At 57.4% G+C, this 115,343-nt stretch carries 91 protein-coding genes and 5 tRNA genes (1 of these 96 cut by a window edge); 57 read left to right on the plus strand and 39 right to left on the minus strand.

Annotated elements, in window-relative coordinates; all coding sequences use genetic code 11:
• On the minus strand, positions 1-854 hold the 5' portion of the coding sequence (gene pyrC / locus CLV83_RS01685; protein WP_132286605.1) for a dihydroorotase. Its footprint begins 184 nt before the window's first position; the window shows 854 of its 1,038 coding nt (coding positions 1-854); the start codon lies at positions 852-854; the stop codon falls past the left edge of the window.
• Positions 855-1,127: 273 nt separating this feature from the next.
• Between pyrC and CLV83_RS01690 the strand changes: the two genes are divergently transcribed.
• Positions 1,128-2,459 (plus strand): Na+/H+ antiporter NhaC family protein, encoded by a 1,332-nt coding sequence (locus tag CLV83_RS01690; protein WP_207894674.1) that lies wholly within the window; start codon positions 1,128-1,130, stop codon positions 2,457-2,459.
• On the opposite strand, the gene CLV83_RS01695 is transcribed toward CLV83_RS01690, so the two are convergent.
• The gene (locus CLV83_RS01695) at positions 2,460-3,440 is read right to left on the minus strand and encodes a nucleoid-associated protein (RefSeq protein WP_132286611.1); all 981 of its coding nucleotides are present in this window, start codon (positions 3,438-3,440) and stop codon (positions 2,460-2,462) included.
• A 287-nt stretch (positions 3,441-3,727) separates the two neighbouring features.
• On the opposite strand from CLV83_RS01695, the gene CLV83_RS01700 reads away from it, so the two are divergent.
• From CLV83_RS01700 to CLV83_RS01715, 4 genes are all read left to right on the plus strand, one after another.
• Entirely contained in the window at positions 3,728-4,216 is a 489-nt protein-coding gene (locus CLV83_RS01700) for a GNAT family N-acetyltransferase (protein ID WP_132286614.1), read from the plus strand.
• A gap of 76 nt (positions 4,217-4,292) precedes the next feature.
• Positions 4,293-5,816 (plus strand): dGTPase, encoded by a 1,524-nt coding sequence (gene dgt / locus CLV83_RS01705; protein ID WP_132286617.1) that lies wholly within the window; start codon positions 4,293-4,295, stop codon positions 5,814-5,816.
• 21 nt (positions 5,817-5,837) lie between these two features.
• Positions 5,838-6,176 carry a TfoX/Sxy family protein gene (locus tag CLV83_RS01710; protein WP_132286620.1) on the plus strand — a complete coding sequence of 113 codons (339 nt, stop codon included), beginning with the start codon at positions 5,838-5,840 and terminating at the stop codon, positions 6,174-6,176.
• Positions 6,177-6,205: 29 nt separating this feature from the next.
• A complete protein-coding gene (locus tag CLV83_RS01715; protein WP_132286623.1) occupies positions 6,206-7,627 on the plus strand; it encodes an NAD(P)/FAD-dependent oxidoreductase in 1,422 nt (473 codons plus the stop codon).
• A gap of 35 nt (positions 7,628-7,662) precedes the next feature.
• Here CLV83_RS01715 and CLV83_RS01720 read toward each other — a convergent pair whose 3' ends face one another.
• A complete protein-coding gene (locus CLV83_RS01720; RefSeq protein WP_132286626.1) occupies positions 7,663-7,896 on the minus strand; it encodes a DUF2798 domain-containing protein in 234 nt (77 codons plus the stop codon).
• 108 nt (positions 7,897-8,004) lie between these two features.
• On the opposite strand from CLV83_RS01720, the gene CLV83_RS01725 reads away from it, so the two are divergent.
• Positions 8,005-8,931: a LysR family transcriptional regulator gene (locus CLV83_RS01725; RefSeq protein WP_132286629.1), complete on the plus strand. Its 927-nt coding sequence runs from the start codon at positions 8,005-8,007 to the stop codon at positions 8,929-8,931.
• Here CLV83_RS01725 and CLV83_RS01730 read toward each other — a convergent pair.
• The 5 genes from CLV83_RS01730 to CLV83_RS01750 all read right to left on the minus strand — a co-directional run bounded on the left by CLV83_RS01730 (position 8,902) and on the right by CLV83_RS01750 (position 12,765).
• Positions 8,902-9,630 (minus strand): amino acid ABC transporter ATP-binding protein, encoded by a 729-nt coding sequence (locus CLV83_RS01730; protein WP_132286632.1) that lies wholly within the window; start codon positions 9,628-9,630, stop codon positions 8,902-8,904. The two genes, CLV83_RS01725 and CLV83_RS01730, sit on opposite strands and share 30 nt — an antisense overlap.
• Complete coding sequence (locus CLV83_RS01735; RefSeq protein WP_132286635.1) at positions 9,608-10,267, minus strand: amino acid ABC transporter permease; 660 nt, start codon at positions 10,265-10,267, stop codon at positions 9,608-9,610. The genes CLV83_RS01730 and CLV83_RS01735 overlap by 23 nt, the downstream gene beginning before the upstream one ends.
• 89 nt (positions 10,268-10,356) lie before the next feature.
• On the minus strand, positions 10,357-11,031 hold the full coding sequence (locus CLV83_RS01740) for an amino acid ABC transporter permease (protein WP_132286638.1): 675 nt from the start codon (positions 11,029-11,031) through the stop codon (positions 10,357-10,359).
• 62 nt (positions 11,032-11,093) lie between these two features.
• Positions 11,094-11,894 (minus strand): transporter substrate-binding domain-containing protein, encoded by an 801-nt coding sequence (locus tag CLV83_RS01745; protein WP_132286641.1) that lies wholly within the window; start codon positions 11,892-11,894, stop codon positions 11,094-11,096.
• A 268-nt stretch (positions 11,895-12,162) separates the two neighbouring features.
• Positions 12,163-12,765 (minus strand): pyridoxamine 5'-phosphate oxidase family protein, encoded by a 603-nt coding sequence (locus CLV83_RS01750; RefSeq protein ID WP_132286644.1) that lies wholly within the window; start codon positions 12,763-12,765, stop codon positions 12,163-12,165.
• 93 nt (positions 12,766-12,858) lie between these two features.
• Between CLV83_RS01750 and pdxR the strand changes: the two genes are divergently transcribed.
• Positions 12,859-14,304, plus strand: coding sequence for a MocR-like pyridoxine biosynthesis transcription factor PdxR (gene pdxR / locus CLV83_RS01755; RefSeq protein WP_132286647.1), 1,446 nt, complete (start codon positions 12,859-12,861; stop codon positions 14,302-14,304).
• Between the two features lie 27 nt (positions 14,305-14,331).
• On the opposite strand, the gene hmuQ is transcribed toward pdxR, so the two are convergent.
• Complete coding sequence (hmuQ, locus tag CLV83_RS01760; RefSeq protein ID WP_132286650.1) at positions 14,332-14,634, minus strand: heme-degrading protein HmuQ; 303 nt, start codon at positions 14,632-14,634, stop codon at positions 14,332-14,334.
• Between the two features lie 235 nt (positions 14,635-14,869).
• Between hmuQ and cfa the strand changes: the two genes are divergently transcribed.
• From cfa to CLV83_RS01775, 3 genes are all read left to right on the plus strand, one after another.
• Positions 14,870-16,069 (plus strand): cyclopropane fatty acyl phospholipid synthase, encoded by a 1,200-nt coding sequence (gene cfa, locus CLV83_RS01765; RefSeq protein ID WP_132286653.1) that lies wholly within the window; start codon positions 14,870-14,872, stop codon positions 16,067-16,069.
• A 77-nt stretch (positions 16,070-16,146) separates the two neighbouring features.
• Positions 16,147-16,977, plus strand: coding sequence for a DUF6920 family protein (locus CLV83_RS01770; protein ID WP_132286656.1), 831 nt, complete (start codon positions 16,147-16,149; stop codon positions 16,975-16,977).
• Positions 16,978-16,995: 18 nt separating this feature from the next.
• On the plus strand, positions 16,996-17,532 hold the full coding sequence (locus CLV83_RS01775; protein WP_132286659.1) for a DUF924 family protein: 537 nt from the start codon (positions 16,996-16,998) through the stop codon (positions 17,530-17,532).
• A 35-nt stretch (positions 17,533-17,567) separates the two neighbouring features.
• Here CLV83_RS01775 and CLV83_RS01780 read toward each other — a convergent pair whose 3' ends face one another.
• Positions 17,568-18,989 carry an aminotransferase-like domain-containing protein gene (locus CLV83_RS01780; protein WP_132286662.1) on the minus strand — a complete coding sequence of 474 codons (1,422 nt, stop codon included), beginning with the start codon at positions 18,987-18,989 and terminating at the stop codon, positions 17,568-17,570.
• A 171-nt stretch (positions 18,990-19,160) separates the two neighbouring features.
• Here CLV83_RS01780 and CLV83_RS22545 point away from each other — a divergent pair, with 171 nt between their 5' ends.
• The 10 genes from CLV83_RS22545 (at position 19,161) to CLV83_RS01825 (ending at position 29,003) form a co-directional block, all read left to right on the plus strand.
• Positions 19,161-19,307, plus strand: coding sequence for a hypothetical protein (locus CLV83_RS22545; RefSeq protein ID WP_165900209.1), 147 nt, complete (start codon positions 19,161-19,163; stop codon positions 19,305-19,307).
• Complete coding sequence (locus CLV83_RS01785) at positions 19,304-19,921, plus strand: LysE family translocator (protein ID WP_132286665.1); 618 nt, start codon at positions 19,304-19,306, stop codon at positions 19,919-19,921. Before CLV83_RS22545 ends, CLV83_RS01785 begins: the two co-directional genes overlap by 4 nt.
• Before the next feature lie 264 nt (positions 19,922-20,185).
• On the plus strand, positions 20,186-22,138 hold the full coding sequence (locus CLV83_RS01790; protein WP_132286668.1) for a methyl-accepting chemotaxis protein: 1,953 nt from the start codon (positions 20,186-20,188) through the stop codon (positions 22,136-22,138).
• A 343-nt stretch (positions 22,139-22,481) separates the two neighbouring features.
• The gene (locus CLV83_RS01795) at positions 22,482-23,255 is read left to right on the plus strand and encodes an ABC transporter ATP-binding protein (protein WP_132286671.1); all 774 of its coding nucleotides are present in this window, start codon (positions 22,482-22,484) and stop codon (positions 23,253-23,255) included.
• Between the two features lie 56 nt (positions 23,256-23,311).
• Complete coding sequence (locus CLV83_RS01800; RefSeq protein WP_132286674.1) at positions 23,312-24,070, plus strand: transporter substrate-binding domain-containing protein; 759 nt, start codon at positions 23,312-23,314, stop codon at positions 24,068-24,070.
• Positions 24,071-24,163: 93 nt separating this feature from the next.
• Positions 24,164-24,856 (plus strand): ABC transporter permease, encoded by a 693-nt coding sequence (locus CLV83_RS01805; RefSeq protein WP_132286677.1) that lies wholly within the window; start codon positions 24,164-24,166, stop codon positions 24,854-24,856.
• Positions 24,853-25,566 carry an ABC transporter permease gene (locus CLV83_RS01810; RefSeq protein ID WP_132286680.1) on the plus strand — a complete coding sequence of 238 codons (714 nt, stop codon included), beginning with the start codon at positions 24,853-24,855 and terminating at the stop codon, positions 25,564-25,566. The genes CLV83_RS01805 and CLV83_RS01810 overlap by 4 nt, the downstream gene beginning before the upstream one ends.
• Before the next feature lie 164 nt (positions 25,567-25,730).
• Positions 25,731-26,987: a hypothetical protein gene (locus CLV83_RS01815; RefSeq protein WP_132286683.1), complete on the plus strand. Its 1,257-nt coding sequence runs from the start codon at positions 25,731-25,733 to the stop codon at positions 26,985-26,987.
• A 2-nt stretch (positions 26,988-26,989) separates the two neighbouring features.
• On the plus strand, positions 26,990-27,430 hold the full coding sequence (locus CLV83_RS01820) for a hypothetical protein (protein ID WP_165900210.1): 441 nt from the start codon (positions 26,990-26,992) through the stop codon (positions 27,428-27,430).
• Positions 27,378-29,003 (plus strand): diguanylate cyclase, encoded by a 1,626-nt coding sequence (locus CLV83_RS01825; RefSeq protein WP_132286689.1) that lies wholly within the window; start codon positions 27,378-27,380, stop codon positions 29,001-29,003. The genes CLV83_RS01820 and CLV83_RS01825 overlap by 53 nt, the downstream gene beginning before the upstream one ends.
• A 107-nt stretch (positions 29,004-29,110) precedes the next feature.
• Here CLV83_RS01825 and CLV83_RS01830 read toward each other — a convergent pair whose 3' ends face one another.
• Together CLV83_RS01830 and CLV83_RS01835 are read right to left on the minus strand one after the other, a co-directional pair.
• On the minus strand, positions 29,111-31,345 hold the full coding sequence (locus CLV83_RS01830; RefSeq protein WP_132286692.1) for an NADP-dependent isocitrate dehydrogenase: 2,235 nt from the start codon (positions 31,343-31,345) through the stop codon (positions 29,111-29,113).
• Between the two features lie 345 nt (positions 31,346-31,690).
• Positions 31,691-33,112 carry a two-component system sensor histidine kinase NtrB gene (locus CLV83_RS01835; RefSeq protein ID WP_132286695.1) on the minus strand — a complete coding sequence of 474 codons (1,422 nt, stop codon included), beginning with the start codon at positions 33,110-33,112 and terminating at the stop codon, positions 31,691-31,693.
• Between the two features lie 382 nt (positions 33,113-33,494).
• Between CLV83_RS01835 and CLV83_RS01840 the strand changes: the two genes are divergently transcribed.
• Genes CLV83_RS01840 through hypE form a run of 14 tightly spaced genes read left to right on the plus strand, consistent with a single transcriptional unit; the run spans position 33,495 to position 45,028 of the window.
• Complete coding sequence (locus CLV83_RS01840) at positions 33,495-34,133, plus strand: HyaD/HybD family hydrogenase maturation endopeptidase (protein WP_132286698.1); 639 nt, start codon at positions 33,495-33,497, stop codon at positions 34,131-34,133.
• Between the two features lies 1 nt (position 34,134).
• Entirely contained in the window at positions 34,135-34,470 is a 336-nt protein-coding gene (locus tag CLV83_RS01845) for a HypC/HybG/HupF family hydrogenase formation chaperone (protein ID WP_132286701.1), read from the plus strand.
• Entirely contained in the window at positions 34,467-34,898 is a 432-nt protein-coding gene (locus CLV83_RS01850; protein WP_132286704.1) for a thioredoxin domain-containing protein, read from the plus strand. Before CLV83_RS01845 ends, CLV83_RS01850 begins: the two co-directional genes overlap by 4 nt.
• A 15-nt stretch (positions 34,899-34,913) precedes the next feature.
• On the plus strand, positions 34,914-35,777 hold the full coding sequence (locus CLV83_RS01855; RefSeq protein WP_132286707.1) for a hydrogenase expression/formation protein: 864 nt from the start codon (positions 34,914-34,916) through the stop codon (positions 35,775-35,777).
• Positions 35,774-35,992 (plus strand): rubredoxin, encoded by a 219-nt coding sequence (locus CLV83_RS01860; RefSeq protein ID WP_132286710.1) that lies wholly within the window; start codon positions 35,774-35,776, stop codon positions 35,990-35,992. Before CLV83_RS01855 ends, CLV83_RS01860 begins: the two co-directional genes overlap by 4 nt.
• Positions 35,985-36,482 carry a [NiFe]-hydrogenase assembly chaperone HybE gene (gene hybE / locus CLV83_RS01865; RefSeq protein ID WP_165900211.1) on the plus strand — a complete coding sequence of 166 codons (498 nt, stop codon included), beginning with the start codon at positions 35,985-35,987 and terminating at the stop codon, positions 36,480-36,482. Before CLV83_RS01860 ends, hybE begins: the two co-directional genes overlap by 8 nt.
• A 4-nt stretch (positions 36,483-36,486) precedes the next feature.
• Positions 36,487-37,470 carry a hypothetical protein gene (locus CLV83_RS01870; RefSeq protein WP_132286716.1) on the plus strand — a complete coding sequence of 328 codons (984 nt, stop codon included), beginning with the start codon at positions 36,487-36,489 and terminating at the stop codon, positions 37,468-37,470.
• Between the two features lies 1 nt (position 37,471).
• A complete protein-coding gene (gene hypA, locus CLV83_RS01875; protein ID WP_132286719.1) occupies positions 37,472-37,804 on the plus strand; it encodes a hydrogenase maturation nickel metallochaperone HypA in 333 nt (110 codons plus the stop codon).
• Between the two features lies 1 nt (position 37,805).
• Entirely contained in the window at positions 37,806-38,762 is a 957-nt protein-coding gene (hypB, locus tag CLV83_RS01880; RefSeq protein ID WP_132286722.1) for a hydrogenase nickel incorporation protein HypB, read from the plus strand.
• 39 nt (positions 38,763-38,801) lie between these two features.
• Positions 38,802-40,253 carry a sigma-54-dependent transcriptional regulator gene (locus CLV83_RS01885; protein ID WP_132286725.1) on the plus strand — a complete coding sequence of 484 codons (1,452 nt, stop codon included), beginning with the start codon at positions 38,802-38,804 and terminating at the stop codon, positions 40,251-40,253.
• Positions 40,253-42,598 (plus strand): carbamoyltransferase HypF, encoded by a 2,346-nt coding sequence (gene hypF / locus CLV83_RS01890; protein WP_207894679.1) that lies wholly within the window; start codon positions 40,253-40,255, stop codon positions 42,596-42,598. The genes CLV83_RS01885 and hypF overlap by 1 nt, the downstream gene beginning before the upstream one ends.
• Positions 42,599-42,600: 2 nt before the next feature.
• Positions 42,601-42,861: a HypC/HybG/HupF family hydrogenase formation chaperone gene (locus CLV83_RS01895; protein ID WP_132286728.1), complete on the plus strand. Its 261-nt coding sequence runs from the start codon at positions 42,601-42,603 to the stop codon at positions 42,859-42,861.
• The gene (gene hypD / locus CLV83_RS01900; RefSeq protein WP_132286731.1) at positions 42,858-44,006 is read left to right on the plus strand and encodes a hydrogenase formation protein HypD; all 1,149 of its coding nucleotides are present in this window, start codon (positions 42,858-42,860) and stop codon (positions 44,004-44,006) included. The genes CLV83_RS01895 and hypD overlap by 4 nt, the downstream gene beginning before the upstream one ends.
• The gene (hypE, locus tag CLV83_RS01905; protein WP_132286734.1) at positions 44,003-45,028 is read left to right on the plus strand and encodes a hydrogenase expression/formation protein HypE; all 1,026 of its coding nucleotides are present in this window, start codon (positions 44,003-44,005) and stop codon (positions 45,026-45,028) included. Before hypD ends, hypE begins: the two co-directional genes overlap by 4 nt.
• Here hypE and CLV83_RS01910 read toward each other — a convergent pair.
• The 7 genes from CLV83_RS01910 to glsA all read right to left on the minus strand — a co-directional run bounded on the left by CLV83_RS01910 (position 45,025) and on the right by glsA (position 54,744).
• Positions 45,025-46,347: a hypothetical protein gene (locus CLV83_RS01910; protein WP_132286737.1), complete on the minus strand. Its 1,323-nt coding sequence runs from the start codon at positions 46,345-46,347 to the stop codon at positions 45,025-45,027. The genes hypE and CLV83_RS01910 overlap by 4 nt on opposite strands.
• A gap of 162 nt (positions 46,348-46,509) precedes the next feature.
• Positions 46,510-47,499 carry a response regulator gene (locus CLV83_RS01915; RefSeq protein ID WP_132286740.1) on the minus strand — a complete coding sequence of 330 codons (990 nt, stop codon included), beginning with the start codon at positions 47,497-47,499 and terminating at the stop codon, positions 46,510-46,512.
• A complete protein-coding gene (locus tag CLV83_RS01920; RefSeq protein WP_132286743.1) occupies positions 47,496-50,807 on the minus strand; it encodes a PAS domain S-box protein in 3,312 nt (1,103 codons plus the stop codon). The genes CLV83_RS01915 and CLV83_RS01920 overlap by 4 nt, the downstream gene beginning before the upstream one ends.
• Positions 50,808-51,040: 233 nt before the next feature.
• Positions 51,041-52,375 (minus strand): TolC family outer membrane protein, encoded by a 1,335-nt coding sequence (locus tag CLV83_RS01925; RefSeq protein WP_132286746.1) that lies wholly within the window; start codon positions 52,373-52,375, stop codon positions 51,041-51,043.
• 18 nt (positions 52,376-52,393) lie between these two features.
• On the minus strand, positions 52,394-53,101 hold the full coding sequence (locus CLV83_RS01930) for an OmpA family protein (RefSeq protein WP_132286749.1): 708 nt from the start codon (positions 53,099-53,101) through the stop codon (positions 52,394-52,396).
• Positions 53,098-53,565 (minus strand): FecR family protein, encoded by a 468-nt coding sequence (locus tag CLV83_RS01935; protein WP_165900212.1) that lies wholly within the window; start codon positions 53,563-53,565, stop codon positions 53,098-53,100. The genes CLV83_RS01930 and CLV83_RS01935 overlap by 4 nt, the downstream gene beginning before the upstream one ends.
• A 216-nt stretch (positions 53,566-53,781) precedes the next feature.
• Complete coding sequence (glsA, locus tag CLV83_RS01940) at positions 53,782-54,744, minus strand: glutaminase A (RefSeq protein WP_132286755.1); 963 nt, start codon at positions 54,742-54,744, stop codon at positions 53,782-53,784.
• 383 nt (positions 54,745-55,127) lie between these two features.
• On the opposite strand from glsA, the gene CLV83_RS01945 reads away from it, so the two are divergent.
• The 3 genes from CLV83_RS01945 to CLV83_RS01955 are packed head-to-tail and all read left to right on the plus strand — an operon-like array spanning position 55,128 to position 58,073.
• Complete coding sequence (locus CLV83_RS01945) at positions 55,128-57,239, plus strand: CHASE2 domain-containing protein (protein WP_132286759.1); 2,112 nt, start codon at positions 55,128-55,130, stop codon at positions 57,237-57,239.
• A 43-nt stretch (positions 57,240-57,282) separates the two neighbouring features.
• Positions 57,283-57,627 (plus strand): STAS domain-containing protein, encoded by a 345-nt coding sequence (locus CLV83_RS01950; RefSeq protein ID WP_132286762.1) that lies wholly within the window; start codon positions 57,283-57,285, stop codon positions 57,625-57,627.
• Positions 57,628-57,638: 11 nt separating this feature from the next.
• Positions 57,639-58,073 (plus strand): ATP-binding protein, encoded by a 435-nt coding sequence (locus CLV83_RS01955; protein WP_132286765.1) that lies wholly within the window; start codon positions 57,639-57,641, stop codon positions 58,071-58,073.
• Between the two features lie 83 nt (positions 58,074-58,156).
• Here the strand turns inward: CLV83_RS01955 and CLV83_RS01960 are convergent.
• The 6 genes from CLV83_RS01960 to CLV83_RS01985 all read right to left on the minus strand — a co-directional run bounded on the left by CLV83_RS01960 (position 58,157) and on the right by CLV83_RS01985 (position 60,039).
• A tRNA-Pro gene (locus CLV83_RS01960) sits at positions 58,157-58,233 on the minus strand.
• A 16-nt stretch (positions 58,234-58,249) separates the two neighbouring features.
• Positions 58,250-58,318: transfer RNA gene (locus CLV83_RS01965), tRNA-Asn, on the minus strand.
• A 141-nt stretch (positions 58,319-58,459) separates the two neighbouring features.
• The gene (locus CLV83_RS01970) at positions 58,460-59,701 is read right to left on the minus strand and encodes a glycosyltransferase (protein ID WP_132286768.1); all 1,242 of its coding nucleotides are present in this window, start codon (positions 59,699-59,701) and stop codon (positions 58,460-58,462) included.
• Between the two features lie 67 nt (positions 59,702-59,768).
• Positions 59,769-59,845: transfer RNA gene (locus CLV83_RS01975), tRNA-Pro, on the minus strand.
• A gap of 16 nt (positions 59,846-59,861) precedes the next feature.
• Positions 59,862-59,937: transfer RNA gene (locus CLV83_RS01980), tRNA-Asn, on the minus strand.
• Positions 59,938-59,963: 26 nt separating this feature from the next.
• Positions 59,964-60,039: transfer RNA gene (locus CLV83_RS01985), tRNA-Asn, on the minus strand.
• Between the two features lie 515 nt (positions 60,040-60,554).
• Between CLV83_RS01985 and CLV83_RS01990 the strand changes: the two genes are divergently transcribed.
• Positions 60,555-66,887: a retention module-containing protein gene (locus tag CLV83_RS01990; protein WP_279387514.1), complete on the plus strand. Its 6,333-nt coding sequence runs from the start codon at positions 60,555-60,557 to the stop codon at positions 66,885-66,887.
• Between the two features lie 269 nt (positions 66,888-67,156).
• Positions 67,157-73,765, plus strand: a complete 6,609-nt coding sequence (locus tag CLV83_RS01995) for a retention module-containing protein (RefSeq protein ID WP_132286774.1) — start codon at positions 67,157-67,159, stop codon at positions 73,763-73,765.
• A gap of 177 nt (positions 73,766-73,942) precedes the next feature.
• Here CLV83_RS01995 and CLV83_RS02000 read toward each other — a convergent pair whose 3' ends face one another.
• From CLV83_RS02000 to rsxA, 9 genes are all read right to left on the minus strand, one after another.
• Positions 73,943-74,623 (minus strand): transglutaminase-like cysteine peptidase, encoded by a 681-nt coding sequence (locus CLV83_RS02000; protein WP_132286777.1) that lies wholly within the window; start codon positions 74,621-74,623, stop codon positions 73,943-73,945.
• Positions 74,620-76,533 carry a bifunctional diguanylate cyclase/phosphodiesterase gene (locus CLV83_RS02005; protein ID WP_132286780.1) on the minus strand — a complete coding sequence of 638 codons (1,914 nt, stop codon included), beginning with the start codon at positions 76,531-76,533 and terminating at the stop codon, positions 74,620-74,622. Before CLV83_RS02005 ends, CLV83_RS02000 begins: the two co-directional genes overlap by 4 nt.
• 263 nt (positions 76,534-76,796) lie before the next feature.
• The gene (locus CLV83_RS02010; protein ID WP_132286783.1) at positions 76,797-77,063 is read right to left on the minus strand and encodes an RnfH family protein; all 267 of its coding nucleotides are present in this window, start codon (positions 77,061-77,063) and stop codon (positions 76,797-76,799) included.
• Positions 77,060-77,761 (minus strand): electron transport complex subunit E, encoded by a 702-nt coding sequence (locus CLV83_RS02015; protein ID WP_132286786.1) that lies wholly within the window; start codon positions 77,759-77,761, stop codon positions 77,060-77,062. Before CLV83_RS02015 ends, CLV83_RS02010 begins: the two co-directional genes overlap by 4 nt.
• Positions 77,758-78,456 (minus strand): electron transport complex subunit RsxG, encoded by a 699-nt coding sequence (rsxG, locus tag CLV83_RS02020; protein ID WP_243642256.1) that lies wholly within the window; start codon positions 78,454-78,456, stop codon positions 77,758-77,760. Before rsxG ends, CLV83_RS02015 begins: the two co-directional genes overlap by 4 nt.
• 2 nt (positions 78,457-78,458) lie before the next feature.
• A complete protein-coding gene (locus tag CLV83_RS02025; RefSeq protein ID WP_132286789.1) occupies positions 78,459-79,523 on the minus strand; it encodes an RnfABCDGE type electron transport complex subunit D in 1,065 nt (354 codons plus the stop codon).
• The gene (gene rsxC, locus CLV83_RS02030; protein WP_132286791.1) at positions 79,520-81,043 is read right to left on the minus strand and encodes an electron transport complex subunit RsxC; all 1,524 of its coding nucleotides are present in this window, start codon (positions 81,041-81,043) and stop codon (positions 79,520-79,522) included. The genes CLV83_RS02025 and rsxC overlap by 4 nt, the downstream gene beginning before the upstream one ends.
• Positions 81,044-81,070: 27 nt before the next feature.
• Positions 81,071-81,595, minus strand: a complete 525-nt coding sequence (locus CLV83_RS02035) for an RnfABCDGE type electron transport complex subunit B (RefSeq protein WP_132286793.1) — start codon at positions 81,593-81,595, stop codon at positions 81,071-81,073.
• A gap of 28 nt (positions 81,596-81,623) precedes the next feature.
• Positions 81,624-82,196: an electron transport complex subunit RsxA gene (gene rsxA / locus CLV83_RS02040; protein WP_132286796.1), complete on the minus strand. Its 573-nt coding sequence runs from the start codon at positions 82,194-82,196 to the stop codon at positions 81,624-81,626.
• A gap of 283 nt (positions 82,197-82,479) precedes the next feature.
• Between rsxA and nifL the strand changes: the two genes are divergently transcribed.
• The 12 genes from nifL to CLV83_RS02100 all read left to right on the plus strand — a co-directional run bounded on the left by nifL (position 82,480) and on the right by CLV83_RS02100 (position 92,278).
• The gene (gene nifL, locus CLV83_RS02045) at positions 82,480-84,063 is read left to right on the plus strand and encodes a nitrogen fixation negative regulator NifL (RefSeq protein ID WP_132286799.1); all 1,584 of its coding nucleotides are present in this window, start codon (positions 82,480-82,482) and stop codon (positions 84,061-84,063) included.
• A gap of 10 nt (positions 84,064-84,073) precedes the next feature.
• Positions 84,074-85,681, plus strand: a complete 1,608-nt coding sequence (gene nifA, locus CLV83_RS02050; protein WP_207894680.1) for a nif-specific transcriptional activator NifA — start codon at positions 84,074-84,076, stop codon at positions 85,679-85,681.
• 291 nt (positions 85,682-85,972) lie between these two features.
• Complete coding sequence (gene nifB / locus CLV83_RS02055) at positions 85,973-87,484, plus strand: nitrogenase cofactor biosynthesis protein NifB (RefSeq protein WP_132286802.1); 1,512 nt, start codon at positions 85,973-85,975, stop codon at positions 87,482-87,484.
• A gap of 10 nt (positions 87,485-87,494) precedes the next feature.
• On the plus strand, positions 87,495-87,773 hold the full coding sequence (locus tag CLV83_RS02060; RefSeq protein WP_132286806.1) for a 4Fe-4S binding protein: 279 nt from the start codon (positions 87,495-87,497) through the stop codon (positions 87,771-87,773).
• Positions 87,774-87,784: 11 nt separating this feature from the next.
• A complete protein-coding gene (locus tag CLV83_RS02065) occupies positions 87,785-88,207 on the plus strand; it encodes an ArsC/Spx/MgsR family protein (protein ID WP_132286809.1) in 423 nt (140 codons plus the stop codon).
• Entirely contained in the window at positions 88,207-88,803 is a 597-nt protein-coding gene (locus CLV83_RS02070; RefSeq protein WP_132286812.1) for a nitrogen fixation protein NifQ, read from the plus strand. Before CLV83_RS02065 ends, CLV83_RS02070 begins: the two co-directional genes overlap by 1 nt.
• 4 nt (positions 88,804-88,807) lie before the next feature.
• A complete protein-coding gene (locus tag CLV83_RS02075) occupies positions 88,808-90,412 on the plus strand; it encodes a nitroreductase family protein (protein WP_165900215.1) in 1,605 nt (534 codons plus the stop codon).
• A complete protein-coding gene (locus tag CLV83_RS02080; protein ID WP_165900216.1) occupies positions 90,405-91,136 on the plus strand; it encodes an ankyrin repeat domain-containing protein in 732 nt (243 codons plus the stop codon). Before CLV83_RS02075 ends, CLV83_RS02080 begins: the two co-directional genes overlap by 8 nt.
• A 15-nt stretch (positions 91,137-91,151) precedes the next feature.
• The gene (grxD, locus tag CLV83_RS02085) at positions 91,152-91,469 is read left to right on the plus strand and encodes a Grx4 family monothiol glutaredoxin (RefSeq protein ID WP_207894682.1); all 318 of its coding nucleotides are present in this window, start codon (positions 91,152-91,154) and stop codon (positions 91,467-91,469) included.
• Positions 91,469-91,735: a BolA family protein gene (locus tag CLV83_RS02090; RefSeq protein ID WP_132286824.1), complete on the plus strand. Its 267-nt coding sequence runs from the start codon at positions 91,469-91,471 to the stop codon at positions 91,733-91,735. Before grxD ends, CLV83_RS02090 begins: the two co-directional genes overlap by 1 nt.
• Positions 91,736-91,764: 29 nt before the next feature.
• Positions 91,765-91,965, plus strand: coding sequence for a hypothetical protein (locus CLV83_RS02095; RefSeq protein ID WP_132286827.1), 201 nt, complete (start codon positions 91,765-91,767; stop codon positions 91,963-91,965).
• A complete protein-coding gene (locus tag CLV83_RS02100; RefSeq protein WP_104002734.1) occupies positions 91,955-92,278 on the plus strand; it encodes a DUF3144 domain-containing protein in 324 nt (107 codons plus the stop codon). The genes CLV83_RS02095 and CLV83_RS02100 overlap by 11 nt, the downstream gene beginning before the upstream one ends.
• 27 nt (positions 92,279-92,305) lie before the next feature.
• On the opposite strand, the gene CLV83_RS02105 is transcribed toward CLV83_RS02100, so the two are convergent.
• From CLV83_RS02105 to CLV83_RS02120, 4 genes are all read right to left on the minus strand, one after another.
• Positions 92,306-93,388 carry a hypothetical protein gene (locus tag CLV83_RS02105; RefSeq protein WP_132286830.1) on the minus strand — a complete coding sequence of 361 codons (1,083 nt, stop codon included), beginning with the start codon at positions 93,386-93,388 and terminating at the stop codon, positions 92,306-92,308.
• Positions 93,389-93,606: 218 nt separating this feature from the next.
• On the minus strand, positions 93,607-95,352 hold the full coding sequence (locus tag CLV83_RS02110) for an OFA family MFS transporter (RefSeq protein WP_132286833.1): 1,746 nt from the start codon (positions 95,350-95,352) through the stop codon (positions 93,607-93,609).
• A 194-nt stretch (positions 95,353-95,546) separates the two neighbouring features.
• Positions 95,547-97,634: a sensor histidine kinase gene (locus CLV83_RS02115; protein ID WP_132286836.1), complete on the minus strand. Its 2,088-nt coding sequence runs from the start codon at positions 97,632-97,634 to the stop codon at positions 95,547-95,549.
• Positions 97,615-99,009, minus strand: coding sequence for a sigma-54-dependent transcriptional regulator (locus CLV83_RS02120; protein ID WP_132286839.1), 1,395 nt, complete (start codon positions 99,007-99,009; stop codon positions 97,615-97,617). Before CLV83_RS02120 ends, CLV83_RS02115 begins: the two co-directional genes overlap by 20 nt.
• A 226-nt stretch (positions 99,010-99,235) precedes the next feature.
• Here CLV83_RS02120 and CLV83_RS02125 point away from each other — a divergent pair, with 226 nt between their 5' ends.
• Entirely contained in the window at positions 99,236-99,565 is a 330-nt protein-coding gene (locus tag CLV83_RS02125) for a hypothetical protein (RefSeq protein ID WP_132286842.1), read from the plus strand.
• Between the two features lie 108 nt (positions 99,566-99,673).
• Here CLV83_RS02125 and CLV83_RS02130 read toward each other — a convergent pair whose 3' ends face one another.
• On the minus strand, positions 99,674-102,832 hold the full coding sequence (locus CLV83_RS02130) for an alpha/beta hydrolase (RefSeq protein WP_132286845.1): 3,159 nt from the start codon (positions 102,830-102,832) through the stop codon (positions 99,674-99,676).
• 514 nt (positions 102,833-103,346) lie between these two features.
• Here CLV83_RS02130 and CLV83_RS02135 point away from each other — a divergent pair.
• From CLV83_RS02135 to CLV83_RS02155, 5 genes are all read left to right on the plus strand, one after another.
• Positions 103,347-103,565: a hypothetical protein gene (locus CLV83_RS02135; protein WP_132286848.1), complete on the plus strand. Its 219-nt coding sequence runs from the start codon at positions 103,347-103,349 to the stop codon at positions 103,563-103,565.
• A gap of 167 nt (positions 103,566-103,732) precedes the next feature.
• Positions 103,733-104,947 (plus strand): trypsin-like serine peptidase, encoded by a 1,215-nt coding sequence (locus CLV83_RS02140; RefSeq protein ID WP_132286851.1) that lies wholly within the window; start codon positions 103,733-103,735, stop codon positions 104,945-104,947.
• 10 nt (positions 104,948-104,957) lie between these two features.
• Positions 104,958-105,572, plus strand: a complete 615-nt coding sequence (locus CLV83_RS02145; RefSeq protein ID WP_132286854.1) for an ankyrin repeat domain-containing protein — start codon at positions 104,958-104,960, stop codon at positions 105,570-105,572.
• Between the two features lie 187 nt (positions 105,573-105,759).
• A complete protein-coding gene (locus tag CLV83_RS02150; RefSeq protein WP_132286857.1) occupies positions 105,760-112,941 on the plus strand; it encodes a CHAT domain-containing protein in 7,182 nt (2,393 codons plus the stop codon).
• A gap of 107 nt (positions 112,942-113,048) precedes the next feature.
• Positions 113,049-115,163 (plus strand): caspase family protein, encoded by a 2,115-nt coding sequence (locus tag CLV83_RS02155; protein WP_132286860.1) that lies wholly within the window; start codon positions 113,049-113,051, stop codon positions 115,161-115,163.
• Positions 115,164-115,343: the final 180 nt, after the last annotated feature.

The following is a 115,343-nucleotide window of genomic DNA, read 5'->3' on the forward strand; positions in this document are numbered from 1 at the left end:
GCACCCAGGTCTTCGAAGATCTCAGCGTAGAGCTCGATCGCCGCATAGGCGCTGTAGCAACCGGCGCAACCGCAGGCGGACTCTTTAGCACCCTTGGCGTGGGGAGCGGAGTCGGTGCCGAGGAAGAATTTCGGGCTGCCGCTGATGGCCGCTGCCTGCAGCGCTTCCTGGTGGATGTTGCGCTTGAGAATCGGCAGGCAGAACAGGTGCGGACGGATACCGCCCACCAGCATATGGTTGCGGTTGTAGGCCAGGTGCTGGACGGTGATGGTCGCCGCCACGTTATCGCCCTGGCTGTTGACGAACTCCGCTGCGTCCTTGGTGGTGATGTGTTCGACCACCAGCTTCATGTTGTTGTGCTTGGCTGCCAGCGGGCTCAGGATCTCATCGAGGAAGCGCTTCTCACGATCATAGATATCGACATCCTGATGGGTCACTTCACCGTGCACCAGCAGCGGCATGTTGTGCTCCGCCAGGGCGTCGCAGACAGCGCCCAGTTTACCCAGGTCGGTGACGCCCGATGCTGAGTTGGTGGTGGCGCCGGCCGGGTAGAGCTTAACCGCGGCGACTTTGCCGGTGGCAGCTGCGGCGGCGATCATCTCCGGGGTTGTGTTGTCGGTCAGGTAGAGCGTCATCAGCGGCTCGAAGCTAACGCCTGCCGGCACCTGTGCCATGATGCGGTCGTAGTAGGCCAGCGCTTCTTCCGCATTGGTGACCGGTGGCTTGAGGTTGGGCATGACGATCGCGCGACCCATCTGACGGGCCGTAGCCGGCACTACATGTTGCAGTACGTCACCATCACGCAGGTGAAGGTGCCAGTCATCGGGGCGGGTCAGGGTAAGGCGTTCGGTCATGGTCAATCTCTCGATGGCGGGGTGGATTGCACAGCTCGGAAGTGGCTGGAGATATTGTATGTAGATAGTGGCTGGGGATTATAGACAATCCAGCCCGGTGCGTCTTGTGGGCGTATATGTCCGTGATATACCTGAGTATTACAATAAGGTATTAGTGATATATGTTGATCACTGTATAATTCCCCGCTACTAATTCCGGTGGATCCCGGGACAACCCATTTTTTCACCTGACCTTACCCGGTCGGGCAGAACCATCAGGGTGATCGACTCATCATGAATAAACCGTCTCCGCTGGCGCTGCTGCCGCTGGCGCTGTTCCTGCTTTTCTTTGTTGGTAGTGGCCTCTGGTATCAGTCCCAGGGCGAGGACTTTGCCTTTTACAAGATATCGGCACCGGTGGCGATTTTGCCGGCTATCGTGCTGGCAGTGCTGCTCGCCAGGGGCTCACTGAACGAGCGCATCAACACCTTTATCGAAGGGGTGGGTGATAACACCATCATCACCATGGTGCTGATCTATCTGCTCGCCGGTGCCTTTGGCAGTGTGGCCGAAGCGGTGGGTGGCGTGGATGCCACGGTGAACCTGGGACTGAGTGTGGTTCCGCCGGAGCTGGTGCTGCCGGGTCTGTTTGTGATCGCGGCCTTTGTCGCTACTTCCATGGGCACTTCCATGGGCACCATTGCGGCGATCGCGCCGATTGCAGTGGGTGTGGCCGAGGCGACCGATCTGTCGCTGCCGCTGACCGTGGCAACGGTGGTCGGTGGTGCGATGTTCGGTGATAACCTGTCGATCATCTCGGATACCACCATCGCGGCCACCCGTACCCAGGGCTGCGCCATGCGCGACAAGTTCAAGCTGAACTTTATGATCGCCCTGCCGGCGGCACTGCTGACGTTGGTCTGGCTCTGGTTGCAGAGCAGTTCGGCCCAAGTGGAAGCGCCCGGCGATTACAACCTGATTCTGGTGCTGCCATATTTAGCGGTACTGGTATTGGCGGTGCTTGGCGTGAATGTGATGCTGGTGCTGTTTATCGGTATTCTGCTGGCCGGCGGCATAGGCCTGTGGATGATGCCGGACTATAACCTGGCGAAATGGTCCTCGGACATTTATGCGGGCTATACCAGCATGCAGGAGATCATGATCCTGTCGCTGCTGATCGGTGGTCTCGGAGCAATGATGAAATCTCAGGGCGGTCTGGCCTGGATCTCCGACGCAATTGACCGTATCAGCCGCCTCGGTAACCGCGAGCCCGGCAAGCGCAGCGGTGAGCTCAGCATCAGTGCTTCGGTGGCCCTGACCAATCTCTGCACCGCCAACAACACCGTGGCGATTCTGCTGGCGGGCTCTCTGGCCAAGGATATCGCCGAACGTCATGAGGTGGATCCGCGCCGCAGCGCCAGCCTGATCGATATCTTCTCCTGCGTGGTGCAGGGGCTGATTCCGTACGGTGCCCAGGTACTGCTGGCGGCTTCCACTGCCAAGCTTTCGCCGCTGGCACTGATCGGCAATATCTATTACTGCTGGTTGCTGGGGCTGGTGGCGTTGCTCTCGATCATCATCGGTTTCCCGCGTATCAAGTCACCCCAGCCCGCGCAGACCGTCTGATTACTCGCCCTTGAGCTGCTTGATCAATGCGGCAGGCAGCTCGCTCAGGGTCAGGGTGCCGGCGTTCGGATCGAAGGTGATGTTCTTGCCGAGCGATTCGTTGCTGAAGCTGATCGATACATCGCGGCTGCGGCCGCTGTAGCGAATATACTTCTTCAGACTGGACTGGTCCGGGATGAAGGCTTCCTTCAGTTCCGGATCGCGCTCTTCGATATAGCGATCCAGGCCGGTGGGAGCCTGGCTTTCGATCTCGCCGGAGAGCTCTCGGTAGTTCACCGCCTCGCCGTTCTTTACCTGTTCGATGCAGTATTCAGCCACCTCTTTCTGGTAGCGCTTACCGGTGTCCTCCGGCATATCACGGCTGTAATCCTCCACCAGTGACATAAAACGCTCGGTATCGGCGGTGGTGTCCACGGTGTCGGTGAAGCTGAGGAAATCCATCATCAGCTTCTGCATCGGGCGTTCGCCAAAGCCGAAACTGATAGTAAGAAACTTCTGTTCGCCCGGCTGATGCACCTGGTCCAGGTTCAGGCTGGCGCAGAAGCCGAGTTTGGTGAAATCGATGTATTCGCAGTCATCCGGTTTGTTGTCGCCGTTCACAACGATGCCAGGTCGTTGGCGCAGCTGAGCCAGCCAGAGGATACGACCGGCCTCCTGCTCATCCACAGCAAAGAGCCAGTAGCCGTCGGACTCCACATCCTGTTCTTCCAGTGCGATCGCCAGGTATTCGATGGTTTTCTGGCTGAAAGAGACCAAGTTCAGGGTATCGCCGAGCCAATTCACCACCAGCCCCTTGAATACGTCGGCCTCGTTTGAGAAGCAGCCGTAGCGCTTGCTGGCGCGGCGCACAAACAGCGGTTTGATCTCGCTGAGCAGTCGGCTCTCGGTTTCTGTCAGTTCCAGAGGCTTGTCGCTGAGGCTGTAGGATTTGTCGCCGCTGTCGCGGGTCAGGCGGTGGATGATCGCTTGAGAAACAGACATGGGAGCTCCGGCTGAATGAAAAACAGGCGCAGGAGTATACCGCACGGAGCGGGGTGGTTCCGATAGCTGAATGCACGCTGGCGATGGGTGGGGCTGACGCTCAGAGGCAGCCCGGTGTTGGTATTAGAGATGGCTGAATTTCGCGCTTTGGTTAGACTGTAGGTGTGAATTATTGGGGAGAAAGCCTTGGGCAGGTCTCTCCCCGATCTCCATCAGTTTTGATGGAAAAGCCGACTATATAAAAATTATTTAGCTGGAATAGCTTAGCTGGAAGCAAGGAGCAGCGGATGGCTCAGGGCAAGGGCGATATCCGTGTAAGACCGGCGCATTTCGCCGATGCGGATCGGATCGCAGATATTTTTTTCGACAGCGTGCATGGCATAGACCCTGATATCTACAGCAGGGCCGAACAGTTGGCCTGGGCCCCGGCTCCGTTGGACTACGATTACTGGCGCCGTGCCATCCCCTTACATGAAACCTTTGTCGCCTGTATCGACCGGCGTGTGGTCGGCTTTATTGGCTTGGAGCCGGAAGGCTATATCGACTGGCTCTATACCCAGAATTACCATCAGGGGCAGGGGGTTGCCTCGGCGCTCTATGACCATCTGGAAAATCTGGCCCGTGAGCGCGGTCTTGCGTTGCTGAGCGTCAGTGCATCCGATGTGGCGAGGCCGTTCTTCGAGCGCCGCGGTTTTCGGGTGCTGAGGGCGAACCAGGTCGAGCGCCAGGGAGTAAGCCTGCGCAACTGGCAAATGCAAAAGCCGCTGACTGCTTAGCTTAACGGCAAGGTTGGAAGGGTAAGGGCGGGCGTTTATAGTCAGGGCTCCTCACTTTCACTCTCTGGTAATGGATATGCCCGACTTCGCTTCCCGTTTTTCGATACAGCGACCCTATCAGCAGCGCGGGAAAGCGCCAGAAGAGTATCGAGTGGAGCGCTGCGGCGTGAGAGCGCTGGAAAAACAGCTGGAGAGCGATCGCGGCCGCATTATCAATTCCGCAGCGGTGCGGCGCCTGCAGCAGAAAACCCAGGTGTTTCCGCTGGAACACAACGCCGCCGTGCGCAGTCGTCTGACCCACTCACTGGAGGTGCAGCAGACCGGGCGCTATATCGTGCGGACCATCTTCGATCAGCTTGGTGAGGGCGCCGGGATTCTGGGGCTCGACGGGCTGGAGCGGGCCACCGAAACCCTGGTGGAGATGGCCTGCCTGATGCACGATATCGGCAATCCACCTTTTGGCCATTTCGGCGAGGCGGCGATCTCCCGCTGGTTTGAACAAACCCTGCCGCTGTTGCCGCCCTTTGTCCACGAGCTGGAAGGTCCGGCCGCCAGTCTGCGTCAGGAGCTACTGCGCGAGCTGGCCAGTTTCGAGGGCAATGCCCAGGCGATCCGGCTGATCAGCCAGTTGCAGAAGCTCAATCTCACCTATACCCAGACCGCCTGTATCTTTAAATACACCCGCTGTGCCACCGAAGAGCGACCACCGAAAGGCGCACCTCTGGCTTACCTGAAGAAGAAACCGGGCTATTACTTTTCGGAGCGGGGCTTTGTCGCCCGTATGCAGCAGGCGCTGGATATGAAGCCGGGGCAGCGATTCCCGCTGACCTACCTGATGGAAGCCGCCGATGATATCGCCTACTGCCTGGCGGATCTTGAGGACGGCGTAGATAAGGGCATACTCAACTGCGCGCATCTCGCCGAACTGCTGAAGGCGCAGTATGCGGAGCTGCGCGAGCCCTTTGATGATGCCGACGACCCCAGCTTTAATGGCAAGTGTTTTGCCGATCTGGTCGACTACGCGCTCAAACGCTGGCAGCAGGAGGAGATTAACAAGGAGCACGAGTTCTTCGTCTACCTGCGTGTCGGTCTGATCCATCCCCTGGTTGAGCACGCCGCCCGCGTATTCCTCGATCATGCCGAGGCGGTCAGTGAGGGCAGCCTGGACCGGGCCCTGCTGGAGGATAACTCCCCCTGTCATGCTATCGTCGAAAGCCTTAAGCGGGTGGCGATCGATCATGTATTCTGCGTGCCGGAGGTGGAAACCTTGGAGCTGCAGGGCTTTCAGATTATTTCCGGTCTGTTGGAGCATTACCGGCCGCTGCTGATGCTGCCGATGGCTGATTTTCAGCGCCTGTGTGAGGGCGGCAGTCGTGGCCTGCTGGTCGAAAGCCGGCTGTTTCACCGGTTGCCGAAAAAGCATGTCAAAGCTTACCTGTCGCTGCTGGCTGAACCGCCTGAAGAGCTCAAGCAGGGCGATCAGGCGACGCAAATCTGGGAGCGCTACTGCCGTTGCCGCTTGATGCAGGATATGGTCAGCGGCATGACCGATCAGTTTGCCCTGGATGAGTTTCGCACCCTCTCGGTTAGTCTGAGTTAAATCGATGGCGGCCGGATTTTGATGAGCAGCGAATTCACTCACTGGCTGGTTGAACAGATGCAGGTGATCGGGCCGGTAACGGCGCGGCGCATGTTTGGTGGGCAGGGACTGTTTATCGATGGCCTGATGTTCGCGATTATTTTTGACGACCAGCTCTACCTGAAAGCGGATGATCATAGCCGTCAGGCATTCCTGGATCAGGGGCTTGAGCCCTTCACTTATCTGCGTCAGGGCAAACGCTGTGCGCTTTCCTACTATCAGGCACCGGATGAGCTCCTGGCTGAGTCGCCGGAGTCGCTGGAGCTGATGCGGCTCTGGGGTAACGCGGCCTATGGCGCGGCGCTGAGATCACGTCGATGAATCGAATCTTCTGGATGTAAGGATACCCAATGTCTTTGGAGCAAATCAGCCTGTGGATGGAGCAGGTTGGCGATCAGGTTGTTTCCCGCCCGGCGCTGGCGTCGGAGCTGGAGCTGGATGTGGCGATTATCGGCGCCGGCTATACCGGTCTATGGACCGCCTACCATCTGAAGCGTCAGCAGCCGGATCTGAACATAGCGATCTTTGAGGCCAGACACGTGGGCTTTGGTGCCTCCGGTCGCAACGGCGGCTGGCTGATCGGTGAACTGGCCGGCCAGGATCAACTGTTGGCCGGATTGCCGCAGGAGGAACAACGGCGCTACAGGGAGCTGATTCATACCATCCCTGATGATGCGGCCGAAGTGTTTGCGCGAGAGGGGATCGACTGCGGTTATCGCAAGGGTGGCATGCTGGTCTGCGCGGCGCGGTTTCCTGAGCAGGAAAACTGGATCCGCGAAGAACTCAGGGGATTTTATGCCCGCGGTTACAGCGCCGAGGATTATCGCTGGCTGGATGTCGATGAGCTGACACAGCAGGTCAATATCGCCGGCAGCAAAGGTGCGCTTTACTCGCCGCACTGCGCCACCATTCATCCGGCAAAGCTGGCGCTGGGGTTGGGGCAGGCAGTTGAACGGCTGGGTGTGACTATTTATGAATCCAGCCCGGTGGATGAGTGGCAGCCCCGCAGGCTCAAAGTGCGGGGTCACAAGGTTAAGGCACGCGTCGTGGCGCCCTGTATCGAGGGTTATGCCGCCAGTTTGCCGCCCCTGAGTCGTTACCAGATCCCGGTGCAGAGCTTGCAGATTGCGACCGAACCACTGTCAGAAACACTCTGGGATGAACTGGGTATGGCCGATGGTCAGGCGATTAGCGAAGCGAGCCGTATGGTCACCTATTTCCACCGCAGCCGGGATGATCGTTTGGTGTTTGGTGCCCGCGGCGGATACCGCTTCGGCGGGCGTTTGCGCGAGGATTTCAGCCTGTCTAATACCGAGTTTAATCGTCATCGTGGGCTGATGCTGTCGCTTTTTCCGCAGCTGGAGTCGGTGAAAATTACCCACGGTTGGGGCGGTAACCTGGGCATTTCTCGCCGTTTTCTGCCCCATGTTTACTGGGATCTTCACCAGGGATTGGCGCTGGCCGGCGGCTATGGCGGCGAGGGAGTAGGCGCCAGTTTCCTCTGCGGACGCACCCTGGCTGAGCTGATTCTCGGTGTTGAAAATGACGCTACCCGGGCGCCCTGGGTGTTGCGTGGTGAGGGTCTATCTAGTTCGCTGCGATCCTGGGAGCCGGAACCCTTCCGCTGGTTGGGTTACAGCGCTGTGCTGGCGGCCCTTGGGCATGAAGATGCGGTGCTCGCCAACGAGAATAGCCCGGGCTGGAGGCGGCGTATGGCCAGCGCCCTGGCTGATCGTTTCGAAGGGTTGATGGCTGCAAGCCCAACACCCTGAACCCGCTTTCTCAAGCAGGCGGGCGGCTTGCCTGGTCAGACTTGACGGGAGTCGGCCAGCAGTCGCGCGGTCAGGCGAGCCACAAAGGGGCCTGCCGCAAAAGCGATGGCGTAGGCGATCGGCCAGGCGAGCAGGAAGGCGTTCATCCAGCGGCCGATAAATGCGTCGGTGAGGCCCAGATTGATAAACGTCACCCAGCAGGTCATCAGTGTGCAGAGAATAAATGACATGATACCGCTTTGTAGTAAGCGCGCCTTGAGATGGTACATCGGCTAGAGGTCCTTTCTTTAGTGCACAAAATGAACAACAGAGTGTAGTGGGTTTCAGTTCTGTCGAGTAGACTGATATTCGTTATCTAAAATTTCATAAATGAAATTATGCTCGATGATCTTTCACTCTTTGTCCGTGTCGTGCAGGAAGGCAGCTTTCTTGCGGCTGCCCGTGCCGCTGAGCTCTCCACCGCGACGCTGACCCGGCGAATCCAGAACCTGGAGACCCGCTTTAACTGCCAGTTGCTCAACCGTTCCGCCCGTGGCGTATCGTTGACCCCCATCGGCCAGCGCCTTTACGAATCCACCGTGGCTCAGGTTGAGTCTTTGCAGACAGAGATGGGACGCCTGCATACCGATACGGCGGATCATCGTGGCAGGATACGGTTGATCGCGCCGATCAACCTGACGCACCATATTGTTCAGCCGCTATTGCAGACCTTTCTGTGCGAAAACCCCGGGATTCAGCTGAGTGTCTTGCTGAGCAACGATGTCGAAAACCTGGCTGAGCGACAGGCTGATCTCGCGCTGCGATTCGGTAACCAGGTTGATTCGGGCCTCAGGCAGAAGTTTGTTGGCGAGTTTCCATCGGTGCTGGTCGCTACGCCGGAGGTTGCCCTGGCGCTTGAAGGTGCTGCGGATATGCAGGCATTACTGGCCTATCCGTGCATCGCCTCCCTGGAGGAGCGTTATCTGGTGCTGCAAAACACTAAGACCGGTGCCCGCAGTAACCTGGCGATCGAGCCGCACTTTCACTGTAACGATCTGGATGTGGCGATAGCCACGCTGGAGAGTAACGGTGGCTTTATGCACTGCCCCTATCTGCTGGTGCGTGAGCATCTGGCCAGTGGTAGGCTGATCCGGATCATGCCGGAGTGGGAGGGGGAGAATCGTCGACTTTATATGGTGTGGAACAGCCGCAACCTGTTGATGCCCCGCACCCAGCTGCTGCTCAATTTTCTGGTTGAGCAGGTGGGTGCTATCGGGGCTCGGTTGGCGCGAGAGTTAGAGCACCGCGCCGATGAACTGACGTAGTTCCGGTGTCTGCGGATCGGCCAGAACGGTCTTGGCATCGCCGGTTTCATGGACCTTGCCCTGGTGCATGAAGACGACCCGGTCACCGACATCGCGGGCGAAGTTCATCTCGTGGGTTACCAGAACCAGGGTCATACCCTCGGCCGCAAGCTGCTCCAGAACCTTCAGTACGTCACCCACCAGTTCCGGGTCCAGCGCTGAGGTGATCTCGTCGCACAGCAGTACCTTGGGCTTCATCGCAAGGGAGCGGGCGATGGCAACGCGCTGCTGCTGACCACCGGAGAGCTTTTCAGGATACTGGCCGAACTTGTCGCCCAGGCCGACTTTCTCCAGCACCTCCTGGGCCAGTTTTTTCGCCTCTGCTTTGCTGGTCTTCTTGATCAGCGTCGGGGCCAGCATGATGTTTTCGCCCACGGTCAGGTGGGGGAACAGGTTGAAGCTCTGGAACACCATGCCAACGCTCTGGCTCAGCTTGCGCACCTGGAATTCGTCGGTGCTGACCTCCATGCCATCGAGGATGATGGCGCCCTGATCGTAGCTTTCCAGGCCGTTCATGCAGCGTAGCAGGGTACTCTTGCCCGAGCCGCTGCGGCCGATGATCGAGACCACTTCACCCGCTTTAATGTCCAGGTCGATGCCTTTGAGGACATGCAGGTCTCCGAAATATTTGTGTACGTCACGCACGCTTACCAGCGACATTTAGCTTCTCCTCAAGATATTGGCTGGCTCGCGACAGCGGGTAGCACAGCAGAAAATAGATCAGGGCAACCATGGCGAACACCTTGAACGGTTCAAAGGTGGCGTTATTGAGCATGGTGCCTGCCTTGGTCAGCTCCACGAAGCCGATGATCGACGCCAGGGCGGTACCTTTGACGATCTGGACTGAGAAGCCAACGGTCGGTGGAATGGCGATGCGCAGCGCCTGGGGCAGAATGATGTAGCGCATGGTCTGGAGATAGTTTAGGCCCAGGCAGCGAGACGCTTCCCACTGGCCCTTGGGTAGAGACTCGACACAGCCGCGCCAGATATCGCTCAGGAAAGCGCTGGAGAACAGCGTCAAGGCGAGTGCTGCAGCGGTCCAGGCCGACACATCGATGCCGAGCAGGCCGAGGCCGAAAAAGGCGATAAACAGCTGCATCAGCAGCGGTGTGCCCTGAAAAATCTCGATGTAGATCCGGGTCACCCAGATCAGTGGCTTGCGGCGGCTGATTCGCATAAAGGTCAGCAGCAGGCCGACGATGGAGCCACCGGCAAAGGCCAGCAGTGAGAGCAGGATGGTCCAGCGGGCCGCCAGCAGCAGGTTGCGCAGGATATCCCAGTCGGTAAATTGACTCATGACAGTTTTTTCTCCCCGTTCATGACTGTTTCCTCTCCCTCGTTCATGACTGTTTCTCGCCCTGGTTCATGACTGTTTCTCGCTCTGGTTCATGACTGCTTCTCCTCTCTGGAAAAGGCCCGTGAGCCGATCAGGTTAAAGATAAGGCGCATCAGGAAGGCCAGCAGCAGGTAAAGCAGCGCGGCGACCAGGTAAGACTCGAAACTCAGGAAGTTGCGCGACTGGATAAAGTTGGCGGCGAAGGTGAGTTCCTGCACCGAGATCTGTGACACCACGGCGGAACCCAGCATGACGATGATGCACTGACTGACAACGGAACTGTAAACGCGCTGGAAAGCCGGTGGCAGGATGATACGGATAAATATCTGTCGGCTGCTCAGCCCCAGAGTGCGGGCTGCTTCGATCTGTCCTTTGGGGGTGTTGTCGATGCCGGCGCGGATAATCTCGGTGAGATATGCGCCAAGGTTGATCACCAGGGCCAGAATGCCGGCCTCCACTTCCGTCATCTTGATGCCGATGGCGGGCAGTCCGAAAAAGATAAAGAACAACTGCACAATAAAGGGCGTGTTGCGGATCAGTTCTACGTAGGCTTTGGAGCCATGACGTAGAACGGGATTGCGGTGGCGTCGTGCAGCGGCACCGAGGATGCCCAGCAGAATGCCCAGCAGCGTGGATACAACGGTGAGTTTTACCGTCATCCAAAGCCCGGCCAGCAGGACGTCCTGGTACTCGAGCAGAGCACCGAAATTCAGTTCATAACCCATTCTTGGTTCCAGTTAGGGTTGGTCTTGAAGCCGGAGCAGAGGGGCTGCTCCGGCGAACGCAGTTACATGGACGCCAGTTCAGCGGGGTACGGTGCTTTCAGCCATTTCTGCGAGAGGGACTCCAGGACGCCGTCGGCATAGGCTTTGCCGATCAGTTCGTTGACCTTATCGGCCAGGCGGGTTTCGCCTTTCATCACGCCCACATAGCAGGGGGAGTTTTTCAGCATAAACTTGGTTTCAGGCACGCGGGAGGGGTTACGATTGGCGATTTCGGTCACCACCAGGTTGCCGGTGGCGATCAGGTCGACCTGGCCTGACAGGAAGGCGGACAGGGTGGTGTTGTTATCTTCAAAGCGCTTGATGGTTACGTCGTCTGAGACCAGCTTGCTCAACTCTATATCTTCAACTGCACCGCGGGTGACGCCCACGGTTTTGTCCGCCAGTTCTTCCGGTGAGCTTACCTCTACCTCGTTAAGACCGAACACGCCAAGGAAGAAAGGCGCATACGGCTTGGTGAAGTCGATCGCCTTTTCACGCTCCGGGTTTTTACCCAGGCTGGAGATCACCAGATCGACTTTCTGGGTTTGCAGGTAAGGGATGCGGTTGGCGCTGGTGACCGGAACCAGTTCAAGCTTTACGCCGAGTTCCTGGGCCAGGTAGCCCGCCATATCGATGTCGTAGCCCTGGGGCTGAAGGTCGGGTCCTACAGAACCGAAGGGAGGGAAGTCCTGAGGTACAGCAACTTTCAGGACTCCCGCTTCTGTAATGTCGTCCAGTTTATCGGCTGAAGCGGTGGATATGGCGCCGAAAGTCAGCAGCAGAGAGCCGGCAACGGCCAGGCTCATTTTTTTTAAAATTTTCATTATTGGCTACCCTCTGTTTAGGAAACGAATGATTCAGTAACTATCGCTTTGCAACTTCAAGGCCAAGATGTAACGCCTTGATTGTTAGACAATTTGTGCTGAAACATATGATTCACTGGTGGCCGTCAATGCTCCATCATAGTGCGGATGATCAATATTAGGTCATAGCTGACCAATCGGTTAAGAATTAAAAATCAATAACTTAGATTAATCTTGTATAAATCGAAGTGAAACTTTTGTTTCATGATCTTTAAAGGCTCAGCCCGGGTTAACGGTTTTCATATTCGATTTCGCCCAGTACTGTGTTGATCGGCTGTACGCCCGCCCAGACCGGCAGACTCATATCTTCCGGATCATCGACCGGTCCGCCGGTGCGGATTTTCGCGGAGACCTCGTTGAGGGTAAAAGCGATAACGCTGGTGGCCTTCAACTCGGTTTCATTGGCGCGCCGCGCCTGTTCGGAGCGTCCCTTATGAAACTTCTCCATCAGCTGATCGAGCGCACGGCTCTTTTCGTCGGCGTCATCGACCAAACGCGCCTGACTGTAGATCACCACGCTGCGGTAGTTCACCGAGTGATGAAACGCGGAGCGGGCGAAGACGATGCCGTCCAGCAGGGTAACGGCGATGCACGCTTCTGAACCCTCGAGCAGCGCCTTGAACAGTCCGTTTTTGCTGGAACCGTGTACATAGAGCTGATCGCCGTCACGCCAGTGAATTGTCGGCTGCAGCAGCGGCTGGCCACCCAGCTGGGTGCTGACATGGCAGATCATCGCCTCGTCGAGAATCGTGTTGATCGTTTCTTTATCGTAGTTGGCTCTTTTGCTACCTCTTTTTACCCGAGTCCGTTCGGTCAGGCTGTATTCGCTCATCTCTGTTCACTCCATCTCGTTGAGCGATTAGAGTAGGTCTTAAATTGGATCTATATAAGATCCAATATATGACTTAATAAAGGTCCCAATTTGATGGATGAGTCAGGACTGGCGAGGACCGATCTGGGTCTGTTCCTTGAGCTCAACAGGCAGGACCCCGCGCTACCAGCGTACCGACGCCTGTTTCTGGCGCTAAGGCGGCTGATACTGGAGCGACGTGTTGGCGGCGGGACCCGTTTGCCGGCGACGCGCTCATTGGCGGCGGCGCTTAATATCTCGCGAAACACGGTAAAAAGTGCCTACGAGCTGCTGCAGGCGGAAGGTTATATCTACACGCGTACCGGTGCCGGCTGTTTTGTGGCTGAACTGCCCCAAACGCCGCAGGGACCGAAATCCAGCGGTCAAGCGCCTGATCTGTCTACGCCTGCGAAAAACGCAGCAGGGAGTTCTGGTGCAGGGCTGCTGCAGCCAGCGGTACCCGCCTTGGACCATTTTCCGTACCGGCGCTGGCAGCGGGCGATGCAAAAGTCGGTGTCCGCAGCGGGGTTGTTGGCGGGTGATCCCCAGGGAGACCTGAAGTTACGTCGTGAGATAGTGCGCTGGCTCGGCGCTCAGCGCGGCATGCAGGTGGATGCCGACCAGGTGTTGATCACATCAGGTTCTCAGCAGGGGATTTACCTGGTAGCGAATCAACTGGTATCGGCGGGAGATAAAGTGCTGCTGGAGAGGCCGGGGTTTCCCGGCAGCGAACGGGTCTTTAAAGCGGCAGGGGCGAAGATCGACTATTTCCACCAGCAGGATCTTGATGAGGTTGAGAGCCTGGGCGAAGCCAGGCTTATGTTGCTGACCCCTTCGCGTAACTTTCCACTGGGGCATACGCTGCCCGCTGATCGTCGCCTGGCGCTGCTGGACTGGGCGCAGCGAAATGATGTCTGGTTGCTGGAGGATGATTACGATTCGGAATTTGCGGCGGGGCCTGCTTTATCGGCCATGTTCTCGCTGGATATCCATCAACGAGTGATCTACGCCGGGACTTTCAGCCGCACCCTGTTCCCGGGGCTCAGGTTGGGCTACCTGGTGTTGCCGCGATCGCTGCTAACCGACTTTCTAAATGCACGAAGAGTTATTGATGGCGGTCTTTCGATGCCGGCCCAACTGGCGTTGGCTGAATTTATGGCCTGTGGGGATTACGGACGGCATCTACGGCGTATGAAGCGCTTCTATCTGCAGCGCAGGCAGATGCTCGAGGCTCAGATTGCAGAGAGTGCGCTGGCGGGACTGCCGGTGATCGATGCCGGTGGCGGGATGAATCTCTGCTTGAAACTGCCGTCGAGGGTGGGTGAGTCGAAGGTCGATGATCAGGCGGTGGTGGCGCTTCTGACGGCTGAGGGTGTTAGCGCAAGGGCGTTGAGTCTGTTTGATCCGGAAGAGGGTTGTGGCCTGGTGCTGGGGTTTGCGGCTCAGGACCGTGATGCCATGCGTCGAGGCGTCGCGATCCTGGAGCGGGTGCTGCAACCGATCATCTCTGCTGCCGAGTGACTCGGTTCGTGGCATGGCTTCGGGTTCTTACAGCACCTGGTTAAAACCTTCGAACTGCGGCGGGCCCAGGTAGATATCCTTGGCCGGCTTGGCGTTGGCGTGGGCCTTGCGGAAGGCTTCGGACTTGGTCCAGTTGATAAACGCTTCTTCCGACTCCCATATACTGTGCGAAGCGAACAGGGTGCACTCTTCGCTGGTGGGGCCCTGCAGCAGGTTGAAGCTCTTGAAGCCCGGCACCTCACTTAGAAAGGTGTCGCGGTTTTTCCAGATGTCGATGAAGGCTTCCTCTTTGCCCAGGGCGATGCGGAAGCGGTTCATGGCGATATACATGGCTGTTCCTCTGATTAGGTTTGAACGGATGCGCCCACCTTAGCCTGCCTGGGGGGAGGCTGTCAGTTTTATATCGCTCCCCTGCACTTACTGCACCACACTGTTGTGTGCATTAATCATTTAATTGAGCTATTAGTAGTATCAAAGTGCAAATTGCCTATAACCATTACTCTGCCGTGCCCCGGTTCGTGTCTACTCTGAAAAGATGATCAACTGATCATCCAAGGGGGAATCGATGACGGATAAGCACTCTCTATCGCAGGCGCCATCACACGCGCCATCCCATGCAGGGATTAGCCACTCACACTACCTCGATACCGCACCGCCGAAGGTACTCAGCAACCTGCTGGCTCATGCCGATGTTCGTGTAAACGGCGACAGGCCCTGGGATATCCAGGTGTCGGATCCGAGCGTCTATGCCGCCGTGCTGACCCGGGGATCGCTCGGTTTTGGTGAAGCGTACATGGATGGTTACTGGGAGTGCCACGATCTGTCGGGCCTGATGACCCGCCTGATGCATGCCCGGCTTGATGAAAGGCCTCTTGGCAGCGCACGTCTCTATATCGCCATGCATTATCTCAAGGCGCGCCTGCTTAATCTGCAGACCTCCAGCCGCGCCTTTCAGGTCGGCGAGCAGCACTACGATATCGGCAATGACCTCTACGAAAAAATGCTCGATCGCCACTGGTGCTACAGCTGCGGATACTGGGCCGAGGCCGATAATCTTGAGGATGCCCAGATCGCCAAACTCGACCTGATCTGCCGTAAGCTCAAGCTCAAGCCCGGTATGACCGTGCTGGAAGTGGGCTGTGGCTGGGGGAGCCTGGCCGCGTACATGGCCAAACATTACGGCGTAAAGGTTCATGGCATCACCATCTCGAAAGAGCAGGTGAAGATGGCCAAGGAGCGTTGCGCCGGCCTGCCGGTGGATATCGAACTGATCGACTATCGCGAGATCCAGGGGCAGTACGATCGAGTGGTGTCGGTGGGCATGTTCGAGCACGTGGGTCACAAAAACTACGACACCTACTTTTCCACGCTGTCGCGCTGCGTGAAACAGGATGGGCTGTTCCTGCTGCATACCATCGGTACCGAACAGGATGGCGGCGGCGTCGATCCCTGGATCGACCGCTATATCTTCCCCAACGGCGAGTTGCCCACGCTGCCGACGCTGGTGGGCTCCTGCAAAAGCTATTTCAACGTGGAAGACCTGCACAACTTCGGTACCGATTACGACAAGACGCTGATGGCCTGGTGGGATAACTTCAAATCCAGCTGGCACAGCCTGTCCGGTAACTATGATGAGCGTTTCGCCCGTATGTGGCGTTACTACCTGATGAGCTGCGCCGGTTTCTTCCGCTCCAAGCGCGGACAGCTCTGGCAGGTGGTGCTGGCGCCGCTGGAGAGCCAGGAGGTCTATCGCTCGGTGCGCTGAATCTGGAATACTGTGCGTCCTTAAAATGCGGGCGCCTTCGTGCCCGCAGTTCTAGAAGTGTAGATGTAGAGGTATGAATGGACGCCTGGAGCTGGATTCTCCTGCTGGTTTTAACAACGCTGTTCTGTATTGGCCTGTGGCGCACCCTGGGCTGGGAGCGGCGTTTGACTCACCGTTTACAGACCGCATCCGGCGATGACTCCGGGCTGGCGCGTGGTCTTGCCGACCTGCCGCTCGTACTCCAGACCTACCTTAATAATGTCCTGCCCGCCGGCGATCCCATGCCGCTGGTTGCCCGCGTTGAGCTCAAGCAGCATGGCCTGATCGATCTGGGCGAGAGCGAGCCTCAGTGGAAGGCGTTTAAGGCCCGGCAGCTGGTATTTACCCGCGCCCCCGGATTTGCCTGGATCGCCCGTATCCGCCCAACGATCTGGGTCTGCGATGCCTATGCGCAGCAGGAGGGTAGTCTGCGTGCGGCATTTATGGGGCTGCTGCCCCTGGCAGACCAGAGAGACGGGGAAGCTCTCGCAGAGGCGGAGCTACAGCGCTTTCTGGCAGAGCTGCCCTGGTATCCGATGCTGCTGCTGACCCATCCGGCACTGAGTTTTAAGCAGCTCGGCGATAACTCGGTGGAGGTGAGTATCCGCGACGGCGAGTTATCCGCCTCGCTGACCTTCGTCTTCAATGACGAGGGGCTGATTGACCGTGTTTATGCGCAGGAGAGAGCGCGATTCAGGGCAGGCAAGTTTGTGCCAACGCCCTGGGAGGGTCGCTGGTACGCCTACGCAAGGGTGGCCGGTGTGCTGGTGCCACAGCGGGCCGAGGCGATCTGGCTGGAAGGGGAGGAGTCCGCTCCCTACTGGCAGGCTGAGCTCGACTCGCTGACCTATACTGACGCCCAGGCATAGGTTGATCAGGAGGTCTTGATGTATACCGAGGTGCTGGAGTTCTGGTTCTCGGAACTATCACCCGAAGACTGGTGGAGGAAGGACGCGGAGCTGGATGCGCTGATCGAGCGCCGCTTTCTGCAAACGCTGGAGCGAGCCAAAAGAGGCGAGCTCTTTGCCTGGCGCGAACAACCCGAGGGGCGCCTCGCCGAGATCATCGTGCTGGACCAGTTCTCGCGTAATATCTATCGCGATACCGCGGCGGCCTTCGCCCAGGATTCGTTGGCGCTGGTGCTGTCCCAGGAGGCCGTGCACGCCGGCGTCGACAAGCATCTCAGCGCCATCCAGTGTCACTTTCTCTATATGCCTTACATGCACTCGGAGTCGGTGTTGATCCACGAGCAAGCAGAGCAACTGTTCCGGAACAATGGGCTGGAAAGCGAATATCGCTTCGAGCTGAGGCATAGGGCGATCATCGACCGTTTCGGTCGCTACCCCCACCGCAACGCCATCCTCGGCCGTGAATCCAGTGAAGAGGAGCTGGAGTTTCTCAGGCAGCCCGGCTCCAGTTTCTAACTCCATCCCCTCTGTAGCAACCGCCAGGCCCCGGCTTATACCAGCGGCGCCGTTGGTCTGGGGCCTTCTGCCAGCAGGTCCCGTAGCCGGTTCAGCCCGGTTTGCAGCGACTCGATAGAGGTGGGTGGGGTGATGCAGATTCGCACCGCCTGAGGCGCCGGCTGGGTGCCCACGCAGAAGGGTTCGGGACTGACCAGGGTCACGCCTCGGTGGCGGGCCTGCTCGACAAAGTCGCTGGCGCGCCAGGGCTCAGGCAGATGCAGCCAGGCGTGAAAGCCGCAGGGATGGGCGTGAAAGTCGTACCCGCGAAACACCTGCTCCAGAAGCGCATGGCGCGCTGCCAGTTCCTGGTTCTGCCAGTTGATCAGGGTGTCCGCATCACCGCTTGCAAGCCACTCGCAGGCAACGGCTCCGACGATCCCCGGGCTGGACCAGAATTGCGCTCTGATCCCCGATGCGAGCTGGGGAATCAGCGCCGCCGGCGCTCGCAGACAGCCAAACCTGAGTCCCCCTGAAAGAATTTTCGAGACGCTGAAGATATAGAAGGAGCGCTCCGGCGCCAGTTCAAAAAACGGCGTGCCGCGTAGCTCTGCGCTGACGAACTGTACGCCATCCTCCAGAATCAGCAGGTCATACTTACGCGCGATGCGGACGATTTCCCGCCGCCGCTGCTCACTCATATGCGCTGCCGTGGGGTTGTTATGCTCCGGCATCAGGTAGAGCAGGCGCACCCGCTGGCGCTCGCACAGTCGCTCAAGTGCATCCGGGCGCATACCCTCGCGGTCCATGGAAACCGGCAGGTGTTTGAGGCCGAGCTGGCGGGCGCAGGCGATCATGCCGGGGTAGGTCAGGGCGTCGGATGCCACCGCTTCCCCGGGTCGGATCAACGATTGCAGCACCAGGAAGTCCGCGTGCTGTCCGCCAATCGATAGCAGCAGCTCGTCGGCGTCGATATGAATGTTCTGGCTGCTTAGCCAGGCTGCCAGCTGTTTTCTCTGCTCAGGATTACCCTTCTCCGACTGATATTCGAGCGCGTTGTGCAGTGCACTGGGCTGCTCGCTCAGCCTGGCCATGATCGCCGACAGCTGCCGCTCACGCAGTGCGCAGGGGATCGGGATGCTCAGGGACAGATCGATGCTGTCGCCTGTGGCTTTCGAGAGATGGTGGAAGTTGGGCTCATCACTGTGTTTACCCCTGACCCGTGTACCGCTGCCCACCTTGGCTTCAAGCAGACCCCGTCTTTCCGCTTCCTTATAGGCGCGGGTGATCGTGCCGACGGTCACCTCGAGCGCATCGGCAAGCAGGCGCTGTGGTGGCAGCCGGTCTCCCGGTTTGAGCTCGCCGGATGCAATGGCGGCAGCGATCTGGTCGGCGAGGGTTTTGTAGCGCGCCCCGGCCGGTGTTTGGCCGGAGGGCAGCCAGCTGGCCCGTTGCTGGGCTTTTTCCTTGATGCTCATGCGGCTTTTATCCCAGGCTGATTGTCAGGGTGACATTTGAGTGTATGGGGTACAAAACTCTGATTGCTCGGTTTTAAGTCCCGAACTAACCTTGATTGTACCTCTTGTATGAGGTTTTTATATCCCATTTTTCGACAATTGTATGCATACAATTATGTATCGGAGGCTCTTATGTCTATTCATGGTTCCCAACTCCTTAATCTGCCGGTGGTTCAGTCTGTATGCGCGGTCGTTGAGGTGATGGCCATGATGATGCGTCAGAGCCGCCGTGGCCGTGCCTGTTTTCGCGAGTGTAGCGAGCAGGGGGGAAGGTCATGATCTCTAGCGCCGAACTGCTTGCCCTGGCCGGGCCGGTTGTTGCCTTTGCATTCAGCATGTCAGCGACGCCAGGCCCCAACAACATGATGCTGACCGCCTCGGGCGCCAACCACGGCTTTCTGCGCACTCTGCCGCACATGGCGGGTATCACCGTTGGCTGTATGGTGCTGATGAGTGCGGTTGCCCTGGGCCTGGGCGCACTGTTCCAGCAGTGGCCTGTGCTGCAGCTGGGGCTCAAGGTGGTGGGCAGTCTTTATCTGCTCTGGCTGGCGTGGAAAATCGCCAGTGCACCACCGCCGAGTAAAGCCAGTGATGCTGAAACGAAACGGCCGATGACTTTCATGCAGGCCGCAGCGTTCCAGTTTGCCAACCCCAAGGCCTGGGTGATGGCGATCTCCGGGATCGCATCGTTCACCTTGACCGGCGATGCCTTTGTTACCTCTGCCATTGTTGTGGTGCTATTGATGGGAGTGACCAACCTGCCATCCATTGCGCTCTGGGCGGGGTTCGGGGTGGCCATCGGGCGCCTGCTGCATACGCCGCTGCACTGGCGTTGGTTTAATGCTGTGATGGGTACGCTGACCGCTGGCTGCGTCATTATGATTCTCGCCTGATATTCAAACCGGCCGTTCTGGCCGGTTTTCTTTTCCTGATTTCCCTTTCAATCCTGTCTCAGTATCTACCCCACTTAATGGTTGCCTGCAGAGAGGGCTAGCGCTGATCACTGAATAACCTTAATGGGCGTAGTTTGAGCAGGATCTAATATATTGTTGCATAGTAGATACATTATTTATTTGTAGTCATATAAATGATTAAATAAATCCATAGGGCTGCCGCTAAGGTCAGTTCACACCTCTGGCTCACGGAAACGGAATCCTATGGGAATCACCAAACTCCTCGAAAATATCTCCATCGGCAAGAAACTTCTGATCGGTTTCGGAACCATTCTCCTGCTCACTCTTGTTGTTGCCGTTGTCGGTGGTCACGGGCTGTCGCTTGCTAAAGAAAGCAGCGAAAAGGTCACTTTGGCCGAGGATATTAATGTGGCGTTGCTGGACGCGAAAAGCGCTCGTCAGCGTTACCTGCGCACCGGCGCTGATGCCGACTATGACGCACTGGTCGAGCATATCGAACAGATGGAGGCGCATGTTAATCAGCTGAAGGGGAGAGATCTGGCAGCGGGCGAAAAGGCAGCTCTCGATGAGCTGGGGCGGGATCTCGTCGTTTACCAGCGCAGCTTGACTAAGATTCTCGATCTGAAAAGCGAGCGTGTCAATACCCGCAAGGAGTGGGCGGCCTATGGCTCGGAGTTGCTGCGTCTGTTGGGTGAAATTACTGAAGAGGCTAACCGGATCGCGCTACAGCGGGATAACTGGAAGGCCGCAGCCGTGGCGGAGAAGGTCTATCACCGCTATACCATGGCGCGCTACCGGGTGCGCGGTTATCTGATTACCTTGGCGGCTGCAGATAATAGCAGCGAGAACGGTTCCCGTGCCCTGGATGAGACCATCGATAAAATCGTTGCTGAGTTCAATGACCTGGCGGATACCCTGCGCCAGAGCCAGATCGGTATTTCCCGCAGTACGCTGAACGAGGCGGCCAGTAATCTGAACCAGTACGGAGAATATCTGATGCGTGTGCATCAGATAGACAACCGTCTGGGGGATACGCAGCTGGAGCTGGTTGCTGCTGCCATTGAGCTTTCTCAGGACGTGGAGCAGGTGCTGCAGGAGCAGGCAGCAAGCCAGATTGCCGATACTGAACAATCCAATCTGATCCTCGCCGGTGTGACCGCGCTGGCCATGGTGCTGGGTGTTCTGCTGACCCTCCTGATTTCCCGTGTGATCAGTAAACCGCTGGCCCATGCAGCGAATGTTGCCCACCGCATCGCCGAAGGTGACCTGACGCAGAAAATCGAACGCGACCGCAGTGATGAGATCGGCGACCTGATGAGTGCGATGGCGCAGATGAACAGTCGTCTGCGCGAGCTGCTTGGTCGCATTGATCAGGGTGTTACTGAATTGACCTCTGCGTCTTCGCAGATTAACTCCTCCGCCGAGAAAAATCAGGAAGGGATGCAACTGCAGCGGGCTGAAACCGACCAGGTTGCTGCCGCGATCAACGAGATGACTGTTGCCGTTCAGGAAGTAGCACGCAGCGCTGAAGATGCCTCGGGTGCTGCTGATGATGCGGATAACCAGGCGAAAGAGGGTGTGAAGGGGATCAGCGGTACCGTTGAAACTATCACCCGCATGGCTACTGAAATAGCCTCAACCGCGGAGGCGATGGGTGAGCTCAAGGTGCAGAGCGATGATATCGGTCGTGTTATCGATGTCATTAAAGGGATCGCCGAACAGACCAATTTGCTGGCGCTCAACGCGGCGATCGAAGCGGCTCGCGCCGGCGATGCCGGTCGAGGGTTCGCAGTGGTAGCCGATGAGGTGCGCGGCCTGGCGCAGCGTACCCAGGAGTCCACCACCGAAATTGAAGAGTTGATCGGCAACCTTCAGCACAACGCGGAACGCTCTCTGGTGATGATGGAATCCGGTCAGCAGATGACCAGGGAGAGCGTCTCTTCGACCCACACCACCGGTAGCCTGCTCGACAATATTGCCAATGCCGTGTCGCTGATTCAGCAGATGAACCAGCAGATCGCCACCGCAGCGGAAGAGCAGGGCTCCGTTGCCGAAGAAATAAACCAAAGCGTGGTACGAGTGCGGGATATCACCGAAACCTCTGCTAACAGCTCCAGTGAAACCGTTGCAGCAACGCGCATGCTGGTCGATGTAAGCCGTAATCTGCAGGGGTTGGTGAAAGAGTTCAAAGTCTGATTGTTACAGCAGTGCTGCTCAGGCACTGCGAAGATGCCGTAACGGGCAGGTGTGCCTGCCTCTTTTTAGATCTCCCCCTCTTGATCTTCAGCCCGGCCATTTGGCCGGGTTTTTTATTTATTGTCTACTATGAATTTAATTCGTGATGATTTTGCCGGTCAGAGGCTTATTCGTTGACCTTGGCGGATGATCTTTGGATTAGAGAGTGGCAATATTACAAAATTGTCTAACCAATCGGTCAATTTTGTTACTTAAGGGCTAACTAGCCTGATCCTTCACTGGTTCTGGTGCGTAGACCAGCGAAAGTTGGCTGTTTTCTGATAAGGGTTTAAGTAGGGCAGGTATGGAGCAGAAAAAGACAGCGCTGGAGCTGGTCGATATTCATAAGTCTTACGGCACGCTGGAAGTGCTGAAAGGGGTATCGCTCAGTGCCGGAGATGGGGAAGTTATCTCAATTCTGGGGTCCAGTGGCTCCGGCAAGAGTACCCTGCTGCGCTGCATTAACCTGCTGGAGCGGCCCAGTAAGGGCAGGATTATCATGTCCGGTGAAGAGCTGGCGCTGGAGCCCGGTAAAGATGGTGATCTGAAGGCAAGCAACAGTCGTCAGCTCGAGCGTATGCGCTCCGAGATTGGCTTCGTGTTCCAGAACTTCAACCTCTGGCCGCACAAATCCATTATCGACAATATCATCGAGGCACCGACCCAGGTGCTGAAGCTATCCAGGGATGAAGCGATCGCCCGCGCCGAGAAATTGCTCGAGCGGGTGGGTCTGTATGACAAGCGGAACGTCTATCCGGCCAACCTTTCGGGCGGCCAGCAGCAGCGTATCGCTATCGCTCGGGCCTTGGCGATGGAACCACGTGTGCTGCTGTTTGACGAGCCCACGTCTGCGCTAGACCCGGAATTGGTCAATGAAGTCCTGGCGGTTATGCGTTCGCTGGCCGAAGAGGGGCGCACCATGTTGATCGTGACACACGAAATGCGCTTTGCGCGTGAGGTCTCGAACAAGGTGGTGTTCCTTCACCAGGGCAATATAGAAGAGTCGGGAACACCGGAAGAAGTGTTTGACCGACCGACATCCCCTCGAGTGCGTGACTTTATGGCCAGCCATCACTGAACTATGGCTTGGCACAGCCCCGCAAACTCAACTTAGTGACAAACGGTGACTAGTTTATGAAAGCAAGCAAACTGATTACGGCAGCCTCCCTGATTTTGGCGACCTCTATGGGTTCGACCCTGGCGAGTGCCGCCGACAAAATCCGTATTGCGACAGAGGGTGCCTACGCGCCGTTCAACATGACCGATGAGAATGGCGAGCTGGTCGGTTTTGATGTGGATATTGCAAAAGCGCTCTGCGCGCAAATGGAAGCGGACTGCGAAATCGTCGCTCAGGACTGGGATGGCATCATTCCGGGCCTGATGGGGCGCAAGTACGACGCTATCATCGCGTCCATGTCGATCACCGAAGAGCGCCTGCGTGTGGTGGATTTCAGTGAGCCCTACTACTCGAACGTGCTGGCTTACATCGCGCCTGCCGACAGTGATTTCGACGCCAGCGCGGCAAGCCTCGAAGGTATGACCATTGGAGCACAGCGTGCCACCGTGGCGGGTCAGTACCTCGAAGATGAGCTTGGCGATGTGGTCAATGTGAAGCTCTATGATACTCAGGATAACGCCTACCTGGATCTGGGCGCAGGCCGTCTGGACGCGTTGCTGTCCGATAAGTTTCCTGCATTCGACTGGCTGCGCAGTGCAGAGGGCGAGGGCTTTGAATTCAAAGGCGAAGATATCGATATCGATGACAAGATCGCCATCGCCGTGCGCAAGGGCGATGACCTGAAGGACAAATTCAGCGCTGCGATCAAGGCAATTGTTGATGACGGCACCTATGCTGAAATCAATGAAAAGTACTTCCCGTTCTCTATCTATTAAGACTTTTCCATTTATAAAGACTTTCCACGTTTAACGACAAAGGGGCGGCCGTCAGCGGATTAAGGGCTGGCCGCTCCCGCGGTGATCTTATTTATGGATCTATTAGGATTTGGTGACCTGCTGCTATCCGGCACCTGGGTCACGATCAAGCTGGCGCTGACCAGTCTGGTCTTCGGATTGGCGTTCGGCTTGATAGGTGCTTCAGCCAAGCTATCCTCTTTCTGGCCGGCACGCATGCTGGCAACGGCGTACACGACCCTGGTGCGCGGCATTCCCGAGCTGTTGTTGGTACTGACTATCTACTTCGGTGGTTCGATGATGCTGATGGCCGTGGCCGAGAAGTTCGGTTACACCGAATATATCGAAATCAGTGCCTTTGCGGCGGGTGTCGCGGCGCTTTCCATCGCCTTTGGCGCCTACTCAACCGAAGTGTTCCGCGGTGCGATTCAGGCGATTCCCAAAGGGCAGTGGGAGTCGGCCCAGGCGCTGGGCATGACGCGCGGTAAGACCTTTTTTCGCATTATCCTGCCGCAGGTGTGGCGGCTGGCACTGCCAGGCCTTGGCAACCTGTTCCAGGTGCTTTTGAAGGACACGGCACTGGTGTCCGTGGTGGGTCTTAACGACCTGATGCGCCAAGCCTATGTGGCCACAGGTTCAACCAAGCAGCCGTTTACCTTCTATATGGCAGCAGCGATTATCTATCTGGGGCTGACAGTGCTGGCTACTCTGACCACCACCTGGCTGGAGCGTGCGGCTGACCCGGCGGCACGGGGAGCGCGCGCATGAACTGGAACTGGAGTGTTATTTACGAGTACATGCCGCGCCTGATCGACGGTGTGTGGGTGACGCTGGAGCTGGTTTTCCTGTCCGGTCTGCTCGGTCTGATCCTGGCGGTACCTCTGGCGCTGATGCGTGCTTCGCACAACCGCTGGCTGCGTATGCTGCCGTTCGGCTATATCTTCTTTTTCCGCGGAACGCCGCTGCTGGTGCAGATCTTCCTGATCTATTACGGTGCTTCCCAGTTTGACGCCATCAAGGAGTCGGCACTCTGGCCGATTCTCAAAGAGCCTTACTGGTGTGCGATTATCGCCTTCACACTCAACACTGCCGCCTATACGGCGGAGTTGATCCGTGGCGCGATTCAGGCGATCCCCAAGGGTGAATTGGAGGCGGCCGATGCCTTTGGTATGAGTCGGCCGATGAAGATTCGACGCATCGTCCTGCCGCGGGCCTTTGGGATCGTTCTGCCGGCCTACGGTAATGAGCTTATCCTGATGCTGAAGAGCAGTTCTCTGGCATCGACGATCACTCTGCTCGATATTACTGGCGCGGCGCGGACGATTATCGCCCGTACCTATACGCCGCTGGAGATCTTCTTTGCTGCTGGCATGCTGTATCTGCTGATTACCGCGATCATGATCGGTTGTTTCCGTCTGATTGAGCATCGGTTGAACCGCTATCAGCACTACAAGGTGCCCACCGAGCCCGGCCGTTAGAGGCCGGGCTTTCTTTTTTAGTGCTAAAGTTGGTCAAAAAACAGTCCAAAAGCCCCTTTAACGAATGTTGTTTTTTGGTAACATAGCGTTGCATTCTCAGGAAGGAGAGCTAAGGGTCAGGTAACGACGCCCCATAAATGCTGTTTTATAGAAGCCAAAAGCATTTGAATCAGTCCGTCTCTCTTTTCTCCCGTGCCCGCACCTCGTTGGGTGCCGCAACACTGTCCGCTCTGCTTGTGCTAGCCTCCACCGAGGTTCGTGCCGATCATTTCAGCGACCATATTCGTATCAGCGGTTTTGGCTCCATCGCGCTTACCCGTGGTGGTGATGAAAACTTGGGCTTTCGTAGAAACGTATCCCAGGAAGGGGAGTTTGATCGCTGGTCATTTCGGCCCGACTCGTTGCTGGGTGTTCAGCTTGATGCCGATCTGAATGACCGTCTGAGAGGGACGCTGCAGCTGGTGGGTAAGGACCGGCCGGAGAACGGTCTGGAAGAATCGATCGAGGCTGCTTATCTCGCCTACAATATCGACCCCCGCTGGACTCTGAGGGTAGGGCGGGTAGGGATGGACCTGCTGCCGATGTCCGAGTATCAGAATATAGGTTTTGCCTATGACTGGGTGCGCCCGCCGGTCGATTACTATGGGCTGATCCCTTTCTCCTATATTGATGGTATGGATCTTCGCTATACCCGCCCAGTTGGCGCGGGAACACTCTCTGCCAAGTTATCTGCGGGTAGCACCAAAAATATCTATGAGTCTTTCGACCAGCATAACTATTTCAAGCTGGAGCCTTTCTACGGTGTCTCGCTGCGCTATGAGCTGAATAATCTCGCGCTGATGGCGTCCTACGCGCGATCTGAAATTCAGGATTTCAAGAACCCCAACGTCGATCTGCTGGAGGATTACCTGCTATCGCTGCCATCTTTCACCGGTGGTTCTGAGGTGGCCGAGCGTCTCAGGCTGGATGGCATTGTCACCGAATATTACTCTCTCGGTGCTGAGTATCGGACGGGTCCCTGGAAGGCCACAGCAGAGATCGCTTACCTGGATTCCGATGGCGAACTGTTCCTGCCTTTTCTCGGTGGCTACGCCGGTATAAGCCGTCGCTTTGATAGCGTCTCTCTGTATGGGCTGGTCTCCCAGGCACGAACCACCAAGGATGCAGCTACTTTAGATGCGCCGTTGTTGCCTCCTCCTCTGGGTCACTACATTCAGCGAGCACTGAACTCGGTTCAGAGTGATCAGAAAACACTCTCTCTGGGTGCGCGCTGGGACCTGCGTAGTAATATGGCACTAAAGATGCAATGGGATCGTACCTGGGTGGAAGAGGGTGAGGCGTTCCTCTGGGGGCGGGATACTGAGCAGACGCCGAAATCGGCTCTGGATACCTTTACCCTGAGCATGGACTTTGTATTCTGACTATGAATTGGATGATCAAAGCCGTGTGGATACTGCTAGCCTTTAGTGGGTCGCTCTATGCTGGCGATATTCTGGTGGTGGTGAGCAAGGACTCACCGGTAGATACCATCACCAAGCGTGAGCTGGTGGACCTTTACATGGGGCGTTCGCACAGTCTGCCTGATGGCTCGCCTGTTATGAAAATTGATGCGCCAGTGGATTCGCCCGTCAGGGCAGAGTTTTATCAGGCGCTGATCGGTATGAAAGTTTCAGAAGTCAACGCATACTGGGCAAGGCTTATGTTCACCGGACGTGCGACGCCGCCCATGAGTGTGACCAAGCCGGAAGATGTTGCCGGGCTGCTGGCAAGAAATCCGAGCGCGCTAGGCTACTTGCCAGAGGACAGCGAAAATGAACAGCTTAAAACCATTTTCGTTATTAAAGAGGATCAGGGAGCGCCTTGATCTTCAGATAGCCCTGGCCATTCTCTGCCTGGCTACGGCATTTCTTTTTGTCGGTGGCTATCTTAATTATCTGCGCGCTCAGGAGCAGGAGCGCACGGGTGTTATCACCATGGTCAGGGAGATGGTCGCCGTTGTCGAAGGCAATGCGGCGATTGCTGCTTATCTGCAAGATCTTCAGCTGGCAACCGAGATCAGTGCAGGCCTGCAGAGCAGTCGTTATATATCCATGGTCAGCATCGACATTGATGGCGGCGGGCTGGTCTCGACCGGCGCGGTCCAATCTGGACGCTCCCCCGACTTCGTGCTTGAGCTGGCCTCTCCTTTTTCCGCCGCCGAAACAGTAGGCAGTATCAAGGTCTACGCGGACCTGGATTACATTGAGAAGCTTGCTGCCAGCAAGGGACGTTCGGTAGTCAGCGGTCAACTGGCTTTGCTGTTACTGGTTTCCGTGGCGATCCTCTGGGCCGTGCGTGTGGTTGTAACCCGACCGCTCGGTTCGGTAGTGCGGCAGTTAAAAAAGATCAATTTGAGCGACGAGGGATCTATCAATCAGATCTCGACGCGCAGTCAGGATGAGATCGGCTATCTGGCTGATAACATCAACTCAATGCTGTCAGCGATTCACGCGGCCTACCTCAGTGAGGCGGAGCAGAGCCGACGTATTGCGCAGCTGGAGCGCAAATTCCGCCTTATCTTTGAAGGTTCCCACGCCGGTATCGTGATGGTGGATGGCCAAAACCGGCTTTCTCTGGCCAATCAGGCGTTTCAGTCCCTGGTTGCGCATCTGGACCCGCATCTTGATCAGCAGGAGCCGCGGCCGCTATCACAGCTTTTTTATGATCCTGAATTGGTGGAAGGGATTCTTTCGACTGTGCGTGAGAATAACGCCAGTGTATTCCGTGACCTCAAGCTTGCTGGCGAGCAGGAGGTCTGGGTGCGTAGCCTGTTTTCTCTGATTGAGTCGCAGAACAGCGCTGAAATGGGCTATATCGAGGTGGTTTTCTCCGACATCTCCGACCGGGCTCTGATCGAAAAGCACTTTGAATATGGTGCCACGCACGACCAGCTTACAGGTCTACTGAACCGGCGCGGTGGCGAGGCGCGGTTTCGGCGGCAGGTTGAGCAGGCGCAGTCCCGTGCGGGTAGCTTTGTGCTTTGTCTGATCGATCTGAACGACTTCAAACCGGTCAATGATATTTATGGCCACGAGGCCGGTGACGTAGTGCTGAAAGAGATTTCGTTGCGATTGAAGAGTGCTTTGCGGGCCGATGATGTCATTGTCCGCTGGGGAGGAGACGAGTTTGTCGTCTCCATGCTGGCTCAGAGTTCGGATGCGGTGGATGCGGTGGGCCGCAACCTGCTTTCGGTGTTTGAACAGCCGGTGGAGATCCGCCCTGAGGTTTGGGTGCGGGTGGGCGGCAGTATCGGTATCGCCACGTCGGATCGCGTCGGCTTCAGTATCGAGCGGATGGTAGAAGCGGCGGATGAAGCGATGTATATCGTCAAGAAGGGCGACAAGAACAGCTATCAGGTGTTTGGCGATTCAGTGGCGAGAAGTCAGTCCCAGGCGTAGAGGCTCTGATTGCGACCAGACAGACAACAAAAAACCGGCTCAAGGCCGGTTTTTTAATGGGCGCCCGGTCTTGGTGAAAGGGCGCCGTTGCTCTGTATTCAGTCGGATCAGACTGACAGGGAGTCCAGCAGGTTGTTCAGAGTTGCGCTCGGGCGCATCACTGCTGAAGCCTTGGCCGGATCAGCGTGGTAGTAACCACCGATTTCAACCGGCTTGCCCTGAACCGCTGCCAGCTCGTCAACGATTTTCGCTTCGTTGGCGCTCATCTGGTCAGCCAGCGGCTTGAAGACTTTGGCCAGTTCAGCGTCGTCGGTCTGGTTAGCCAGTTCCTGTGCCCAGTACAGAGCCAGGTAGAAGTGGCTGCCACGGTTGTCGAGTTCGCCAACCTTGCGTGACGGAGACTTGTTGTTCTCCAGGATCTGACCGGTAGCCTTGTCCAGGGCCTGACCCAGAACGCGGGCGCTCGGGTTGTCGTACTTCATGCCCATCTCGTCCAGAGAAGCAGCCAGTGCCAGGAATTCACCCAGGGAATCCCAGCGCAGGTGGTTCTCTTCAACCAGCTGCTGTACGTGTTTCGGTGCAGAACCGCCAGCACCGGTTTCGTACATGCCGCCGCCGGCCATCAGCGGAACGATGGACAGCATCTTGGCAGAGGTGCCCAGTTCCATGATCGGGAACAGGTCGGTCAGGTAGTCACGCAGCACGTTACCGGTGACGGAGATGGTGTCCAGACCGCGTATAGCACGTTCCATGGATTCACGGATAGCGCTGTTGTAATCCAGGATGCGGATATCCAGGCCGCTCAGGTCGTGCTCTTTCAGGTACTCTTCGACCTTGGCTTTCAGCTGCATGTCGTGAGCACGTTCCGGGTCCAGCCAGAAAATAGCCGGAGTGTCGGAGTTGCGGGCACGGTTAACAGCCAGCTTGACCCAGTCGCGGATCGGCGCGTCTTTGGTCTGGCATGCACGCCAGATATCGCCTTTCTCCACTTCGTGCTGCATCAGAACTTCGCCGTCTGCAGCGTTAACAACACGCATGGTGCCGTCGGCCTTCATTTCGAAGGTCTTGTCGTGAGAGCCGTACTCTTCCGCTTTCTGAGCCATCAGACCGACGTTCGGTACAGAGCCCATGGTGGTCGGGTCGAAAGCGCCGTTGGTCTTACAGAAGTTGATCACTTCCTGGTAGATGCGCGCGTAAGTGGACTCCGGCATCACCGCCTTGGTGTCCTTCAGCTTGCCGTCACGGCCCCACATTTTACCGGAGCTGCGGATCATCGCCGGCATGGACGCATCGACGATTACGTCGCTCGGGATGTGCAGGTTGGTGATGCCTTTAACGGAATCAACCATCGCCATTTCCGGGCGTTCAGCGTAGCAGTCGTGGATATCCTGCAGGATCTCTTCCTGCTGGGAGTCCGGCAGCTGCTTGATCTTGTCGTAAACGCTGGACAGACCGTTGTTCGGGTTAACGCCGATCTCTTCGAAGGTCTTACCCCACTTGTCGAACAGATCCTTGTAGTACACGGTCAGCGCGTGACCGAAGACGATCGGGTGAGACACCTTCATCATGGTCGCTTTAACGTGCAGAGACCACATAACGCCGGTCTCTTTGCAGTCGTTCAGGGTGTCTTCAAAGAACGCACGCAGTTTCTTGGCGCTCATGAACATGCCGTCGAAGACTTCGCCTTTCTGCAGGCTCAGCTCTTTCTTCACTTCGACGTTGCCGTCTTTGCCAACGAACTCAATGCGGATGTCACCGGCGTCAGCCATGGTGATGGACTGCTCGCTGGAGAAGAAGTCACCGCCGCGCATGTAGTCAGCGTGGGACTGGGAAGCTTTGCTCCACTCGCCCATGGAGTGCGGGTATTTGCGAGCGAAGGCTTTAACGGCAGCCGGCGCACGGCGGTCGGAGTTACCTTCACGCAGAACCGGGTTTACAGCACTGCCGAGGATCTTGCTGTAACGCGCCTTGTTCTCTTTCTCTTCGTCGTTCTTCGGCTCTTCGACGTACTCGGGAACGTTATAGCCCTGAGACTGAAGTTCAGCGATGGCAGCACGCAGCTGCGGAACGGAAGCACTGATGTTGGGGAGCTTGATGATGTTGGCGTCCGGGCTCTGGGTCAGGGCGCCCAGCTCGGCCAGGGAATCGGCAACGCGCTGGTCTTCGCTCAGGCGGTCCGAGAAAGCGGCCAGTACACGAGCGGCGACAGAGATGTCACTGGTTTCAACTTCGATGCCGGCAGCAGCAGCGAAGGAGCGAACGATCGGCAGCAGGGAGTGGGTTGCCAGTGCCGGTGCTTCGTCCGTAATGGTGTAAATGATTTTCTGATTTGATGTCGTCATTCTTTTCCCCAGTGTTAGATGGCTGGATTGGCCAAAGCAAGCAGTTCGAGAAGGGGGCTTTTGGCCGCCCTAATCAACTTGTTGTTCAGGTGTCTGCGAACAACTCCTGGGGAGAAAAACACTGCAGGATTTATTCGCAGGTTCCTACTTTATGAGTATTTTTGTGGCGTCGCATTGTACCGAAAGAGGAGCCTTCGATATATGGCCAAATGGCCGGGAAGGGGCGTTTTTTGCCGTTTTTAGCCCTAAGTCTAATACGGCAAAGCCTGTTGTGCCTGCTTTCAGCCCAGTAAACATGGGGCCTGAGCGGCCCCAGCGTGAATACCGATAAGTGAGTTGCCGGTATCAGTCGTGATCGAGCTGGATGTGGAACGCGGTGCCAGTATCAAGATCCGAAGTGACCGCCATATGACCCTGGTGCTGTTCGGTGATAACGAAATACGCCAGTGAAAGACGTTTGGCGGCACCAACCTTGGCCTGCTCGATCGTACCGTCGCTGTGCATGAACGGTTCGAACAGGTACATCTGCTCGTCGGCGGTGAGGCCGACGCCGTTGTGTTCGATACGGATTGAAAGGGCATCGAAGTTCTCGGCGACATAGATATCAATTCGCGGTTTAAAGCCTTCTTCCGTTTTTTCGATCAGCGCCTGATAAGCGTGGCGGAACAGGCTCAGGAACACCTGCTGCAGTTCGGTCACGTAGCAGGGCACCATCGTCACGTCATCCTGGTAGTGCCGCTCGATCTGAACGCTGGTGAACGGGAAGGTATCGGGTTCAGCAAGCACGTCTCGTGACTGTTCAAGCGCGTGCTCGATCACATCCACCGCGTTGGCGTTCTGCGGTTTGTCGCTGCGACCGCGGGCAAACTGCAGCAGGTTGCGGATGATCGATTCCACCTTGCGGCCGCTTTCCGAGGCGCTTTCAAGCAGTTCGTGCAGATGCTGGCTTTCTGGGCTCTGCTCGGTCCCCGGTGGCAGCAGCTTGCCGGACTCGAGTGCGCCCTGGAAGCTGCGCAGGTCGAACAGGATGCCCTGCAGCGGTGTGTTGATGTCGCTGGCCATGGTGCTGGCGAGTTCACCCATGGAGGAGAGCTTGTCGTGGTGAATCAGCATATTTTCGGCGATGACGCGCTTGGTCACGTCGTCCACCAGGATTACCACACCCGGATCGCTGTAGTTCTGCAACGGGTAAACGGTGATATCGAAGTGGTAGCTGCCCGGCTGGCTATGGCGCAGTGTGATCGCTTCGCCCTTCTCAAGTGCCTGCTCGATATGGCGCGGCGCAACGGTGATATCGGAGTAGATCTCCCAGAGATTCTGGCCGATGGCGTCCTCGCTGCTGATGCCGGAGATCTGCTCGGCGCGCTTGTTCCACTGCGTGATAATGCCTTGGCGGTCAAGGCCGACCAGGACCAGCGGCATGGAGCTCAGGATGTTCTGAATATATGACTGGGATGACTTGAGCATCTTGGTGGTGACCACATGCTCGGAGACTTCCTGCTCCAGCTTTGCGGTGCGCTCACGTACGCGCTGCTCAAGATGGCCGCGGATCTCTTCCAGTGCCAGGTTATAACGACGGGCGCGGCGCCAGGTGACGAAGAGAATCAGTACCACCAGTGTCAGCAGGATGATCAGCACCCCGCTGGAGAAGTTGGCGACATACTGCCAGTTGGTGCTGCCGTCAGTTTCTCTGAAGGGAGCGAAAATGTCGGCGAAGGCAAGCGGGCTGGCGATCAATGTGCAAAGAGCAATAAAAAGACGGGTCATATGAGGATGTAGGCCCTTGAAAGCGATAACTGAGGAAAAAGTAGCTTACGGAAAAACAGGTTACCCGGTTCTGACAGAGGGTAACTTTCTGATCGTCCGGTGATTATAGCCGATTCGAGGTCTGGCCGGGACCGTCTCAAACTGCAATTTAATGTAAAGCTTCAGGTTTGTGGGTGAAAACTAAAATTCCACTCATATTTGTTAAGTGGAATTCATGTTTTCATTTCCTCATCTATCGCCTGGCCTGTAACCCCTGGTGTAACACCCCGTAGAGCGCTTTTGGCGTTGTGGCATGGTCTTTGTTTAGGGGGGCTTGGTAATAAGTTCCTTGTGAACTGGAAAACTGACAAGCCGAAGACGCTGCGACTGCCGGGGATGAGCGATGACAAGCGATACAACACTGATACTGGGTATAGGCAATGTGCTCTGGGCTGATGAGGGCTTCGGGGTGCGATGTGTCGAAACGCTGAACCAGCGTTACCGCTTTCCTGAGGATGTGAAGCTGCTCGACGGCGGCACCCAGGGCATTTACCTCGTACAGCATGTCCAGAATGCCAGCCGGCTGCTGGTGTTTGATGCGGTGGATTACGGCCTGAAACCGGGAACGCTGAAGATTGTGCGTGATGAGGAGGTGCCCAAGTTTATGGGCGCCAAACAGATGAGCCTGCATCAGACCGGTTTTCAGGAAGTCCTGGCCATGGCTGAGTTCACCGGCAGCTACCCGTCTGAGTTGTTGCTGATCGGCGTGCAGCCGGAGCTTCTGGAAGATTTCGGCGGCAGCCTGACCCCGGTCGTACGCGACCGTATCGATGAAGCGCTGGAGATTGCGCTTAACTTTCTAGCCGAGCGCGGCGTAATGGCCGAGTCGCGCAGTGAAACCGGCCTGGCGGCTGAGGAACTCTCACCGGGACAACTGGCGCTGCAGGCCTATGAGCAGGGCCGTCCCGCTTCCGATCAGGCGTGCCGTACCGGCGATGCCCGTTTTCTTAATCCCGCCATCGATCTGAACGAGGAATCCTGACATGTGTCTCGGAGTACCGATGCAGGTGTTGGCAATCGAGTCAGGTCGTGCGCTTTGCTCCGGTCGTGGTGAACCTGTCTGGGTGGATACCCGTCTGGTTGACCAGGTAAGCCCTGGCGCCTGGTTGCTGGTCTTCGCGGGTGCTGCCCGTGATGTCATCAGTGCAGAGCGTGCGGCTCAGGTCACCAGTGCCCTTGAGGCGTTGCACGCCAGCGCTAGAGGCGATGTTGACGCAATAGACCGGCTATTTGCCGATCTTGTGGATCGAGAGCCGCAGTTACCTGAGCACCTTCGCAGCGCCGCTGCAGTAAACCAACAGATAGAGAACGAATCATGACCCATCCGCTGATTGAGCAGCTAAACAGCCGTTATGGCTACCCCAGCCTGGACGCCGATGGCGTTGATGACTTCATTCGTGAGCAGGCGTTCAGCGTGCTGTTTTTTGCCGAGGATCCGAACCGTTTTTCCGAAAGCCTGGATGTGGCGGTGATCCTGCCGGAACTGGTTAAACGCTTTCCGCAGCTCTCTCCTGCAGTGATCGCCGCGAAAGATGAGCGCAGCCTGCAGGGGCGTTACGGATTTAACGCCTGGCCGACCCTGGTGTTTCTGAAACAGGGGCGTTACCTCGGTGCGATCTCAAAGGTTCGGAACTGGGATGAGTATATCGACGAGATCGAGCGGCTGCTGGTCTCCGAGCCGCGTCGAAACCCCGGTATCGGTATCCCGGTTGTTACGGGCAATGAATCCTCAGCCTGCGGGCATTAAGGAGTTTACGGTTTTATGAGTAAGGAGATCCCGCTGTTCGACCTGACGCCGGCCATAGGTCCTGGCTCCAAGTCTGAAGAGGAAGCGCTCAGCTACATGCCGATGCCGAAGGAGATGTACACCTTCGAGCTACCCAGTCTGCCAGAAGCCGAGCACGTGGCTGAATCGCCGGAAACCCTGCTGTTGCTGGGGCGTCTGCAGGAAGCGCTGGATGAGTATCGTCCCGGCATGCCGACCCGCCGAATCCCTCTGGATGATTTGGGAGAGAGCGGCAGGGCGCTGCTGTACCAGGTGCTGGGTGAGGGCGAGGTGGCGCTGCAGATCATGGGTGAGGAGCCGATCCGTGCCCAGGAAACCGTATTGGCCGGAGTCTGGTGGCTGCAGCGTGTAGATGCGGCGGGCGTGCTGCTGAGTCAGTGGCTGGAGGTAGCGGATGTGCCGGAACTGGCAAGGTTGAAAGCCTTCGCGGCAACGGAGATCCCCCCGCTGGATTCGGCCAGCCTGCCCAAGGATATTCTCAATGCCGGCCCTGTGCTGGTTGAACTCCTTGATGTGGCCAGAGCCCATCAACAGTCGTCTCGGCAGATGCCTCACGTGATTAACCTGTCGCTGCTACCGTTCTCGCCGGAAGATCATGACTGCTTGAACGCCCGCTTGGGGCAGGGCGAGGTGGTGATCCTGTCGCGAGGCTATGGCAACTGCCGCATCGGTGCCTGCGCCGTGCCGGGTATCTGGCGTGTGCAGTACTTTAACAGTACCGATCAGTTGATCCTGGATACGCTGGAAGTGATCGAGATCCCGCAGGTCGCCTGCGCGGCGAAAGAGGATCTGGAGGATTCCGCTGAACGACTCAAGGAGATGCGCGAGGTGCTGGTATGAGCGAGCGTTTCGAAGGCAGCTACCTCGGTGATGGTTCGCGCATCGCGCCTGACAGCCGGCTGGAGTGCAAGATCTGCTGGCACATCTATGATCCTGCCGAGGGCGATGAGGTGTGGCAAATAGAGCCGGGAACGGCGTTTGCCGATCTGCCGGATCACTGGCGTTGCCCCAACTGCGATGGCGACCCTGACCAGTTCATGGTGGTCGATGACTGAGCAGGACAGCGCCGCCGAGATACTGCAGGTGTATCGCGAAGCTACTGCCCGCATGGCGGGTCTGCCGATGTATAACCCGGCGCTGGAACCGGCCATGTTCGGCTGGCAACAGCTGGATGGGGCTCAGGTGGGAATATTGATCCTTCCCTGGTGTCTCAATCTGGTGTGGCGACCGGATGAACCTTGCCTGATGCCGCCCAAGGGGGAGAGCTGCGTGCTGTCTCTGGCATCCGGTGAGTACGAAGGTATCGTCGCCTATAACGAGTCGGTGGGGCATTATGGCAGCGCTTCATTACTGTCGGATACGCTGGGTCTACAGAGCCAGGTCGATGCGCAATCGCTGGCCGCCGAAATCGCGGCTTTGATCTTTACGGCGCCGCAGCCATCGACAGAGAACAACAGCGCAGCGCCGGATGCTGCTGCGCAGGCCGAAAACCCACGGCGTCGGGAGCTGTTTCGGCGCATGCTGGGAGCGAGCCAGGGAAACTAATCTCATGACAGCGATAAGTGCAGGAAAGCTACAGGTCGATCTCTATCACGACGGTCACAAAATTAGCGCTGTTAAACCAGCGCTATTGCGACCGTCCGGTCAGGTCGGCGCGCTGCTGCACGGGCGACACCCCGATCAGGCCGTAGAGCTGCTCGGCATGCTGTTCTCCATCTGCTCGGTGGCACACCGTGTTGCCGCAACCCGCGCTTTGGAAGCGGCGCGAGGGTGCATCGCCGATGCCGAAACCGAGCGGGTGCGAAACTCTCATGTGGCGATTGAGAGGCTGCGCGAGAGCTTGATGCGCCTGCTGCTGGACTGGCGTTACCCCAGTGTTGATGACGATGCGGCTGCACAGTGCATCAGGCTATGCAAAACGCTGAGCCAGGCGCTGGAGACCGATCCGGCCGAAGCGGCGCTGGTCGTTGTTGAGCTTGGTAACTGGTGGCGGGGCCTGCGTTGCCAGCCCACCGAGCAGGATATCTGGATCGCTAACCACTGTGAGCGCTGGCGCGGCATAGAGCTTGGCGTTTCGGGCAAGGTGCTGGAGCCGGGTATGCCGGGGGCTGGGCAGCCCTCACTGGAGTCAGGACCTGTCGTCGCTGCAGTGGGTTGTCGAGATGCGGCCCGGGTGATCGCTGAAGTGCTTCAGACTCTGGTTAGCCAGGTGGATGACGCGCTGGCACTGCTGGAGGGAGAGACCGCTGAGGCGGTGGCTGGGCTCGGGCAAAGCAGCGGCGATGGCTTGGCGACCGGTTGGGCACTGACCGCGCGGGGATGGTTGATGCACGGCATCGAGCTGGACGGCGACAGGGTTGAGCGCTGGCAGATACTGGCTCCCACCGACCGTAACTTTCATACTGAGGGGGCGCTTGTGCGGCGCCTCAACAATGTTGTCATCGACCGGGACTCGGCCGAAGCGCTGACCCGGGAGCTGACACTGGCCATCGATCCCTGCGTGGCTTTCGAAGTGAGAATCAACGATGCATGAGATGTCGATCGCTGAGGGGGTAGTGCAGCTGCTTGAGGAGCAGTCCCTGGCGCAAAACTACACCCGCGTGAAACATGTCTGGCTGGAGATAGGGCCACTGGCGGCGGTGGAATCCGAAGCCCTGCGGTTCTGTTTTGATGCGGTAACGCGCAACACCCTGGCTGAGGGCGCGCTGCTGGATATTATCGATTTGCCCGGGGAGGCCTGGTGCCTGGGCTGCGCAACAACGGTGCCGATCACCCAGAGGTACGACAGCTGCGTTCACTGCGGCAGCTATCAACTGCAGGTGACCCGTGGCGACGAGCTGAGAATAAAAGAGCTGGAGGTAGAATAAAATGTGTACCGTTTGCGGTTGTGCCGAGGGTGAAACCCGTATCGAAGGTGACCATCACCATCATGAGCACGCTCATGCACATAGCCATGCCGCTGGGCATGATCACAGCCACCCCCATAGCCATGACCATTTACCTGAGCACTCGCATCAACATGCGGATGCCGACAGCTCACCGCTGGTGGCGCAAGGGATGAACCTGCATTACGGTCAGGGTGCGGCTCATGCCCATGCGCCGGGGCTCAGTCAGGGCCGTATGGTGCAGATAGAGCAGGATATCCTCGGCAAAAACGACCGCTATGCGGCGCAGAACCGGGCTCGCTTCGCTGCGGCGTCGCTGTTTGCACTGAACCTGGTGTCCAGCCCCGGCTCGGGTAAAACCACGCTGCTGACACGCACGATCGAGATGTTCGGTGAGCGGCTGCCGCTGGCGGTGATCGAAGGCGATCAGCAGACCGCCAACGATGCGGATCGTATTCGCGCCACCGGCGCTCGCGCCATTCAGATCAACACCGGCAAGGGCTGTCACCTGGATGCACATATGGTCGGTCATGCGCTGGAGCGGCTCGGCGAACTCGAAGGTGGTGTACTGTTTATCGAGAACGTGGGTAACCTGGTGTGCCCGGCAGCTTTCGACCTTGGCGAGGCGCACAAGGTGGCGATCCTTTCGGTCACCGAGGGTGAAGACAAGCCGCTGAAGTACCCGGATATGTTCCATGCCGCGGACCTGATGCTGCTGAACAAGACCGATCTGCTGCCGCATCTGGATTTTGATGTGGAAGCCTGTATCGATTATGCCCGTCGCGTGAACCCGAATATCGAGGTGCTTCAGGTATCGGCCCGCAGTGGCGAGGGTATGGCCGAATGGCTCGACTGGATCGAGGCGCGCCGCGCGGCCCGTATTCGGGATCGGATCAACGCCCTGAAACAGCAGGCCCAGGCGCTGGAAGCGCTGCTCTAACGTCGCTCTGAACGGAGAGCACAGAACGGAGAGAAACCTATGCAGTACCCGTCGCGCCCCAGAGTGCTTTGCGTCGATGATGAGATCCGCTCGCTGGAAACGCTGGAGCGAACCCTCGACGAAGAGTTTGATGTGCTCACCGCTACCAGTACGGAAGCGGCGCTCAGGCTGCTCGAGGAGAATAGCATCCAGGCGGTGCTGTGCGATCAGCGTATGCCGGGCCAGACCGGCGTCGAGTTCCTGATCGAGGTGCGCGAGCGCTGGCCGCAGACCGCGCGATTGATACTTTCCGGCTATACCGACTCTGAAGATATTATCCGCGGACTTAACGAGGCGGGAATTTTCCAGTATCTGACCAAACCCTGGCATCCAGATCACCTGCTGCTGACGCTGCAGAACGCCTGTCGAATGGTGGAGCTGCAATCGGAAAATGATCTGCTCGCTACCGAGATGCGTCTGACCACGCCTCAGGTCGAGGACCAGGTTGAAGCCAAGAAGCAGCGCCTGCGTCAGCGCTTCGATTTCAGCGAAATTCTGCGCTCCAGCGATAGCCCGCTGAATCAGCTCTGTAACCAGGTCGCCCAGGTAGCGCCGTTCGATATCTCCGTGCTGGTAACCGGTCCCTCCGGCAGCGGCAAGGAACTGTTCGCCCGGGCGCTGCATTACAACAGCCTGAGAGCCGACAAGCCGTTCGTGGTGGAAAACTGCGGCGCCATGCCGGACGAGCTGCTGGCGTCGGAGCTTTTCGGACACCGCAAGGGCGCCTTTACCGGTGCAATCAGCGACCATGTGGGGCTGTTTGAGCAGGCCGACGGTGGCACTATCTTCCTCGACGAAATCGGCGAGATCTCGCCGGCATTTCAGGTCAAGCTGCTGCGCGTCTTGCAGGAGCGCGAGGTGCGCCGTGTGGGTGATAGCCAGCGCCGCCCGATCAATGTGCGTGTGATCGCTTCTACCAATCGCAGGCTTGAAGAGGAGGTCGCCGCCGGCCGCTTCCGTGAAGACCTTTATTACCGCCTGGCGGAAGTGACGCTTGAGCTGCCGGCGCTGGAGCAGCGCGCTCAGGATATCCCGCTGCTGGCTAACGCCTTTCTTGATCGTGCGGTGGAGGCGTTCGACAAACCGGTGGACGGTTTCAGCGATGAGGCGCTGGAGTGCCTGAGCGGTTACGCCTGGCCCGGTAACGTACGTCAGTTGCAGAACGAGGTGCGGCGCATGCTGGTGATGGCGAAAGAGCCGGTGCTTGGTGCCGACCTGATTCATCCGCGCGTGCTGCGCAGCTGTGTCGATGGCGAGCCGGCACCGCGTTTGGCGGATGTGGCGGACCTCAGCGGTACGCTGAAAGAGCGTGTCGAGCAGTTAGAAAAACAGATCCTGCGCGAGACCCTGATTCGCCACCGCTGGAACAAAAGCCGCGCCTCCCGCGAGCTTGGCCTGTCCCGCGTGGGGCTACGTGCGAAGATCGAACGCTATGAGCTGGATACCCAGTAATGCCGGCGCTGCGGCTCAGTGTCAGTGGTCAGGTGCAGGGCGTGGGATTTCGCCCCTTTGTGCACCGATTGGCCAGCTCGCTCAGTCTGGACGGTGAAGTCTGTAATACCGGCCAGGGGGTGAGAATCGACCTTCGGGGCAGCAGTGATGCGCTGTCCCGTTTTCAGCAGCGGCTGCGCGCCGAACTACCGCCGCTGGCACAGATCGATGGTATTGAAACTGAAGTATTCAATGGCGCCATCGGGCCGGGCTTTCGTATCGATGCCAGCGAGCGTGGCGAGTCTGCACTGAAGCTGCCGGTGACACTCGATGCCAATGTTTGTGCAGAGTGTCTGGATGAGCTCTTCGATCCCGCTAACCGTCGCTATCGCTACCCGTTTATCAACTGTACCCACTGCGGGCCGCGCTATTCGCTGATTCGGCAGCTGCCCTATGACCGCGCCAACACCAGCATGGCAGAGTTTCAGCAGTGTCCGGCTTGCCTTGACGAGTACAGCGATTCCCAGCATCGCCGCTTCCACGCTCAGCCCAACGCCTGTGCCGATTGCGGCCCTGAGCTTTGGGCTGAAAGCCCAGCAGGTGAACGGTTGGCGGGTGATCCGCTAAGCCTTGCAGTTGAGGCGCTGAAGCGCGGCGAGATTATCGCATTACGCGGTATGGGTGGTTTTCACCTGGCCTGTGATGCAGACAACGCAGAGGCGGTCGCAGAACTGCGCCGTCGTAAGCGTCGCCCGGGCAAACCCTTTGCGCTGATGGCGCTGAATCCCGCCTCGCTGGATGAGCTGGTTGAACTGACCGAACAGGGCGCGGAGCTGGTTCAGTCCACTGCGGCGCCGGTGGTATTACAACGCGTCAAAAAGCCGAGCCCGTTGCCTGAAAGTGTCGCGCCGGGCCTGGATCGCTTGGGCGTTATGCTGCCGCACAGTCCTCTGCACTGGTTGCTGTTCCATGAGTACGCAGATCGGCCTGAAGGCGTCGGCTGGCGAGATCAGCGGCATTCGCTACGGCTGGTGATGACCAGCGCTAACCTTAGTGGCGAGCCGCTGATTACGGCCAATGATGAAGCGCGTCATAAGTTGGCGGGGATCGCCGATCTGCTGGTGCTGCACAACCGTGAGATCGAACACCGCTGCGACGACTCGGTGGTGAATGCGATTTCGGCGCCGGCGGCGATGATCCGGCTGGGCCGCGGGTTGGCGCCAAAACGGGTGGCGCTGAAATCCGAGGGGCCTGCGGTGCTGGCGCTGGGCGCTTATCTGAAAAATACGCTCTGTCTGACACGGGGCGCCGATGCGTTTATCTCGCCCCATATCGGCGATCTGGATAACGCCGCTAACTGCCGTACCCTTGAGGCCAGCGTAAACGAGCTGCAGGCGCTGCTTGAGGTGAAGCCTGAATATATCGCCTGTGATCTTCATCCCGATTTCTATGCCAGTCGCCTGGCGCAAACTCTGGCGGAACAACTGGGTGTCCCGCTGCATCCGGTGCAGCATCATCACGCGCATATCGCCGCGGTGATGGCGGAGCATCGGCTCAGTGAGCCGGTGTTAGGCGTTGCCCTGGATGGCGTGGGTCTCGGTAGCGATGGCCAGTTGCGTGGCGGTGAGCTGTTGCGTGTGGATGCGGGAGGGTTTGCTCAACTCGGTGAGTTGGCCTCTATCGCTTTGCCGGGCGGTGACAAGGCGGCTCGCGAGCCCTGGCGCCTGGCCAGTGCGTTGTTTTATCGCTTGGGGCGCCCCGAGCTGATCGAGCAGCGCTTCGGCGATGATCCCGCAGCAGCGGGCGTGCGTCTGATGTTGGATAGAGGGCTGAACTGCCCGGCCACATCGAGTCTGGGGCGGTTATTTGATACCGCTGCGGGTGTGCTCGGGATCTGTCGGCAACAGAGCTTTGAAGCGGAGGCGCCGATGCTTCTCGAAGCGCTGGCGCGGAATGCAGATAGAACAGAGGTTGAAGCGGACCGCTCGCTGTTTGAGATCCGCGCCACCGGAGCGGGGCTGATACTGGATCTGATGCCGCTGCTGGCCTCACTAATCGATGAAGCCGATCCACAGCTTGGTGCGGCGCGCTTTCAGGCTACCCTGGTGCAGGCGTTGACTGAGTGGATCCAGCGATCCGCCCGGGAACAGGCGCTGGATATTGTGGCCTTGGGTGGCGGCTGTTTTCTGAATATCGCGCTGCGCGATCAGCTAAAAGGACGACTGGAAGCTGGAGGGCTAAGGGTGCTGATACCCACCCAGCTGCCAAGCAACGATGCCGCGATCAGCCTGGGTCAGGTCTGGGCAGTCAGAATGGGCCTGAGTGTTAAGGGCCGTATAACGAATAATGCAGTAGAAGAGGGTTAATCATGTGTCTGGCGATTCCGGTACGGATCGAAGCGTTGATCGATGCTGAGCGTGCGCTGGCCGATATCGGCGGGGTGCGCAAGGAGATCAATATCGCTCTGGTGGACGATCTGTCGGTGGGCGATTACGTGATCCTGCACGTGGGCTACGCCCTGAACAAGCTGGATCCTGAGGAAGCGGCGCGTACCCTGGCGCTGTTTGAGGAACTGGGTCAGCTGCAGGAGGCCTACGATGAAGCTCAGGCCGGGGAGGGCGGCGCATGAAATACGTCGATGAGTTTCGTGATGGCGAAAAAGCCCGGGCCCTGGCCGAGCAGATCCGCAAGGAGGCTGATCCGGCGCGGCGCTATCATCTGATGGAGTTCTGCGGCGGCCACACCCATGCGATCTTCCGCTACGGTATCCCCGGTCTATTGCCCGAGAATGTGCGCCTGATCCACGGCCCTGGCTGCCCGGTCTGTGTGCTGCCGATTGGTCGGCTGGATATGGCGATAGCGCTGGCGCGTCGCCCTGAAGTGATCCTCTGTACCTACGGAGATATGCTGCGTGTGCCGGGCTCCGGTCGTGAAAGCCTGATGAAGGTGCGCGCGGAAGGCACCGATGTGCGCATGCTCTACTCACCGGCGGACGCACTGAAGATTGCCCAGCAGAACCCGGATAAAGAGGTGGTGTTCTTCGCCATCGGGTTTGAAACCACCACACCGCCCACGGCGCTGGTGATCGATCAGGCGGCGAAGCTGGGTCTGAAGAATTTCTCGGTGTTCTGTAATCACGTGCTTACGCCGGCCGCGATGCACGCGATTTTGAATACGCCGGAGGCGGATAGCGGCGCACTGGAGCTGGATGGCTTTATCGGGCCGGCTCACGTCAGCACGGTGATCGGCTCTGCGCCCTATGAACCTTTCCCGCAGCAGTATAAGCGTCCGGTGGTGATCGCTGGCTTCGAGCCGCTGGATGTGCTGCAGGCTATCCTGATGCTGATCCGCCAGCTCAATGATGGCCGCTGTGAAGTAGAGAACGAATTCATCCGCGCAGTCAGCCGCGAGGGCAACCTGAAGGCACAGGCGGCGGTGAGCCGGGTGCTTGAGCTTCGCGCCAGCTTTGAGTGGCGCGGTCTGGGTGCTATCCCGGAAAGCGCGCTTCAGATCCGCAGTGAATATGCCGAATTCGATGCCGAAAAACGCTTTGGCGTAGAGCAACTTCACGGTCGTGAGAACAAGGCCTGTGAGTGCCCGTCAATTCTGCGCGGGGTGAAAAATCCCCGTGACTGCGTGCTCTTCGGCGACCCCTGTACACCGGATAATCCGCTGGGCTCCTGCATGGTCTCCTCCGAGGGCGCCTGCGCCGCCTATTACAGTTATGGGCGTTTCAGTGAGGGCCGGATTCCGGCCGAGGAGCTGCGCGCATGAGTCGTCTGAATATCGCCAAGGGCCGCGTTGAAATGGTCCACGGCAGTGGCGGTCGCGCCATGGCGGAACTGATCGAGCAGCTGTTTGCCCAGGCGTTCGATAATGAATGGCTGGCGCAGGGCAACGATCAGGCCCAGTTTACGCTGCCACCGGGGCGGGTGGTGATGGCTACCGACAGCCATGTGGTATCGCCGCTGTTCTTTCCGGGGGGCGATATCGGTGCGCTCTCTGTGCATGGCACCATCAATGATGTCGCCATGTCCGGGGCTAAGCCCTGCTATCTCTCGGCAGGCTTTATCCTGGAAGAGGGTTTTCCGCTGGCCGACCTCAAACGCATCGTCGATTCCATGGCTGCGGCCTCGAAAGAGGCCGGGGTGCCGATCGTTACCGGCGATACCAAGGTGGTTGAGCGCGGCAAGGGCGATGGTGTCTTTATCAGCACCACCGGTATCGGTGTGGTGCCGGAAGGGTTGCAGCTTTCCGGTGATCAGGCTAAGCCCGGTGATGCGATTTTGTTATCCGGCTCCATTGGCGATCACGGTGTGACGATTCTGTCGCTGCGGGAAAGCCTGGGCTTTGAGGCGGATATCCGTTCCGATTCCCAGGCGCTGCATTCCCTGGTTGCTGCCATGGTTGAGTGTGTGCCCGAGATCCGCTGCATGCGCGATCCCACCCGAGGAGGTTTGGCCAATACGCTGAATGAGATGGCGCAGCAGTCCGGTGTGGGTATGCAGCTGATGGAAAGCAGGATTCCGGTACGGGAGCCGGTGCGCGCGGCCTGCGAATTCCTCGGCCTGGATCCGCTCTATGTGGCCAACGAGGGCAAGCTGATCGCTATCTGCCCGCAGGAGAGGGCCGAAGAATTATTGGCGGCGATGCGCGCCCACCCCCAGGGTCAGGACGCGGCGATCATCGGCAATGTGGTGGAAGACTCCTATCACTTCGTGCAGATGGAGACGGTGTTTGGCGGCAGCCGCATGGTCGACTGGCTCAACGGTGAGCAGCTGCCGCGGATCTGCTAAGCGTTCAAATAGCTGTATAGGAGGATGCTGCCGAAACCGATGACGATCATCGTCGGTGCGTAGAAGCGGTTCATCCTCAGCAGCGTCAAAGCGCTGATGCCATAACGGGATTGCAGACTGATCTGTACGCCGGAGAAGGGCGAGAGGCCAACACCGATCGACCAGCTCAGCAGCAGGGTGATCCCCAGCAGGTTGGGGTCATCCACGCTGGGCATCAGAATACTTCCCGCTAATACCGCGCTGGTGACCGGGTGCATCCCGATCATCGCCAGTGCAATCAATACGGCCAAAGTGACGCAGGCTGCCAGTGGGCCAAAGTGCTCCGGCGCCAGGCGGATATCCAAGGATAGCAGCAGGGCGCCGATGCCGGCTGCCAGCACGGCTGCGGCCACAAACAGCGTCACCTCACCGCCCAGCCGCGGTAGACCCAGCTGCACATGTTTGGCCAGTATCGCCGGGCTTCGAGCACCGGTTTTTACTGGTAGCCAGAGCAGGGTAAAAAGCAGTGATAGCAGGGTTACCAGCGTAATGACCGATACGTCGGGCCAGAGTTTATGGGCGATCATCACCAGTACCGCCAGCAACATCGGAATCCAAAGAGCTCCCAGGTGTAGCGGGTAGCCCGGCGTGCTGCTCGCGTCTGGATGGCGGGATATCTGCCAGCTGGTCAGCAGCAGTCCTGACAGTGCCACCGGAATACCGTAGGCCACCAGCGTTGTCAGGCTGGCGCCCGGTGCGCTGATCAAAATAACGCCCATGGCGGCGAAAAACGGCGACCAGACCGCGCAGTTGCTGAAACCGCGCAGCAGAATCAGCCCCTGCAGCGAAGTCAACGGACGGTTGGCGCTGAGGCGGTCACCCAGGATCATCACCGAGGACATGTTGATCACCGAGCCGATTAAGTGGCCACCGAACAGGGTACCGTTCAGCGCCCGCGTACCGGGAGGTAACTGGTCATCGGTTTCCAGTCCGCTCAGTGTCACCAGGCGCAGGAAACTCACCGCCACCAGCATGCTGATGATCATCTGGTTGGCTTCGAGTGCCTTGAGCAGATATGAACTCGTGCCATCCCCGATCACCTGGCTAAGGGCCAAACAGATCAGACCGATCGCCAACAACACCAGGCGTTGAATCATCTGCCCGCGCTGTTGGCGGCCAAGCAGCAGAAACAGCGCTACCCAGGCAGGAATTCCAGCCAGATAGCCGGGAATCTCCGCGCTGAAGGCGGCCAGAATACTGAGTGGAATAATGGTCAGTAGAACGATGCCGGGAAGCAGTGAATCTAACTTGGCTGGAGTCTGGTTAGTAGCGGTGTTCATCAGAGCAGTGCGGTTCCTTGCAGCCGGGTTGGCGTTTGCAGGTATAAACGCCAAAAAGCTATACAACCTATCCCTTGGCGAACGGGTTGGCAACGCTGAAACAGCGGGTTGCGGCGAAAGCGGAGAAGGAGCGAGGCCGCCGCCAGGGCGACCTCCTGGTGTTCAGTCGGCCCAGCGAGCGGCGATTTCGCGGATCCCGGGTTCCAGACCATCCAGCAAGGCAACCAGTTCCGGGTCGAAGTGTTTGCCGCTCTGTTCCCTGATATGGGACAGGGCGTCGTCGAGGCTCCAGGCTTTCTTGTAGGGGCGCTCGCTGGTGAGTGCATCAAGCACATCGGCAATGGCCACTATGCGACCCTCGATCGGTATATCACTGCCGCTCAAGCCATAGGGGTAGCCGCTGCCATCCCATTTCTCGTGGTGTGTCAGGGCCACGGTGCGCGCCATGCGGATCAGGCGGGCGTTTGAGTCGCCCAGAATTTCTGCGCCAATGAGCGGGTGACGTTTCATCTCATCGAACTCTTCCTCCGTCAGGCGACCGGGCTTCAACAGGATATGGTCGGGGATGCCGATCTTGCCGATATCGTGCATGGGCGCGACCTGCAGCAGAACATCGGAGGTCTCTTCGTTGTAGCCCGCAGCGATGGCGATCATTCGCGCATAATGGCTCATGCGCATGACGTGCATGCCGGTCTCGTTATCCTTGTACTCCGCGGCGCGGCCCAGGCGCTCGATGAGCTGGCGGTGTGACTGGGTCACCGTTTCAGCCTGCACCAGAGACAGGTGGGTGCGAACCCGTGCCTGCAGTACGGCGGGCACCAGGGGCTTATTGATGAAATCCACGGCGCCTAGCTCGAAGCCACGGGCTTCATCGACGCTGTCTTTCAGAGCGGTCACGAAAATAACCGGTATATCTTTGGTTTCCGGCGAGCTTTTAAGGGTGCTGCATACCTCGTAACCGGTCATGCCGGGCATCATCACATCCAGCAGTACCAGATCAGGCTGCTCTTTGAGTGTCAGCTCGATGGCGGATTCGCCATCACGGGCGAAAAGCAGTCGGTAATCATCGTTAAGGAGTTGCCGTAATACGCGCAGGTTGGCCGGTTCGTCATCGACTACCAGGATGCATTGACGAGGGGTTCCGGTTTTCATGCTGGGGTCTCCTCTGAGGTGCCCGTTATCTGGTGTAAGAGTACGCTGGCGCGTCGGAAGTCGAAATCCTCCAGGGCTTGGACCAGTTCTGCAACAGTCGGGCGCCATTTGTCCGGGCAGTGAGTCTGCATCTGATCGATGATCTCATCATCTATTTCGCCGTGTTCACAGAGTTTCTGTGCCTGGGTGATCGCTTCCGCAAACACCTTGTCACAGCGCTCACTCTGGGTGCTTTGCTCGTCGGTTTCTGGCTGGTTGGCTTCCAGTTCGGCAAGCTCCGATTTGGCGCGCTCAATTAGCGCGCCCAGCTCCGATACCAGGACCTGGCAGCCTTTGCTGTCGTGCGTCGTGGCACAGCTTTCCAGCTGCCTGAATTGACGCGCCATGCGCGCCATGGCGAGGTTGCCGCTGACACCAGAGGCCGCATGAGCAAGCTGGCAAAGTTGATCGAAATCGCTGCTTGAAAGCGCCTCAAGCAGGGATTTCTCATGTTTTTTATCAAGGAACAGTTTCAGCTGTTCGATGTAGCGCGTCTCGTCGCCCCAGAGTTCCAGGGCTCGGTCCAGGCTGATCAGGCGTCTTGAAGTGGGCCTTGCAGTGATGTGTGTGACCGGTGCTGTGACGCCGGTAATGACACGGGCGATTTCCGCTTTCAGGTTATCCGGTTCCACCGGCTTTTGCGCAAAGCCGTTCATGCCGGCTTCACGGGCCGCCTGTTTATCCGCCTCAAGGACGCTCGCGGTGAGCGCTATAATGGGCAGCGCCGGCAAGCCTTCTTTCGCCTCCTTTTCACGGATCTGACGTGCAGCCGTCAAACCATCCATTTTCGGCATCTGCACATCCATCAGGACCAGGTCGAATTTTTTCGCATTAATCTGTTCCAGTGCTTCGAGCCCATCTCTGGCGCGGGTTATGTCGTGCCCATCGCGACCAAGTACGACCTCCAGCAGCTCCAGGTTCTGGGCGATATCATCGGCGATAAGAATGCTTAGCTTAGGCAGGGATAGATCGGATTTGGCGGATTTGACTGCCACTTTCTGTGGCTTGGTGCCGGGTTTTAACGGCAGGGTTACCCGGAACGCCGTGCCTTTGCCTTCCTCGCTGCGGACGCTGATATCGCCGCCCATCAGTTCCACCAGCTGTTTGCTGATGGTGGTGCCTAAACCGGTACCGCCAAAACGGCGGCTCATGGATGCATCGGCCTGGGTGAAGGGCTCGAAAATAGACTCGACCGCCTGGGCGGACATACCGATACCTGTGTCCACCACATGAAACTCGATCTCGCCCTGGTCGTTGCGAAGTACGTTCAACTCTACTGAACCGCTCTCGGTAAACTTGATCGCGTTGCCAAGCAGGTTGGTCAGTACCTGGCGAATGCGGTCCGGAGCTCCCTGAACATAATCTCCGAGAGAGGGTTCCAGAGAGAGCTTCAGGTCCAGACCTTTCTTGCGCGCCGTCAGCCAGTAAGTCGATACGAGGCTGTCGAGCAGCTCATGCAGCGAGAAGTCGATCACATCCAGTGTTAGCTTGCCGCGCTCGAGCTTGGCACTATCGAGGATATCGTTCAGCAGATAAAGCAGTGAGCGAGCCGCGTTAGAGATCGAGTCTATGTAGCGCTTCTGCTCGGGTTCCAGCTTGCCTTCGCGCATCACGTCACTGAAACCGATGATCGCATTCATCGGCGTGCGAATCTCGTGGCTCATATTCGCCAGGAATGCGGCTTTAGCCTGGGCCGCATCCTCGGCGGCCTGCTTCGAATGGCGCAGCTCATCCTCCATCTGCCGGCGTTCGGTAATATCCAGCAGCACCCCGTCGATCCATTTGGCGTGACCGTCGATAAATTCGAAATCACCGCTGTCGAGCACCCAGCGCTGGCTGCCGTCACGGTGGCGGATACGGTATTCCACGGAGTAGCTGCTGCGGTTTTGGATGGCATCGCTGACGGTGCGTTCACAAAGCTCCATATCATCTTCGTAGATGAGTTGAGCCATATGCTTGCGACCCTCGATGAACTCCTCTGGCGGCCAGCCTGTCAGCTCTTCGACTGCATCGCTGATAAACATCATGGTCCAGGGGTTGTCGGTGAGGCAGCGAAAGGCGATGCCGGGCATATTGCCGAGCAGAGTGCGGAACTGATGCTCGCTCTCGCGCAGTGCACTTTGCATGCGACGCTGTTCGCTGATGTCGGTAATAAAGCCAACGAACAAGGGTGGCTGACCGTCCAGTTCCACTTCGCCAACACCCAGGCGGATGGGGATCAGGTGGCCATCGCGGTGTTGCGCCATCACTTCGCGACCGGAGCCTATAATCTTGGCGTCCTTTGATCTCAGATAGTTGCTGAGGTAGCCGTCATGGGCTTCCTTGTAGGGGGCTGGCATCAGCAGGCTGACATTTTTGCCTGCGACTTCGTCGATTTTCCAGCCAAGCATCTGCTCTGCGGCGGGGTTCATCGACTCGATAAGGCCTTTGCTGTCGATGGTGATAATCCCGTCCACAGCGGTTTCCAGCACCGCTTCAAGTCGGTGCTTGCGTATCTCATTTTCGACACGGAGTTGTTTGTAGCGAACCAGGGTATTTGTTGTGATCACCGTCGTAATGATGCTGAGCGTTCCGATGGCGATCAGCATGGCGAATACCGGGTGAGCAACCAGAGTTGAATCGACGACCGGAGCGTCGGCGTAGAAGGTGACGGCTCCCATGCCTACATAGTGCATGCTGGCGATGGCACTTCCCATGATGCAGCCCCGAAGGATCACATCATGAAGCGGATGCTTCAGTATCGGTTGCTGTCGGCTGCCGAGCCAGATAGCGAAAATCGCCATGCTGGCGGCAACCAGTACAGACATGAGTACGCCGAACAGGTCATAAACCATTCGCGCGTCAACTTTCATCGCCATCATGCCGCTGTAATGCATGACACCGATACCTAACCCGAGCAACGTACCCGTGCTCAGAATGGTGGGGGCGCTATTGCGTTTAAAGGTCAGTAGCGAAAGCGATAGAAGTGAAGCGAAAAACACGGGAAGGGCAGAGAATACTGTGCCGGAAAAACTGTAGCCGACATCCATGGGCAACTCATAGGCAAGCATGCCGATGAAGTGCATTGACCAGGTGCCACCGCCAAGCGCGATGGAGCCGGCGATCACCTGAGTCACCTTCACTTTACGGCTGGCGTCTCTACGCGCGTTCTTCAGGCAATTCAATGCCAGTGTCGCCGCCAGCATGGCAATGAAGACGGAAAGAATGATCAGGGGTGATGAATATGAGCCGACAAGGGCCTGGAATCCCGCTGGAGGGGAGGAAAACATCTGGTGGAGATTCAAGGGCCAATGCCTGCAGGTTGAATAAACAAATCGAGTGAGGTGTACGCAACAGAAGACAGAGTAGATCTTCGTCAGAGGATAATATTCGAACAGTTCGACCGCACTATATTAATGTAGTCTCATTGCGTCAAACATTAAGCGCTAGTGGCGTCGGGCAGGTAAGAGGCAGGGGAGATGCTGCCCTTTTCGTGGGCAGCATCGTTGTATTTCTCCGGCGCTTACTGGGCAGCCAGAGTGACCTGTTCAAAATCGGGAGAAACTTCCATCGCCTTGAGTAGTTTGCCCACATGAGCAAGCAGGCGGTAGCGGCCGTACCACTCATCCATGGTGCCGTTGATAAAGTCCGAACGGGCAGTGAAGTATTCGTTCTCCGAGTCCAGCATATCGAGCAGCGTACGCTGGCCGATATCGAACTGGCGCTGGTAGGCGGTGCGGGTTTCTCCGGATGAGGCTACATGACGTTCCAGCTGTGGCAGGCGCTGGTGAATGTTGTTAAGCCGGTTCCAGGAGGAGATCGCATTGGCTTTCAGCTCCCGTTGTACCGCGATGGCGGAAGCGCGCTGAGCCTGGCTCAGGTGCTCCAGCTGTTTCACGCGGGCGCTGTCGGCACCGCCGTTGTAGGCGTTGTAACGTGCCATCAGCATGGCCAGAGCTTCATCTTCCCGAAAATCAGAGGCATCGACACCGTGGTTGGAGCTGGCGCTCATCTCCAGGTGAAGTGTTGGGTGGAATGCCGCACGGGCAACGTTCTTTTGCGCCATGGCCGATTCGTGCTGGGCAATGGCGGCCAGCAGGGCGGGGTGCTCGGTCAGTGCGATCGCGACGGCATCATCGGGAGTCGACGGAAGGTCGGTGCAGCACTTGTCTGTGGGCATCTGCAGATCGACGGGAGGATGGCCGACAACGCGTTCAAAGTTGATTTCGGCTTCCCAGAGGTTACCTTCGGCTACGACCTTGTTGGATGAGGCCAGAGCCAGACGGGCCTGCGCCTGCTGCAGGTCCGACTCAGATCCGAGACCGGAGTCAAAGCGCCGTTTGATCTTGTTGTAGGTTTCCTGGTGTGACTCCAGATTTTCATCGGTGATGGTCAGCAGCTGTTGATAGCGCAGCACATCCAGATACACCTGGGTCACACTCAACGCTGTGTCTTCCGAGGTTGCCAGCAGGGTGAGCGCTGAAGAAGATGCCATCGACTCGGCCGCATCGACACGGCTTTTGGTGGCATAGCCGTCATAGAGCATCTGGCTGATGCTGAGCGTCGCTTCGCGGCGATCCATCTCGTCATCGCCCGGCGCCGTGCTGCCGTTTTCGGTCCACTCGTAGCCGTAGCCCAGTGTCAGATCGACATTTGGCCGGTACTCGCCCTTTTCGATGTTGATCTGCTCTTCATCGGTGAGGCGGCGGGTGGCATCAAAAAGCACCATGGGGTTGGTTTCCATGGTTTCAGTGATCGCTTCATCGATTGTCTGCGCGTTGGCCGGCAGAGCTGCAGCACCCAGTGAGCCGCTGATTGCGGCCGCTAGCAGTGTATTTCGCATCCTTTGCTTATTCATGACTTCACTCGAACTCTGTTAGCGAACATTGATTTCGACGCGTCGGTTCTTGGGCTCGCGAACCCCATCCCCTGTCTCAATCACTGGCTGGGATTCGCCAAGTGAACGGGTGGTGATGGTCTGCGGGTCTACGCCGATATCGATAAGATCTTCACGCACGGCTTCAGCCCGGCGCTGTCCCAGCGTCTGGTTGAACGCGGCGCTGCCAGAGGTGTCTGTATGGCCGGTGACGACCACCTCCGGTGCGGCGCGCTCCAGTACCGCCTGATAAAGGCGCTGGGCGTCCGCAAGCGACTCATCGGTGAGTATATCGGAGTCAAAGTAGAAATATACCGGTACGTAAATCGGCGCCGGTGGCAGTGCAGCGATCGCATCGCCAAAGGTCTCCTGCATCGTCGCTTCATCACCGGTAAATGTCGTGGCTACGCCGCCAGCGACTTCGGCCGCTGCGTAATCACCCTCAAGCACCAGTTGGTCGCCATTAACCAGTGCGACATCGACTATGCCGGTGCGGCCCTCTTCCGGCATGACCATGTAGGTTTCGACCAGTGCAGGGCAGAAGGGCGGTGGTGTAGTGGAGAGCAGCACTTCGCCCTCGGTGGTGGCGGCAATATCGGAAACCGGCTTATCCGGGCCCAGTGTATTGACGGCTCCGCTGTATACAGTGCACCCGGACAGGGTTGTGAGCAGCAGAGCGGAGGTCAGCAGGCTAGCTGAACGACTCATTCCGCGACATCCTTATCCAGAGAATTGGAGACCTTGACCGAGAACTCGGTACCGCGCACGGCGAGAATGGCGGCGGGGGTTCTGACCTTGACCGCGCCCGGGCGGTTTTCAACCAGTTTACCGGCGATCATCGACAGGGTGCCGTTATCCACCTCGACATCCAGATTGCCATCATGGCTGATGTCATCGAACGAAAAATCGGCGAGAGATAGCGTAGAGTCGGGGCCAGCGGCAACGCGGGTATCGTCGTCGAACAGCAGGCCGATGCTGCCGTTTGCGCTGGTAATAATGCGGTCGGCCTCGTGAACTCGCTGACCCAGCGCTGCAGAGAGAGACTCGCCGTCGCGTATCAGGGTTACGTCGCCGCTGAGGGTTTTAATGGTTGCAACAGGTTCCGCAAAAGATAAAACCGGTGTAGCAGCCAGAACCAGCGAAAGGCACAGCTTTTTTGCAGGTGAAATCATCGTTGGGTGCTCCATTACCCGCCGGTTTTTCATACTGCTGGCCGGCGATATAACTAGTTATGATTAGTATTCACGAGTGCCCTGAATCATAGCTCAGCGATAGTTTGCTACAAGTAAAAACGGTGGCGAAATAGGGACTTTATTTGCCTTTTTGTTTTTGTGTCTAAATTGAGCGACATATGTTTTCAAGGCTCGGTTTTTTGAGCCTGATTAAAATCAGAGCATTGCCTTCAAATAGCTGGATCCTGCATTCATACAGTCGAATGTATGTAATCCAAGTTCCTGGGCCAGGTCCGTGCAAACGTTTATACCGCGGCAGCTGTTTCCTTTGGCGTCGAGTTTGGGGGAGTAGCTGGCGATACCCAGCTGACGATTTACGACAGCCATGACGCCGCCGCTGACTCCACTTTTGGCCGGCACGCCCACCCGGTAAGCCCACTCTCCGGAATAATCGTACATGCCGCAGGTAAACATAATTGACAGCATATTGCGCACTGCATCCAGGTCGTAGACCTCTTCACCGGTGACCGGGTTTTTACCCAGGTTGCACAGCGTAGCTGACATAATTGCCAGGTCACGTGTGTTAACCAGAATGGAACACTGTTTGAAGTAGAGATCGAGCGCGGGTTCTACCTCCTCCGGCACCATGTCGAAATTGAGCAGCAGATAGGCTATGGCTCGGTTGCGGTGGCCGGTTTTCGATTCCGAGCGATAAACGTCTTCGTCGATACCCAGATCGCGGCCAGCAGCGGCGCTCAGTCGGGTGAGGATGCGGTCCATTGCCTGGTCGCCATACTTTTGATAGAGCAGTGCTGTGACGGTGATTGCGCCGGCGTTGACCATGGGGTTGAAAGGGCGGTTGGTGACCTTTTCCAGCTCGATGGAGTTAAAGCTGTCACCGCTGGGCTCAACCCCGACGTGTCTTGCGACCTTCTCTTCTCCAAAGGCTTCCAGCGCCATACCAAATGCGAAAGGTTTAGATACGGATTGCAGGGTGAATAGCGTGTCGCTGTTGCCGGTTTCGAACACCTGGCCTGCGGAGGTCGCAATGGCTATGCCGAAGTGGTCAGGGGACGCTTTTCCCAGCTCAGGAATGTAATTCGCTACTTCGCCCTTGGTGACTCCAGCATAGCGAGAGTGGAGGCCGTCGATCAGAGTTTGAAGCCAGCGATCTTCCATAGAACGGCCCTCGTTTGATTGCGAGCAATAAGGTTGTCTGATCGGACAGCAATTAATATGCCCACTAGAAATGTGTTTGTATTTCTTCGCGGACGTTTAGATAAAAGGCATTGTTTCTAAAGAGTATTTTTGTATCGGTTATGTAAACTAAATTTAATATTAATTATTAAAAGAATAGTTTTTATAAAAATAATCTAATGTGGTTGATTTTTTATGCCCCCAGTTGGAGCGCGAACCTTGATGTGCTCTATGCTGAGGCATTTTGATTTAAGTAATAGCGTCTTCTATTTTATACATTGACTTTGCCTGTCTCGGCGTTTTTATATGGCGCTAGGTGATTTTTTCTATTTGGCAGGTTAGCGGCAGGGAAGGGCGGTAATTCCGTGTTTGAACTTCGGGGTGGAAGATCAAAGCTGTCGCCGTTCGGCAAAGGCTGGGCTGCGCCTGCGGGGTTATTGGTACTGGTGCTCTTTCATCTGTTTAGTCTGGTGCCGTTCCAGTCTTTTCTGCGCACGTTCAATTTCGACCTTTACCAGTTGGTGATGCCGCGGGAGAGGCAGTCGGCGCCAGTGGTGATCGTGGATATCGATGAGGAGAGTCTGGCTCGATACGGTCAATGGCCCTGGCCTCGAAGCCTGATGGCCCGCCTGATCGAAGAGATAGGCGTGTATAACCCGGCGGCCATTGGTATCGACGTCATTATGCCTGAGGCGGATCGCAGCACTCCCTGTCAGTCTTTGCGTCTGTTGCCGTCAACGCCGGAAAGTTTGCTGGAGAGCGTTTGTGCTCTGCCCAGTAATGATGAGCTTTTGGCCCAGACGCTGGCGGCCTATCCCACAGTGCTCGGAGTGGCCGGTATACCCGGTAATACGCCTAAGGCGATGCCGATGACGCCGGTCAGAATTAAAGGCGGCGATGCACTGGCTTGGGTAAGGCAGTTTCCCTCGGCGCTTCGTAACCTGCCTGCCCTGGAGGCGGCGGTTTCCGGGCATGCGATTCTCAGTGCGGATATGGATAGGGGGGTGATTCGCAAGGTGCCAATGGTGGCGGCGGTCGGTGGGAATATTTTGCCTTCATTGTCGTTGGAGTCATTGCGCTTGGCGGCCGGCTCGCCACTGTTTGATGTCAGCGTGGGCGAGTGGGGCATAAGCGGTGTCGGTTTTGCTGATCTGAGCATACCGACTGAGTCTGATGGTTCCGTTTGGGTTCATTATTCCCATCACGATCCGGATCGTTTTGTCTCGGCTTCCCGGGTGCTTATGGGGGCGATCAGTCCTGGCGAGTTAGAGCGGCGTTTGGTTCTGATCGGGTTTACCGGCTTGGGTCTGGTGGATTTTCCCACCACCTCGCTGGGGGAGAGGGTGCCGGGGGTAGAGATTCATGCTCAGGTACTCGAATCGATCTTCGATGGAGAGGTGCTGCAGCGGCCCTATTGGGCGCGATGGGTGGAGGCTGGCCTTATGACAGTGCTCGGTCTGGTGGTGCTCTATCTGCTGCCGCGTCTGAAGGCCTGGATGCATATTCCCATCGTTGCGGGGCTTGTCATGCTGCTCGCGGCCGGTGGACTGCTGGCTTACTCAAAATATCTGCTTCTGTTGGATGTGGCGTCTCCCTATGTTCTGTTTGTTGTTCTTTATATCGCGATGATGGCGGACTCTCTGCTGAGTGAGGAGCGGCAAATCGATACGCTGGAAGAGGATCTCAGAACTCAGCGAGAAGAAGCAGCGCGGGTTCGTGGTGAAATGGAGGCGGCGAAACGGTTCCAGATGGGCATAGTGCCTAATGCTATGGACGTGTTTGCCGGTGAGCCGAGAATCGATCTCGATGCCTTTATGGAGCCGGCCAAAATGGTGGGTGGTGATCTGTACGACTGTTTTATGCTGGACGAGCATCGCGTCTTTTTTGTGCTGGGCGATGTCTGTGGTAAAGGTGTACCAGCCAGCCTGTTTATGGTTATCAGTAAAACGCTGTGCAAAAGCGTACTGCTGCGTGATGGGCTGAAAAACCTGGAACTGGGGCAGTTGGTCAGTCGGGCCAATGTCGAGATCGCCAGGGATAATCCGGAGATGCTTTTTGTTACGGCGTTTCTGGGTGTAATCGATCTGCGCACGGGGGAGCTGCTCTACTGCAACGCGGGGCATGAGCGACCGGTGCTGGTGGCGGAGCGCTGTCGTTCACTGGAACTTGAAGGCGCCAGTGGTCCGCCTATCGCGATCGTTGACGAGTTTGAATACACAACGCACCGTCATCAGCTCTCCAGTGAGGAGTTTCTCTGCATCTTCTCTGATGGTGTGACGGAAGCGGCAAATCGAGATCAGCAGCTGTTCGGCAAGGAGCGGCTGCTGAGTGCTCTACAGGGCGTGACCAGGGACGATCGCTCAACTTCTATGCTGGAACGGGTAAAACAGGGCGTTTATCGGTTTGTTGGCGACGCTGAGCCTTCCGACGATCTCACCGTGATGGTGGTGAGGTGGCGGAAGGAGGGCAGCGAATGAAGCGGCAACAGCAAAATGTTTTTTTATTGAGGTTGAAAGACGTATGGAGATTCGTGAAGAAGTACTTGAAGGTGATATCTACAGAATTTGCTTGGACGGCCGAATGGATATAGAGGGCGTGGCAAGTATTGAGAAACGCTTTACCGAACTTGTGGCTGAGCCCTACGATCGGGTGGCCGTGGATATGTCCGCGGTGCCTTACATGTCATCTATTGGTATCCGGGCTCTGCTGATCAACGCCAAGGCGGTGAGTCGACGCGGTGGTAAATACGTCATTCTGGCGCCTCAAGCCGAGGTGCTGGATGTCTTGAAGGTTTCAGGGATCGATCAGTTGATTACCATCTGCAGCGACCTGGACGAAGCAGGCAAGGTTTTATCAGGCAATTGAGGTATCGGCCCGTGAGTGACCTCTCTCTATCGCGTGGCGCAGAGCGTTCACTGCAGATCGCTAACCGTCATTCGGAAATTCCGCGCATGAGTCTTTGGCTTGAGCAGGCATTGTCAGACATGGGGGTTCCGTCGGCGGTTCGTTTCAAATTCGACTTGAGCGCGAACGAGGCGGTCACCAATATCATCGACTACGCCTTTAGCGACGAGCGAGGGCATCAGATCGATTTGCAGTTGACGCTGGCGGGAGGGGAGTTGAGCCTGGAAATTATCGATGACGGCCGGGCATTTAACCCGTTGGAGTTTGAGGCGGAGCCGATACCGGTAAGGCTGGAGGATGCAACGCCCGGGGGCTTGGGTGTCAAACTGATCCGTCACTACATGGACCGCTGCGATTATCGACGCAAAGATGACGTCAATCACCTGGTGCTGGTTTGCGGGCTATAAAAAAGAATCGAAAAACGAAACCAGCAGGCGCTTAAATCTCGCTGTCTGCAGAAAACATTAGAGAGGGAATTAAAAAAAGAAGATGGTCGGAGTGGAGGGATTCGAACCCCCGACCCTCTGGTCCCAAACCAGATGCGCTACCAAACTGCGCTACACTCCGACTTTCTACTTCAGGATGGCTCTCGAGCTGGACTCGAACCAGCGACCAATAGATTAATAGTCTACTGCATACCCCTGGCACCACCCTAGTAACGTGCTGATGATAAAGAAATTTATCTGAGATTTATAGTCGTTTAAGTCAGTGTCGAAGAGTTATGGTGACCGAAAGCCGCTTCAATCTGGTGCGACATCGTTCCGATAATGTGGAGGGGGTGAAAGTCAGCTATCTATTTACGGTTTTTAGCTTCGATCCACTGAGCCATGTATTGCGTGCTCTTCATACTGTGGTGTCTGAGCATGGCACCGGTGAAGTTGGCCAGCCGATGGCTATCCAGTTCGAGCTTCAACTTCAGTATCCGCTCAATCAGCGCGTCGGCATGGCAAGCAAAGTCGAAGCGCAGGTTGTGCAGGGTAAAGCCTTGTTGCTGGCATTCCAGCCAGGGGGGCGGTTGGGTATAAAGCTCTACGGCCATGTCTGCAAACTGCTCGGCATCATCCTCGACCGGCTGGGGCCAGTGCTGCTCCGCGCCCATGCCCTCTGCGCCGACAGAGGTCGTGACTGAAGGTGTACCGCAGGCAAGTGCATCGACCAGCTTGCCCTTAAGGCCTGCGCCGAATCGTAGGGGCGCCAGGTTAACCCGTGCCTGTTGCATCACAAGCTTCACATCTTCGGCCCAGCCTTTTATATGAAAGCCCTGCGTGGGATTGTGAAGCTGCGTCGCCTTGGGAGGAGGATAGGCGCCGTAGATATGCAGCTCTGCTTCCGGCAGGCGGGAGCGGATACGAGGCCAGATTGTCTGCTTCAACCAGAGTACGGCATCCCAGTTGGGAGCGTGGCGGAAATTGCCGATCACAATGAAATGCTGGCGCTGGTCAAAAGAAGGCAGGTGTTGTTGCTGTGCCGGTAAAACCGGCGGCTGCATAAATGGGCTGTTCAGCAGCAGGTTAGGATCAACGTTGAAAGTCTGCGTGAGCAGTTCGATCTCTGCTCCGGAAATCATCAGTGTCAGATCACTACGCAGGATAGCGGCGATTTCGCGCTTGGCGTGATCCGAGTAAAGCAGCTCGGCAGGCACATCCAGTTCAACCTGCCCACTTTGCTTGCTGGCTTGGTGTCGGGCCTGGCGCAGGCAGGAGAGATCTTCGGTATCGAGCAGGCGTATAGCCTGAGGGCAGTACTTTTCTACCCGCCAGCCGAACTGCTCTTCCATCATGAAGCGGTCAAACATGACCAGATCGGGCTTCAGGTCGCAGAGGAACTCATCGAAACTGGAGCAGTTAAGTGCAATGTTTACTTCACGGATGCCGCGCGCGGGCAGGTCGGTGCGATGGATGCTTTTTTCGGCGGGGCTGGCAAAGGTGACCTGCCAGTTCTGGGCGCGAAAGGCATCAAGCAGGGCGAGCATGCGGTAGCCAGCAGCACTGGACGCAGGTTCAGGCCAAACGTAACCGATAACAAGGATGTTCATGCTTAGTAACCCACCCGGATCAGGATTCTTAAATCTAAGGGGTGGTTCAGGGGAAGGATGTAGAAGATGGTCGGAGTGGAGGGATTCGAACCCCCGACCCTCTGGTCCCAAACCAGATGCGCTACCAAACTGCGCTACACTCCGACTTTCTACTTCAGGATGGCTCCTCGAGCTGGACTCGAACCAGCGACCAATAGATTAACAGTCTACTGCTCTACCAACTGAGCTATCGAGGAATATCCCGAATTTCGATTAAGGCGGTTGGCTCCTCGAGCTGGACTCGAACCAGCGACCAATAGATTAACAGTCTACTGCTCTACCAACTGAGCTATCGAGGAACACCTCAACCGAGGCCGCGTATATTAGTGACCGGGGCGGGGGGAGTCAAGCGCGAATTGTAAAAGTTTTTCATGTCAGTTTTTCTGTTTAATTCCTGATCAAATAATGACTTAGCGAATTTTCGGCTGAATCAAGAGTTCTGGCAGGTGGGCGGTTGTTTATCCAGCAGCGGATGCCCGGTCAGTCGGATAAGAAGATCTCCTAGTACCAGGGTACAGTGGTGCAAGTTGCCAGGAACGTTTTTACTTCAAGGATGAAGCTCGACAGGAGGTCGGGTCTTACAACTCAATCTGGATGAGGTGCCAAAATGGCTGCGTTGACAGGGAACGTTGTCTCTTTAAATGGGGATGTGATTGCTGTATCAGGTAACGGAACCGAGCGCCAACTAGAGGTTGGTGATGGGATCTTTTCAAACGATCAAATTCGGACCACCTCTGATAGTCGTGTTCAGCTTGTTTTTACCGATGGTGAAACACTGACCCTCAGCGCGGGTGATACCTGGGCCGGTGCAGATATGGATTCGGCCGTTCAAGCTGAAGCGGTCGGAACAGTTAGCATCGTTAGTGGATCAGTTGTGGCGGTTGATGCCAGCGGCAGTGAACGTGTGCTGTTTGCCGGTGACCTTATCTACGCCGATGAATTGATTCGAACCGGCCCTGATGCCCGGGTCGAAATCTCCATGATGACGGGAGAGTCCGTCGCCCTCGATAGTAGTCAGAGTTGGCTTGCTTCCGCAGATACCTTCACGCCCGCAGATCAGTTTGATAACAGCTCGGCTACCGCAGATCCTCAAAGCTTCCAGGATGTGGACGATATCCAGGCGGCGATCCTGGCAGGTCAGGACCCTACAGCTATAGGTGAAGCTACTGCTGCCGGCGCCCCCGGTGCTGGGGCGTTTGCTGGTCCCGGAGGTAATGAGGGTGCTGACTTCGTTATCCTTTCCCGGACGGCAGGGGAAGTTGACCCGACTGCGGGATATCAGACTGATGGGATCGGGTTCACTGTTGAACAGCCCGAGGGCGAGGAGGGAGTGGTCGAGCCTGATCCCGTTCTGTTTGAGGCAGTCATCTCGCTTAGCGATATTACGCTTAATGAAGGCAGCGGTTCGGGCGCTATATCGGCGACTCTCTCAGAGCCTGTTACTGGACGCCCAGTAGTTATTACCCTGGATAATGGCTCTGTCATTACCATTCCGGTAGGAGAGACAACGGGTGAGTCTACCCCGTTTGAGATTCAGGGTGATGATCCTTATATCGATGGCGAGAGCTACGAAGTCGGTATCAGCAGCGTTAGCGGCGGTAACTTCGAAGCGCTGGACTCTAGCGATACGGCTACCGTAACCATCGATGACACCATTGATACTACTGTCATTACGCTGTCAGATGTCACGGTCGATGAAGGTAGTGGCTCGGCCAGCATCGGCGCAACCCTGGGTGCTCCGGTCACTGAATCTCCATTGGTGATCACCCTGGATAACGGTGCCACCATCACCATCGGAGTGGGTGAGACCTCCGGCACTTCCGAGCCCTTTGACGTGCAGGGCGATGACCCGTATGTCGATGGTGAAAGCTACGCAGTCGGTATCAGCAGCGTTAGCGGTGGTAACTTTGAAGCCCTGGATAGCAGCGATACCGCCACTGTCACCGTCAATGACACCATCGATACTACTGTCATTACTCTTGGTGATATCAGTGTTAGCGAAGGCAGCGGGACGGCCAACATCAGCGCCACCATTGAGTCTCCCGTAACCGAGAGCCCGCTGGTCATCACCCTGGATAACGGCGCCACTATCACCATCGGTGTCGGTGAAACCTCCGGCACTTCCGAGCCCTTCGATGTGCAGGGTGATGATGTCTACGTGGATGGCGAGAGCTATGAAGTGGGTATCAGCAGCGTCAGCGGCGGTAACTTCGAAGCCCTGGACTCCAGCGATACCGCCACCGTGACCGTCAATGACACCATTGATACCACCGTTATTACGCTCGGCGACATTAGCGTGAACGAAGGCAGTGGTTCCGCCAGCATCAGCGCAACCCTGGGCGCGCCGGTCACTGAAAGTCCGTTGGTCATTACCCTGGATAACGGTGCCACCATCACCATCGGAGTGGGTGAGACCTCCGGCACTTCCGAGCCCTTCGATGTGCAGGGTGATGACCCGTATGTCGATGGTGAAAGCTACGCAGTCGGTATCAGCAGCGTTAGCGGTGGTAACTTCGAAGCCTTGGACTCCAGCGATACCGCCACCGTGACCGTCAATGACACCATCGATACCACCGTGATTACGCTCTCGGATGTCACGGTTGATGAAGGCAGCGGTTCGACCAGCATCAGCGCTACCCTGGGGTCTCCCGTAACCGAATCACCACTGGTCATCACCCTGGATAACGGTGCCACCATCACCATCGGAGTGGGTGAAACCTCCGCTACGTCCGAACCCTTCGATGTGCAGGGTGACTATGTCTATGTGGATGGCGAAAGCTACGCAGTCGGTATCAGCAGCGTTAGCGGCGGTAACTTCGAAGCCCTGGATAGCAGCGATACCGCTATCGTCACCATTAACGACACCATCGATACGACTGTGATTACCCTCGGTGATATTACCGTTAATGAAGGCAGCGGTTCCGCCAGCATTACGGCGACTCTGGGGGCCGCGGTCACTGAATCCCCATTGGTCATCACCCTGGATAACGGTGCCACCATTACCATCGGTGTGGGGGAAACCTCCGGCACCTCCGAACCGTTCGACGTGCAGGGCGATGATGTCTATGAGGATGGCGAAAGCTACGCAGTCAGTATCAGCAGCGTCAGCGGCGGCAACTTCGAAGCCCTGGATAGCAGCGACACCGCTACCGTGACCGTCAATGACACCATCGATACCACGGTCATTACGCTGTCAGATGTCACGGTCAACGAGGGCAGCAGCTCAGCCAGCATCAGCGCCACCCTGGGGTCTCCCGCAACCGAATCACCACTGGTCATCACCCTGGATAACGGCGCCACGATTACCATCGGTGTGGGTGAAACCTCCGGCACTTCCGAGCCCTTCGATGTGCAGGGTGATGACCCGTATGTCGATGGTGAAAGCTACGCAGTCGGTATCAGCAGCGTCAGCGGCGGTAACTTCGAAGCCCTGGACTCTAGCGATACGGCCACTGTCATCGTCAATGACACCATCGATACCACCGTGATAACGCTGTCGGATGTCACGGTCGATGAAGGCAGCGGGACGGCCAACATCAGCGCCACCCTGGGGTCTCCCGTAACCGAATCACCACTGGTCATCACCCTGGATAACGGTGCCACCATCACCATCGGTGTCGGTGAGACCTCCGGCACTTCCGAGCCGTTCGCTGTGCAGGGTGACGATGTCTATGTGGATGGCGAGAGCTACGAAGTGGGCATCAGCAGCGTCAGCGGCGGCAACTTCGAAGCCTTGGATAGCAGCGACACCGCTGCCGTGACCGTCAGTGACACCATCGATACCACGGTCATTACGCTGTCAGATGTCACGGTCAACGAGGGCAGTGGTTCCGCCAGCATCAGCGCCACCCTGGGGTCTCCCGTAACCGAATCACCACTGGTCATCACCCTGGATAACGGTGCCACCATTACCATCGGTGTCGGCGAAACCTCCGGCACCTCCGAACCGTTCGATGTGCAGGGTGACGATGTCTACGTGGATGGCGAGAGCTACGAAGTGGGCATCAGCAGCGTCAGCGGCGGCAACTTCGAAGCCTTGGATAGCAGCGACACCGCTGCCGTGACCGTCAGTGACACCATCGATACCACGGTCATTACGCTGTCAGATGTCACGGTCAACGAGGGCAGTGGTTCCGCCAGCATCAGCGCCACCCTGGGGTCTCCCGTAACCGAATCACCACTGGTCATCACCCTGGATAACGGTGCCACCATTACCATCGGTGTCGGCGAAACCTCCGGCACCTCCGAACCGTTCGATGTGCAGGGTGACGATGTCTACGTGGATGGCGAGAGGTATGAAGTGGGTATCAGCAGCGTCAGCGGCGGCAACTTCGAAGCCCTGGATAGCAGCGATACCGCCACTGTCACAGTGAATGACACCATTGATACCACCATTATCACGCTCGGCGACATTAGCGTGAACGAAGGCAGCGGGACGGCCAGCATCAGCGCCACCCTGGGGTCTCCCGTAACCGAATCACCACTGGTCATCACCCTGGATAACGGCGCGACCATCACCATCGGGGTCGGTGAAACCTCCGGTACTTCCGAACCGTTCGATGTGCAGGGTGACGATGTCTACGTCGATGGCGAGAGCTACGAAGTGGGCATCAGCAGCGTCAGCGGCGGTAACTTTGAAGCCCTGGATAGCAGCGATACCGCCACTGTCACTGTGAATGACACCATTGATACCACCGTTATCACGCTCGGTGATATCAGTGTTAGCGAAGGCAGCGGGACGGCCAGCATCAGCGCCACCCTGGGCGCGCCGGTTACTGAAAGTCCGCTGGTCATCACTCTGGATAACGGCGCCACCATCACCATCGGTGTCGGCGAAACCTCTGGCACTTCCGAGCCCTTCGATGTGCAGGGTGACGATGTCTATGTGGATGGCGAGAGCTACGAAGTGGGCATCAGCAGCGTTAGCGGCGGTAACTTCGAAGCCTTGGATAGCAGCGACACCGCTACCGTGACCGTCAATGACACCATTGATGCGGTCACTGCGACGTTGAGCACCTCCACCGAGGAAATCTCGGATGAGGGGGGAGAGATCACTTACACCATTCAGCTCTCTGGATCTCCGGGAGATATCGATCCAAATCAGAATCTGGTGTTCCAGTTGGCCAGTGGTGAAACGATCACCATTCTCGCGGGAGAGACAAGCGGTTCAGCGACGATCAGTTACAGCGCAGGCGATCTTGGCAGCCAGGACGAGCTTTCCAACAGTATTGTCGGAGTAAGCTCAGGTGGGGCTGAATATGAGCGCCTGGTGACAGCAGGTGAAACCAGCGTTCCGGTGATTGATGGCAATACTGATCCGGAGTTCGACAAAGATTCATTCGATGCCTCCTACTCGGAGAACAGCGGCACGATGGCGGTATTGACCACTGTGTCGGCCAGTGATGAAGACGGCGATACATTGACGTACAGCATCAGCGACAATCAGACCGATGCGTTCGATAACGACCTGTTTACCATCAACAGTGCAACGGGCGAGATCAGTTTGACCGATGCGGGGTTTAAGTCCTTTGCGAATGATTTCGAGGCCGGCCCCAATGAGCATGTGATCACGGTGGTCGCCGCAGACGGTAAAGGCGGCTCTACGGAAATTGAAGTCACGCTGTCTGAAGAAAATCTGCCGGACCTGCATCTCTTTGGTGACAATGATGACAACACCTTGGACACCCTAGGCGGTGACAACGATATTCTCGTCGGTGATGTAGGCGGCGTTACCTCGGTGGAGCAGACTCAGGATTACCATATAGCGCTGATACTCGATGTATCAGGCAGTATGAATGACCATGACCGGGACTTGGTTCAATACAAAGCTGCAGTTGAAGCTTATATTGATACGTTGAGTGGCTATGCTGATGGAGTTGTCAGTCTGGGGTTGGTGACATTTTCTGACTACGCCACCGATGCTGAGCCGTTCGATCTGTCTACACCCGCAGGTGTCGCGGCCGCGAAAGCTTATGTGGCTGAAGTGCTGGTGGCGGATGGGAATACCAACTATGAAGCCGGATTGGAAAAAGCCTACGATTGGCTCAGTGCCGTCGACGGTGATGCCATCAACCAGACGGTCTTTGTATCAGACGGGCTTCCTAACCGGTTTCTCGATAACAACGGGGTCGTGCACTGGGACTACTTTTCTGGCGGAACAGCTCCCCTGGAGAATGCGACAGGCACTTTCTCCGGCTATGGGAGCGTGTTTGGTCCGGATAACATCAGCGAAGTGGACCTCCTTAAATCACTTGGTACCGTTTATTCCATTGGGGTCAGCATTACAGATCCGGACAGTGCTCAGGCGGGCGCGCTTAACACGGTGGCGACCGGTGAGTACATCCCTCTGGATGATGTGACTTCCCTGGGTGACACGCTGGTGGGGTTGGCGCCGGTCTCTAACCTCGATGCTGTGGGTGCGGATCTGATCGAAGGCGGCATGGGGGATGATCTCATCTTCGGTGATGCGCTTAATACTGACACGCTCGCCCGGACCCAGGGAATTGATCTTCCAAAGGGTTCAGGACACGACGTATTTCAGGCTCTGGAGAACGGAGAAGGTAGCGATACTGGCTGGACTCGTGAAGATACGCTCGCCTATATCCGTGATAATCACGCCGAGCTTGCAGAGGAAAGTGGTCGCGATGGTGGCGATGACATCCTGATCGGTGGGATAGGCAACGATATTATCTATGGACAGGAGGGTGACGATATCCTGATCGGTGGTGCGGGTGACGATATTCTCTCCGGTGGTTCTAGCGCCGATACCTTTGTCTGGCAAACGGGGGATTCCAACAGTGATTCGCCTGCTGAAGATCGGGTGCTCGACTTCAGTGTGGATGAAGGGGACGTGCTTGATCTAAGCGATCTGCTGCAAGGCGAGTCTTACGCAGTGGATGGCAGCGGTGATATCGAAGCGACAAGTGTTCAAGCCTTGCTGGATAATTACCTCGAGCTCACCGAGAGTGGCGGTAACGTGGAAGTTGCAATCAAGTCCGGGGGAGCGGGCACAGATGTGGATCAGAAGGTTGTGCTTGAAAACACGTCATTTAATGAGTTGGCAGGGTCACCCGGATCCTCTGCATCAGACGCCGATGCATTGGCAGCCCTGATTAATAATGGAAACCTCTCTATCGACCAGTCCTGATCGTTGAGCTCAGAAAGACCGAAGCCCGCCTTTATCCGGCGGGCTTTTTCGTTATTTGTCTGTATGAGATCACGCTTATGTACCAGGGTACAGTACCTTCTAAATCAGAAACTGCTTAACTGGCATTAGACGCATGGTTATTTGAACGCTTTGCCTGCCGACAAAACGGTACGGAAAAAGTATGGCCGTGACTGGCATGGAATGCCTTACTGCGATGGGCAAGGACGCACCTTTGGTTCGAAGTATAAGAGCTATATCAGAGGTGGATCATGTCAGACGTAATTGGAACAGTCTCTTTCCTGCAGGGCACGGCCGTTGCAGTTTCTCCCGATGGAACGGAACGCCCTCTGGCGCTGGGTGATTCCATCCTGTCCGACGATGTTGTTCGGGCTGCGGAAGACAGTCGTATTGAAGTCACGCTCACCAACGGTGAAGCTGTTGCCCTTTCCAGCGGTGATAGTTGGGTAGCAGCAGATGCGGGTATCGGTACTGAGGGTCTCCTGCCCCAGGAAGCCGGTGAAGTCATCGGCAGTGTTACCGCCGTAAGCGGCACTGTGGTTGCTGTTGCTGCTGATGGCTCTGAAAGAATTCTCATGGCCGGCGATCTTATCTACGCCGACGAAGTTATCCGCACCGGTCCAGATTCCCGTATTAACCTCACGCTTGAAGTGGGTGGCCCCGTCGTCCTTGAAGGCGGTCAGAGCTGGCTCGCGTCCAGCGATACCTTTACTCCTGCTGATGAGTTTGACACCAGCGAAGCCGTGACTGACGGTGAGTCCTTTGGCGACATCGATGCAATCCAGGCAGCAATCCTGGCGGGTCAGGACCCGACCGCTGTTGGTGAAGCGACTGCTGCAGGTGCTCCAGGTGCCGGAGCCGGCGGTGCCGGTGGACCTGGCGGTAATGAAGGTGCGGACTTTGTAGTTGTTAACCGTTCCGGTGGCGAAGTCGACCCGACTGCTGGTTACGATACCATCGGAATCAGTTCCTCTGTCGAACAGCCGCAGGGCGAAGAGGGTATTCTTGTTGAAGATCTGCCCACCGTCAGCGTTGAAGTCAGCGTCGATACCCCGACGGATCCTACCGATCCTACTGATCCCACTGACCCGACCGATCCTACTGTGCCGGACACCCCGACCGAAGATTATCCTGTGTTGGTCAGCGGTAATAACGTCAGCATTCTGGAAGGCTCAGACCCTGGCAGTGCCAAAGAGGTAACCTTTAACCTGGTATTGAGCCAGGCCTACGACCAGGATGTCACCGTGACCTACCAGCTTGGTGGTGGTGATGCGACCTACGGAGACGACTGGTATGACGGCAGCATTGGGCCGCAGTCCGTTGTTATCCCGGCTGGTACTACCTTTATCCCGGTGACCGTTTATATCCAGCAGGACAAACTGGATGAAGGTAATGAAACCTTCGGTATTCAGCTGCTGAGCGCAGATAACGCGACCGTTAACCCGGATGCCGCCAGCGGTACCGTGACCATCTTTGATGACGATACTACGCCGGTGGCTATCGATGACTCCGCAAACCTGAGTGAAGGTGTCAGCGTCTCCGGCAACGTTCTGCCGAACGATACCGATGAAGATGGCGATGCCGCTGCAGGTAACCTTTCCGTAGTTATTCCTACCGGTTCCCAGATTCAGCTCAGCAATGAATACGGTGATCTCAGCATCGCCGCTGACGGTTCTTACACCTTTGTTCTGAATGATGCCGGGCTTGCGGCGCAGACAGCGCTGGATAGTGGTGAATCCCTGGCGGTCGTGTTTGAAAACGCCTACCAGGTCACCGACGGTGTTAACCCGGGCAGCTTTGCTGATGTCACCATCAACGTTGCCGGTGAGAACGATACGCCGGAAATCACTGCCAACCCGCTGGCCGATGGCAGCGCCGATGTGGTTTACGAAGCTGGCTTGCCGGCTGGCTCCGATGCCGCTTCTGCGTCCGAGTTTGCCTACGGTACCTTCTCTGTTTCTGATCCGGATGGTCTCGACGACCTGCAGAGCGTCACCATCAACGGCACGACTGTTGCCTTGGCTGCATTGGCGGGTACCAGCTTTGCTGGAGAGCACGGCACGTTTACCGTCACCACCTACAATGCCGCCACCGGCGTGGCGACTTATGAATATGAACTGACTCAGGCTACCACCGATGAAGCAGGTCCTGAGCAGGATACATTCACTCTGACGGTATCGGACGGCACAGTAAGTTCAGCGCCTGCCAGTATCGTTGTTGAAATTATCGACGACGTTCCGACTGCCAAGGATGATGGCTCTACCACTGCTGAAGATACTCCGGTTACCGTTGACGTTCTGAGTAACGATATCCAGGGTGCTGACGGTGCTACTGTAACCAGCATCGTCTCCACCACAGGCATCGGTTCTGCAGTTGTGACCGGTACCGACAGCGTGACTTACACCCCTGCCGCGGGTGAAGAGGGCAGCATCGAGGTGGTGTACGAAATCACCGACGCCGATGGCGATACCTCTCAGGCCACTCTTACCATCACCATTGGAGAAGACTCCGAGCCGACCATCAGCGTGGCTAACGCCAGCGTTGACGAGACCGGCGGTCTGGACTCCGATACCCAGTCGTTCAGCACCAACTACGGTAACGACAGCGCCGGTACCCTGGCATTGAGCGCCGCTGGTGCGACCTGGGATGGCGTGGACACCCTGACAGCCGATAACGGTGACTGGCAGATCGTCGTCAATGGCGATGGCACCTACACCGTGACTCAGCTGCAGGTGATGACGCACCCGGACGCCAGCGATCCGAACGATGCGATCGTGGTAAGCGTGACCGCTGATATCACCGATAACGAAGGTGATCCGGCGCAGGATGTATTCACCGTAACCTTCCTGGATGACGGCCCAATCGCGGTTAATGACAGCACAAGCACTGTGGAAGATACGCAGGTGACCTATAACGTGCTGGCTAACGACACCCAGGGTGCCGATGGCGCTACCGTGACCAGCATCGTCTCCACTACCGGCACGGGCTCTGCGGTTGTGACCGGTACCGACAGCGTCACCTACACCCCTGCCGCGGGTGAAGAGGGCAGCATCGACGTGGTCTATGAGATCACCGACGCCGATGGCGATACCTCTCAGGCCACCCTCACCATTACTATCGGTGAAGACTCCGAGCCGACCATCAGCGTGGCTAACGCCAGCGTTGACGAAACTGGCGGTCTGGACTCCGATACCCAGTCGTTCAGCACCAACTACGGTAACGACAGTGCCGGTACCCTGGCGTTGAGCGCTGCCGGTGCTACCTGGGATGGCACTACCAATACACTGGCTGCCGATAATGGTGACTGGCAGATCGTAGTTAATGGCGACGGCACCTACACCGTCACCCAGCTGCAGGCCATGACTCACCCCGATGCCAGCGATCCGAACGACGCGGTTGTGGTAAGTGTGACCGCCGATATCACTGATAATGAAGGTGATCCGGCGCAGGACGTATTCACCGTGACCTTCTACGATGATGGTCCGACCGCCGTTAACGATAGCGCCGGTACAGATGAAGACTCCGCTGTCACCTACAACGTACTGGCCAATGACATCCAGGGCGCTGATGGCGCTACCGTAACCAGCATCGTTTCCAACAGCGGTGCTGGCTCCGCGGTTGTGACCGGTACTGACAGCGTGACTTACACCCCCTCAGCGGGTGAAGAGGGCAGCATCGATGTGGTCTATGAGATCACCGACGCCGATGGCGACACATCTCAGGCCACTCTGACTATTACGATTGGACCTGATTCCAAACCGGAAATTGAAGTCGATAACGCTGTTCTTGATGAGACCGGCGGTCTGGATTCGGTGACCGAAGACTTCTCCACCTCCTACGGCAACGACAGTGCCGGCACACTGAGCCTCAGCGCCACCGGTGCAACCTGGAATAACGCAACTCAGACGTTGGCCGCGGATAACGGTGACTGGAAAATCGTCGTCAATGGCGACGGAACCTACACGGTCACTCAACTGCACGCTATGTCCCACCCGGATGATACCGACCCGAATGATCCGATCGTTGTAGATGTAACGGCGAATATCACCGACAACGAAGGCGATCCGGCGCAGGATAACTTTACGGTTACCTTCCTGGATGACGGTCCGAGCGTCATCGCAGGCGTGGTAGCCGATGCCGACATCACGCTGACCACCCAGGATGCCGACACCCTTGGTGGCCCGGACAGCGATACTGCGAGCTTTGCAGCGGCGATGCTGGCTGCCGTCACACCGACCTACGGTGCAGACGGTGCAGGCAGCACCAGCCTGAGCGGTTACAGCCTGAGCATCACTGGCGGTAACGGTACCGACTCTGGCCTGACCAGCGGTGGAGAAGCGATCACCCTGAGCCTGGTAGGCGGTGCCGTGGTTGGTAGCACTGTGGGAGCGGGCGAAGTGTTCCGTATCAGCGTGGATGGCAGCGGCACAGTCACCCTGACTCAGACCGCAGCGATCGATCACCTGCCGGAAGACGTGGACGCCACGAACGACAACACCAACGTGTCACTGGCGAACGGTCTGGTCAGCCTGAGTGCGACCGCGACCGTGGTGGACAGCGATAACGACACAGCGACCACCACCGTGAGCGTGGACCTGGGCAGCAACGTCAGCTTCGACGACGATGTGCCGAGTGTCATCGCAGGTGTGGTAGCCGATGCCGACATCACGCTGACCACCCAGGATGCCGACACCCTTGGTGGCCCGGACAGCGATACTGCGAGCTTTGCAGCGGCGATGCTGGCTGCCGTCACACCGACCTACGGTGCAGACGGTGCAGGCAGCACCAGCCTGAGCGGTTACAGCCTGAGCATCACTGGCGGTAACGGTACCGACTCTGGCCTGACCAGCGGTGGAGAAGCGATCACCCTGAGCCTGGTAGGCGGTGCCGTGGTTGGTAGCACTGTGGGAGCGGGCGAAGTGTTCCGTATCAGCGTGGATGGCAGCGGCACAGTCACCCTGACTCAGACCGCAGCGATCGATCACCTGCCGGAAGACGTGGATGCCACGAACGACAACACCAACGTGTCACTGGCGAACGGTCTGGTCAGCCTGAGTGCGACCGCGACCGTGGTGGACAGCGATAACGACACAGCGACCACCACCGTGAGCGTGGACCTGGGCAGCAACGTCAGCTTCGACGACGATGTGCCGAGTGTCATCAATCCCGAGAATGCTTACTTGGTCAACACTGCTAGCAACTCGCTGTCTGGGCTGCTGGATATAGATGGTCAGGTAGAAGATAACTATGGTGGCGATACTGAGGGTACAGTTCATTTCTCTTCATCGTTGGATGGAACTGCCGCGCTGAATTCAGCTGGTGTACAGATGACTTCTGGCGGTTTGGACATTACCTATAGCGTATCTCCGGACGGTTCGTTGCTGACTGGGTCTACCGCGGCTGGAGTGATATTCACTATCTCGCTCAGCGTCGATGATTATGGACAGGATACCTATCAGCTGAACTTGGTCGGTACTGTGGATGGAGGCTCTGTCGATATAGACTTTAACGATGGAGGCTATAACTTTGTCGGTGGTAACGGCGGCTGGGCTGGCTTTGCGACTGGGACAAAGTCTGGGCAGGCTATCAATGATGACGATAACGATAGCCCCGACCTGCTGCTTACACCGATTAATGCCGGTTCGGTCAATACAACTGCTAATACAGGGGGCGTAGATAACTCCTTCGTGGATGGCGGAGAAGGTATGCGTATCGATTTCGTTACTGACCTGTGGGGCAACCCGCAGGGAACTGACTACGATACCGATCCTGCTGATCGTGACCACTATTTCGATGGCCACTATATGGTCAATGGTGCCTCTGCGATGTTTGAGGCAGCTACGGATGCGACTGTGACGATGGAGGCGTTCGATGATGATGATAGTGGTGATACTGTGGGGACGCCGGGGAGCGTCGGTAATGGAGTTGCCGACACAATTACGGTAGTAGGCATCAGTTATAACAATGAAACAGTTCAGATCTCCTCAACTGTTGCAGGTATAGGTGCTGCATATAACGTTATTGTGGGACTCCATTCATTCGACGTTATCTTTAACGCCAACGGCACAGCCAGTGTTGAGGGTGTTACGGAAGGGACTGTGTTGTCAGCCTTTACGGCGAATGGTTACAACAGCCTTGAGTTTACCAATACTGGTACAGATAACTTTCAGATCGGGGACTTTGGTACCACTGCTCTGCTGCCAGGTGAACCGGTAGAGTTCAGTGTGCCGGTCCAGGTTATCGATGGTGATAACGATACGGCTGGTGGCAACATAGACATCCTCCTGTTGCCGGAAGGTACTGAAGACTACTCTGACAGTGTATCCGGCGTTGTTGCGACAACTAACGCTGCCTCCCCGGATATTATCGGTTCTGAGCAGTCCGATACTCTTACAGGTGATTCTGAAGCCAACATTCTTGTAGGGGGTGGCGGTGATGACTCCCTCAGTGGGTTGGCGGGCGACGACATTCTTATCGGTGGAGAAGGCAACGATATCCTCACCGGCGGCGCCGATGCCGATATCTTCGTCTGGAATGCCGGTGATGAAGGTGGTGTTGGGGCAGGTAACTCCGCTGTTGATACAGTGACTGACTTCAACACCGGAGAAGGAGATGTGCTTGATCTGGCGGATCTGTTGGTTGATGAAACTGAAGCTACAATCGATCAATACATCTATGTAGACGATAATAACGTTGATAAAACTACCCTCTATATCAGCACTACAGGTGGAATGGGCGGCGCAGGCAACGCTACTGATGCTGCCGCTGCTGCAGATCAGGTCATTGAGTTGGATGGCGTAACAGGAGAGGACCTCAGTACCTTGATTAGCAACGGCAACCTGAACGTCGATAATAGCTAATCATTGAGTTAGAAATTAAAAGGCCGGCGCTAACACGCCGGCCTTTTTCGTGGGTTTATGACTAGTGCATTATCAATGCTGAATAACGGTCTACCCACGGTACAGAAAAAAGCCCCGACGTTTCGGCCGGGGCTTTCTCATTTCCAAGGCTGATTTCCTGCCGTATTAGATCCCGCCTTACTGATCAATCCTTCTCTGCAGATCGGTCCATAACCCCAGCTTGCTTGAGCTGCCCACCCGTTTACCTACGCCTCGTTCTTTCGCCAGCCAGAGGCTGTCGGCGTTGAAGCTGTAGACCGGTACCAGGTCCTTGCGCTGGTTAGCGGGCAGGATCTGGGGCTTGAGGTTATCCAGCACCAGCGGGATGGAGCGGGGCTTGGGGAAGTAGGTCAGCACCATGTGGGCTTCGCCCCAATCCAGCGCCTTGACGTACATGATGCGCATGCGATCGTCTGGGACGCCGAGTTCGCGCAGGGTGAAGTACTTGCCGATGGCGTAATCTTCGCAGTCGCCGCCGTAGGTGGTCAGCTTCTCGAAAGGTGTGGCCCAGTAGTCCTTCATTTTCCAGTGGACCGGGTCGGTATAGTAGGGCACCTGGTTGAAGAAGTCGTTGACCGCCTTGACCTTGTCCATTTCCGTGGCCGACTGGTTGTTGTCCACCAGCTCCTTCAGTGCGTTGAGGCGCATCACCGCGCCTCGGCCAAACTTGGCCTCGACGCGGTTCAGAAGAGCGGGGCTGAATTCGACCAGGCCTTTGGCGAAGCTGGCCTGAGGGCTCAAACTGAGAGCCAGGCCCAGGCTGAAACAGCCCAGCGCCCGGCGCCCAAGCCGCCAGCAGGGTTTCAGGGATCTGTTCATCGGCTTGCCGCTGTCAGTCCGATCTCGCGCACTGCCTGGTAGTCGTTGTCGCTTTCGACCGACTCCGCGAGGATGTTGACGTTGAGCAGTTCGCCCAGTTCTTTCATCGCTTCCACAAGACGGCGCTTCTCGGCATCGTTACCGATGTTTTCGGTGTAGATGCGCGCCAGCCTGATGTAGTCGAGGCGGAACTGTTTGAGGCTGTCCATCGGGATAAAGCGGCTTTCAAAGCGTTTCAGGATCACCTTGGCGCCGTTGCGGTGCGCAAAGTTGATAAAGCTTTCGAAGGACTTCATATCCCGTGTCGCGCCGTAGGCGGTGATACTGAACACCAGATGGCTGACGATATCCTTGTTGTCTTCCAACAGTTTGAACAGGTCGCCACGGAATTCGTTACTAGCCAGGGCAGTGAACGACAGGTTCACGGCGACATCGTGTTCCACCTTCTCGCGGCGGATATATTCCAGTACGCGGGTGACGATGTTGAGGTCAAACTCGAGAATACGGCCGAGGGTTTCCGCTACAGAGATAAAGGTACCGATCGGCAGTGCTTCGCCTTTCTCATCGAATACCTGCGACATCGCCTCTTCAAGGACCAGAATATCCTCTTTGCCGTCGGCAAGGCTGTAGGCTTTAACGCCGTAATCGACTTTCACCAGGCGTTTATCAACGATCTGACCCACCAGCTGTTTCCACTCATCCATGCTGCGGGTATTGGCGCTGTATTGGGTGATGGCGAAGCTGTTCTGACCGATCAGGCGGGCCTTTTCATAGGCCTCGGTAGCGGCAGACACCAGCGAGGCGGTGGTGCCCTGCGGATCCAGCGGTACGCCGCCGATATGGGCCACGCTTTCTTTGTTGTACTCGCTACCCAGGGCTTCAAGGCGGTTGAGCACGGCTTTACAGAGCGCTTCAGCGCTTTCCTGGTTCTTACAGTCGGTGATCAGGATAAATTCGGCGCCGACAATACGGTACATGAAGTCGCCGGCGACGCCCTGGTCCTTCAGCGCTTCGCGGGTCTCGGTGACAAAGGATTTGATAAAGGTGTCGACCTTGTCGCTGCTGAGCTGGGACGCCAGTTTGCCGAGTTCGTCGATGCGCAGGATAAACAGGTATCCCTCTTTACGCGACATGAAGCGGTCTTTCATCTCGGTTTCAAAGGTGGCCTTGGTCTCCAGCCCTGTGAGTTCATCCACCCGCAGCCGCTTGCCGGTTTCCTCCAGGCGGTTGTTGAGGTTGGTGATTACCTTCTCGATTTTGCCTGACATCAGGTTCATCGACTTGGCGACATTGCGGATATCGGTGGTCCAGGGGAGTTTGTCGATCTTGCCGAAATGTCCGTCGGCAATACTCAATGCCAGTTTGTTGATGACGCCCAGTGGTCGCAGCACCAAACCCAGAATCAGGAACAGAAGCGCGATAAAAATGACCAGGCAGATGGCGGCAAACATCAGCGAGTCTTTCGCCTGCTGCCAGAGCTTCAGATAACCCAGCCCCGGGTGGATGGTAACGTAGATGGTACCGCCGACGACCCAGCCGGCGTCGATTTCGGATTCTGCGGTAGCGGTCTGCATCGGGAATAGCTCGGTGAACCACTCCGGTACATCTTCAAAGGTTTTCGGGTTGGTGCGGCGAACAAGCTCGTTGCCGTCTATGTTCTCCAGCAGGATCTCCAGGTAATAGCCGCGGTCGAAGATGGTATTCACCATGGTAGAGAGAATGGTGTCGTCTTCATCGAGGATATAGGGGCTTAGTGAGAGCCCTAGGGAGGTGGCGGTATCCTGGGCGTGGATCTCTGATTCATCCTGCAGATAGCCACGGATATTGTTCAGGCTGGTGTAGAAGTTGATGGCAAAGATCGCCAGGAACATGGCAGAAATCAACAGCATCAGCTGCTTGGACAGCGTCATCGACAGACTCCCTTCTCAAACAGCCACTGGACATTGGCTGCTGCGGCACCTCAGCCACTGACGGCTGGACAAGCTGGCCTTTTGGATTGAATGGATTCAACGGCTGCGGTCCCGAGCAGGCTGGTATATTGCAGCGATGAATTAAGAGTCAGTTTAGTTCCGATTTGTTGTTATTTAAAAGCTAATATAACGCCGTGTTTAACAAAAACAGCCGGTTGCTTTGGGGCACCGGCTGTTTTCAAGGAATGTAGGATCAGCGGATCTCAATCGTCATCATCATCGTCGTCATCTTCATCCATGACACGGACGATTTTGCGATAGATCTCCACCCGGTCGCCGTCGGCCAATTTAGCCTGCAGCTTGGTCATCTTGCCGAAAATCCCGATCTTCTGGGTTTTCAGGTTGATCTCTGGGAAGCGCCGCAGAATGCCGGACTGAATGATGGCATCCTCAACGGTGCAGTCATCCTCCACATTCAGGTTGAGCCACTCCTGTTTGTTACTGCTTGCGTAAGCGACAGCCACCTTCATACCGCGCCCTCCAGTGAGCTCTCGTCGGTCGCCTGTTCAGCTGCTGCGGTGCGGCGTTTCTCCAGCACCCGATCGATAACCCGTTTACCCGCCAGCATCAGTCCCAGGCAGATAAAGGCACCGGGCGGCAGGATCAGCAGCAGGGTGCCGCCGTAATCCGGGAAGATATTCATCTCAATAGCCGCTGCCCAGTTGCCGAGTAGTAGTGAGGCGTCAGCGAACAGGGTACCGGCACCGAAAAACTCGCGCATGGCGCCAAGCAGCACCAGTACCCAGGTAAAACCGATGCCCATGGCGAAACCGTCCAGCATCGACGGCAATACCCGCTGCTTTGAGGCAAAGCTTTCAACCCGGCCAAGGATCGCGCAGTTGGTGACGATCAGCGGAATAAACAGCCCGAGCACCTTGTACAGCTCATGCATCCAGGCGTTGAGGAACATATCTACCATGGTGACCATCGCCGCGATCAGCACAATAAACACCGGGATACGCACCTGAGGTGTGATCAGGCCGCGGATCATTGAGACCAGCATGTTGGAGACCACCATCACCACCAGCGAAGCGAGCCCCATGCCAAGGCCGTTACTGGCGGTGGTGGTAACGGCCAGAAGCGGGCAGAGAGCCAGCATCTGGCTCATCACCACATTGTTGTGCCAGAGCCCCTCGCTCCAGATCTCTTTGTAGGATGGGCTGCTCATTGCGGCGCCTCCTCTGTTGCCTGCTTAGTGGATGATAGGTGGCTCTGATCGGTCACGGCGCTCTGCAGATGCGCCTTCTGATCGCGGAACACCTGCAGTCCTTCATGGACGGCGCCAACCACGGCGCGAGGGGTAATTGTCGCCCCGGTAAACTGATCAAACTCACCGCCATCCTTCTTCACGGCCCACTGTTTCTCCGACAGGTTCTCCAGTGAAAAGCCGTTAAAGCTGGTGACCCAGTCGTTTTTCGCGATCTCTATTTTGTCACCCAGGCCAGGCGTCTCGGCATGGGCGATGGTGCGCACACCGGTGAGTTCGCCATTGGCATTGATGCCGATAAGGACGATGATGTCGCCACTGTAGCCCTGGCCGATCACCTCGAAGGCCGCGCCGGTTAATTGGCCGTCTTTGCTGGCCAGGAACACAGTGGGGTCGCCGCCAAAGGGATTACCATCGAGCTTTGTGGTGCTCTCCAGCGGATTGTTGTCGTAAAGGCTGGCGGGAAGCACCTGCGACAGCATCGCTTGCCGATCCTCTTCCATCCGCGCCTGAATATCCTCGCGGGTACCGTGCTCACCTAACATCAGAATGATACTGACCAGCATCGCCATGCCGCCAAGCAGGCCAGCCTGGTAACCGATACCCCGGGTGTAGCTGGGTATGATCGGTGTGGTTGTCATGCCATCGTTGCTCATGATCACTCCTTGCCTGTGTTAATCGGCTTGCCAGTGAGGGTGTAGCCATAGATACGAGGGCGGAAATAACGGTCGATAATCGGGGTGACCGCGTTCATAAACAGCACCGCAAAACCGATCGCTTCAGGGAAGGAGCCCCAGCTGCGGATAATGAAGGCCACAGCCCCGATGCCGGCGCCAAACACCAGTTGGCCAGTGGTCGTGGTCGGAGAGGTGACCATGTCGGTGGCGATAAAGAAGGCGCCGAGCATCATTGCACCGGTGAGCAGATGAAACAGTGGCGGCTCAAAACGATCCGGATTCACCAGACTGAATATCAGCGATAGAACTACCAGGGTGCCCAGCATTGAAACCGGGATATGCCAGCTGATCACGCGCTTGTAGAGCAGGAACAGCCCGCCCAGCAGAAGCAGAAGGGCGGAGGTTTCCCCCAGGCTGCCGCGAATATTGCCGAAGAAGGCACTGCCGGCGCTGTAGGACTCGGCCATCGCATCCGGCACTGTCACATCCATGGTCAACGCGGTTTTGACGTGTCCCAGGGCCGTCGCACCGGTCACCGCATCCGGGATTGGCGTGATGCCGGCGGTGATCGCCAGACTGTCGATAAAGCCGGGCGCCGCGGCGCTGGTAATAGGGGTGACATCGATCCAGGTGGTCATCTCCACCGGGAAGGAGATCAGCAGGCCGACACGGGCCAGCATGGCCGGGTTGAAGAGGTTCTGGCCCAGGCCGCCATATAAGTGCTTGCCGATCACCACCGCGAACAGAGTACCGACTACGGCGATCCACCAGGGCGCCCAGGGTGGCAGGGTCATGGCGATCAGCCAGCCGGTCAGCAGCGCCGAGCCGTCCCAGCAGCTCTGGGTGGAGCGTCCCGCAAGCTTCAGGCACGCAGCCTCACTGCCGATAGCAGTTGCCAGGCAGAGTAAAAACAGGTTGATCGCTGGCCAGCCAAACAGATAAAGCCCGTAAAGCGTGGCTGGCAGCAGTGCCGCGCAGACCAATAGCATGGTCTGCTGCACGGAACTGCGGTTATGGGCGTGGGGGGAGGAGACCAGTTGATTCATGATCCGCTTTCCTCGTTTGCTTGCTCTTTAGCTTCTTGGGCCGCTTTTTCGGCCTTGGCCTTTTCGCGGGCTTCCTTGGCGGCTTTCGCTTTCGCCGCTTTGGCGGCCTTGGCCGCGGCTTTCTCGGCTGCTTCTTTCTCAAGCCGTGCGTTGCGCGCTTCCGACAGGGATTTGGTCAGCTCGCCCCGGCGTGTCTGTTCACGTTTGGCACTTAATTCGCCTTTGGCGAACTGGAAGTAGTGCACCAGCGGGATATGCGAAGGGCAGACATAGGCGCAGGAACCGCAGAGAATGCAGTCACTAAGGCCAAATTCGGAGGCGCCCTCGAAGTCTTCGGCGTTGGAGTGGCGTGCCATCTCCAGAGGCACCAATCCCATGGGACAGGCGTTAACGCAGCTGCCGCAGCGAATGCAGGGGGAGGATTCGGTCTTGCTGATTTCAGGCTCGGCCAGGGCAAGAATTCCGCTGGCACCCTTGGTGATCGGCACATCCTGGGTACGCAGGATCTGGCCCATCATCGGCCCGCCCATCACGATGCGGGCCGGCGTCTCGGTGAGGCCACCACTGTGCTCTAGCAGCCAGCTGACCGGTGTGCCGAGTAGCACTTCGACGTTACGTGGGGTGTCGATACACTGTCCCGAGAGGGTGACGATGCGCGACAGCAGTGGGCGGTTGTCATAGAGCGCCTGATGCACGGCAAAGGCGGTGGCGACGTTGTGAACCAGTGCACCGACCTCGGAACTGCGCCCGCCGGCAGGAACCTCGCGGCCCATGATTGCGTGGATCAGCTGCTTGGCCGAGCCCATGGGATAACGCGCCGGAATCACCTGCACGCTGACATCATCAAACCCTGCGGCCGCGGCTTGCATCGCCTCTATCGCTTCCGGCTTGTTGTCTTCGATGCCGGCGACGATGCGGCGAGCACCGATGGCGCGTTGAATCAGCCGTGCACCGGAGATGATCCCTTCGGCGCGCTCACGCATCAGCATGTCATCGCAAGTGAGGTAGGGCTCGCATTCGCTACCGTTAAGGATCAGCGTATCGATCTTCTGGCGGGCGCCAGATTTGAGCTTAAGTGCCGCCGGGAAGGTGGCACCGCCAAGGCCAACGATTCCAGCCTGATCGACACGGTCGGCGATCTCAGCGGCTGTTAACAGCATGGGGTCGCTGCTTTCCAGCGATTCGAGTCCCTTGTCCAGACCATCCGGTTCGATGGTGATTGCATCGGTAGTCAGGCTGGAGGGGTGGGGCGCAGTCACCGGCCCAACGGCGGTGACGGTGCCCGAAGTGGGCGCATGCAGCGAGGCACAGACGTCGTCGCCGGTAGAGGTGGCGATTAGCTGTCCCTTGAGTACATGATCACCTACTTTAACCACCGGATCAGCCGGCCGGCCGGCGTGCTGACGCAGCGGCAGTTTCAATACCGGCGGAATGCCCAGAATATGGATCGGCAGGCCGGTGCTCTGCTCCTTGCGCTCTTCGGCGTGTACGCCACCACGGATTTTCAGTTTTCCAAACATAACTTCTTCCGCCGCTGATTCCGTTGGTTAGGCTGCCGCCGGTTTAGGCCAGTGCCAGTTGTCGAGGGATTCCTGTTCAGGCTGCATCGCAATGCAGTCTTCCGGACAGGCATCTACGCATTTGCCACAGCCGGTACAGGCATCGGCGAACACCACGTGAATCTGCTTGTTGGCACCCATGATCGCGTCGGTTGGGCAGACCCGGTAGCAGCGGCAGCAGCCTGTACAGAGTGACTCCTCGATCTTGGCCAGCATCGGCTCCGAAGACATGCCAGAAAGGTCTGCCTCCACGCCCAGCTTTTCCGCCAGGGCCTGGGCCAGGGCCCGGCCACCCGGAGGGCAGCAGGTGACTTCTGCATCGCCGGCTACCATTGCTTCGGCGGCGCCGCTGCAGCCGGGAAAGCCGCACTGGCCGCAATGAGTACCGGGCAGCATCGATTCCACTTCCTTGACGATGGGGTTCTCCTCCACCGCGAACACCTTGTCGGCGTAGCCCAGCAGCAGCCCGAGGGCGAGTCCGAGAAGGGTCAGGACAGCAACAGCAGTTACCATGGCGAATATCTCCTATTTACGGGCAGGCTCAGACGAGTCCGCCAAAACCCATGAAAATCATCGACAGCAGGCCGGCGGTGACCAGTCCTACCGGAGCACCGGCGAAGGTGGCCGGCACGTTCGACAGCGCCAGTCGTTCCCGCAGGCCGGCGAAAATGATCAGGACCATCGAGAAGCCAATCGAAGCCCCCAGGCCGTAGATAACGCTCTCGATAAAGCTGAGCCCCTCCTGCACGTTCAGCAGGGCCACACCCAGCACGGCGCAGTTGGTGGTGATCAACGGCAGAAAAATACCCAGGGTCTGGTGCAGCAACGGGCTGGTTTTTTTCACCATCATTTCGGTGAACTGGACCACGGCGGCGACCACGAGAATGAACGAGATGATGCGCAGGAACTGCAGATTTAGCGGTTCCAGAATGTAGTACTCCATCAACCAGCTGGAGACGCTGGACAGGGTAAGTACGAAGGTGGTCGCCAAACCCATGCCGGTGGCTGTGCTGAATTTGTTGGAGACCCCCATCAGCGGACAGAGGCCAAGGAATTTGACCAGTACCACGTTGTTGACGAGTACGGTGCCGATGAAAAGGGTGATCAGTTCCATGTCGCGCTTTACCTCCAGACGGGGATGCAGTCTCTGGAGTGCTGAGTGCAGCAAGCATGCCATGGTTAACTTGTTGAAAAATATAAAGAAGGCTTTTGCGTTGCCTGTGTGAATAGCGACATTGTTGTGTTTGTAACAGATCGGTGCAGGCGTGCACTTTTATGTGTCGTGCTTACGACATTGACCTCTTAATCTGTGTGGTTTTTCTCTATATATAAGTCGCCGATCGGGTGGCGCAGTAATTGCTTCTTCAAGTTATCCCGTCACTTTAGGAGCTGAGAGCATGGCGAAAACGAAGAAGCCAGGTATCACCGATGAGACTCCGGTTCTGGAAAACAGCGATCTGCTGCAGGGGCTTCCGCCCAGCGTGTTTTTTCAGGCCGTAGAGCATTCGCCGGTGGCGATCTCAATCACCGATCTTCACGCCAACATTCTGTACAGCAACAAAGCGTTTACCAAGGAAACCGGTTATGAGGCCAATGAGGTGCTTGGTCGCAACGAGTCGGTTCTCTCCAACCGCAACACGCCCCGGCTGGTTTACGATGCACTCTGGGGGCGCCTGCAGCAGCAGAAACCCTGGTCCGGTGTGCTGGTAAACCGGCGCAAGGATGGCAAGCGCTACCTGGCCGAGCTGATGGTGGCTCCGGTGCTGGATGAAGAGAACCAGCCGATCCACTATCTGGGCATGCACAGAGACGTCACCGAGCTTTACTCGCTGGAGCAGCGGGTGCAGAACCAGAAGGCGATGATCGAAAAGGCGGTCAACGCGGCCAACGTGGCGATGGTGCTGCTCGATGAAGATGAGAGCATTGTGCTCGATAACCTGGCCTATAAAACCCTGGCTACCGACATGTGCCCGCAGGAGCCGAGCCACGTGATTCTGCGCGCGCTGCAGGATGAGATGGGCGAGCGTCTGAAGGCGATTCGTGATCGAGGTATCGGTTTTACCGACTACGAGATCCGGCTCGAAATCGGTCGCAACAGCACGCCGCGCTGGTTCTCCATCGATGGCAGCATGATAGAGATCGGCGATGAAACCGCGGATTCTTTCTTCGCTCAGCCGGAGCGACGCTACCTGATGCTGGTGATCAACGATGTCACCGAGCTGCGTCGCCGTCAGCATGCCGAACAGATGAACGCGCTCAAGCTGTTGATCGCCGAAGAGGAAGCGCTGCAGAGCATGCGCGAGGCGCTCAATGGCGCGCTGTATCAGTTCCAGCGGCCGCTCAACCTGATGAACGCCGCCGTGCGCATGCTGGAGCAGCGTAAGGGTGATGAGCACGCGCTGACCGAGCAGGTGATCGGCGCACTGCGTGAGGCGATCGATGCCGGTAATGAGGCGCGCGAAAAGCTGGAGCAGGCGGTGCCGAACGAAACGCCGGGAGTTAAATCCTCCATCAACATGAATGAGCTGCTGCGCAATGTGCTGGAGCTTTCTACCGGCGATCTACTTAAGCACGGAATTCTTGTCGACTGGCATCCGCCGCTGCATATGCCCGCCATGATCGGGTTCGAAAGTCGTCTGCATAGCCTGTTCAAGCAGCTGGTCGATAACGCTATAGAGGCGATGGCATCCAGCGGAGCGTCACGGCGTGAGCTCAGCATCGTCGCGCGTGTGGAAGGCGGTGATGTGGTGGTGAATATTTCTGATACCGGACCCGGTGTGTCCGAAGAGAACCGCACCCGTGTGTTCGAGCCGTTTTTCAGCACCAAGCCCAATACTAAAAAGGGAGCCGGTTATGGTATGGGCCTGACTATCGTTCAGGAGATTGTCGCCGAGCACCTGGGAACTGTACATATCGATCCCCTCTATCAGGAGGGCTGCAGAGTCTGTGTCCATCTACCCCTGGGAACAGCCCGCAGCTAAGGAGCCGATTATGACGATGCAAGGAATCTTCACCCCGCGTAACCGTTCCGAGCTCCTCGACCGGCAGCTCAGCGTACTCAGTATCGTATGCCGGACATTAACGCGGTCGCTGGATCTGAATGCCAGCCTGGAAGAGCTACTCAAAGTGCTACACGTAGAGGGCGGCATGAAGCATGGCCTGGTAGCACTGATGGATCCCGAGCTTGGAGAACTCTGCGTGAGCGCTGTGCATAGCGGTTCGGAGATGGTTCAACAGGCCAAGAACGCCGTGCGCTACCGGCGTGGCGAGGGGATTATTGGCACCATACTGCAAAGCGGAAACTCGGTGGTACTGATGCGCCTCTCCTCCGAGCCCAAGTTCCTGGACCGCCTCGCGCTGTATGACTGGGAAGCGCCTTTTATCGGCGTACCACTGAAGGATCAGAGCGGCGAAGTGATTGGCGTGCTCAGCGCCCAGCCCGCCTCGGAGCTGGAAGAGTTCCTGGCGGACGAGTCGCGGTTTATGGAGATGGTTGCCAATCTGGTGGTGCAGGCGGTACGACTGCTGGCCCAGGTGCAGACCCAGCAGCGGAATATCACCGATGAACGCGACGAACTGCGTCGTACCGTACGTGCCAAGTTCGGCTTCGAAAACCTGATGGTGGGTCACACCACGCCGATGAAGCAGGTGTTCGACCAGATACGCCGCGTCGCCAAGTGGGACACCACGGTGCTGATCCGCGGTGAATCCGGTACCGGTAAAGAGCTGGTCGCCTGCGCGATTCATTACAACTCGCCCAAGGCCCACAACAGCTTTGTGCGGTTGAATTGCGCGGCACTGCCGGAAAACCTGCTGGAATCGGAGCTGTTCGGCCATGAGAAGGGAGCGTTTACCGGCGCCGTGAAGATGCGACAGGGGCGTTTCGAGCAGGCCGATGGCGGGACCCTGTTCCTCGATGAGATCGGTGAGATCTCGCCGCTGTTCCAGGCCAAGCTGCTGCGTGTGCTGCAGGAAGGCGAGTTCGAACGTGTCGGTGGTAACAAGACGATCCGGGTTAACGTGCGGATCGTAGCGGCGACCAACCGTGATCTGGAAAAAGAGGTGCGGGAAGGGCACTTCCGTGAGGATCTCTACTACCGCCTCAACATCATGCCGATCAACCTGCCGGCCCTGCGTGAGCGCAAGGCGGACCTGCCGGAGCTGTGCAGCTTCCTGCTCGACAAGCTGTCACAAAATCAGGGGCGCAAGCTCAGCATCTCGGACGCGGCGATCCGCGTGCTGATGGGGCATAACTGGCCGGGTAACGTGCGCGAGCTGGAAAACGTACTCGAGCGTGCGGCGATCATGACGGAAGACGGCAATATCGAGCCGCAGACCCTGTCTTTGCAGGGGCTGGATATGCAGCGCTCGGCAGCACCGGGGCCGAGCAGCATGCCGATGTCATCATCAATGGCACCTTCAGCCAGTGAACCGGAACCGATGCTGGATGATCCCGGGCTCGATGAGCGGGAGCGGGTGATCGCTGCGCTGGAGCAGGCCGGTTGGGTTCAGGCCAAGGCGGCGCGTCTTTTGAACATGACACCGCGTCAGATCGCCTATCGTATCCAGACCATGAATATCGATGTGAAGAAGATCTGATCTGAACAGTTAACCCAAGCCCCGCACCGGCACGCCCGCTGCGGGGCTTTCTGTTATCTGGCGGTTGTCTGTGAGCAGTATCAATGGCCGATCATGGCTAACAAATAGCGATGTCGCAGATATGACAAAGCGCCGCTGTCTGTACCACAAGACACAAGGAAAAAGCCCGTCAAATCCGCCTAAGTCCTTTTAAAACAGTCACATAGTCTGTGGCCCACCGATTGCAACCCTCTTGTCAGCAGGTGATCTGCAACTGACAACCGGCCCTGAGGCCTCAGAGGAGTGAAAACGATGGAGTTGACAGTCCTGAACGAAGAACAGAGTCCGAGCACTGAAGGCGGTTGTTCAGCCAGTGCCTGCGGCAGTAGTGACGATCAGCTGGCTCATCTGTCAGATGAGATCAAACAGAAGGTCCACAACCACCCGTGTTACTCGGAAGACGCTCACCACTACTTTGCCCGTATGCACGTGGCGGTAGCGCCGGCCTGTAATATTCAGTGCCATTACTGCAACCGTAAATACGACTGTGCCAACGAGTCGCGCCCGGGTGTGGTATCCGAGTTGCTGACACCGGACCAGGCAGTGAAGAAAACCAAGGCAGTGGCGGCAAATATTCCGCAGATGACTGTACTCGGTATTGCCGGCCCCGGCGATCCACTGGCCAATCTGGATCGCACCTTTGAAACCTTCCGTCGCCTCAGTGCTGAAGCACCGGATATCAAGCTCTGTGTATCCACTAACGGTCTGGCGCTGCCGGACGCCGTGGAAGAGCTGGCCAAGCACAACATCGACCACGTCACCATCACCATCAACACCGTGGATCCGGAGATCGGCGCCAAGATCTATCCCTGGATCTACTGGAACAACCGTCGTATCCGCGGCAAGAAAGCCGCCAAGATCCTGATTGAGCGTCAGCAGAAGGGTCTCGAGATGCTGGTTGAGCGCGGCATCCTGGTGAAGGTCAACTCGGTGATGATTCCGGGTGTGAACGACGAACATCTCAAGGAAGTGAGCCGCATCGTCAAGCAGAAGGGCGCCTTCCTGCACAACGTGATGCCGCTGATCGCCGAAGCCGAGCACGGCACCTTCTATGGTGTGATGGGCCAGCGCGGTCCCAGCAACGAAGAGCTGATGGATCTGCAGGACGCCTGCTCCGGCGACATGAACATGATGCGTCATTGCCGTCAGTGCCGTGCCGATGCGGTGGGTCTGCTCGGTGAAGACCGCGGCGACGAGTTCACCATCGACAAGATCGAAGCGATGGATATCGACTACGACGCGGCGATGAAGAAACGCGCCATTATCCACCAGGGCATCGAAGAGGAGCTGGCGGAGAAGGAAAAACGCCGTGCCGCGCTTGCCGCAGTTAAGGTGCCGAGTGGTCCTGCCGTGGACAACAAGCACTTCCGTCCGGTGCTGATGGCGGTGGCCACCAGTGGCGGCGGCATGATCAACCAGCATTTCGGTCACGCCACCGAGTTCCTGATCTATGAAGCCTCCCGCGATGGTGTGCGCTTTATCAGCCACCGCAAGGTCGATCAGTACTGCATTGGCGATGACAGCTGCGGTGAGAAGGAAAGCGCGCTGGCTGGCAGCATCCGTGCCCTGTCAGGTTGTGAGGTTGTGCTCTGCTCCAAGATCGGTTTCGAGCCCTGGGGCCTGCTGGAAGAGGCCGGCATCGCACCGAACGGCGAGCACGCCATGGAGCCGATCGAGGAAGCGGTCATGGACGTCTACGAAGAGATGATCAAGACCGGCAAGCTGGATGAAGCCAAGTCCGAAGACAGCCAGATGACCGCCTGAGGAGGTAGCCATGTCTCTTAGCATTATCGAAAGCTGCGTTAACTGCTGGGCCTGCCTGGATGTTTGCCCGTCAGAGGCGATCTACGAAGCCAAGCCGCATTTCATGATCGACGCGAAAAAGTGCACCGAATGTGAAGGCGATCATGCCGATCCCCAGTGCGCGACTATCTGCCCGATAGAGGGTGCGATTCTTGATGCTGCAGGTGACGAGGTCAATCCGGCCGGTTCCCTCACCGGGATTCCGCCGGAGATGATGGAAAGAGCGATGGCCGAGATCCAGGCACGATAAGGGGCGCAGCGATGGCTGAGGTGATCTTCTACGAAAAGCCCGGTTGTATAAACAACCGCAAGCAGAAGCGGCTGCTGCAGGAGGCGGGGCATTCAGTGGATGCCCGTAACCTGCTGACCGCAGACTGGTCACCAGACAGCCTTCGCCCCTATCTCGGCACCGATGTGTCGGGCTGGATCAACAAGAGTCATCCGGATCTGAAGGCGGGCAAACTGGCGCTCGACCTGAATGATCCCCAAGCGGTGTTGGCGCTGCTTTGCGCCGATCCGTTACTTATTCGACGTCCGTTGATGGAAGTCAGCGGGCAGTGTCTGCAGGGTTTTGACACCGAGCAGATCGATCGATTGATCGGTCTTGAGCGGCTCCCCGATGAGGATATCGAAACCTGTCCCAAGAGCCACGGCAGCGATGCGTGCAGAGCGGAGTCGGGCTGATGGCGATGGTAGCGGTGCAGACACAGAACCAGTTAGAGCGATTGATGGCGGTCGCGGCGGGTGGAGAAACCGACCGTCATCTCGCTCACCTAATACTTGGTCCCCGTAAAGGGATCGGCTGCCTGCCCTTGAATCTGGGGCTGGAGGCAGAACAGTTTGCTCGATTGATCGAGCGGTATTTTAGCGACGATAGCGACCTTATCGCTGCTGACCCTGCAGAGCAGCACCTGATACAGACCCGCTCCGATCTGCGCGAGGAGCTGATGCGCATTCGTGATGACGAGCGTGTTGAGCTGGTCGAGCTGCTTGAGGAATTTCGCAGCCCGGCGGTTCCTGTGGAACTCTCGTTGATTATCGCCACTGGCTGCCTGGGTGGCGACCACCTCTGGCGTGACCTGGGGTTGCCGGATCGCAGCGTATTGAGTGACCTGATGCAGCGGGCTTACCCGGCGTTAAAAGCGCTGAACGACCGTGATATGAAGTGGAAGCGGTTCTTCTACAAGCAACTGTGCGAGCGTGGCGGCGGTTATGTCTGCCGCGCACCGAGCTGCGACCAGTGCAGCGCCTATGCCGAATGTTTCGGGCCAGAGGAGTGACGACATGGCTGCCATCACTGCGACTGCCGAACAGACCGCCATGGAGCAGCTCGGTGCTTATCACGAACTGAGCAAGCACCGTCTGGAGGGATACGCGCCGGGGCCTGAAACCCTGGACTGGGACGAGCAGCCTAATGTGTTTCGCTCCTTTGAGGGCGCGCCGAAACTGGCACTGCCGTTGCCCGATGACAGGGCTGATGCGCCAGACTCCGGGGTGCTTTTTGCGGGTCAGCTTGATTCTCAGCCGCTGACGCTGGAATCCCTGTCTGCGTTTCTGCGCTATGCCGCGGGCCTTACCGCCTGGAAGGTCTTTGGCCCGGATCGCTGGTCGCTGAGAGCGAACCCTTCCAGCGGCAACCTGCATCCTGGTGAGCTTTATCTGCTGCTGCCGGCGGGTACGAGCTGGCCAGCCGGTGTGTATCACTACGATGTGCTCAACCACTGTCTGGAACAGCGTCTGGAGCTGCCGCCAGAGAGTGTCACTGCCGTGTCGCTGATACAGACCTCCGTGTTGCAGCGCGAGGCCTGGAAGTATGGCGAGCGCAGCCTGCGCTACTGTCTGCTCGATAGCGGTCATCAGCTGGCCCAGTGCCAGGCGTCCGCAGCACTGCAGGGGTGGGAGCTGGAACTGGTCGATACGGGGCGAGAGCGGCTGGCGGCACTTTGCGGCATAGATCGGGCGGAGTTTGACGGTGTAGAACCTGAGCATCCCGAATGGCTGCTTACGTTTAAAGGCCGTTCAGAGGACTACGCCCGTCTGGCTAAAACCTGCCGTGAGGCTGATAGCTGGCAGGGCGCGCCATCTCGGCTCGGGCCACGTCCGCTGCAGCGCTGGAACGTATCCAAAGCGATGGCTGAGCGGTTCGATACCAATATCACCGCGCGCCTGTCGCGAGCAAAGGATGCCGAGCAGGCCTTCGCTGATGCACCGCTTAACGCCAGGCAGACACTGATCTCACGTCGTAGCGCCCAGGGGTACGACCCTAAGCGCAAGCTCGGTTACGACGAGTTCGCCGCGCTACTCAAACCGCTGGTCCCCGGCGTCAGCCGCATGCAATTTGAACCCGCTCTCCTGCACCTGCTGTTGTTCGTGCATAACGTGGAAGGGCTCGAGCCCGGCCTCTACCTGATGCCGCGCTCGGACGGCGGAACGGCCCTGCTGAGAGAGGCGACGATGACGCGCTGGCCTGACACCAGTGAGGTCTATCTGGCGGATGACTTGCGCTTGATCCATCTGAAGACGGCCACTACGCGCAAGCTGGCGGCGCAGCTCTGCTGTAACCAGATGATTGCCGCCGCCAGTGCGGTAACGCTGATGATGCTCGCCGAGTATCAGGACCCGTTGCTGCAGGATGGCCTCGCAGCTTACCAGCAGCTCTACCGCGAAGCGGGCATGCTGGGTCAGAACCTTTACCTGGCCGCTACTGCGTTGGGGCTGAACGGTACCGGCATCGGCTGTTTCTTTGATGATGCCGTGCATCATCTGCTCGGACTTGAAGGCGATCAGTTCCAGGCGGTTTACGGTTTTGCTGCCGGTATGGGGCTGAGAGATGAGCGGGTCAGCGGATTGTCCGGTTACCACCACCTTCGGGAGGCCGTCGATGGGTGAGTTGCTGAAGATGGATATACCGGCGGCAGAGCAGCTACTGAGGGATGAGCCGGCGTACCTGCTGGATATGCGGGAGCTGGACTGCTACGAGGATTCGCGGCATCCGTTCGCGATGCATCTGGATGACCGGGTGCTCGGGCGCCTGCTGACCCGGGGCGAGCCGTCCCGACTGATGTTGATCTACTGCGAAGATGGAAGCCGCAGTATCGAAATGGCAAGGATGTTCCGCGATTTTGGCTTCAGCCGCAGTTTCAGTATCGATGGCGGCTACCGGGCCTGGTTACCCCTACTTGGAGTGAGGCAGATGAGCGCAGAGCAGAATCAGGATCAGGCCGGTGAATACGGTATGACGTCGCTGATGCAGGCGTCACACCGCGGCGACAGCCTTGAAGTCAGCCGCCTGATCGCTGTAGGTGCCGATGTAAACCGGCGCAACGATGATGGTAACAACGCACTCTGGTTTGCGGTGCGGTCGGGGGATTCAGCCACTGTGAGTCTGCTGATCGGCGAGGGTGTTGATCTTGATAATCAGAACGCCAACGGCGCGACACCGCTGATCTGGGCCGCTTCGGCGGGCCGGCGCGAAATGGTTGAAATGCTGCTGGCCGGGGGCGCGGATACTGGTTTGAAAACCCTGGATGGCTTTCTTGCCGTCGAGGTGGCCGGAAGCCGCGAGATTATGAAACTGCTGATGGCCACGCATCTTCAGGCCGTGGGCCAATAAACCGAGGGATGCATCATGACAACCGAAGACAAGATCCGTAAGCAGCTGGCCGACAATCCCATCCTGCTCTACATGAAGGGCACGCCGGAAGAGCCCAAGTGCGGTTTCTCGCGCAACGCCGTTGATGCGCTGAAAACCACCGGTAAAGGTTATGCGTTCGTTAACGTGCTGGAAGCGCCTTTTATCCGCGAGAAGCTGCCCAGCGTCTCTAACTGGCCCACCTTTCCGCAGCTGTTTATCGGCGGTGAGCTGGTGGGCGGCAGCGATGTGATCGTGGCCATGGTTGAAGATGGCAGCCTGCAGCCGATGCTTGAATCCGCCGGAGGTGCCTGATGGAAACCAGCGAAATCGAAGCGATCATCCAGCAGGCGTTGCCCGATGCCGAGATCGATGTCAGCGGTGAGGAGTGCAGTTTTACCCTCGCCATCATCAGCGAATCCTTCGAAGGGCAGAACCTGATGCAGCGCCAGAAATCGGTCCTGGCGCTGTTCCAAACTCAGCTGAAGACGGGGCGCCTGCATGCGCTGACGATCAAGGCTTATACGCCGGCGCAGTTTGCCGAATTGCAGAACACCCACCTGGTGCAGCTCGAGTGCTGAGGGTCGGGTAATAAGCGGAGGTGCTCTTCATGAAAGCACTGACATCACAGGAAAACAGCGATCAGGCGCTCGATCAGTTTGCAGATCTTTCCAGTAGTGGCCTTGGCCACCGGATCGCAAAGGTTGCCATGTTGCTTGCCGCGGGACGCTACTGCCGGCACCGTCATCTGTCGATCGGTCGCCAGTCTATTTTTCAACGCAAACTGATGGAGAATCACGATGAGTGCTGAAGAGAATCTGTTTGATGATGAGTTTGTTGAAACCACCAACAAGCTGATCGAGATCGCCAACGAGATGGCCGCCAAGCAGGGCGAGCACAAGATGGGCGTAGCCTTTATCTATGCAGCCGCGCGCTATAACGCCTATATCGCCGCCAGCAGCGTGACCAATGCGGATGAACTGGCCGGCAAGCGCGACAAGGCGGTGGAGTATTTCTCCGATCGTTTCCGCAAGCTCTACGATGGCAACCTGATGGATTACATTGCCAACTTCGAAGAGTACATGGGGATCGCTGAAGATCAGCAGGCGGAAACCGCACACTGATCCCGTGTAACGGCTCGCCCGGGTGGTTCAGACCACCAGGTCGATCTGCTGCAGGCTGCCGGTGCTGCCGTCTTCGCGGATAAACAGCCCGGTGGCACGGACCTCGCCACGCAGTTCGGTGCCGTTTTGATAGAGTGAAAAAGGTGTTTCCACCGATCCCAGGTAGAGCGCGCCAATTCCTTTCTCTGCAAGGCTTGCGTACTCGTCCTCACCCTGGGCATTGCGGATCCAGATCTGTAACTCGCCGAAGACAGTGTCACCGGCATCGATAAAGCCGTTGCCATCCTCATCATAGGTGCTGAGATCGGCAAATCCGTTGCCGCTCAGGGCGCCAAACAGCTCACTGCCATCATTGACTACGCCGTCACCGTTGCGGTCCAGCATCAGAAAGCCGCTGCCGGGTGCCAGCAGGTTGATGCTGTCGTCTGCGCCATCAGCATCTATATCAAAATCGACCCGTTGCGAGCTCAGCTCAGCGGCGCTAGCGTCGAAATTAACCACCAGCGGATCTTTCAACTGCACGCCGGCCGTCAGCACCAGCCGTTCGTGCTCGATATTGTGATAGCTCATCTTCACGTTCAGCCCGATATCGAAACTGACCCCGTCGCTGGTGGTGAGCCGACCGGCGGCGACAACGCGGCTATCTTCCCGGATCTCTGTCTGTTTGTTCCATTCGTAGCGCATGCCGGTAGCGCCTGGCACCGTTACATCACCCGATATCTCGGCCGGATAGTCCGCGGAGGACTGGCCTTCCTTGTTTACATTCAGGTCGTTCATATCGAACAGCACGACCTCACGTCCGCTGAGCATGGCAATCAGCAGCGCCTGCAGTCTCAGTCTGGGATCGGTCAGTTGCTGCCCCGGCGCGGGTACCGCTGGCTCTTTTGCCGTCAGGGTTCGCTCCTCCGGCGCACTCTTAACCCGGGCCACTTCTGCCTCATGGGCCGCCGCAACTTGGGCTGCCCCATTGAACGGCGAGGTGTCATTGGAGACGCGGCGCACCACGCCGGCGGCATCGCTGCGATAGTGTTCCAGGGATTCGCTTTGCGTTGTGCGCTCGCTGCGCTGATGGCTGCTGCTGAAGCTGATCTGGCTTTGACTGATAATCATCGTCGTGGCTCTGGCGCAAAGGCGTTAATAGAAGGCTATGAAAAGGGGATATCGGCCAGATTGGTTGAAAAGTGAGCGTTAAATCAGGAGCCTGAGACCTCTAAAATGTAGGCCGAAGAAGCTCGTTTTACGCTGAAAATCAGCACTAGAAACAAGCGCCATACAGCAAAAAGCCCGCCGGGCAGGGCGGGCTTTTTGGTTAGTCGGGAAGCGGGCGGTTAGCTTGCTGGCACCTCCTCGGGGTGGGTATTTTCCACGTGATGCTTCTCAGACACCTTGCGGATCATGGTGTTAGCGATAAACGCGATTACCAGCAATCCAGCCATGGCATACATGGTGGTGTTGTAGAGCCCTGGTGTCGGATCGATGGTGCCGGCCGGTGCGATCTCCATCAGACGGCCCAGGGTCACTGTATTGGAAGCGATCAGCGCATTCAGCTGGTCTACGCCGGCGCCAAAGGTCTGCTGGAATACAGCGGGATCAACCTTGTAGGCCAGGGATTCGATGGCATCACGCAGCGACACCTCGCGCAGGTGGGTGATCGCAAAGGGGCCGAGAACACCGGCTGTGCTCCAGGCGGTCAGCAGGCGCCCGTGGATCCCGCCCACATGCAGGGTGCCGAAGATATCCGCCAGATAGGCCGGAATGGTCGCGAAGCCGCCGCCGTACATGGTGAAGATCACCATGGTGGCGATGCAGAACAGAACCAGCCAGACCACGGACGGATTGCTGCTCACCTGACCGGCAAAGAACGGGATGGAGATATACAGCAGCATGCCGAGGATAAAGAAGCAGTGGAAGGTGTTCTTGCGACCCAGGTAATCTGAAGTGGATGCCCAGAGGAAGCGGCCCACCATATTGAACACACTGATCATCAATACGTAGGTGGCGGCGAAACCGGTATCAACAATGTTGGGTAAGGTAGTACCGAAGATCTCGGTCATCATCGTTTTCGCCACACCGATCACACCGATGCCGGCGGTCACGTTCAGGCAGAGCACCAGCCAGAGCAGGTAGAACTGAGGTGTTTTCAGTGCCTGGTCGATATGCACGTGATTGTTGCTGATCAGACGATGTTTGCCGCTGACCGCTTTGGGCGGCTCCCAACCTTCCGGCTTCCAGCCCTCGGGCGGCACGCGATAGGAGAAGGCAGCGATGGTCATGATGACAAAATAGACGATACCGAGGGTCAGAAAGACGCTGGCGACGCCGGTGTTACCGGTGTTGACCACGTATACACCCTCAGGGCCGGGGATCGGCATGTTGGCCATATCCGCGGCGCTGGCGACGACAACTTCGAGCTTCTGGCCCGCAACCTCGGCGAAGCGGCGGCCGGACTCGGTGATCAGGCTGACATCGGCGACTTTCCCCAGGTATTGGGGCGCTTCATAAAACACCGACAGCAGCCAGGTTTTCAGTGGTGCACCAATCATCGCACCGCCACCAAAGCCCATGATCGCCATACCGGTGGCCATGCCGCGCCGGTCCGGGAACCAGCGGATCAGGGTACTGACCGGCGATACGTAACCCAGCCCGAGGCCACAGCCGCCCAGCGCGCCGTAGCCCAGATAGAGCAGCCAGAGCTGGTCCAGCATGATGCCCAGGCTACCGACCAGGAAGCCGCCGCCCCAAAGAATTGCGGCGAGAAAGCCGACCGCACGTGGGCCGACCTTTTCCAGCCATTTGCCGCCAAACGCGGCCGCCAGACCGAGAAAGACGATAGCGGTGGAGAAGATCCAGACCACCGAGCTCAGCGACCAGTCATCGGCGGCGCTGGCAACAACGCCATGCTGGCGCACCAGTGGCGGGTTGAAGATGCTCCAGGCGTAAACCGAGCCGATGCAGAGGTGGATTGCGATGGAGGCGGGGGGAACCAGCCAGCGATTGAAGCCAGGTTTGGCGACGATTCGCTCTTTCAGCAGAAAGGCGAAAGGGCCGGATTTCTGGTAAGCGTTGTTCGACATAGGGTGTAGCTCCGCTGTTATCGTTATTGTTTGCCCCTGGATTGCAAGTATCTGGGGTACAGGCAGATCGCGGATCCGCCTTTGCTTTGTCAGCAGCAAAAGCCAAGGCAATACCCGCGCCACCTGGGGCAAGCGCACAGATGTCGGGGGGCTAGGACAAAAAAGGGTTTAAGGCTGCAGCGGAAGGCGGGTCGTTATGACCCGATAAACTCGGAAACCGGGTCGAAATGACCCTGTGTGCAGTACTCGGAACGGCTGCCAGGCTTGAGGTGAATCACGAACAGGGTGCCCTGGCCCAGCCGCGAGCGCACTTTGATACGTGCGTCAGCCTGTTCCAGCAGGCGTTGGCTGATCGACAGGCCCAGGCCGGTGCCCTGTTTGCCGCGGGAGTAGAAGGGATCGAAAATGCGCGCTAACTGGTCGGTGGGAATTCCGCAGCCGTTGTCATGGATGCTCAGGCTGACCCCGCCGTCGCCCAGATTACGGCTGCGCACCCTGATTTCGCCGCTGCCGGAAATGGCGTTGGCGCCGTTCATTACCAGGTTGATCAGCACCTGCTGCAGCTGGGAAGCATCGGCCTGAGCCCGGTGGGAGGCGCGCAGTTCAAGCCTCAGATTGATGCCGCGTCGCTTAAGCTCATGCTGGACCAGCGTGCGGGTATTCAGCACCAGATCATTGATATCGATCGCTTCCAGATGAGTACGTGGTGAGCTGGGGCGTGCCAGTTTCAGCAGGTCGTTGATAATGGTGCGGATACGTCCCACCTGCTCGATGATCAGTTCGGCGTCGCGGCGGATCTCCGGCGTTGCCTGCTCGCCCAGTTCATCCAGCAGCAGATCCATATAGCCGAGAATCACGGCGGTGGGGTTGTTCACCTCGTGGGCGATACCCGCGGTCAGCTCGCCCAAGGCTGCCAGCTTACCTTTCTCGATCAGCTGCTCGCGGGTTTCGTTGAGCATGGCGATATGCTGTTTCAGCTCAAGGGTGCGCTCCTGAACCTTCTCTTCGAGCTGTACCGCTGCCTGTTGTATCGCATCGTGCTGCTGGTCCAGCTGGGCCAGCATCGCATTAAAGTGCTCGGCGAGTACGCGCACTTCGTCGGTGGTGTTCAGTGGTGGAATCCGCTGGCGTTCGCCGCCTCTGATCCTGTCGACAACGCCGGTCATGATTTCGAACGGTCTGGAGATCGAGCGGGCGCCGGCGATGGCGATAAATGTGCAGAGCAGCAGCACCAGCGCGAACAGCCATAGCAGCAGTTCCAGCCAGTGGTAGAAACTCTCCAGAAACGGTGCTTCCAGGAAACCGGCGTAGAGCATGCCGATGCGGTTGCCGTTGACGTCGATGACCGGTTCATAGGCGGAGATATACCAGTCGCTGACCACGAATGCCCGGTCCAGCCAGCGCTCGCCTTCCTCAAGCACCTGATGGCGCACCTGGGTCGATACGCGGGTGCCCAGAGCGCGCTGGCGCGGTGCCTCGGGGTGCTGAACATTGGTGCTGATACGCACATCGTCAAGGAACAGGGTCACCGTGCCTATTCCGTCTGCCGGCAGGCTACCGGGGCCGTAAACGGTGTTGCTGATATGGTCGACAAAACCGAGATTGGCGTTCATCAGCAGCCCTGCCGTGAGCAGTGCCGCCACGTTACCGCTACTGTCACGCAACGGGTAGACAAAATGCAGCATCATGGCGCGATCTTCCACGGAACGCTCGGATTGCGTAGCGCGCTGGGTCGCTACCAGCGGGATGCGGGCCCGGGTGGCGAGCTCGGCACTCAATGCTCTCAGCTCTGCAGCGGAAAACACCTCAACGCCGCTCACCGGTCCCTGCATCTCGGCCTGCTGTAACAGCGGGCTGTCGGGATAACTGCAATCGCCGGGTTGCGTCAGCGAGCAACCGCGTGGGTCGAGCAGGCGCACGTAGTCAAAACCGGTTGCCGAGCGTAGCTGCTCCAGCAGGAGTGGCGTATCCGTGTTATCGCGTTCGCCCCCGTCGGCGGAGGAGTTAAGCAGCGCGTGATGAAAGCGATCGCCCGCGGCGGCAAGAGAGAGGCGTACCAGGTAGCGATCGCGGGTGGCGAAGAAGGCTTCATGGGCAACGGCCAGGTCGGTGTTGGCCTTCATCAGCAGTTGCCGGTAGCCCACCTCGTTACTCCACAGATAGGCGAGCAGGACCACACCGGGCAGAACCAGCAACAAAGGGAACAGCGTCAGTGCCAGCAGCCGGTAGCGCAGGTTGCCGGTGAGCCGCTGCCAGCCACGTTTAATCAGCGCTGTCGTCATCGCTGTTTTCAAAAGAGCGTAGCTTGCGGTCGAGGGTTTTGCGGGTAATGCCCAGCGCCTCGGCGGCCCTGGTTTTGTTGCCGTCGCTGCGTGCCAGCACCTTTTCGATATGGGTCAGCTCTACCTGTTTCAGCGGCCAGTGCAGCGGATAACCCGAGACTTCCGCATCCTGCACCCGGTTTGGAAACGCGAGCTGTGTCGGGGACATGCCGAGCAGCAGGCAGCGTTCGATCAGGTTCTTGAGTTCGCGCACATTGCCTGGCCAGTGGTAAGCCTGCAGAGCGCGGATCTCAGCGCTGTCGAAGCTTGTGGCGGGTTGGCGCAACTCTTTTGCCAGGGAAGTTGAAAGGTGACTGAGCAGCTCGGGAATATCCTCCTGGCGCTCCCGCAGCGGCGGCATCTGAATGTGCAGCACATTGAGCCGATAGTAGAGGTCTTCGCGGAAGCGTCCCTCGCGTACCGCCTGATCCAGCTTTTTGTTGGAGGCGGCCAGTACGCGAACATTGACCGGCGTATCACGCTCGGTACCCAGCGGTCGTATGGCGCCATCTTCCAGCACGCGCAGCAGCTTGGTCTGCATCGGCAGCGGCAGCTCCGAGATCTCGTCCAGGAACAGTGTGCCGCCATCGGCGTAGGCAAACAGGCCAAGTCGGGCCTGGTGGGCGTTGGTGAATGCGCCCTTGATATGACCGAACAGCTCGGACTCGATCAGCTCCGGCGCGATGGCGCCACAGTTGACCGGTACGAATGCGCCGCTGCGCCCGCTCTGGCGGTGGATCGCCCGGGCTGCAAGCTCCTTGCCGGTGCCGGTCTCACCCTCGATCAATACGGCTGAGGGTGCCGGGGCGATACGTGACAGAGTGGTACGCAGCGCTTCCATCACCGCGCTGGAGCCTACCAGGCCGCTGCTCTCCCGTTCCGCCACATGCCGGTTGAGCACGTAGTTCTCTTTCGTCAGCTGCCGGTTATCCAGGCACTTCTGCACCGCATTGCGCATCTGCTCGATGCGGAACGGCTTCAGGACCAGGTCACAGGCACCCAGGCGCAACGCCTCGATGGCGCTGTTCATATCGGCAAAGGCGGTCATGAAGATTACGTCGGAAGGGCAGCCGGATTCGCGCAACTGCTGTACCCACTCGACGCCGGAGCGTCCGGGCATGCAGATATCGACAATCAGCAGGTCAAAATGTCGTGATGAGCGCAGCTGGTCCGCCTGCTCGGTGGAGTCTGCCACATCGACCGTGCGGTAGCGTTTTCTCAGTGCACGTTGCAGAAAGTCACGAATCCCGGCCTCGTCGTCGACGATCAGGATGCTGATATCCGGCAAGGCACTTTCTACAGGGCGCTCAATCCTTTTAGCGTCAGCAATAGCCATAATTCTTATTCTAGTTATTTTGAGTTATTGATCGGTTTTCGCAGTGTATCACGCAAAAAGTTTGGGCCCAGGCTGTGAACCGAACGTTCTGCTCTATGGCTGATTTACGCCAGGCTTGGCAGTAATCTTCGGTTACTATCGCGAATCCTTCTTTGCCGTCTCTGTCCATCCAAGCTTCATGACGGGCTCAGCTTCGCGGGCCCGCTTGGTGGTCAGGGAGCTTTGAGTGATCCGAAAAATTTATGGCTTAGTACAAAAAGCGCGATTTCATCGCGCACTCAGTAAAATGCTGTCTCAGCAGAGAACCCAGGCGCAGGAGAAAGAAAGTGCGGCCTGGTACTGGGGAAATACCGGGCAGATTGAAGCCGCGGCGATAGGGCGCTGCCAAGCGATTCTTGTTGCAAGGGATGGCGAGTCTTTTAGAGGTTTTCTCTCGCGGGTGAGGCGTGAACTCTCGGCGTTGAGTGAGTTTTATCGTGGCTATGCGGGAGACCCGGATGGCTACGGTCTGGGAACGGTTCTTGAGATTCAGCGTTGGCTCGAGGCCTGGGATTAAGGGGCAGAACGCCGGATCGTCGCGGTGTGGTTTAAGGTGTTCACCGCGACGTTCGTTAATGGCTGCAGTTGTGAGCAGCTGTGCTGAAGGTCATGCCGTACGCTTCAATCACTCTGCTTTTTGAAACGACCAATACTTTAGCTGCTGCTCAGTTTCCTGGCTGCTCAGGCGACGCAGGTCCGGTGTTATACCGCGCAGGGTGGAGCCTATATCGCTCAGCAGTTCGCGAATGGCGGCATAGTAGGCGTGCCCCATATCCGAGGTATTAAGCTCGCTGACATCAACCACATCTACTCCCTGAAGGATCAACGGTGAGTCGCTGGAATCACCCAGGCGACGGTAGCCCGAATGCACCACCTTGCTCACATGCAGCGCCACATCCTGAGAAGCCATGTAGACCGTGGTCCGCTCGGCGAGGGTCTGCAGTCGCGGCAGCAGCAGGCGGTAGAAGGTCTCGGCGTCGATATCGGGTGCCGCCAGCACCACCTCCCCAAAGCGGATATCTGCATCCTGTTCGCGCCCGGCCATTACCAGCGAGGCGCTGCTGAACAGGTTGGTGCCCATGGAGTGGGCGAGTACGTGGACATTGTCGATGCCTGTTTCCAGCACGGCGAGTTCGAGGAACTGCACCAGGTCGGAAACCGCCCACTCCTTGTTGGTCCAGGCGCGGGTGTATTGGGTGGGAATGATGCTGTCGCCCGATGGCCAGGTGAAAAGCAGAGGCACATAGTGCACATTTTCCACACTGAGGTCGTAGGCGATCTGAGCCGAGCGGCGTGCGGCCTCTTCAAAGGAGTTATTGTAGCCGTGGATATACAACAGCATCCGGCGGTCGGGCAGCTGGCTGGCGGCATCGCTCAGCTGGCTGACAAAAGCCTCTTTGTCGAGCAGATCAACCGACTGCAGCATCACGTGCTCGGTGGGGTCTTCGCCCATGAGAGAGAGTAGCGAAGGGGTCTCCAGTTTGCCCGGTTCGTGGTTTGCCGGGATGCTGACCCAAAGGCTGCCAAGGCGCAGCGTACCGCGATCGTTGCCAAACAGCTCACCCGGTTCATCGGCGTGTGGATCGTAATTCCTGTTGCTGCCAAAGAACACGCGCACGCGAACATAAGCAGGCTGGGCGCCGGTGTCTGCACCGCGTGAGCGGACTCCCGTCATATCGCCGGAAGCGGCCACCGTCAGGTCGATGTTGGCGGTGTTCCAGGCGATATCCGCCACCGGCAGCTGGAGACTTTTCTGGTCGCTACTGGGATCGCGGTTGTAGGCCAGCAGGCGTTCCAGTGCGTTGTTGGGAACAGCGCTTTCTGAACCGGCGAGATGGGTGGTTGGCTCAAAAAACGCCCGGTCTATCGGCTCGGTTGAAGCGATCATCTTGATCGATTCCGTGCCGCTGCGGTCGAGCTGAAAGGCGATCGGCAGCTGGTCGAGCTCAGTTTGGGCGTCGATCCGGTTTTCCGCCGCCGTCATCTCCGGTGTTGGATAGATCAGTTTGATATCGCCATCTGGCGAACTGCTTAGCAGGTAGACGTAGCGTGCCTGCGACGAACTGTTGGCGACGCCAAAGGCAAGCACATCTCCGGGTTGATAGCGCTTTGCTTCCGCATCGGGCGCCGATCTGGGTTCATCCACCAGAAAGCGACCAAAAGCGAACTCCTGGCAGCGCTGATCAGCCGCCGGGGTGCAGCCATCGTCCCTACGTAGGTGAGTGATGTTCAGATCGACAGAGGAGTCATCGGCTGTGGATCCGGCCAGGCTGTGTAAGTGGTAACTATCGCGAATACGCTCCAGGCTGGCCTTGAGTTGTTCGAGTTCAACCCTGTTATCAGCACTGCCGTTCCAGGTCAGGCCGGTGGCCGCCTCGGTTTCATCGGCGTTGAGGAAAAATAAGCGGGGCGTACCCTGCGGATCAGTGTCGGGGAGAGAGGCGGTCAGGTTGGCCGCTATGCCCTGTTTGCGCACCTGTGCGCCCAGCGCTTCGTCGATGCGGCTGTAGTACAGCACCAGGTCAGCTCGCTGTTGATCTTCATCGAGCTGAATACCCGGCACCGATGCAGCCGCATCGCGGATCGACGCGATAACATCGCTATTCGCATCCGCCTGCTTATCTGCGGAAACAAACACCCTGAGTACGGGCTGAGGGTAGCTGCGCTCGCTCAGTATCAGCGCGTCACCCGGGCTGAAGTGGCCGTTTGTGACCACGCCTTTGGCAGCGAACAGGTTCGTTTCGGTGATCTCGATCCGGCTGTCGCCTGGATCGGCGCTGGCGAGTGTGACCGTTGACCCTGGGGTAAGGCCGGCCAGCTTTCCGCTATCGAGAGAAACCTGATCGCCGTTAACGCTCGTCACACTGAGGCGGGCGGAAGGTGCCGGCAGTTCGCCATTAAGTATTGCTGAATCCAGGTTGCCGCTGATGCTGGGCGACTGGTGCCAAGCCACATCGGTTTTGATCCGAATTTGAGTCTGAAGGAGTAGATCCCGCCAGCTCGTATCCGGTGTCGCGCTGGCCAGGCTCTGCAGCCAGTGCCAGGTAAAGAGGCCAAAGCTGCGATCGAACGGCTGGTACTCATAGGCAGAGCCTTCTGGCTGGGTGGCGCTAACGAACACCGCCTTAGATCTGTCCGCAGCTTCAAATGACTGCATACCCAGTGGGTGCATGCGGCTGTCGTTCGCTGCAGCCCGCTGCTGAGGGGCTTTGTCGCCGCGGCTGACGGTACCCCAGTGAGCCGTGTCGGTGAGGAAAACCAGTTGAGCAGCCTTGGCATAAGCGGGGGCCAGCCAGTGATCGATCTCATCATCCAGCAGGTCGAAGCCATTTAGATTGACGTTATTCTGGTCATCACTGTCGAGCGCGGTCGATCTGTCACTGCGGGCGCCAAAGGTCACCCAGGTCTTATCCTGGCCGCTGGCTTCGTCACCATTCAGGTCGGGCATATTTGAGCCGTAGCCTGAGTAGTGGATGTAGACCAGGTCATCCTGCTGGACACGAGCACTCAGTTCCTGAAATGCTGTAACCACTGCGGAATGCGTGGCGTCCTTGTTGAGAAGAAGTTCGATATTTTCTTTAGGGAAGCCAAGTCTCTGTTCGAGTAACTGGCGCACCGCCTGGATGTCGTTTTCGGAGCCTGGCAGCGAGGAGAGCCCCGAATCCGTATAGTCCGATATGCCGATCAGAAGCGCGTGTTTAGCGGGCGCCGCGAGTAAAAGGCCGCTGAAACTCCAGAACAGAGCGGTGAAAGCAGAAACCCTGAGCGCCTGTCTGATACCCATACCCTTTCCCTCGTTGAGCTGTTCAGATAACTAAAATGGCTTCAATCGATAACGCTATATAGAACTTCTTACGTTTGATCCCTTGCCAGACTGTGCCGCTGGCTTCTCAGCAGCATCCCCTGTCTGCGTCTCATTCAGCTAGCCCGATACTAACCCTTAGCTCAAAGCGTTTGAACTGCCGATAGTAAGCACAGTGAAGCGCGTTATAGAACCGGCGAGGTCGCCGGCACCTGAGGAGTTGGGTGCCTGTTCTAGCGCATTTTCCACCGCAGGAGTGTTCGATAGCTCTGGCTTGTCCATCTTAATTCTCGTAACAAGCAGCTGGAGTAAGGAATTGAACAGAAGAACTGTGAAGATCTATCGATGGGCTCCAGCTCGGAAAATAGATTGTCAGTCGCTATCTGATGACGTTTACTTTAAGTCCACTGACCTGATGCGGATCCGAGGTAGGGAGCAAATGGGATTGCAGGCGATCAGCGATAGAGGGATGGCTTAATGTCGGAAGCAGCCTTGCATGATTTATCTGCCGCAGGTTTGTTGCAGCCTGAAGCTGGGAGAGAAGTCTATGATTGCAGCAACGAAGCTTAAGCAGGCCCAAACGCTCAGATGGTTGGTGGCTGAGTATGAGGAAGCGAAAGAGCAGCATCGCGGTGGTGTTCTGGCGTTAGCCGATAAGATATTTGAGCTGGATGATGATGCCGGTGCGTCGGCCGGCTGTCTGATCGATCCTTGATCGATAAGTTGGCTGAAAATGGTTATATCGTCTGGCTTGAAGAAAGTGAAAGATTTGTTGTTTCAGACCTTGGGTTTAACGTTTGTAACGCAAGAAGATGAAATTAAATACAATCTTTTTGTTTTATATAAATAAATAATTATTAATATGTTTTCGATGGTTTTTATATGAAATTAATATCAACATTTATGCTTGCGTTTATTGGTTTTTCATCATTTTCTTTTGCAGAGCAGGATACTATTCCAACGAGTGAGAAAGATGGCGAGAATTCTATGTTGGAAATTAATTATCGCGGCATAATTGGTGTTGATAATAGAGAGTCTACAGATAATCTACCTGAATATATGTCGATGTATAAGATGCGCGTGGGCCAGCTCATCACTAGGTACACGTTACCGAATGGACGCCGGATGACTTCTCAGTGTACTGGAACGTTAATTAAAGAAAACTACATCGTTACAGCTGCTCATTGTGCAGTGAACTATCAAGGAAATATACACGTAAATCAGTTTTTCTATCCTGGTATTAATGCGCGCAATCAGTCTCCTTATGAAAAATATAAGGTGTCCAAGGTCTTCATGCCTGCGGAGTATTACTATAAAAGAGATGGGGTTCATCCCGAGATAGATATTGCAATCATGGAGTTGGAAAAATCAGATAAGGATAAATATCCAGGTCAGGTAGTTGGAGCGCTGGGTTATTGGGGAAAACCCGATTTTCCCGATGGACAAATGGCTACTATAGGTTATCCAGGGGACAAGGATAGAAGCCGTCAATACTATCAGGATGGTTGTTCGGCTAAAGCAGATAGCGAAGATGATAACTTGATATTAATGGATTGCGATGTTTTTCAGGGGCAGAGCGGCAGCCCTGTTCTGATATATTCTGATAAATATAAAACTTACCATATTCATGGTGTTGTTAGTGCAGAGTCGCCATATGTAAATTATGGATCACGTATTTCATCAGAAAGACATAAGATATTTAAATATATCGTCAATAATAGTTTTGGATCTTCGGAGTATTTGTCTAATACATTCCTGGAAAAATGGGTAGATATTGAGGCTCCAAGCGTTGATGAAGTCCATGTTTTTGCGAAAAATACCTGTCAGCGTGAAGATCTTTATGTGGTTTATAACTACAGAAATGATCAGGGTGATTGGGAAGCTGATGGATATATTACAATTTCTCCTCTACAAGATGTTGAAATATTTAACACCTCTAATCGTATTTACTATATAGAAGCGGGAAACCGTGATGGCGATATTTTTACTAAATCTGAAATTACAAAATATGTGCCTTCGATCGAGCGTAAAATATCGTTTCAAGAGTATAGTGTTGATAGTTACGGTTCATTTACTTATGAATTTGGCTGCTATTAAAATCTAAGTATTGGCTGATTATCTGATGTGCTTTGATAGGGTTTTATCTATTTTTAGCCTGTTGTTTCTGTTCGGGTGCTCTCCTTTATCGCCTTTGGAAAAGCAAATATCCAAGGGAGATTACAATAAAGTTGAAAGCATGATTGAAGACGGTGCTGATATAGGCGCGATAAGCCCGTTACGCGGATCGCTGCTCTGCGTCGCTGCGCGCAATGAGCAGGACCGGCTGATCACCCTTCTTGTCGACAAAGGGCTGGATGTGAATGTTCGCGACAATGCAGGTAAAACAGCCATGCACTGTGTCAGTGCCGCAGAAACCGTGGATCTGTTGGTTTCGCTGGGGGGAGATCCTTTTTCCTTATCTGAAAATGGTATTAGCCCGCTTGCTGAGGCGGTCAGATTCGGTCGTTACGATGCCGCCAGGAGGTTGGTCGATCTTGGCGCTGAGGATATTGCCTGGGGGGCCGGGAACGAGTTTACGGCGCTGGATTACGCTATTGCGTCCTGTCATCTGAGAACGGCAGAGCTGGTGCTGATAAACGGGTTGGCGACAGCAAAGATAAAACATGCCGAAGCCTGTGAAGAGCAGCTGCAAAGCCTGCTCCATCAATATAATCTCAAGTAGCTTTTTCGGGGCTGCTGGCGGCGCGGTATCTGTGCGCTGCTCGGTATCCTGGGTGTGTGTATTGATAGAACGTCGGACGAATGTTCGGTTGAATCTGCATCCTCTATCGGGCCTGTGTCCGGTTTATAGGTTATGGCCATCCAAGTAGGTGATGACTGGTACTCACCGAGTAGTAAGGACACATTAGATGGAACGTAGAGAGACTGCTTTGTACACCCGCCGGGCTGGCACATTGGCGGCTTTGGCCCTGATCACACTATCAAGCCTGATCTCCCCGAGCGCTCTGGCAGCTGAAAAGTTTTCGCAACTGCTTGGCGCAGAGAATCGCCAGGCACTGACCGCCTGGGTGGCCGAAAATCCCGACAAACTGCAGCAGGTGGCCGAATCAGGCCGGACTCCGATGACTCTGGCGGCCAGCCTGGGGGATCTTGAGGCGGCTCGTATCCTGCGTGATGCCGGCGCGGCGCTCGATCAGCCGGATGAGACAGGCGAGTTGCCGTTGCAGCTCAGCATACTGGCTGGTCAGCCTGAGTTTACGAACTGGCTGCTCGAGCAGGGCGTCGATCCTGGTCGTAGCAATGCCAAAGGGGGGGCGGCCCTGCACTGGTGCGCGGCAGCCGGCGATGAAACAATGTGCCAGCGTTTTCTCGACGCAGGGCTATCGCCGCTGCAGCAGGATATCAGGGGGCTTACTCCGCTGGAAACAGCCATCGGTCAGGGCCGCTGGAGCCTGCTGGATAGGTTGATTGACGCTACGCCGGTGCCTGGCTCGAATCCGCTCTCGCAGATCGATTATGACGATGACCGCTTACGTTACTGGAGCTCGCTCTTCTGGGCAGGTCGCAGTGAGGAGCTGGCTGCCAGCATAGAAGGTGATCTGCTCTCCGGTGCGAGCCACCCTCTGGCCGCCTTTATCTGGACAGCCTCCAATCGTTGGGCAGAAAGGCTGGAACGACGGTGGGAAGATACTCCTGAGCCCTTGCGCGAGGCGCTCGGACTGACGCCTCGTGTACTGATGGCGATCGATAGCGATCCGGTCAGCGCCCTGGAGCAGTTTCCTGCCGATTCAGCGTTTGAACTTGCCGATCTTTTCGCTCTGGTACATCTGGCTATAATCGCCCGCGACAGGGCAGATTACGATGCGTTCCTGGATTACCTCAGTGTCGCTACCAGGCTGGCGCCTGATCAGTGGCAGCTGGCCTGGATGTTTGAAAACATGTCAGCGCTGAATCAGCCAGGCGTCAGAGCCCGCCTGAATGCATTTATCAAAGAGCCAGAAGTAGCGGGAGGTCAGGTTGCCCGCTATCTTGCCGAACTCCTGCCGCAGCATAGCTGGGGTAACGAGGACCGGCTGCTGTTCCTCGAAGACTACCTCGCTGCTTATCCCCAGGATAGCCGTGCCCTGATGGCGCGTTCATCTTCACTGTCCGGCAATGCGTATTATGACGAGGCGCTCGACTGGCAGGTTCAGGGTATTGTGCGCTTCCCTTTCTATGCGAACCGTTCTTTCGGCATCCGCTTGCTGATGATTAATGATCAGCGTGAGCGTGCCCGTCGTCTGTCGGAGGGCGTGGCCTACTGGTACGGCAATGACGGCCAGCCGCCGCGATCCAGACGTTACTATATCGAAGGTTTGATTGCCGAAGGCGACCGTGGCACAGCGCGCGCGGAACTTGCTCAGGCCTTGCAAGACCATCCTCAGGTCGGACGTCTCTGGATGCAGAAGGCTGGACTCGAACTTGACGATAAACGGCCAGACGAAGCCCTCGCTGCGGCGCTTAAAGGCTGGCCGTTGATAGATTCCCCAGATTCAGTCCATCTGGAATACCTGACGCGGGCTTATCGCGACAGCGGTGATCGATTTGGTGCGGTGACCGCTTTTAACCGCTATCGCGAATCCGTTGATCACATCTCGGCGGACCTGTTTGAAGCCATCCTGGGCGACCTGAAAGCGCTTAATGATGCGGGCGTTTATGAGGCATTACTTGGCGAGGCGTTGCAGCAGCAACCGCAGTCGCTGGCACTGCATCTGCGCCGAGTGGAAGAGCTCTGGGAGAGCGATAAACAGCAGCAGGCGCTGCAACAGGCCGGGGCGTTGTTGAACGCTTTTCCCGATAATGGGTCGCTGCTGGGCAAGGTCTATAACTACAAGGAGGCGCTGGAGGGCAAGGCGCAGGCTGATGAGTTTATCGGCCTCAGGCTAGCGCAGCAGCCCTGGTCGAGTGCGGCCTGGCAGCAGGCGCTGGATGCGGGTTTAAAGCAGGCTCCTTCGGTGTGGGAAGAGGCGGCCAGCGCTGCGCCCCAGGAAACCTTTGCCTGTACCAAACTGGTCGCTTTCCATGTTGATGCCAGGAATTGGCAGCAGGCCTACGACTGGGTCGCGCGTTGCCTTGAGCAGCAGGCCGCATCGACGCTGCCGGTAACGCGCAGCGCCCGGAACACGCTGCTGCTTTACCAGGCCTGGATTTTCGAACAGCAGAGCGGTCAGCAGAATCTCAGCCTGGAGACGACCAACGCCGCAGAGAGTACGTTTGAAGAATACCGTCAGGCATACGGTGGCAAGACTAATTACCTGCGCTATCGCGAGGCGTTCTGTCTGGCGCGGCAGGATAAAGCCTGTGCAGCCAAAGCGTTGGTGTCGCGCAGCGCCTACCAGCGCGACAACACAGGGATATTCCACGATCTCGTGGCCCGCTATTCAGGCGAACTGGGCCGCAACGAAACCTTCGGGTACGGCGCGCGCATGCTGGCGAGAAACCCCTATGACTCCCAGATTGTCGACTCTTACCTGCACAAGCAGCTGCTCTGGGGCGGTAGTCCTATTGTCGCCATCAAAGCGATCAAGGATGCGAATGCCCGCGGGCTGAATGTGAACAAAAAGTGGGAGCGCCAGGCGCTGGGCAAGCTCGGCGACTCGCTATCGGAATTTGAACGATACTCGCTGGGCAGCGAGCGGCCCGGTGAATCCCTGCGCTATATCGGTTGGTTCGACAGCGCTCGACAGAAAGCGCTGACCGCCGACGGCACCCAGGTTTTCTATCGCCTGGATGAAGGCATTCCCTCGGTCGAAATCGTGCTGCCCAACGGTGAACAGGTGATACGACGTGACCATCTCGTCTTCGGCAAGCCGCTCTATTTTGCCCGCGGAGCCAGCTTTATCGAGCTTGCCTACACCGAGACCGGACAACTGCAGTCGATGGCGGACTCCAGTGGTCGCGCCATCGAGCTGACCTACGACAGCGAAGACCTGATCGCTACGCTGAGCAGCGACAGTGGCGTTCTTGAGTTTACCTACAACAAGGCGGGTAAGCCGGTGCGCATTGCCGAACGCGGTATGGGCGAGTTGCGGGTGAGCTACGATCCGGCTGGAGAGATTATTGGCGTCGATTCCGACCAGGGACAGGAGATGGCCCTGCGTATTACCCGCACCTTCCAGCATCTGCTGGGCATGGTGAACCAGGTTAAGCGCATTCACGATCTGGATCATCTGCCCACCCTGCCGGTTAAGGACGATCGGTTGAAAAGCTTGCGGGCCGCTTACCAGCAGACCCCGTCAGCGAGCCCCGAAGAGCAGCAGGCCTCATTTAATCTGGCGGCACACCTGGTCGAGCATCTCGGAGACAGCGCCGAGTACTTTGATGAAGCCGAAGAGATGCTGCTGAGCGTTATCGACTATGCACGCTTTGAAGATGGCGCCGCCCCGGCGCTTGACCTGGCGGCCGAATCGGTGGGCCTACTGCACGAGATGTATCGCAAGAGCCGGCCGAGAGGCTTGCCGGAAGAGACCTTCGCTACCTGGTCCGGTATCTACTCCTGGCTGCGCAGTGCCGCTCTGGATCGCTCCTCCGCTGCACTCAACGAGGCGCTTGCCGATGTTGAATCGCAACCGCTCAAGTTATTGAACGAGGCGCACAATATCCAGGCGTCGGACTTTGCCAACAGTGCCTATTGGCAGCGTCATGGCGATGACGAACTGTTCGGCAAGGCGTTGGCGGGTGTCGAGAAACAGGACATTCTGCTGCGGGCCAATGGTGACCTGGTGTTGGCAACCAGCCAGGGATTGCTGGTTCAGCGCGAGGGTTACTGGCACTGGTACGGCTTTGACGCCGGCCAGAGGAGTTTCTCCAAAACCCTGTCGATGAGCGCACTGGATCCCCGATCCAATATCCTGGCGTTGGCCGAGGGAGAGGATGGGGTGCTCTGGCTTGGAAGCGCCAATGGTCTAATGGCACTGCCCGGCGATTATGACGCCGAGCTCAAACTCTGGAGTGTGGCCCAGGGGCTGCCCTCCAGCCGGGTTAACGCGCTCAGTGCTGATGCCAGTGGGGTAGTGGTCGGTACCGCCCGGGGGCTGGCTGAGCTGCGCTTTTCAGATAGCGAGGTCGCTGCCATCGAAGCCGCCGGGGCTGCGGATATTCGCCAGGTGCAGCGGCTCTCCGATGATGCGCTGCTGTACCGGGCAGACAATCAGGTCTGGCTTATCTCCGCTGCCGGCAGGGTCAGTCTGGGGCAGGGAGAAAGCTTTGCATACCAGGGCGATGAGCAGCGGGTTTATCAACTCAGCCGGCAGCAGATTTTCGCCCATGACCTGAGCGTAGAGCAGGGCGACTGGCATCTGGCCGAGGGGGAACCCCTGTTGATCGCAGGTGCTTCCGATCTGTTGCTGTCGCAGCGTATTCATGAGCTTTCTATCTGGAATCTGGAGCAGCAGGGCCAGGTGCTGGTGGTGAATACCGACCGGGCGATCAACCTGTTCAACGGCAGCTATTTCGAGGCCCTGCCTCTACCTTTTGCCGCCGCGCGCGGTGGGCTCAGCCTTGGCCCCAGAGGTTCGACGAGCGATGCGACGGGGTTGGCGTTATACAGCGAAGAGGGAGTCTATACCCGGCTGAATAAAGACTCGTTCAGGGATGAGCAGGGGCCGGTTTACGATCTGCTTGTCAGTGACAAGCTCAACGGTGCCTTTATGGCGATGGGACATCATATCGCCTTTCTGGACAATGACGAGGCGGCGGACGAATCGCTCTACTTCTATTCCGCCAATGCGAGCCATCTGGTTGAGGATGCAGAGGGCAATCTGATTACCCATGACGGTTCTCAGATACTCCGTTTCCCGCCCGGCAGCGATCAGCCCCAGGAGCTTTTCTCGGCCCGGCCTTCGGTGGACGAGGAGGGCTGGTCCGGAAAAATTGAGGATATGCTGGTCGATAGCCAGGGTACGCTCTGGGTGGTCTCCGGTTCCTCCCTGTTTCGCTATCGCAAGGAGCAGGTTGAGGAGTTCAATTATCTGCTCGACCCTGTACGCTTTCCCTCACGCAGCCCTATGCTGGCGCGGGTTTATGAAACGCTTGATGGTGGCATAGAGGTGGTTGCCTCCGACGAGGGGCACCTGTTGCACGATGGGATGAGGCTCAAGGGCGGCTTACTGCGCTGGAACGGCAGCGGTTTCGACAACCTGGGTCAGCCCGCGCACTGGTTCGCCACCGGCTACACGCCGCTCGATGACAAAACGGCGGTAGTGACCACCAACCGCGGTTTTGTCAGGGAGCAGGCGTCGTCTGACGCCTGGCAGCGTCGCCAGTCTTTCGCCGAGCTCGAAGACCCCAGCTTTAAGGCGATGTCTGCCAAAAGCTCCATGCTCTGGACCGGTGGTAGGGGCGCGCGCTTCAGCGATGAAAACACCTGGTTGTTCCCGACCGCGGGCGGTGTGGTGCTTTACCACGCCGGCAGCTGGCTCTATCCAGACCGCCTCAACCAGCTTCTGCCCCAGGATCAGGCATTGGGGCAATACGGCGGACGTACCGTTCATGCCGTCGATGTAGCGGCGAATGGACGTGTTTATGTGGGCACCGACCTGGGGCTGCTGGTGTATGACTCCCAGGGGGTGGCATCCCTGCTTAATGACAACCAGTTCGGGCAGTTGGCGTTCCAGGGCCCCGAGGCCCAGCAGCAGTTGGCTCTGGGCGATATTTTCCTCTCCTCCCTGCCTGCCGACACTGAGAAAGGGCAGCTATTGCAGCGCTATCGTGAGATGCAGCAGCAGATCGCGAAGCTGGAGCAGAAGATCGAAACCGGTAACGAACTTCAGCCGGGATCCTCTGCAGCGCCGTCTACGGAAAGCGCCTCCGGGCCAGAGCATACGGCCCAGCAAACGGAGCGTCCAGCGTCAGTTGGCGCTGCTGAGGCTGAGAAATTGCGTCGGCAACTGGAGAGCAAGACCCGTTCGCGGGAGAAACTGCTGGCGCGGCTGGAAACCGATCACCTGGGGCTCTACCAGATGCTCAAGCTCGACCCCCGAGAGGTCGCGGCCATGCATCGGCGTTTGGATGAGCGCCAGGTGTTGATCCAGTATCTGCCGACGGCGGAAAAACTGCTGATCCAGCTGGTCACCCGTGAAGGTGCCCAGATACGCGAGGTCAATGTCTCCCGCGCTGACCTGGAACTGACCGCAGGGCTGGTGGTTCGCGGCCTGCGTTACAGAGCGACCCATCTTGGCAGCGAAACAGGGCGCGGTCTTTCAGCCCCCGAGGACACGCCATCTGCGGTTGTCGAAGGGCTGGACGATAAACTCGCCTGGCTGTACGACAAGCTGTTGCGGCCGGTAGAGCGTGAACTGGTGGGCAGGGATCAGGTGCTGATCACTCCGGTGGGAGCCTTGACCTATCTGCCGTTCCCCGCGCTGTTGCGCCAACAGCAACCGCAAAGAGAATATGCCGCTGAGAGATTCAACCTGGGTGTTATACCCTCCATGTATCACCTGAATCTGGTGCTGCAGCAGAACGCCTCGTTCAGCGAGGGGATGACCCTGGTGGCCGATCCCGATGGCTCCCTGCCGGGCGCCCGTACCGAAGTCAGCCGTATTGCGGAGCAGGCGCTGTTTGCTCCCAGCGTGCTTGAAGGGCCTGAGGCGACCTTCAACAATCTTTCTGACGCGGTGAGCGACGCGCGCATTGTGCATCTGGCGACCCATGGCAAACTGGATCCGGCCGCCCCCGAGGACAGCTATCTGCTGTTGGCCGATAGCTACCGCCTGAATGTGATCGATATCGCCACGCTCAACCTGGATGAGACCGATCTGGTTGTGCTTTCGGCCTGTGAAACCGGCATCGGGCAGCCCGGAATGGAGTACGCGACTCTGGCCCGGGCGTTTGCGCTGGCCAGCGTGCCGACCGTGGTTGCCTCCTACTGGAAGGTTGACGATGGCGCCACCGCGGAGCTGATGCAGCGTTTTTACGCCAACCTGCGTGAGGCCCCGGAGAGCGATTTCCTCAGCGCCATGAGTAGCGCCCAGCGAGCTCTGATTGCTGAGGGCGGGCATTATGCCGAGCCAGCGGCCTGGGCGGCGTTTACCCTGTTTGGTAAACCCTGATAGTTTTAGAAACCGCCAGCCTTGGTCGATTTAACCTGAGCCAGCGAGAGCGTTTGAGGCCCCGTTGGAGCGATCCCTGTTTTAGCTATGAAGAGAGCATAAGCCGCATGAAGATCACCTACAGACAGGCAAGTCGAGTGTTTAAGCGCAGCGCTTTGGCCCTGGTGCTAATGGGAGGCCTGGCGAGCACGCCGGTGCTGGCCGCGAAACGGGCGTTGCTTGTAGGGGTGTCGGAGTATCCCAACCTGCCGGCGTCATTGCAGCTCGTTGGTCCTGTCCACGATGCCGAGATAGTTCATGGCGTGCTGCTGCAGCGTGGTTTCGATGAAGAGAATATTGAACAGCTGGTGACGGGAACCGAGGAGCAGGCCTTGCCGACGCGGGCCAATATTATCGCTGCGCTGGAGGGACTGGCGGCTTCGGCGCAGGATGAGGATTTTATCTACCTGCATTTTGCCGGCCATGGCAGCCGTCAGCCGGCCCGGGCGTCTGACAATATTGAAACCAACGGTCTGGACGAGATCTTCCTGCCGATGGATGCGGACAAGTGGAACAGCAGCATTGGTTCCGTGGAAAACGCTATCATCGATGACGAGATCGGCGCTTATATCGACCGTATCCGCGATCGCGGTGCCGATGTCTGGCTGGTGTTCGACAGCTGCCATTCCGGCACCATGACCCGTGGTGCGGTAGCGATGCCCGAGGTGAAATATCGCCGTGTCGGCAGTGACCTGCTGGGGATTCCCGATAGCCTTGAAGGTAGTGCTGAGGCAAACCCGATGGTGGAGATTGCCACTCGCGGCTATGAGCAATCCTCGACTCAACAGACTTCATCTAAACAGCAGTCATCTCAACAGACTTCATCTCAATCACAAGGTGAACCGGTTCCTGCTGCCGAACGCGGTGAACTGATCGCTTTCTCCGCCGCGCAGAGTGCCGAGACAACGCCGGAGATGAAGTTGCCCCGCAACAGCGACGGGCGCCGTTTTCATGGCCTGTTTACCTACACAATGATGGAAGTGCTGGGTGCGAACCCCAAGCTGACCTATCAGCAGCTGGCGCAGCAGGTGGTATCCCGTTATCAGAGCCTGCCCTGGCAGGCGACCCAGCCGCTGTTCAGTGCCAGCGATATGAACCGGCCGGTATTTAACGAGGAGCAGTCAGTCGCCCAGGTCTATCCCGCAAACCTGCGACGCGGGCGGCTGGAGATTCAGGCGGGAGCGCTGACGCTGCTGGACGCGGGCGCCAAAGTCGAGGTGTTAGCCTCGCCGCTGGCCTCAGAGGACGAGAGCCTGGGTAGCCTGCTGCTTGAGGAAGCCACGCCATTGAAAAGCTGGGCCAGCGTACCCGAAGAAGAATCGGTGGGCTGGCCCGAATCGGTGTATGTGCGTCTTATCGAGCCGGTCGCCAGCACTGAGGTCAGCGTGGCTCTGCTGCCGTCGCGGTCGATGAATGAAGAGCGTCAGCAGCAGGTTGAAGCCTGGCTGGCTCAGCTGTCTGCTCAGGACGTCGGTATCGCCCATACCGCCCTGGACAGTGCCGATATTCTGGTCAGTGAGTTCGATAACCATCTCTGGTTTATGCGGGCGGACCAGAGTCTGCCTTGTGAAGAGCAGTCTCTTAGCGAGACAGAGCTGGCAACCTGCACCGAGACGCGCCTGCCGCAGAAGCTGCTGAATATGCCGCTGACCGGCGATGAGGAGCAGCAACAAATGCTGCTGGCGGCGAGCCTGCAGAAGATCGCCACGGTGACCCGTCTGATGGCCAGCATGCAGCACCTGCCGGGAGGCCAGCAGATCAGCAGCAGTTTCAGAATCGAGCACAATGGCACAACCGAGGATTTCCCCGTCAATGCCAAACCGGTGTTGAACGAGGGTGACCGTATCCTGTTTGACCTGACCAACCGTGCCACCCGTCCCCAGGATGTGAGTATTCTGTTCGTCGATAGCCAGTACGGCGTGTATCAGCTCTATCCCGATAGCGGTCAGCCGAACCGTCTTGGCAGCGGTGAGTCGCTCTCGTTCCAGTGGGACGTGAATGTGGACACCGTGGGCACCGAGCATCTGCTGGTCAGCTCGGTGCCGGGTGTCGGCGTTAATACCGACCTTGGCTATCTACAACAGGCGCCGCTCAATGTGAGCACCCGTGGTTTAGGGATCCAGCTGAGCAAGCCCGCGCCATCGTCCGAGATCAACCTGTTCAGCTGGCAAGTGAGCCCATAAACCGTATTTACATTACCGGTGCGTCTGCTTATCCAAAGCCGTTGGAGGTGTCGTTATGAAAAAGTATGTTTGTGCTTCGTGGGTGGTACTGGCATTAAGCCCATTAGCCAGCCCCGCAATGGCTGGTTTGGGTGTGTTAGACCGCCCTGAGCAGGCCTGGGAGTGTTATGCCGTAAGCCC

Origin of the sequence: Marinobacterium mangrovicola (genome assembly GCF_004339595.1) — a bacterium.
GTDB lineage: Bacteria > Pseudomonadota > Gammaproteobacteria > Pseudomonadales > Balneatricaceae > Marinobacterium_D > Marinobacterium_D mangrovicola.

What these genes read in the sequence shown, in the direction of transcription:
- CLV83_RS01690 (WP_207894674.1), top strand. Translation starts at nt 1,128, where the DNA reads ATGAATAAACCGTCTCCGCTGGCGCTGCTGCCGCTGGCGCTGTTCCTG.
- CLV83_RS01695 (WP_132286611.1), bottom strand. Translation starts at nt 3,440, where the DNA reads ATGTCTGTTTCTCAAGCGATCATCCACCGCCTGACCCGCGACAGCGGC.
- CLV83_RS01700 (WP_132286614.1), top strand. Translation starts at nt 3,728, where the DNA reads ATGGCTCAGGGCAAGGGCGATATCCGTGTAAGACCGGCGCATTTCGCC.
- dgt (WP_132286617.1), top strand. Translation starts at nt 4,293, where the DNA reads ATGCCCGACTTCGCTTCCCGTTTTTCGATACAGCGACCCTATCAGCAG.
- CLV83_RS01710 (WP_132286620.1), top strand. Translation starts at nt 5,838, where the DNA reads ATGAGCAGCGAATTCACTCACTGGCTGGTTGAACAGATGCAGGTGATC.
- CLV83_RS01715 (WP_132286623.1), top strand. Translation starts at nt 6,206, where the DNA reads ATGTCTTTGGAGCAAATCAGCCTGTGGATGGAGCAGGTTGGCGATCAG.
- CLV83_RS01720 (WP_132286626.1), bottom strand. Translation starts at nt 7,896, where the DNA reads ATGTACCATCTCAAGGCGCGCTTACTACAAAGCGGTATCATGTCATTT.
- CLV83_RS01725 (WP_132286629.1), top strand. Translation starts at nt 8,005, where the DNA reads ATGCTCGATGATCTTTCACTCTTTGTCCGTGTCGTGCAGGAAGGCAGC.
- CLV83_RS01730 (WP_132286632.1), bottom strand. Translation starts at nt 9,630, where the DNA reads ATGTCGCTGGTAAGCGTGCGTGACGTACACAAATATTTCGGAGACCTG.
- CLV83_RS01735 (WP_132286635.1), bottom strand. Translation starts at nt 10,267, where the DNA reads ATGAGTCAATTTACCGACTGGGATATCCTGCGCAACCTGCTGCTGGCG.
- CLV83_RS01740 (WP_132286638.1), bottom strand. Translation starts at nt 11,031, where the DNA reads ATGGGTTATGAACTGAATTTCGGTGCTCTGCTCGAGTACCAGGACGTC.
- CLV83_RS01745 (WP_132286641.1), bottom strand. Translation starts at nt 11,894, where the DNA reads ATGAAAATTTTAAAAAAAATGAGCCTGGCCGTTGCCGGCTCTCTGCTG.
- CLV83_RS01750 (WP_132286644.1), bottom strand. Translation starts at nt 12,765, where the DNA reads ATGAGCGAATACAGCCTGACCGAACGGACTCGGGTAAAAAGAGGTAGC.
- pdxR (WP_132286647.1), top strand. Translation starts at nt 12,859, where the DNA reads ATGGATGAGTCAGGACTGGCGAGGACCGATCTGGGTCTGTTCCTTGAG.
- hmuQ (WP_132286650.1), bottom strand. Translation starts at nt 14,634, where the DNA reads ATGTATATCGCCATGAACCGCTTCCGCATCGCCCTGGGCAAAGAGGAA.
- cfa (WP_132286653.1), top strand. Translation starts at nt 14,870, where the DNA reads ATGACGGATAAGCACTCTCTATCGCAGGCGCCATCACACGCGCCATCC.
- CLV83_RS01770 (WP_132286656.1), top strand. Translation starts at nt 16,147, where the DNA reads ATGGACGCCTGGAGCTGGATTCTCCTGCTGGTTTTAACAACGCTGTTC.
- CLV83_RS01775 (WP_132286659.1), top strand. Translation starts at nt 16,996, where the DNA reads ATGTATACCGAGGTGCTGGAGTTCTGGTTCTCGGAACTATCACCCGAA.
- CLV83_RS01780 (WP_132286662.1), bottom strand. Translation starts at nt 18,989, where the DNA reads ATGAGCATCAAGGAAAAAGCCCAGCAACGGGCCAGCTGGCTGCCCTCC.
- CLV83_RS22545 (WP_165900209.1), top strand. Translation starts at nt 19,161, where the DNA reads ATGTCTATTCATGGTTCCCAACTCCTTAATCTGCCGGTGGTTCAGTCT.
- CLV83_RS01785 (WP_132286665.1), top strand. Translation starts at nt 19,304, where the DNA reads ATGATCTCTAGCGCCGAACTGCTTGCCCTGGCCGGGCCGGTTGTTGCC.
- CLV83_RS01790 (WP_132286668.1), top strand. Translation starts at nt 20,186, where the DNA reads ATGGGAATCACCAAACTCCTCGAAAATATCTCCATCGGCAAGAAACTT.
- CLV83_RS01795 (WP_132286671.1), top strand. Translation starts at nt 22,482, where the DNA reads ATGGAGCAGAAAAAGACAGCGCTGGAGCTGGTCGATATTCATAAGTCT.
- CLV83_RS01800 (WP_132286674.1), top strand. Translation starts at nt 23,312, where the DNA reads ATGAAAGCAAGCAAACTGATTACGGCAGCCTCCCTGATTTTGGCGACC.
- CLV83_RS01805 (WP_132286677.1), top strand. Translation starts at nt 24,164, where the DNA reads ATGGATCTATTAGGATTTGGTGACCTGCTGCTATCCGGCACCTGGGTC.
- CLV83_RS01810 (WP_132286680.1), top strand. Translation starts at nt 24,853, where the DNA reads ATGAACTGGAACTGGAGTGTTATTTACGAGTACATGCCGCGCCTGATC.
- CLV83_RS01820 (WP_165900210.1), top strand. Translation starts at nt 26,990, where the DNA reads ATGAATTGGATGATCAAAGCCGTGTGGATACTGCTAGCCTTTAGTGGG.
- CLV83_RS01825 (WP_132286689.1), top strand. Translation starts at nt 27,378, where the DNA reads ATGAACAGCTTAAAACCATTTTCGTTATTAAAGAGGATCAGGGAGCGC.
- CLV83_RS01830 (WP_132286692.1), bottom strand. Translation starts at nt 31,345, where the DNA reads ATGACGACATCAAATCAGAAAATCATTTACACCATTACGGACGAAGCA.
- CLV83_RS01835 (WP_132286695.1), bottom strand. Translation starts at nt 33,112, where the DNA reads ATGACCCGTCTTTTTATTGCTCTTTGCACATTGATCGCCAGCCCGCTT.
- CLV83_RS01840 (WP_132286698.1), top strand. Translation starts at nt 33,495, where the DNA reads ATGACAAGCGATACAACACTGATACTGGGTATAGGCAATGTGCTCTGG.
- CLV83_RS01845 (WP_132286701.1), top strand. Translation starts at nt 34,135, where the DNA reads ATGTGTCTCGGAGTACCGATGCAGGTGTTGGCAATCGAGTCAGGTCGT.
- CLV83_RS01850 (WP_132286704.1), top strand. Translation starts at nt 34,467, where the DNA reads ATGACCCATCCGCTGATTGAGCAGCTAAACAGCCGTTATGGCTACCCC.
- CLV83_RS01855 (WP_132286707.1), top strand. Translation starts at nt 34,914, where the DNA reads ATGAGTAAGGAGATCCCGCTGTTCGACCTGACGCCGGCCATAGGTCCT.
- CLV83_RS01860 (WP_132286710.1), top strand. Translation starts at nt 35,774, where the DNA reads ATGAGCGAGCGTTTCGAAGGCAGCTACCTCGGTGATGGTTCGCGCATC.
- hybE (WP_165900211.1), top strand. Translation starts at nt 35,985, where the DNA reads ATGACTGAGCAGGACAGCGCCGCCGAGATACTGCAGGTGTATCGCGAA.
- CLV83_RS01870 (WP_132286716.1), top strand. Translation starts at nt 36,487, where the DNA reads ATGACAGCGATAAGTGCAGGAAAGCTACAGGTCGATCTCTATCACGAC.
- hypA (WP_132286719.1), top strand. Translation starts at nt 37,472, where the DNA reads ATGTCGATCGCTGAGGGGGTAGTGCAGCTGCTTGAGGAGCAGTCCCTG.
- hypB (WP_132286722.1), top strand. Translation starts at nt 37,806, where the DNA reads ATGTGTACCGTTTGCGGTTGTGCCGAGGGTGAAACCCGTATCGAAGGT.
- CLV83_RS01885 (WP_132286725.1), top strand. Translation starts at nt 38,802, where the DNA reads ATGCAGTACCCGTCGCGCCCCAGAGTGCTTTGCGTCGATGATGAGATC.
- hypF (WP_207894679.1), top strand. Translation starts at nt 40,253, where the DNA reads ATGCCGGCGCTGCGGCTCAGTGTCAGTGGTCAGGTGCAGGGCGTGGGA.
- CLV83_RS01895 (WP_132286728.1), top strand. Translation starts at nt 42,601, where the DNA reads ATGTGTCTGGCGATTCCGGTACGGATCGAAGCGTTGATCGATGCTGAG.
- hypD (WP_132286731.1), top strand. Translation starts at nt 42,858, where the DNA reads ATGAAATACGTCGATGAGTTTCGTGATGGCGAAAAAGCCCGGGCCCTG.
- hypE (WP_132286734.1), top strand. Translation starts at nt 44,003, where the DNA reads ATGAGTCGTCTGAATATCGCCAAGGGCCGCGTTGAAATGGTCCACGGC.
- CLV83_RS01910 (WP_132286737.1), bottom strand. Translation starts at nt 46,347, where the DNA reads ATGAACACCGCTACTAACCAGACTCCAGCCAAGTTAGATTCACTGCTT.
- CLV83_RS01915 (WP_132286740.1), bottom strand. Translation starts at nt 47,499, where the DNA reads ATGAAAACCGGAACCCCTCGTCAATGCATCCTGGTAGTCGATGACGAA.
- CLV83_RS01920 (WP_132286743.1), bottom strand. Translation starts at nt 50,807, where the DNA reads ATGTTTTCCTCCCCTCCAGCGGGATTCCAGGCCCTTGTCGGCTCATAT.
- CLV83_RS01925 (WP_132286746.1), bottom strand. Translation starts at nt 52,375, where the DNA reads ATGAATAAGCAAAGGATGCGAAATACACTGCTAGCGGCCGCAATCAGC.
- CLV83_RS01930 (WP_132286749.1), bottom strand. Translation starts at nt 53,101, where the DNA reads ATGAGTCGTTCAGCTAGCCTGCTGACCTCCGCTCTGCTGCTCACAACC.
- CLV83_RS01935 (WP_165900212.1), bottom strand. Translation starts at nt 53,565, where the DNA reads ATGATTTCACCTGCAAAAAAGCTGTGCCTTTCGCTGGTTCTGGCTGCT.
- glsA (WP_132286755.1), bottom strand. Translation starts at nt 54,744, where the DNA reads ATGGAAGATCGCTGGCTTCAAACTCTGATCGACGGCCTCCACTCTCGC.
- CLV83_RS01950 (WP_132286762.1), top strand. Translation starts at nt 57,283, where the DNA reads ATGGAGATTCGTGAAGAAGTACTTGAAGGTGATATCTACAGAATTTGC.
- CLV83_RS01970 (WP_132286768.1), bottom strand. Translation starts at nt 59,701, where the DNA reads ATGAACATCCTTGTTATCGGTTACGTTTGGCCTGAACCTGCGTCCAGT.
- CLV83_RS01990 (WP_279387514.1), top strand. Translation starts at nt 60,555, where the DNA reads ATGGATTCGGCCGTTCAAGCTGAAGCGGTCGGAACAGTTAGCATCGTT.
- CLV83_RS01995 (WP_132286774.1), top strand. Translation starts at nt 67,157, where the DNA reads ATGTCAGACGTAATTGGAACAGTCTCTTTCCTGCAGGGCACGGCCGTT.
- CLV83_RS02000 (WP_132286777.1), bottom strand. Translation starts at nt 74,623, where the DNA reads ATGAACAGATCCCTGAAACCCTGCTGGCGGCTTGGGCGCCGGGCGCTG.
- CLV83_RS02005 (WP_132286780.1), bottom strand. Translation starts at nt 76,533, where the DNA reads ATGACGCTGTCCAAGCAGCTGATGCTGTTGATTTCTGCCATGTTCCTG.
- CLV83_RS02010 (WP_132286783.1), bottom strand. Translation starts at nt 77,063, where the DNA reads ATGAAGGTGGCTGTCGCTTACGCAAGCAGTAACAAACAGGAGTGGCTC.
- CLV83_RS02015 (WP_132286786.1), bottom strand. Translation starts at nt 77,761, where the DNA reads ATGAGCAGCCCATCCTACAAAGAGATCTGGAGCGAGGGGCTCTGGCAC.
- rsxG (WP_243642256.1), bottom strand. Translation starts at nt 78,456, where the DNA reads ATGAGCAACGATGGCATGACAACCACACCGATCATACCCAGCTACACC.
- CLV83_RS02025 (WP_132286789.1), bottom strand. Translation starts at nt 79,523, where the DNA reads ATGAATCAACTGGTCTCCTCCCCCCACGCCCATAACCGCAGTTCCGTG.
- rsxC (WP_132286791.1), bottom strand. Translation starts at nt 81,043, where the DNA reads ATGTTTGGAAAACTGAAAATCCGTGGTGGCGTACACGCCGAAGAGCGC.
- CLV83_RS02035 (WP_132286793.1), bottom strand. Translation starts at nt 81,595, where the DNA reads ATGGTAACTGCTGTTGCTGTCCTGACCCTTCTCGGACTCGCCCTCGGG.
- rsxA (WP_132286796.1), bottom strand. Translation starts at nt 82,196, where the DNA reads ATGGAACTGATCACCCTTTTCATCGGCACCGTACTCGTCAACAACGTG.
- nifL (WP_132286799.1), top strand. Translation starts at nt 82,480, where the DNA reads ATGGCGAAAACGAAGAAGCCAGGTATCACCGATGAGACTCCGGTTCTG.
- nifA (WP_207894680.1), top strand. Translation starts at nt 84,074, where the DNA reads ATGACGATGCAAGGAATCTTCACCCCGCGTAACCGTTCCGAGCTCCTC.
- nifB (WP_132286802.1), top strand. Translation starts at nt 85,973, where the DNA reads ATGGAGTTGACAGTCCTGAACGAAGAACAGAGTCCGAGCACTGAAGGC.
- CLV83_RS02060 (WP_132286806.1), top strand. Translation starts at nt 87,495, where the DNA reads ATGTCTCTTAGCATTATCGAAAGCTGCGTTAACTGCTGGGCCTGCCTG.
- CLV83_RS02065 (WP_132286809.1), top strand. Translation starts at nt 87,785, where the DNA reads ATGGCTGAGGTGATCTTCTACGAAAAGCCCGGTTGTATAAACAACCGC.
- CLV83_RS02070 (WP_132286812.1), top strand. Translation starts at nt 88,207, where the DNA reads ATGGCGATGGTAGCGGTGCAGACACAGAACCAGTTAGAGCGATTGATG.
- CLV83_RS02075 (WP_165900215.1), top strand. Translation starts at nt 88,808, where the DNA reads ATGGCTGCCATCACTGCGACTGCCGAACAGACCGCCATGGAGCAGCTC.
- CLV83_RS02080 (WP_165900216.1), top strand. Translation starts at nt 90,405, where the DNA reads ATGGGTGAGTTGCTGAAGATGGATATACCGGCGGCAGAGCAGCTACTG.
- grxD (WP_207894682.1), top strand. Translation starts at nt 91,152, where the DNA reads ATGACAACCGAAGACAAGATCCGTAAGCAGCTGGCCGACAATCCCATC.
- CLV83_RS02090 (WP_132286824.1), top strand. Translation starts at nt 91,469, where the DNA reads ATGGAAACCAGCGAAATCGAAGCGATCATCCAGCAGGCGTTGCCCGAT.
- CLV83_RS02095 (WP_132286827.1), top strand. Translation starts at nt 91,765, where the DNA reads ATGAAAGCACTGACATCACAGGAAAACAGCGATCAGGCGCTCGATCAG.
- CLV83_RS02100 (WP_104002734.1), top strand. Translation starts at nt 91,955, where the DNA reads ATGAGTGCTGAAGAGAATCTGTTTGATGATGAGTTTGTTGAAACCACC.
- CLV83_RS02105 (WP_132286830.1), bottom strand. Translation starts at nt 93,388, where the DNA reads ATGATTATCAGTCAAAGCCAGATCAGCTTCAGCAGCAGCCATCAGCGC.
- CLV83_RS02110 (WP_132286833.1), bottom strand. Translation starts at nt 95,352, where the DNA reads ATGTCGAACAACGCTTACCAGAAATCCGGCCCTTTCGCCTTTCTGCTG.
- CLV83_RS02115 (WP_132286836.1), bottom strand. Translation starts at nt 97,634, where the DNA reads ATGACGACAGCGCTGATTAAACGTGGCTGGCAGCGGCTCACCGGCAAC.
- CLV83_RS02120 (WP_132286839.1), bottom strand. Translation starts at nt 99,009, where the DNA reads ATGGCTATTGCTGACGCTAAAAGGATTGAGCGCCCTGTAGAAAGTGCC.
- CLV83_RS02130 (WP_132286845.1), bottom strand. Translation starts at nt 102,832, where the DNA reads ATGGGTATCAGACAGGCGCTCAGGGTTTCTGCTTTCACCGCTCTGTTC.
- CLV83_RS02135 (WP_132286848.1), top strand. Translation starts at nt 103,347, where the DNA reads ATGATTTATCTGCCGCAGGTTTGTTGCAGCCTGAAGCTGGGAGAGAAG.
- CLV83_RS02140 (WP_132286851.1), top strand. Translation starts at nt 103,733, where the DNA reads ATGAAATTAATATCAACATTTATGCTTGCGTTTATTGGTTTTTCATCA.
- CLV83_RS02150 (WP_132286857.1), top strand. Translation starts at nt 105,760, where the DNA reads ATGGAACGTAGAGAGACTGCTTTGTACACCCGCCGGGCTGGCACATTG.
- CLV83_RS02155 (WP_132286860.1), top strand. Translation starts at nt 113,049, where the DNA reads ATGAAGATCACCTACAGACAGGCAAGTCGAGTGTTTAAGCGCAGCGCT.